Genomic DNA, 115,343 nt, shown 5'->3' with positions numbered 1-115,343 from the left:
AAGGCCTTGATATTCTGATCGTGCGTGAGCTGACCGGCGGCGTCTATTTCGGCGAGCCGAAGGAAGTCATCGATCTGGAAAACGGCCAGCAGCGCGCCATCGATACGCAGGTTTACGATACCTACGAAATCGAGCGTATCGCAGCCGTTGCCTTCGAACTGGCACGCACCCGCGACAATCGCGTCTGCTCGATGGACAAGCGCAATGTGATGAAGTCGGGCCTGTTCTGGAACCAGGTCGTCAATCGCGTTCACGATGAAAAATACAAGGATGTCACGCTCTCGCACATGCTGGCTGACGCCGGTGGCATGCAGCTGGTGCGCGCGCCCAAGCAGTTTGACGTGATCGTCACCGACAATCTCTTCGGCGATCTCCTCTCCGACGTTGCTGCCATGCTGACAGGCTCGCTCGGCATGCTGCCGTCGGCTTCGTTGGGCGCGGAAGATCCGGCGACCGGCAAGCGCAAGGCGATGTATGAACCCGTACACGGCTCCGCACCGGATATCGCCGGCCAGGGGATTGCCAATCCGCTGGCGATGATTGCCTCGTTTGCCATGTGCCTGCGCTACTCCTTCAACATGATCAAGGAAGCTGAAGCGCTGGATGCCGCGATCGCACAGGTGCTGGAAGACGGGCTTCGCACCGGAGACATCATGGCGGAAGGTTGCCGCAAGGTCGGAACAGCGGCCATGGGCGATGCCGTGGTTGATGCCTTTGCCAGCAAGCTGGCCGCCTGAACAATCCTTTGGCGCCGGTCCTTCCAAACCGGCGCCGATCCTCTAAATTGGTGCGGATGAAGAAAACGCACCGATCTCTCCCTCTCCCCGGCCGGTCCATGCCCCGTCTTTTCCGGAAACGGACAATGGCGGCAACGCCGTTTTCCCTGACATCGACCCGCTGGCCCTGGTTTCTTTTACCGGCGGTCACCATGGTGATCCTGTCCGTTCTGGCGCTGGACGGTCCGGTCGCTGTTGCCAGAGACGCCATGTCGGCCGCTTTCCAGGAGGCCGCAACGGGCCTGACGGACCTGACAACGGCGCCCTGGATTCTGACTGCAAGCGGCATTGTAGCCCTTGCTGCGCTGGGTTTTGTCGCACGGGCGCCGACAATTGCGGCCTGGTATCGTGGCGTACGTCTTTTCCATCAGGCCTGCTATATCTTTGCCACGGTTGCGCTGGCGAGTGCGACGGTCAATGTGGTGAAACGGCTGATCGGCCGGGCGCGACCGACGCTTTTCGACAGTGTCGGCGACCTGCATTTCAAGGTCGGCGGCTGGGCCTATGATTATGCAAGCTTTCCCTCCGGCCATGCCACCACCTCGGGGGCAGTGTTTGCCGCTTTGGCGCTACTTTTTCCCCGGCTTGGTCCGGTTTTCGCAAGCCTTGCCATCTTTTTCGCCTTTGCCCGCGTTGCTGTCGGCGCGCATTATCCGAGCGATATTTCCGCAGGCATTTTTTACGGCGCCTGGATCGCGGTGCTGATGGCCGTGATCTTTGCCCGCTACCGCCTGCTGTTCGCCATTCCGCAAAAGGGGCTGCCGCAGCGGCGATGACGGAGTGCCGGTTGTCCGTTATCCAAGCTCGAGGCTGGTGACGGCAAAGACACCGGCCATATGCAGATCGGGTTTTGTCCCGCGATACATCCGGGCGGTTTCGAACCCTCTGGTCAGGCCCGCAGCTTCCAGCCATGTGATGAAGCCGAGTTGCATCACGGGTACGTCGATATCGATCCGCTGGTCTTTGATGTCGGTAACCAGTCCTGCCAGAAGTGCCTTTGCGGCCTGCGGCGTCTTGGCAAACAACGGCCCGACCTTGTAGCCGTCACGGCATTTTCTGGCGACGCCATAGCCGAAAATCTCACCGTCCCGCTCGATCAGCCGGGCGCTTTCGGCAGCTTCAATCCAGGCCTTGAGGAACGCTTTTCGAGGGGCGGGGAAGAAGGCGGTGTCGAATGCCGACAGGTGGTCCAGGTCCGCTTCCTCAATGCTTCGGCTATCGGCATGGCCGGAACAGAGTGCGGCATCGATCACGCCGCTCCAGCGGGCTGTGCCGTAATCGGAGGTAAACCCCATCCGGGCATAGTTTGGTTGCTGTTCCGGTACGCCGTCGAGACCGATGGTGCGCTTGCCGAGATAGGCCATGGCCTTGTCCCAGACCAGACGACCGTAGCCTTTGCCGCGCATGTCGGGCCGGGTGATGTAAAGCCCGATGAAACCAAAGCCGACGCTATAGGCCACCGCGGAAATGCCGGAGACCATGACGCCGTCAACAAAACAGCCGAAAAAGCCTTCGCGATCAGATGCCTGGAAGGGGGCGGCGTCGGAAATCCCGGGATTCCAGCCTTCGTCCGCGGCCCAGTCGAGAAGGATTTCGATTTCGGAAAGGTCCAGAACACGGATTTCGGGCTGCATGATGGTTCTGTCCTGTTCCGGCTGACGGCGCGTCAGCGCGTGATTGTCTTTGAAAAATGAGCATACGTCGCGCAGCCCGCCAAGAAAAGCCTGATCCGTATGCGGAAGCATGTTGATGGACCTGTTGCACCGTTTGCTTCTGGTCGCGCTCATATAACCGCCGGACGCCGCCGCGATGCCCTATCCGGATAGCGCGCGCCTGCACAATCCGCCAACCGGAACCATGGCCTTAGGTATACCCCTATGAGGAAACGGAAAACGAGTATCTTTGGTCAATCATAGTTACAGATCGATGTCGGCATGAAATGATAAAATAAATAAAAAATATTTATTGAATTATATTAGAAACAAGTGTGATTTAATACAATGTAATTCATATTTTAAAGTCCCATGTATGGGTTGTGTATCGATATTAAATAAATACTTATAGTTTTATATTTTTACGTTATGCAAGGTCTGTCGAATAGCGTTGCCAAGCGGATTTACTGGCTTTGACCAGCGATTTTTCTTTTTTTTCAGGGAACCAAACGTGTTAATCGCGCGTTTAATAAAAGCGTAGCTGCTATCTTGATTGGAAGCGAATGCAGAGGCTTCCGGCAGAGAGCAGAGATAACGCCGCGGCGGATGACTAAAAAACAGAAGAAGCAGTTACCGGACAACGGCTTCGAAAAAAAAAGGATTCGGGTCGAAGTTGAAAAATCTCAGATTGTTCAAATGTTCATGTCATCATCAACTGCGTTTCGGAACGAAGGCCTGTTCTTACTGCTTCCGTCCGACCCCTTTGTATAACCGGAAGCCTTTCTGGATTGTCGTTGTTCTGATTGTTATTCTTGTCGTGCTCAAGCTGGCGGGGGTCGATTACGATCAGGCTCTGCTGTCGGCAATCGAGCCTGGAAATGGCCCGCAATAAGTCCTGACAATCCGGCGATTGCGATGAACCTTGTGGTTCTGATTGCGCCTGGCCGTGTGCTCTTGGAAAATCGGTGATAATAAGGTGCCGGATCAAACCGGACACTCCAGTCCGGTCGCCACATCTTGCGACTGAAAGGCCTGAATTTCATGAATGCGCACCGTAATTCTGTCGAAGCCGTGACGACAGCGATCTGCGAGGATCTTGCATTCTGGACAGAGCTTCGCCGCGACCTGCATGCCCATCCCGAACTTGGCTTTGAAGAAGAACGTACCAGCGATATTGTTGCGAAATTGCTGACCGAAGACGGGATCGCTGTCCATCGCGGGCTTGGCGGAACCGGTGTTGTCGGTACGCTGAGGGCAGGGGACGGCAATCGTGCGATCGGCCTGCGTGCGGACATGGATGCGCTCGCCATGCCGGAAACGGCGGATCGCCCCTATAAAAGCAAAACGCCGGGAAAGATGCATGCCTGCGGGCATGACGGACACACGGTCATGCTGCTGGCGGCTGCGCGCTGTCTGGCGCGCTCGAAGAGTTTTTCCGGAACGGTGCATTTCATTTTCCAGCCTGCCGAAGAAGGGCGGGGCGGCGCGAAAAAAATGGTCGAAGACGGGCTCTTCGAACAGTTCCCCTGTGATGCGGTCTACGGGCTGCACAATATGCCGGGTCTTGGCGTTGACGAGATGGCGGTGGTCGAGGGGCCTCAACTTGCCTCGTCCGACAGCTGGCTCGTAACCTTCAGGGGTACAGGCACGCATGGTGCCAAGCCGCATCTCGGGCGTGATCCGGTCACGGCTGCCGGTCATTTCATCGCGTCGCTGCAGACCATTGTCGGGCGTGTGGTCGATCCGCTTCAGCCCGCCGTTGTCTCTGCCTGTTCGCTTCAGGCCGGCGATCCGAAGGCGCTCAATGTGATTCCGGATATCGTTGAAATCGGCGGAACGGCGCGGGCCTATTCCGCCGAAATCCGTGACCAGCTCGAGACCGAAATCGGCCGGCTGGCGCAGGGCATGGCCACATCATTCGGTATTGAAGCCGACTACCGGTTCATCCGCCGCATACCGCCGGTGATCAACGCGGCGGAACCGACGCAGACCGCCCTGAAGGCAGCCGGAAACGTGTTCGGTGAAAAGCTGCGCACTGCCTTTCCGCCTTCGACGGCAGGCGACGACTTTGCCTTTTTCGGCAATGAAGTGCCGGGATGCTATGTCTGGCTCGGCAATGGACCCGCCATCGATGGCGCGCTCCACCACAACACGGCCTACGATTTCAACGACGACGCCATCGCCTATGGCGCCGCCTACTGGGTGCGCCTTGCCGAAACGGAACTGCCGGCCAATGCGGTGTGATGGATGCCGGGCGATTGATCGCCCGACACTCTAATCGATAATCCTGAGCACCGGGCTTTCCAGCACGGTTCCGGCTTCCACATCGGCAATGCCCATATCGGTCTGGTGCGGACCGGAATTGCAGGCGAGCGTTGCGCCGACCAGCGCCTTGAAGGTCAGATAGGGCGGTTCCCAGTCGGCAATCGTTCCGGCAGCAGCGCGCACCGCTTCAAAGTCGCGGGCGACGGTTTCCAGCGGTGCATCCGAAATCAGGCCGAGAAGCGGAAGCGCCAGAAGTGCTTTCAGTTCGCCACCGGCCACAACGGCCATGCCGCCACCGCTTTCGATCAGTGCATTGGCTGCGATGGCCATGTCATGCGGGTCCTGCCCGAAAACCGTCAGATTGTGGCTGTCATGGGAGACGGTGGTGGCAAAGGCGCCGCGCCATTGTCCCCAGCCGCGCAGGAAGCCGGTTTTGGGAATAGCCGGGGCCTTGCCGTGGCGGTGGATAACGCTGATCAGGCTCACATCATCCGGCGGGACGACGGTGCCGTCGCGGACAAAGGCTTCGGCCTTGCCCCAGCGCGTGAAACGCGGCTGATCGATTGTGGCGATTTCTACCCGGTTGCCGTGGGATCTCACCCGAAAATCATCCGGCGACAGGGCTTCGGCCTTCATCGATTTTCGCAGCGCGTCCGCCGGATAGTCGGCGATCTCTGCCAGCATCCTGCCGGATGAGGCAACGAGCCTGCCATCTGCGATAACGTGACGTGCGGAAAAGCGCTCCATATCCTCGAATACGGCGATATTGGCCCGGCGACCGGCGGCAATAAGGCCGAGATCATCGCGCCTGAGCCGTTGTGCAGCATTCAGCGTTGCTGCCTGCAATGCCTGTACTGGCGGCAGGCCGAGTTCGACAAGCGTGCGGATCAGGGCATCCAGACCGCCTTTTTCAAGCAGGTCGTCGGGGAATACGTCATCGGTGCACAGCGTCAGTGTCTGCGGCCAGATGGCGAGCGATTTCAGCGCCTCGACAAAGCCGGGCAGCAGATAGGGGTGCGAACCCCGCAGCTCGATGGTCAGTCCGGCACGCAGCTTTTCCAGCAGGTCATCGCCGGAGGTCAGTTCATGATCGGAGGAAACGCCCGCCGTCATGAAGGCTGCAAGCCTGTCGCCGGAAAGTCCGCGCGCATGGCCGAAGACCGGCTTTTGCGCAGCAAGCCCGGCGCTGACAATGCCGCTCATGCGCGGGTCGCCGGAAATGACACCCTCCATATTCATGACCTCGGCGATGCCGCCGATTTCCGGTCTGGCGAGCAGTTCGGTCATGATATCGGGGCCGAAATCGGCGCCGGCGCGTTCCAGGCCAGGCGCGGAGGGCACGCAGGACGGGGCCAGAACGATGGCTTCCAGCGGCAGGTCGCGGCTTGCCGCGATTGCCCAGTCGACGGCATCGAGGCCGGCAACATTGGCCAGTTCGTGCGGGTCCCAGACGATGGTCGTCACGCCGCGTGCAAGCATGGCCCGGGCATAGGTTGCCGGTGTCACCATCGAGCTTTCGATATGCATGTGCATATCGATAAGCCCCGGAGAAACGAATGCCCCCGCTGCGTCGAGATGCTGCTTGGCATCGGTGCGGCTGCCGGGGGGCAACACGGCTGCAATGAGAGAACCGGAGATGCCGATATCGGCCTTTCTGAGTTCGCCGGTTGCAACATCGGCCAGCGTGCCGCCTGAAATCAGCAGGTCGAACGGGCGATCGCCGCGCGCGGCGGCTACTGCTTTTTCACGGCTCATCGGCCTGCCTCCGCCAGAAGGGCCGGCAGGATGGCATCATGCGCCGCCTTCACATCGACATCGGTCAGAATCGCGGCGTTGAACTCTGCCTTGTGGGGGCGGGTTTCAACCACGCTGCGCCCGCGCGTCAGCTGTCCTGCCGTTTCGAAAGCAAGGTGCACCTCTTGCCGGGTGACCCATTCTGGATGGCAGAAGGCGACCGCTGCCGCCGGATCGAAAAACGCCATTTCCGTTCGTCCACGCTTGCGGGCGATATCCACAAAGCCCTCGGTCAGGTCGGCAAGCAATGCCGCGTTGCGGCCGGTCTTGCCGCGCAAGGCGGCGACATCGTCCATGTTTATGGTGATCTTCCGGCAGAAATCGAGATCCGCCATGACGAAGGGCACACTGCGCGAAAGCACGATGGCTGCGGCTTCCGGGTCGGCCAGCGCATTGAATTCCGCAGATGCGGTATGATTGCCCAGCGTCACGCCGCCGCCCATCCACACGATTTCGGTGATCCTTGCGGCAAGGTCCGGCCGCGCGAGGCAAAGCGCAGCGATATTGGTGAGCGGGCCAAGCGCCAGAATGCGCTTTTCCCCGTCATCCCGTTCGAGCCAGCGGCAAAGGGCCGCAAATGCCGGAAGGTCGGACGGGAGCGTCGCGTCCGGCAGGCGCATGCCCGCCGTTGGCATGCCGGTCTCGCTGAGAATCGCGGTTGCCGTTTCCGCTGTTCCCATCACCGCCCGGTCGGCGCCGGAATGGACCGGAAACGTCCAGCCGAAAGCGCTGACCGCCCCGGCGGCATTGCGCTCGACCTGTCCCAGCGGCGCATTGCCGAAGGTCAGCGATACGCCGTCAATCGCTTGCCCGCTTGCTGCAACGGTGAGGATTGCGGCGATATCGTCAAACCCCATATCGGTGTCGATCCAGATACCCATGGTTCTGGCCTAGCGCTTCAGCACAACGGCGTCTTCGATGTTCAGATCGAAGGCCAGTTCGGTATCGAGCGGATGGGCGGGCAGGGCGGCATCGACATCGGCCTTGATCTGGCCGAAAGGCGTCGCCAGCACATATTCACGCATCTGCCCGACAAAGGCCGCACCAATAACCGTGCCGGTGAACGGGCCTTCACCGAGACGCACCAGCTGCGGGCGCCAGGCAAGCCCGTTTGCGCCTTCGGGAATGGGCGCGTCGAGACTGAAGGCCTCGCCCTTGCCGTGCAGCTTGCCGTTCTTGACCGAGAAGATGTTTTCAAAGCCGACGAAGTCCGCCACGAAGGCGGATTCCGGCCGGTTATAGATGTCCTCCGGCGTGCCAAGCTGCTCGATGGCGCCATCCTGCATGACAACGATGCGGTCGGCCAGCGACAACGCTTCGGCCTGGTCGTGGGTGACGAACACCATGGTCAGGTTGTTTTCCTTCTGGACCCTTTGCAGTTCGGTCCGCATTTCAAGGCGCAGGCGGGCATCGAGATTGGAAAGCGGTTCGTCGAGAAGCAGCACTTTCGGGTCCATCACCAGCGAGCGGGCGAGCGCCACGCGCTGCTGCTGGCCGCCGGAGAGGTCGGCGGGCCGGCGGTCGGCGTAATCGCCAAGGCCGACAGCCGAAAGACCTGAATTGACGCGCTCGGCCAGAGCATTGCCGCGCATGCCCTTCAGCTTCAGCCCGAAAGCGACATTCTCGAAGACCGAAAGATGCGGAAACAGTGCATAGGACTGGAACATCAGTCCGACCTCGCGCCTGTTCGGCGGCACATGGGTGACATCGCGGCCATCGAGAACGATCTCGCCGCCCGATGGCGTCATCAGCCCGGCGATGGCACGCATGGTGGTGGTCTTGCCGCAGCCCGAAGGCCCCAGAAGCGCAATCAGTTCGCCCTTTGCGATTTCAAGGTTCAGCCGGTCGACGACGGTGTTCTTGCCGTAGGCAAGCGACAGGTTTTTCAACGAGAGGAGGGAGTGTTCAGACATAGCGGGTAAAGCCCAGAAAACGCTCGGCGACAAACACGATGCCGATCGAGAGGAAAGCGAGAAGTGCGGCAAGTGCTGCAACGGAGGGGTCGTAGGTGGTTTCCATATAGCCGATCATGTCGATCGGGAGTGTGCGCACGCCCGGACCGGACAGGAACAGCGAAACCGGAACCTGATTGAAACTGGTGACGAAGCCGAGAATGAACGCCGACAGCACGCCGCCGCGGATATTGGGCAAGACGACGCGGAAAAATGCGCCGGCACGGCTGGCGCCCAGCAGGATTGCAGCTTCTTCGATGTCGGAGCGCAGATTGTTGAGGCTGGCGGACACGACCCGCACCGCATAGGGCAGGATCAGCGCGGTATGCGCCACGAACAGCGCCAGCGTGATCGACAGCGACAGCGGCACGACGAAATAGCGCAGCAGGGCAAGACCGACGATGATGCCCGGCACGATGATCGGCGAGGAGACGATCAGCCGCACGGTTTCCGCACCCGGAACCTTGTAGCGCGACATCGCGTAGGATGCCGGAATCCCGAGCAGGAGTGCCGCCAGCGTGCCGAAAATCGCCAGAAACATCGACATGGCGAAGCTGTCGCGGAAACTCTCGACGGAAAAGACCTTGAAGACCCATTTCAGCGACAGGCCCGGTGGCGGGAAGGCCAGGTTATTGCCGGAGGAAAGCCCCGCCATGACGATGACGATGAAGGGGCCGATCAGGAACACCAGCGTCAGCGCCAGCGGCAGGAAGGTGAAAAAACGCGATCTCATTTGCCACCTCGTGCCGAAGCGATTTTCTTGAGCAGGAAATTGGCCGAGAAGGCCATGGCCATCAGGATGAAGGCGATGACGCTGGCCGAAACCAGATCATTGGCAACGGTGACACGCTGATAAAGCAGCGTTTCCAGCATCAGAACCTTGGAACCGCCGAGAATGGCGGGCGTGATATAGGCGGTCATCGAGCCGGTGAAAACCAGCGTGCCACCGATGATCAGCCCCTCGCGGGTGAGCGGCAGGATCACCTTCCAGAACACCTGAAACCAGTTGGCGCCGAGAACCCGGGCGGCGGGAACGGCATCGCGCGGCATGTTTTCAAGCGCCGATATCAGCGCGATGATCATCAGCGGCAGGAACAGTTGCAGAAGGCCGATGGTCACCGCCGTTTCGGTGAAGAGAAAGCGGATCGGTTCGTCGGAAAGCCCCATGCCGACCAGGGCCTTGTTGATGATGCCGGTGCGACCGAGCAGCACGATCCAGGCATAGGTGCGCGCGACCGGCGAAATCATCAGCGGCAGGACGATGAGGCCGATCATCCGGCCCTTGCTTTTCTCCGGCAGGCTGACGATCGCATAGGCCGTGGCATAACCAATGACGGCGGCGATTACGGTCACCAGCGCCCCGAGCCTCAGCGTTCTGAAAAACACTGTCCGGTTCAGCGATTTTGAAAAGAAGTCGGCATAGGCCGACAGCGTCCACTGACCGTCGATGTGAATGCCCTGCGTCAGCAGGACGATCACCGGCACCAGAAACACCACTCCGGCAAACAGCGCGGCAGGCAGAACCAGCGCCATGGCCTCAACGCGGCTTTGAAACATAAGGTTGCTTTCTCTCTATCAGACGGTACGGGGCAGAGCGGGTGCGGTCAGGTTGCTGAAAAAGCGCCCGTTCCTTCTTGTGTCATGCTCGGGCTTGACCCGAGCATCCATGGACACCGTTTTATGGACCCTCGGGTCAAGCCCGAGGGTGACGCAGGAGGAGGGAACCAGTATCAACAACCCGACGGCGCTTCTGCCGCCATAGCTGTGGCAGACCCGGATGAAGCGGGTCTGCCGGTTTCCGCCAATCTTACTGGCCGACCTTCTCGTTCCACTGTTCCAGCCACATGTCGCGGTTGTCGAGCAGGGTTTCGGATGACAGAAGGTGCAGGTTGTCGGCGGTTTCAGCGCCATATGTGATGTTGTTGGCGACTTCGTCGGACACCACGACCTCCTTGTTGGCGGGGCTGTCCACCAGCTTTTCGGCAAGCTTCGTCTGGACATCGGTCGACAGCCAGAAATCCATGAACTGCATGGCAAGGTCTTCATTGCCGCTGTCCTTGGTCATGACCATGACATTGAGGCCGCCGGTCTGGCCTTCCTTCGGCATTGCCCATTCAATCGGGAAACCCATGTCGGTGAAGCGGCCCCAGGCAAAACGACCGATGGGAGCTGCCCAGATTTCCTCCTGCTGCATCAGCTGCGCGAGCTGGGAGGAACGGACATAGAAGGTGACGAAATCATCGCGATGTTCGGCAACCGCATCGATCGGCGCCGTCAGATCGGGAGCGTCATTGCCGATGGCCTTTCCGAGCATGTAAAGCGACGGCGGACCCTGGTTGGTGGTGACGTTCGGGAATGCGACGCGACCGGAAAGTTCCGGGCTCAGCAGGTCTTCCCAGCTGTCGATCGACACCTTGTCTGAACGGTAGGCAATCGAAGTGGCGTAGAATGTGTAGCCGACGCTCTTGCTGTCGCCGTTCGGGTCCTTGGCTATATCGTAGAGCTTGTCGTAGTTGGAGAGCTTGGAATAATCGATATCGGCGATCAGGCCGGCGCGCGATGCCGAAAGCGCATCGGCCATGGACATGACGGCCATATCGACGACGGGGCTTTCCTTGTTGGCCTCCATCTTGGCCAGCCGCTCGACGCTGTTGCCGGTTTCGACAACGATGTTGCAATCGCAGATTTCCTCGAAGGGATCGTAGACGATTTCCTTGAATTCGTCCTGCGCGAAGGCATAGACGGAAATCGTCAGTGTCTTGTCTGCCGCCGAAGCGGTGCCGGTGGACAGGGCGACAGCGGCAAGAGCTGTCGAAAAGAACAGTTTCTTCATGATTTCAGTTCTCCTTCTGAAGGTATTTGAAAGAGGGGATTTTCCCCTTCTTCTTGAGGTGCCGGCCCGGTGGACCGGCGGGCAGCGAGGGTCATGGGCACGCGGTCAGGACTGGCGCGCACCGTCTGGTCGGGAGAGGTTGAGCCGGCTTCAATGGCCTGCTTCAGCGCGTTGATGGCGATGCCGGCGACGGCCGGCATATCCATGCGCACTGTTGTCAGAGCGGGAATAACGGCGCTTGCGAACATCAGGTCATCGAAGCCGGAAACCGAGGCCATGGCGGGCACCGTGATGCCGGCATTCTGCAGGTGGGTCAAAACCCTGAGCGCCTGCAAATCGGAGACGGTGACGAAAGCCGTGAAGCCGGCCCTGTACCAGGAGAGCGGATCGAATGCCGATGCCGAAGGCAACGACAGGCTGTCCAGCCACACCTGCTCTGTCGTGACATCTGCAAGGGCGGCGCGCGCACCACCGAGGCGGTCATTCTGAACGATGGAATCACGGTTGTTGCCGATCAGCAGAACCTTGCGGTGGCCAAGCTTTTGAAGATGCTCTCCGATCAGCCAGCCGCCGCCCCAGTGATCGGCCGAAACGGTATTGCCCGGCGTGGAGGGCGAATCGATCATGGCCACGGGGCAGCCGATATTGGCAACGCGCGTGCCGCGGCGGGGAACGACGATCATGCCGTCAACGCCCCGGTCTCTGAGATGCCGGATGGCCTCAGTCTGCGCCTTGATGCTGCCGCGTGAATCCGCAATCAGCACGCCAAATCCGGCATCGGTCGCCGCATTTTCGATGGCCTGTGCGATCTGCGGGAACAGCGGATTGCCGATATCGGGCAGGACGAGTCCGATAACGCCGGTCATGCCGGTGCGCAGCGCCCGTGCCGAAACGCTTGGAACATAGCCAAGCTCCTCGGCGGTCTGCTTGATGCGCTTCGCCAGTTCGGCCGACACCCGCCCCTTGCCCGAGAGCGCATTGGACACGGTGGCCGTGGAAATATCCAGGCGGTCAGCGATCTCGGTCAGTTTCGGCGGGCGCTGCTTCATGCGTACGATGAATGATTAAACGATTAAGCAAACATGACGAAAAAAAGGCCGCGTGTCGAGTCTCGCATCCGATTTTTGGCGGGAAAACTGAACGGGCGGCCGTCAGGCGGAGTATGGACGCCCTTGAGCCGAATGATCACGGAGCGGATGAAACACCGCCTTACTGCTCCGGACTGTCGACGATGAGCATGGACCTGTCATTAAAGCCGGGTGGCAGGGGAACGGGGCGTTCAATGGTGACATTGTCGCAGGTCAGGCCGGCGATGTTGCGGGCAAACAGGACCGGCATGCCGCCGGGATAGTCGACAAGGCCGATAACGCGGCCATCGGGGCCCTTGCGCCATGCATTGGCGCGCCCGGCTTCATCCGGCGCGGTTTCAAGATCGGCGGGTGTCGGCCTGAGGTCGTAGGCCCGTGCTGTTCCGAAAACCCCCGGCGCCTGGCGCAGGGAGACATTTCTGATGGTTACATTTTCGATGCCGCCTTCGCATTCCGCATAGAGGTTGATCGCCCCTTCCATCGTGCCGGTGATGTTTTCCGCGACGATATCGCTGATCTTTCCGGCCGGACGGGTCTCGGGCCGCCGGTCGATACTGTTGATCGTCAGTGCCTCGCCCGAGCCCCAGAATCCGGCGGGCGTTTCGCGGCATTCCAGCCGGATATTTGAAAAGCGGACATGTTCAACCGTTCCGCCGTCGCGCGAAAATATGCCGAGCCCGCGATTGGAATCGATGATGTCGCAGTCTTCGAACGTCAGTTCGCGGAACGCGCCGAAACTCTCCGTGCCGACTTTCAGCGCACAGGAGCGCGACAGGACCCTGCATGCGGTAACCGTCACCCGTTCGCAGGTTCCCGCAATGCGGCCGTCATCGCGGAGCGAGGTCTTGAGCACGATGCCGTCATCGGCGGTGGATATGTCACACTCGGCAATGCGCACATCGCGGCATGCGTCGATGACGATGCCGTCGGTATTGGGCATGCGCCGGTCATTGTCCACGCGCACGGCGTGGACCGAGACATGCGTGCAGTTGACGAAATGCAGCGTCCACATCGGAGAATTTGTGACCGTGATGCCGGAGAGGCTGACATCACTGCAGCCGTCGAGGACCAGCAGGCGGGGTCTGAACCGTGCCGGAATGCGTGTACCCATTTCGGCATCGTCGCCGGTGACGAATGCTGCGCTGTCGGCCATGATGCGGCCTTGGCCGGTCAGCGCGATCCGGCTTGCGCCGGACGCCGAGATCATCGCCCGGTCGCTTTCTTCGGCGAACACAAAAACGCGGCCATAGCTGTCGTAATCGGCATCGAAACAGAGTTCGGCGTTCTTTTCGAGCCGCAGTTCCACATCGGAGCGCAGCACAAGGCCCGCGCTTTTATGCCGGCCGGTCTCCAGAATGACACGGACCGGCCCGGTGGCAGCGGTGTCGATTGCCTGCTGGATGCGGGCCGTTGCCGGTGTCGTTTCCGCCGGAATCCGTATTTCGCGCAGTTTCGGCATTCTGTTCCTCCAATAAAATTATTTTTATAATGCCTCTGCGGCAGTTATTTCGATCTCCGTATCGATCTCTAAATCTAGCCTGAAAAAATGCAATTTGTCCAATTGCGACGATTGAGAAATATTCGGTTTTCTTTAAGATAGAATAGAAAAAATTTCATGATTGCGTAAATCGGCCGTTCGGGAGGGGATGCTGGCAGAATTTTCGAAGATCGCGCATCTCGTGGCGTTGCTGGGGGAGCGCATATTCACGGCCACCCGGATAACCGTCGATTTTCGGTTCAGCGAGGGGCCGCCGGAAAAGCGCGACCACATGCTTGCCGGGCCATGGCCTGACTGGACGGACGTCGCTGCCGATACGGTCTGGGGCGCGCCGCAAAGCTATTTCTGGTTTGCCGGTCGTGTCACCGTGCCGGAAGAGCTTGAGGGCAGGCGGATATGCCTCGGTGTCGAGGCGATGTTCGGCCGGGTCATGGGGCGTTCGGACCCGCAATGTCTGGTCAGGGTCAATGGCGAGATCGTCCAGGCGGCCGATTATAACCATCGCGAAATCCTGCTGACTGCGGCCGCGCGGGCGGGCGCGGTTTTCGATATCATGATCGAGGCCGGTACGATCGAGGATCGCCGGCAGCTTGGTTTTGGCGGGCGTCTTCTTGTGCATGATCTCGCGGTGGAGGCGCTCTACTACGACCTGCGCGCGCCGCTTGATGTGGCCGAACATCTCGGTGTCAACGATCACCGCCGTGATTTCATTCTCAAGACGGTTCATGACGCGGTGAACGCGGTCGATTTCCGGCCGGGAAACCCGGAGCGCTTTTCCGCCAGTCTCGACAGGGCGCGTAACATCGCAGACCGGATCTATGCCGCTGCGGATACCGAAATCGCCCCGCATGTCACGGTCACGGGCCATACCCATATCGATGTCGCCTGGCTCTGGCGCATCCGCGAGACGCGGCAGAAAATGGCGCGCTCGATGGCCACGGCGCTGCATTTGATGCGCGAATATCCCGAATACCGCTTCATGTATAATCAGGGCCTGTTGCTTGATTATCTGGAGCAGGATTATCCGGCGCTGTTTGCCGGCATTCGCGCGCAGCACAAGGCCGGCCGGTTCGAGATCGAGGGCGCGCTCTGGCTGGAGCCGGATGCCAATATCACGGGTGGGGAGGCGCTGGTGCGCCACGTGCTGCGCGGCGTTCGCTATCATGAGCAGAAATTCGGGGTGCGCCCGCGTATTCTCTGGCTGCCGGATACGTTCGGTTACAGCGCGGCCATTCCGCAGATCATGAAGCTTGCCGGGCTTTCGGTGTTCGTGACCCACAAGATGTCGTGGAACGATACCAACCGCATGCCGAATGAAACCTTCTTCTGGCAGGGGATCGACGGCACGCAGGCACCGACCTATTTCCTGACCACGCAGTCTGCCGACAGTGCCTCGATCAACACCACCTATTGCCCGGACCTGAAGGCGAGCCATGTGATGGGCGCCTGGCGGCGCTATGCACAGAAACAGACCAATGACGAATTGTTTCTGGTCTACGGTTTCGGGGATGGCGGCGGCGGGCCGACGCGGGAGATGCTGGAGCATATCCGCCGCATGGAACGCGGCATTCCCGGCTGCCCGAGAGTGTCGCAGGGTTTCATGGCCCCCGTGCTTGAGCGTATCGTTGGGCGCATGCATGCAACGCCATCCGATTACCCCGTCTGGGTGGGAGAGCTTTATCTCGAGTTTCACCGCGGCACCTTCACCTCCGTTGCCAGGGCAAAGCGCGACAATCGGCGGGCAGAGGCCATGCTGCGCGAGCTTGAGACGCTGGCTGTGCTGTGCTGGCGCTCCGGCAGCGCGGATTATCCGTCCGATGAGCTTGCGGCTTTGTGGGATATCGCGCTGTTGAACCAGTTTCACGATATCCTGCCGGGTTCGTCGATAGGGCTCGTTTATGACGACAGCGCCGAGGATTATGCGACCTTTTTCGCGCATGCAGAACTGCTGCGCAAAAGGCTTGCCGGCACGCTTGCCGGAAAAGGCGAGATGCTCGCGGTCAACCCGTTTGCCCGGCCGCGCGGCGGGCTTGCTGTTCTCGATGCCGATGGGCCGGTCGAACTTGCCGGCCGCGCTTCACAGACGGTGGTGTCTGCCGATGGCGCGCGCCGGCAGGCGGTGCCGGTTGATCCCGTTCCGGGGCTTGGCGCATGCCCGCTTGCATTGCGCTCTGCCGAGTCTGTGGCCTGTGGCCCGACGTCTCTCCATGTGTCGCCGGGGCTTCTGGAAAACGATCACGTGCGTGTCGCATTCGATGCAAAAGGGCGGCTTTCATCTTTTGTCGACAAGGCAACAGCCCGCGAATGCCTGAAAACCGGCTGCGGAAACCGGCTTCAGGCGTTTCGTGATCTTCCCGCGCAGTATGATGCCTGGGATATCGACAGCAATTTCGAAGATCAGGTGTTTGAAATCGATGACCTCGTCAGCGCCGCGGTGGCGGAGGCCGGGCCTTACCGTGCGGCACTGCGCCTGGAGTGGGCCTATGAAAGCTCCCGTATTGTCCAGATTGTCTCGCTTGAGGCCGAAAGCGCGGTCCTGACATTCGATACGTTCATCGACTGGCATGAACACAATACGCTGGTAAAGGCAGCCTTTCCCCTTGCCGTGCGCACGGCCGAGGTCGAGGCCGAGATCCAGTTCGGCCATGTCGCCCGGCCGACCCATGCCAATACCAGCTGGGATCAGGCGCGGTTTGAAAGCCCGATGCATCGCTGGGTTTCGCTGTCGGAGCCCGGCTTCGGCGTCGCCTTTCTCAATGATTGCAAATATGGCTATGACGCCCGTGACACGACGGTGCGGCTGACGCTGCTGCGCTCCCCGACCTATCCGTGGCCTGAGGCCGATCAGGGCGAGCACCGCTTCCGCTATGGCATGATGCCTCATCACGGCATTGACGGTTCGGCAGTCTCGATGGCGGCGGAAGCCTTCAATCATCCATTCAACCTGATCGAAGGCGAAGGGCATCCCGGTTCTTCCGATCCGGTTGCGCCCGTGACTGTCGATAATGCCGCAATTGCGATCGACGCTGTCAAACGTGCCGAAGATGGCGACGGTCTGGTGCTGCGGCTCTGGGAGCGTCACGGTGCCTGGCAGGCGGTCAGGCTCGAATTTGCCGACGATATCGTTGCGGTGGCGGAGACTGATCTGCTGGAAGAGGCAGGAGAGGCGCTTGCTCTGCAGGAGCGGGCTGTCATCCTCAACTTCGCGCCGTTTGAAATCAAGACGCTGAGACTGAGAGGGAGGCACTGACCTTGGAAGTTTTCACGCACCGGATCACCGATTTTCCCGGTGGCGATAAATCCTTTATCGAGGTTCCTTTCGATGTCGGGTCAGACATTGAGCGTATCGAGGTTTCCTATGTGTTTCCGACGGGCGCAGAGGGCAGCGTCATCGATATCGGCCTTGCCCATGAAGGGCGGATCCGTGGCTGGACCGGTGCCGAATACGGGCACATCTTTGTGGCTGAAGACCATGCCGCGCCCGGTTACAAGGCCGGTCCGCTTGACGGTCGCTGGCATGTCGTGCTTGGCATTGTCCGGGTCGGACCGCAATGCTGGGTCGATCTGTCGATCCGGCTGGTGCCGCGCCGTGCCCGCTGGCTTGCCGGCGAACTGCACAGTCATACCGAACATTCCGACGGCGGTGTTCTGGCTGGTGAGGCGGTTCATCGCGCACGCATGTCCGGCTGCGATTTCGTGGCGCTGACCGACCATAACACCACCGCGCAGAACCGGGTGAAGCCGGATAATCCCGGCATTCTGGTGATCGATGCCATGGAGCTGACAAGCTATTGGGGGCATACGAATTTTCTCGGGCTTGCCGATCCGGTGGATGACTGGCGGTGTTACACACCGGAAGACGTGCCGATGAAGATGGCCGAGGCGCGTGAGAAGGGGGCGACGATTGTCGTCAACCATCCGTTTCAGGCCTCTGCCGGCGGGCGCTGGCAGTGCGGGATCGATGTGCCGCTTCATGCACTGGAAATCTGGAATGGGAACTGGGCGCAACACAATGTCGAGGCGGTGGCCTTCTGGCAGGAGCAGCTTGCTGCCGGAAAACGGCTTGCCTGCACCGGTGGCAGCGATTTCCACCTGAAGAACCGACGCCGCCATGGTCGCCCCGCCAACCGGCTTCATGTGGCGACGCGCTCTGTCGCCGGCATTCTGGAGGCCGTGCGTGCGGGCGCCAATGTCGTCACGTCGGCTCCGGATGAAACCATGGTGTTCCCGCTTGACAATACGCCGATGTTTGGCGCTTCCGGCCGGAGCGGGCAGGCCGTCGGTCTCGGTTTCGAAGGTCTTGCCAGGGGCGATGAAATCCGGTTGATTTCCCGGGCAGGCGTGATCCGGATAATAGAGGCGGAAAGCGAGATACAGGTTGTCGAGGCACCTCTTGATGGCGGCTTCCTGCGCACGGAAGTCTGGCGCGGGGATGTCCCGTGCCTTTTCAGCAATCCGATCTATGTGGACTGACGACGATGGCCAAGGGCGAAAAGGTCGGCATGCGCGAGGTTTCCGAACGCGCAGGTGTGGCGATTTCAACGGTGTCGCATGTGCTGAATGGCACGGCGCCGATCTCGGAAGAAGTGCGCGCGCGCGTGCTCGATGCCGCCCGCGAGCTTGGCTATCTGGCGCGGCGTTCGGCGCGGGCTTCGGTCAATGCCGTCAACAAGGTTCTGCTTGCCGTGCCCGAAGATGCACTGCCCGACAGCGACGTCAATCTGGTTTCCTGGACAATCCTCAATGCGCTGACCCGCGATTGCGAGGCGCGCGGCGTGCGCCTCGTGCCCCATACGCTCGGCCGGGATGATCCGGTCGGGGCCGTGGATGCGGCCGCGCGGGCGGCGAAAGTGGATGGCATCATCGTCATCAATGACGACCGCAGTGCGCTTCTCGACACGATTGGCCGTTCCGGCATGCCAGCCGTGCTGATCAATGGCGAGGACCCGAACATGCACATCGACAGCGTGACCCCGGGGAACCGGTTTGCCGCGCTGAAGGCCGCCAAGCTGATGATGGACAAGGGGCATTTACGGATCATTCACCTGACATGGACCGGCCGCAAGACCGTGGAGCGTCGCCTCGACGGATTTCTCGATGCCTTTCGCGAGCGCGGCCTGCCGCTCGAGGATGCCATTATCGTCCCGGCGGCGGGTTTCGAGCCGCAGCACGGGGATGAGGCGCTGTCGACCTGGCTGGCGGCGCATCCGGATCTCGGCGGGGCAACCGCGCTTTTCTGTGCCGCCGACAATCTTGCCTTCGGGGCCATGCGCGCGCTCAAACGTGCGGGATACCGTGTGCCGGAGGATATTTCGGTCATGGGGTTCGACGGCGTGGCGCTCGGGGAGCTGCACAGCCCGCCGCTGACCACCGTTTCCGTTCCGCTCGAACAGTTCGGCCGGTCTGCGCTTGACCTTCTGGAGGCGCGCGCCAACAGCGGCGCGATGCCGCGTGCCGCCCACCGTCTTGAGCTTGGCTGCGATATCGTTCTGCGGGACAGTGTTGCCGCAGTCGATCCGAAGGTGTTCAAATAAATAGATAAAATTTTTTTCATGATTTGAAATGGAACGTGTTCCATGTTTCTGGAATTTTTTTATTGCTAAGGCCGGGGTACGCCTGCTAAAAAGAGACCGGAATTGATGTAAAGTTCGGTGATTGGGAGTTCTCCGTACTGTTCAATCTTTTGATGGGAGGGAATTTATGAAAAATTTTTTATTATCGGGTCCGCTGATGCTGACCCTTCTTGCGGGAACGGCTCTTCCGCAGGCAGCCTTTGCCTTTCAGGAAGCGCCAATGCTGAAGGCCCAGGTGGATGCCGGCGAGCTGCCGCCTGTCGACGAGCGTCTTCCTGTCGAACCGTCCGTGGTCGATGCCGTTGAAGTCGGCCAGTATGGCGGCGTATGGCACCGCGCCTATCGCGGCCCGGGCGACCGCTGGGGGCCGACCAAGCTGCTTGAGGAGCGCGTGCTGAAATATGTGCCCGACGCCGAGGGCAATATCTCGCTGGTTCCCGCCTATATCGAGAGCTATTCGGTCAATGAGGATTCCACCGAATTCACCTTCACGTTGCTTGACGGGCTGAAATGGTCCGATGGCGAGCCGGTCACAACCGAAGATGTCGAATTCTGGTACAAGGACGTTTTTCTGAACAAGGCGCTGACGCCGACGATCGATCCGACCTTCGCGCCGGGCGGCGAGCCGATGAAGCTCGAGGTCAAGGATGATCGCACCTTCACCGTCAGCTTTGCTCAACCTTATGTCTATTTCCTGAACATTCTGGCGAAGGATTCGACCGGCGAGCCTAGCCTCGACCGCCCGTCCTTCCTGTTTCCAAAGCATTATCTGAGCCAGTACAACGATCACTATGCGAACGAGGATGACCTTGCCAGGGCGGCAGAGGAATTCGGCGTTCAGCGCTGGAGCGATCTGTGGGGCTCCAAGGGGCCGGTCACCTCGTGGTGGCAGAACCCGGATCTGCCGGTCATCACCGCCTGGAAGATCGAAACGCCGGCCCCCGGCAATGTCGTTACCATGGTGCGCAATCCCTATTACTGGGCCGTCGACCAAGACGGCAATCAGCTGCCCTATATCGACCGGATCGAGCACCGCCTGTTTGAGGCCGCGGACGCATTCAATCTGATGATCGTCCAGGGGCAGATCGACATGCAGATGCGCTACGTCAATTCGAGTGACTTCACCTTCTTCAAGGAAAACGAGGACAAGGGCGGCTATCACGTTGCTACCGGAAAATCGGCCAATGTCTGGTCCTTCGTTCCAAACCTGAACACGACGGATGAACAGCTGAACACGCTTTTCAACAACAGGGATTTCCGTCATGCGCTGTCGGTCGGCATTGACCGGGAAACGATCAATGAGCTCGGCTTTGCAGGCCTTGGCGAGGCGCGTTCCGTTTCGCCGGTCTCGGGGTCGCCCTATTTCAATGCCGACTGGGAAACACACTGGGCAGAGTATGATCCGGACCTTGCTGATGAGCTTCTGGACGGGCTCGGCCTGACCGAGCGCGACGACAGCGATTTTCGCCTTTTGCCCAACGGCCAGCGCCTGCAGATCGTGGTGGAAGCCTATCAGGATTATGCCGCGCCGATTCTTGAAGTTGCGGCCGATTACTACAGCGATATCGGTATCGAACTGCTGCCGCGCATCATTGACCGCACCCAGTGGGACGACAATCGCGACAACAATAATTTCCAGCTTCAGTACACGCCGGTCGACCGCCTTTCGGTGGTTTCCGCCGATCCCCGCAACATGATGGGCAATGACGGCTACGCACAGCAATATTACGCCTGGTACGAAACCGGCGGGGAAAGCGGCATTGAGCCGCCGGCCGATGATCCGATCCGCTCGATCTGGGCCGACTGGGAAAAGGCGTCGGTTGCCAGCTCCGTCGAGGAAGCGGATGCCGCTCTCAATGACCTGATCGGTACATTCGTCGAGGAGGGCTATGTCATCGGCCTGGTCGGCGAAGAAAAAGCTCCGATGATCGTGAAGAACGACTTCATGAACGTTCGAGACGGTCTCATTCAGGACGATGTCACGCGTGGCATTGGTTTTGGTCAGACCCAGCAGTTCTGGATCGACCAGAGCCAGCAGTAACCGAAAGACGAAGCTCCCTCCCGAGCAAGGGTTCCGCGATCATGCGGAGCCGGCCGGCCGCCCGTTTGGTCACGGGCGGCCGGTGGGTGGCAGTGCGGAGAGCAGACGATGGCAAACTTCCTCTGGAGACGGCTTTTGTGGGCAATTCCCACCCTGATCGTCGTTTCCTTCATATCCTTCATTATCATTCAGCTTCCGCCGGGAGACTATGTCACCGCCTATGCCGCCGAACTGCGCAACAGCGGCGAGTACATCACCGCCGCTCAGGAAGAGGCGATCCGCACCCGGCTCGGGCTGAACGATCCGATCCTTGTTCAGTATGTGCGCTGGATCGGCAATATCGTGCTGCATGGCGATTTCGGGCAGTCCTTCCACTGGAATGCGCCGGTTTCCGATCTGATCTGGGGACGGTTGGCGCTGACGCTGCTGCTGTCCTCGCTGTCGCTGGTCTTTACCTGGATCATCGCCATCCCGATTGGCGTCTATTCGGCCCAGCGGCAATATTCGCTTCTGGATTACGTGTTCACCGTCTTCGGCTTTCTCGGCAAGGGGATCCCCGATTTCCTGCTGGCGCTGATCCTGATGTGGATCGGCTTTGCCTGGCTCAACATCGATGTCGGCGGCCTGATCTCGCCGCGTTTTGAGGGCGCGCCGCTCAGTCTGGCGAAGATCGGCAATGTTCTGGAGCATGTCTGGATCCCGATTGTGGTTCTGGCAACCGGCGGCGCGGCCGGCCTCATCCGGGTGATGCGCGCCAATATGCTGGATGAACTGGGTAAACCCTATGTCGAAACTGCCTATGCGCAGGGCCTTTCCGAGCGGCAGGTGGTCTGGGGCTATCCCGTTCGCGTGGCCCTCAACCCCTTCATTTCGACAGTGGGGTGGGCCTTGCCCGCGCTGTTTTCCGGAGACGTGATCACCGCCGTCGTGCTCAACCTGCCGACCACGGGGCCGCTGATGCTGCAGGCACTCAAGATGCAGGATATGTATCTCGCCGGCGCCTTCATCCTGATCCTCAGCATCTTCACCGTCATCGGCACGCTGCTGTCCGACATCCTTCTCGCGTGGTCCGACCCGCGCATCCGCTACGCGTGAGGACGTCATGACCTACGAAACCTCAGTTTACGCAGAAGAAAACGAACTGGCGGCTGCCGAGCAGAGCATCTACACCGCCAATTCGTGGAAGCTGATGTGGTGGCGCTTCCGCCAGCACCGGCTTGCACTGATTTCGCTGATCTTCCTGGTGCTTGCCTATATCACGGCGATCTTTGCCGAAATCATCGCGCCCTACGCGCCCGATTCCATCGAAAGGCTGGAAACCTTCGTACCGCCGCAGATGGTTCGCTTTGTTCACGACGGTTCGCTGACGCGGCCCTTTGTCTATGAATTGAAACGCACACGTGATCCCGAAACGGCGCGTGTCTCTTATGTGGTCGACAAGTCCAAACCGCTGCCGATCCGGTTTTTCGTGGAGGGCGAAAAATACAGGTTCTGGGGCATCTGGAAGGCCGATCTTCATCTCTTCGGCATCGATGCGCGTCGCCAGAAGGTCAATCTTCTGGGCACGGATGCGCTGGGGCGCGACCTGTTTTCGCGTCTGGTCTATGGCGCCCGCGTCACGCTTTCGGCGGGGCTGATCGGCGTGTTCTTTGCTTTTGTGCTCGGCCTCTTCTTCGGTTCGATCTCGGGCTATTACGGCGGCTTTGTCGATACCGCTATCCAGCGCATGATGGAGTTCATCCGCTCGGTGCCGACGATCCCGTTGTGGATGGGGCTTGCCGCCGCCTTGCCGATCGCCTGGGACCCGCTGTTCGTCTATGTGCTGATCACCCTCATCCTGGCGCTGATCGGCTGGACGCATCTGGCGCGTGTCGTGCGCGGCCGCTTCCTGTCGCTGAAATCGGAAGATTATGTGATGGCCGCGCGCCTTGCTGGGGCTTCCGAATATCGCGTGATCACCAAGCACATGCTGCCGGCGATGACCTCCTACATCATTGCGGCGATGACGCTGGCCGTGCCGGAGATGATCCTCGGCGAGACGGCGCTGTCCTTCCTTGGGCTGGGTCTGCGCCCGCCGGTCGTCTCCTGGGGCGTTCTGCTGCAGGATGCGCAGAACCTCCGCTCCATTTCGCTCGCCCCCTGGCTGCTTGCACCCGGTCTTGCCGTGGTCGCGGTCGTGCTGGCCTTCAATTTCCTCGGTGACGGCCTCAGGGATGCGGCCGATCCTTATGGACAATAGGTGTCTGCCATGTTGGACAAGACGAAGAATACAATGCCGCCGGAACGTCTGCTGCAGCTCGATGATGTCGAAGTGGCCTTCAAGACCCGCGACGGGCTGGTCAAGGCCGTCGACGGCGTCAACTACCACGTCAATCGCGGCGAGGTTCTGGGCATTGTCGGCGAGAGCGGCTCCGGCAAATCGGTGACGGTCCGGGCGATCATGCGGTTGCTGGCCCGAAATGCCGAGGAGGGCAGCGGCGAAATCCGCTTCAACCCGGACGGCCATACCGAATACCGGCTGGACGGGCTTTCGCGCGACAGCCGGCTGATGCGCAGGCTCAGGGGCGGGCGCATCGGCATGGTGTTTCAGGAGCCGATGACCGCGCTTTCGCCGGTGCATTCGATCGGCACCCAGATCATGCGCACCGTCATGCTGCATCGCCGCGTGAGCAAGGATGAGGCGCGTGCGCGCGCCCGTGATCTTCTGGCGCGCGTTCAACTGCCGCAGCCCGAACGCCTGCTCGACAGCTACCCGCATCAGCTTTCCGGCGGCATGCGCCAGCGTGCGATGATCGCGCTCGCGCTTGCCTGTGATCCCGCGCTTCTGATTGCCGACGAGCCGACGACGGCGCTCGACGTGACCACCGAGGCGCAGATTCTCGAACTGCTGAAATCGCTGCAGCAGGAACTCGGCATGGCGATCGTGTTCATCACCCATAATTTCGGCGTCGTGGCCGATATCGCCGACCGGGTGGCGGTGATGTATCTCGGCCGGGTCGTGGAAACGGGGCTGGTCGATGACATCTTCTATCGCCCTCAGCACCCCTATACGCGGGCGCTTCTCGGCTCGATTCCGCGCCTTGGCCAGAAGAAACAGCGCCGACTGAGTGTCATCAAGGGCTCGGTGCCAGACCCCTACAACATCCCCTCCGGCTGCGTGTTCCACACGCGCTGCGATTATGCCGATCCATCGGTCTGCGCTGCCAGAACGCCGCCGCGCGTGCCCTTCGACCGGGGCCAGGAGGCGCTCTGTCATTTCGCCGGAAAACTGCCGGAGGCCGGAGCATGAGCGAGGCGAACACCATGACAGCGACCATGCCGGATGACGTGCTGATTTCCGTTCGCGGTCTGAAGAAGCATTTTACCGTGAAGGGCGGGCGCAAGGGGCGCGAATTGAAGGTTCTGCGCGCCGTTGACGATGTCAGTTTCGACATCCGCAAAGGCGAGACCTTCGGCCTTGTCGGTGAAAGCGGATCGGGAAAATCGACCGTCGCGCGGCTTATCCTGCGCGCCTATACGCTGACCGACGGCCAGATCCTGTTTCGCGAGAATGATGGCAGGGTCGTCGATATCTCGGCAATGGGCGACAAGGAATTGCGTCCGGTCCGCCGCGAAATGCAGATGATCTTCCAGGATCCTTATTCATCGCTCAATCCGCGCATGACGCTGCTCGACCTGATCGGAGAGCCAATGGTGGTGCATGGCTATTCGAAGGACGAGATCGCAAAGCGGGTTGGCGAGCTACTGTCATTTGTCGGGCTCAGGCCCGAATACGCCTCGCGCTATCCGCATGCCTTTTCCGGCGGCCAGCGCCAGAGGATCGGCATTGCCCGGGCGCTGGCGCTCTCGCCGGCCTTTATCGCGGCAGACGAGGCGGTGTCCGCGCTCGACGTTTCGGTGGCCGCCCAGAACATCAATCTTCTGCAGGACCTGCAGGAACAGTTTCACCTGACCTATCTGTTCATCACCCACGACCTCGGTATGGTCGAGCATATTTCCGACCGGATTGCGGTGATGTATCTCGGCCAGATCGTGGAACTGGGCGAGACCGACCGTTTGTTTTCCCGCCCGCGTCATCCCTATACCGAGGCGCTGCTGGGTGCGGTTCCGCAGCCCGATCCGCGCAAACGCTCTGCTGAAAAACGCGGTGTTCTGAAGGGCGAGGTGCCGGATGCCTCCGACCCGCCGTCCGGCTGTGCCTTTCATCCCCGCTGCGCCTATGCCACCGAACGATGCAGCCGCGAGAAACCTGAACTGCGCAACGTCGATGGTCGTGACGTACGCTGTCACCACGCTGAAGCGCTGACCCTGCAGGGCGTGGGCGAGGATCAGGGGGCGGACGCATGAGCTTGTTTTCCCCTGCCGAGCCCGCGCCGCCTGAAGGCGCGCGGGACGATGATCACGATCTGGTGGAGCGGCTGAAGCCGGTGCTGATGCTGGACAGCGCGGAACCGGCACCACCGCTGGCGCTCGGTTACAGCGTGATCCGCACGGCCGGAAAGTCTCCCTCCTCGAAATTCCATATCGTCCCGCTGCCGGGCGGCATGGTGATCGAATATGCGATCTGGCACGACTGGGATATCCAGCATCTCTACGATCTCGAACATGTCTGGGTGCATGTCGATGCTGGAGGCGCGGTTGCCCGGGTGGAAGGGTCGATGCATGGCATGCGGGTCGCCATCGACGACGGCGGTGGCTTGCCGGAAATGCAGGGCACGCGCCCGGTGCTTTATGTGGAGCCGGGCAAACATGCGATCTGGGGTGTTTCACGCATCATGCGCTTTATCGCCGGTGCCAGGATTGCCGAAATGTGCGGCCCTGATGCGGGTTCTGGCGGTATTCACCTGGGCAATACCTTTGCCGAAAACGGTGCATGGTCGGCAACCGCGGAGCAGCACCGTCTGGCGCGGCTTGCCATGAAACGGGCGGCCTTCGTGCCGCGTTTCGATTTTCCCGCTCCGGCTGCCGAGCCGGCCCTTGTTCCATGGACGGCGCTGGAACACTGGATCCCGAAACGGATGCAGGCGTTGATTTCAGCGCTTTCCGAGACGGTGCCGCATCTTGAAGCCATCCTTCTCGATTGCGGCGATACGCTGATCGACGAGGCTACGGAGGTCAAACGCCCCGGCAGTGAGGTTGTCATCACGGCAGAGGAAATCCCCTTCGCCATGGACGCCGTTCGCGCGCTTCATGAGCGTGGCTACAGGCTGGCGCTGGTGGCCGACGGGCCGCGCGAAACCTTCGAGAACATGCTGAAGCCGCGCGGTATCTGGGCGCTGATGGAAGCCCATGTGATCTCCGGCGATGTCGGCGCGCACAAGCCATCGCCGAAAATGTTTTCCGCAGCGCTTGCCGGGCTTGATCTGCAAGAGGCTGCGAAGCCGCATATCGTCATGGTTGGCAACAATCTTTCGCGTGATATCTGCGGCGCCAATGAATTCGGCCTGATCAGCCTGTTCGTTGCGTGGTCGAAGCGGCGGTCGCACCAGCCCGCCACGCCGCAGGAAGCGCCGGATTTCCGGATCGACCGTCTCGACCAACTGGTGGCGATGATCGAAGCCATAGAACTTGCCTTGCCAGAAAGGGAAACAGCCCATGAGTGATGCTGCGCGTTTTGCCAGCCGCACCGGCGAGACGGTAACCGCCTTTGCGCTGGGGCCGCTTGAGGCCCGTTACTATCCCGGCGCGGTGACGCGCGGGACGGACAATGTCGACTACAAATTCATCAACGGTTTTGTCGATGTCGGCGAACTGCCCTGCCGGACGGCGCTGCGTCAGGAAATCGCAACCCGCACGGTTGCGTTGGAAGATGATTTCGAGATCGTTTCGACCAACCTGCCGGGCTTTAACCGGCGGCTCGAATTTTCCGGTTTCTGGCATCGCCCGACACGGCTTTCCCGCTGGGTGCGCACCCGGCTGGTTGCGCCTGAAGCCGGGCGCTATCCGTTTCGTCTGGCGATCTGCGGCGGCGTGCATGTTTTTGTCGATGGCGTACGGATAACCGCTTTCGAGCCCTATACCCGCAACGAGGTGCAGGAGACTGAACTGGTCCTGCCGCTTGCCGAAGGCGGCTCCGATCTGGTGATGCTGGTCGAGGAGATGGCCGAGCGCGATACCAATTATTTCGCCGAACTGACATGGCTTGGCGCGGGGACGCTTTTTGCCGAAGTGCCCGGCAATGCCGACGGGCAGTCGCTTGAAATGCTGATGGATCTTGCGCGCGCCATTCGCCCCGCCGGGATCGTCTGCGGTGAAGGCGACAACCTGAGGCTTGTCGTCGACCGGCCGGCCGAAACCGCCGTCACGGTTGAGGCAAAGGTGCGCCAGAGCGTGCACATGCGCCACCTGCCGCCACTGTTCGAGGCCGTTTCGACACTTGAGAGGGGCGGCACGCAGGTGGATTTCGAATTGCCGCGCGACCTTCCCGATGGCTACCACGAACTCGATATCGCGTTCTCGCTCGGCGAAAGCCACATCAGCCGTCATATCGCCTTTGCACTTCTGCGCGATGAGACGCCGCATCAGCTTGCCGGCGACCTTGCCGCGCGCAAGAAGGCGGGGCTTTCCTATCTGGCAGACAAGGGGGAGCTCAGGGTCGGGCGGGTGCTGGCGCGCCTCGCGCTCGGTCTTGATCTTGACGACGGCGACCATGCCGCACTCGATGACACGCTCGACGCCATCGATACGCGACGGGACTGCTCCGATTTCGTGATCGTGCCGCTGTTGTGGATTTATGGCGAATATCGCGAAGCCCTTCCCGAGGCATTGCGGACACGGATCGAAGCAGCGATCCTCGGATATCGCTACTGGATGGATGAACCCGGCAATGATGCCATGTGGTTCTGGAGCGAAAATCATGTCCTGTGTTTCCACATTGCCGAACTGATCGCGGGGCGGTTTTTTGCCGATTCCACGTTCACCAATTCGGGGCTCACCGGCGCGGAACACGCGGCTCTTGCCGAAACGCGGCTGGAACGCTGGTTCGATGCCATTGAGGCGGATGGTCTGGCGGAATGGAATTCGGCGGCCTATTACCCGATCGATTTCATCGGCCTTCTGGCGCTTCAGCACTTTGCCCGGGACGGTTTGAAACGGCGGGCCGAAACGGTTCTCGACCGGCTGTTCACGATGATCGCGCTTCATGCGATCAACGGTGTTGCCGCTGGCACGATGGGCCGGGCTTATGACAAGGAGTTGCGCGCCGGGCCGCTCAGCGAGCTTGCGCCCTTCGCCACCATCGCTTTTGGAACGGGCTGGTTCAATCGCGGCGTGGCCGCGCTGCCGATGTTTTGCGCCGGTGATTATCGCCCGCCGGACGGGCTTGGCGATTATGTCGCGCCGCCTTCGGGCAAGGCCGTTTGCGCACACTACGTGCAGGGCTATGGACGCGCGGCGCAGCTTGCGCTCTACAAGACGGTCGGCATCCAGCTTTCGGCAAGCATTGATGCCGCCCCCGGCGCCAAAGGGCATCAGCAGCATCTTGCCGACGTGCAGGCGGCAGGTCACCCGATGGCGCGCGTGTGGGTCAACCATCCAGGCGCCGATGATCCCTGGGGTTCCGACCGGCCTTCCTACTGGGCGGGAAACGGCGTCATGCCGCGTGCCGGGCAGTATCGAAACTGCTGCCTGCTGCTGAGTGACCTTGGCGAGGCCCCGCGTCTTGCCTTCACCCATGCCTATGCGCCGCTTGCCGTGTTCGACGAACATATTGCCGGACCGGACTGGCTGGTGCTGCGTTCGGCCGGCAGTTTCATCGCCTTGAAGGCGACGGGGCCGATCGAACCGGTTCTTGAGGGACCGGGCGCGGGGATTGAACATCGCGTCCACGGAAAGCGGACCGGATGGGCAATCACGGTCGGGGAGCTGGCCGGTGCGAACCTCTCCGATGTCGCAGCGCTTGCCGACAAGACAAGGCTCAGCCTCGATGACAATTCGCTCGGCCTTTTATGCGAAGGCCCGTTCGCGCCGGCACTGCGGCTTGATTGTCGCGACGGCCTGTTCGTCGCAGGTCGCCACAGACCCTTTCCGACAACCTCACAAACGCCCGATATTGGCTGGCTTGCGGCGGCTGCCGTACCGGCATCGAACTGAAAAGACTTGAACACCATGTATCATGACAGACAGGAACTTCTCGGCCACCTTGCCAATGTCGCCACCGGCCTATCGCGGATCCGCGGCATCAATGAAACCGCGCCGATTGCCGAAGGCACATTCTCGATCCAGTTCGATGAATGGGACTGGGAGATCGGTGTCGGCGTCTACGGGCTTTATCGCCATGCCTGCCAGACCGGTGACCTGGACCTGATCAATGCGCTGGCCGACTGGTATGACTGGCAGATTTCGCGGGGTCTGCCGCCGCGTCAGGTGAATTCGACAGCGCCGATGCTGGCGCTTTCCTTCCTGATCGACGATGTCGAACGGCCTGAATGGGAGGCGCTGGTCAAGGACTGGGCCGAATGGCTGATGATCAGCCTTGCCCGCACCGAGGACAATGGCTTCCAGCATGTGGTCAAGGAGCGGATGAACGACGGTGAGTTGTGGGACGATACGCTGTTCATGACCTGCCTGTTTCTGGCACGCGCCGGAAAACGCTTCGACCGACCCGACTGGGTGGAGGAGGCGGTCTACCAGTTTCTGATCCACGCCCGCTATCTCGGCGATGCGAAGACCGGGCTGTGGTATCACGGCTGGACCTTCAACGGGCGCCACAATTTTGCCGGTGCCTTATGGGCGCGCGGCAATTCCTGGATCACCATCGCGATCCCCGAACTGTTTTCCATCGTCGGCGATTTGCCGCGCGCCACCCGCCTTTATCTCTCCAACGTCCTTGCCGCGCAGGTCAACGCATTCGCCAAGCTGCAGAATGACGACGGTTTCTTTCATACCCTGCTGGACGACCCGGGATCGCCGATCGAGGCTTCGGCAACGGCAGGGATTGCCTATGGTATTTCCCGGGGGATTTCGCTCGGTATTCTGCCCGAGGATATGCGCGCCGTTGCCGAACGGGCCTATGCCGCCGTTCTCACCTGCATCGGCGATGACGGCATTGTCGCCCATGTTTCGGATGGAACGCCGATGGGCCATACGCTCGACTTCTACAGGCAGATCCCCGATATTCCCGCACCCTACGGGCAGGCGTTGACAATGCTGATGCTGGTCGACGCCATTGCGCGCACCGCCAAAACCTGAAGCAAAGCGAAGCTTTCGTGGCGCGCTCTATGTGTTCCGGCGCTCGATGAGGTAGATATGGTCGCACGCCATCACGACCTCGTCGCGCTGGTTTTTGACCCGGACTTCCTCTGTCACGCGGCCGTAATCCTTCCGTTTCGGATCGTCCTCGCATCGTGCAATGGTCAGGACTGTGTGGATCGTATCGCCGATGAAGACGGGTTTGGGGAAACGCAGGCGTTCATAGCCATAGGTAAACGAAAGCGGATTGATCTCTGAAGCCGACAGGCCGATGCCGATGGCAAAGGTCATGGTCCCGTGGGCGATGCGCTGGCCGAAGGGACTGTCCTTCATGAACTCGGCATCCATATGATGGGGGAAGAAATCGCCCGTATGGCCGGCATGGACGACGAAGTCCGTCTCGGTGATCGTTCGTCCATTGGTGCGGCGTTCCTCGCCGACGGCAATATCCTCGAAATGGCGTGGACGCTCCATCAGAAACTCTCCTCAAACAGGCTGTTGATCCGGGTAATGGCTGCATGGGCGGTTGCGCCATCGCGCAGAAAATCGTTAAGCGCCTCTGCCGCCTGCTGCTGAAACCGCATGTAACCGTTGTGACGCGGGCGCAGGAACGAGGTCTCCAGCGTTGCGCGCGTGTTGCGGTAGAAGTCGTGGGTCTTTGCGTTGACCGCGTCATCTCTCCAGCCGGCATCGTGGCCGGGCTGGCCGCCGGCCTGCGGATAGAGCCCGGACTGGACGTTTCCGCCTGCGACCCAGTAGGCGTAGTCGATGGCAGCGTCACGGTGTGCCGAAAACGCCGATACGGCGATGCCGGTGCCGCCGAGCGCGGAGCCGTACGGTCCGTTTTCGCCAAGGGCCGGGATGTCGGTGAAGGTCAGCCGATGGGGGCGGAAGCCGTCCATGGCGTAGTTCACATAGCCGTAAATATAGGGCGAGAGGGCAGCAGCGGGTTGCGGTGCGGCCAGCGCCTCGAGCACGGCAATCGGATCCATGGCGAAGTTTTCCGCCGGCACCATGCCTGCAAGTGCGGCAAGTCGCTCATAAACGGCAATGCCGTCGTCGAGCGCAATCAGCGGGCCGGGGCCGTCATTGCGGCAGGGCGTGCCCGCGTTTGCGGCCAGCGTGAAGAAGGTCATCAGATTGTGCGGCGGGCGCAGCGGCAGCAGTATCCGGCCTTCCGCTGCCAGTGCCATCAGGCTCTCCCAGTCATTCGGGGGCGCGGAAATCAGATCGGCGCGAAAAGCCATGACCTGTGCCGCCGCATCGATCGGAAAGGCCCATTGACGGCCATTATAGCGGTAGCTCGGATAGGAGGCCCCGACCGATCCTTCCTCCAGCGCTGCCCGTTCCTGCTCGCGTCCGGCCACATCAAGCGGCGCAAGGCAGTCTTCCGCGGTAATCTGGCCGACATGCGGATGATCGATGACGATCAGGTCATATTGGCGTGCCAGTTCCTCGACGGGAAAGCTTTCGAAATCCTGCAGGCTGCGCTTGTCCCATTCAATCGAAACGCCGGTTTTCGTCAGCCACATCCGGGCGCTTTCCACCATCGGGTCAAAACCCCGCGGATGGTTCCAGGTCATGCCTTTCAGTTTTGTCGTCACAGGCCGAACTCCGCTCGGATTGCCGCGCTCTGCTCACCGATTTGCGGTGCGGCGCGGCGGGTTTGCATGCGCTGGCCGTCGACCCTGAGCGGCGAACGCGTCGTGCGGATCGAGACGCCATCCTCGCGTGTCACCGTCTGCAGCATGTCGAGCACCTTGAAGCCGGCATGGTTCATCAGTTCCGGCCAGTTAAGAACCCGGCTGCACCAGACATCGGCCGGTTCCAGAATGGAGAGCCAGTGATCGGTTGTTTCCGTCTCGAGGTGTTTTGCAATGATCCGCTTGATGTCGTCGCGGCTGGTAAACCAGAGGTCGGGTTTGCCGCGATAGGGGGCAAGCGCTTCCAGTTTGAGCACATCGGCGAGTTGATCGATCGGCATCATGGCAAGCGCCAGATAGCCGTCAGCCGTCGGGTAGACGCCGTAAGGCGCGGAAAGATAGGCATGGGCGGAGCGGTAGGCGGAGCGCTTCGGCGGCCGTTCGCCATCGTTGAGGTGCGTGGTCAGAACCTCGAACTGGAAATCGATCATCGCTTCCAGCAGGCTTGTTTCCACATGCGCGCCCTTGCCGGTGCGGCCCTGGCGGACCAGCGCGGCGAGCACGCCCTGCGCCAGTGCCGCACCGGCCAGCATATCGGCGATGGCAAGGCCGAAGGGAACAGGCCCCTGACCATCATCGCCGTTCAGCCACATCACCCCGGAGCGTGCCTGCGCCAGCAGGTCCTGTCCCGGCCGGTCGACCCAGGGGCCTTCATCGCCATAGCCGGTGATCGAGCCGTAGACGAGGCCGGGATGATCGGCCTTCAGCGTTTCGTAATCGAGGCCGAGCCGCTCTATCACGCCGGGGCGGAAATTCTGCAGCACGATATCGGCCTTGCCGATCAGCGTCTTCAGCGCGGCGAGATCATCCGGGTTCTTCATATCGATGGCGAGGCTTTCCTTCGATCTGTTGATCGCATGGAAAATCGTCGAATCGCCGCCGATCTCGGTGTCGGACAGGTAAAGCCGGCGCGACAGGTCGCCGAGACCCGGCCGCTCGATCTTGATCACCCGCGCGCCGAGATCCTGCAGGCGCAGCGAACAATAGGGGCCGGAGAGAAACTGGCACATGTCGAGCACCAGCACGCCGGCAAGCGGCAGGTCGGTATTATCTGCGGTCATGGTTTTTCCTTGATCGGGGTCGCGGGGCGGGCGCTGCTTTCGTAAGCCGCCTCGACCAGCGCCATGGTCTTCCAAGCATCTTCCACGTTTGTCACCAAGGTCTCGTCCTCGCCGGTCACGAAACGCTGGAGATTGTTCATCACGCCGATGAAGGCGTGCGGAAACCAGGTGCCGGAAAGCGGAATCTGTTGCCACTGACCGCCCCTGGCGCAGAACCAGAGTTCATCCGGAACACCCTTGGGGTAATCGAGATTGACGCCCAGCGTGGTGATGGAGACGCCCTCGGTGCCTTCGAAACGGAAATAGCAATCCTGAAATTTCGGGCCGAAATCATGGTTGTGATTGACCGACAGGACAGCGCGAACTGGGGCGGGATAGTCGAGGATTGCGGCGGTGCGCGATTGCGAAACCGTCGTATCGGGATGGCCGAGCGTTTTCGCGTGGATGCCGGCGGGATCTCCCAGAAAGTGGCGCATCAGATCGAGATAATGGATCGAATGCAGAAGAATTTCGACCCGCTCCATGCCTTTCAGAAACGCCCAGAGGTGCCACGGCGTCATGGTGTTGGCATGCAGTTCAACATCGACCAGTTGGCCGAGCGCACCGCTTTTGTAAAGGTCGTGGATGGCGAGCATCATCGGCGAGAAACGAAGCTGGAAATTGACGGCAGCCGTCAGCTTCTTCGCCCGGCAGGCCTGAAGGATCGCGGTCGCCTCGGCAAGGTTGCGTCCCATCGGCTTTTGCAGAAGCGCCGGCGCGCCTTCGGGCAGTTGCTCGATCACGCCCTGGTGGGCGACGGGTGGCAACGCCAGATCGAAGACGGCATTCTCCGTTGCTGTCGCCTCTTCAAGACTTGCATAAGGTGTGATGTCCCATTCGGCTGCAACTGCGCGGGTGCGTTCTGCATCGAGATCGAACACGCCGGCGACCGGCAGGCCGGCCATGCGATAGGCGGGTAAATGAGCATCGGTGACGATCGAACCGCCACCGATGATGACAATTGGGCGCGGCGAACCGGCCGCCGCCCAGCTTTGTGCCGGGTTGCGAGACATTTCTGACAACCTGCTCCTCCTTCAGGCGAGAGTGTCATTCTTATGTAAATAGATTATTCAAATTTGGATTGATTGCAAGGGGCCGTATGGGGGAGCGCGTGTTTTCCTTCCGCTCGCTGTGTTTCATCCGGCCGCACTCGACAAGCTTTCCGTTTCGCACTACGAAGCTCCGGTTTCTCAACCACCGCAAAATGCGCCGTGCAGTCTTCGTGGCGCTGATCTGCTTGTCGCAGCGCCAACAATGAAGAGGATGACCATGAGCGAATTGCCTCCCTGTCCCAAATGCCAGTCCGTTTACACATATGAAGACGGTGCGCTGCTGATCTGCCCCGAATGCGGGAACGAATGGTCGCCCGAGGCGGGCGAGAGCAGCGAACCGGAATTCCGTGACGCCAATGGCAATATCCTGACTGATGGCGATACGGTCACCGTCATCAAGGACCTGAAACTCAAGGGCTCCAGCCAGGTTCTCAAGGTCGGCACCAAGGTGAAGAATATCCGTCTCGTCGACGGCGACCACGACATTGACTGCAAGATCGACGGCTTTGGCGCAATGAAGCTGAAATCGGAATTCGTGAAGAAGATCTGAGGGGCGTTGCGTCCGTCGGGGCAGGAGAGACGACCGGTGCGATCTTTTTCCGGTGTGCTCGGCCTGCTCCCGCCTCACATGAGAATATTATTCTCATCTGAGTGGGCTTTTAAATGTGAATGGCATTCAAATGAGTTTGCCGAAGGCTAACCGGTTTGATCGATTTCCACTCGAGAATCATTCGGATATGGCTCTCGGTATCGTTGCGTGTTCTCGATGAATATGATCATGTGATTTTTGCAAGTCGTAGAGGCTTTATTACGTCCCCTTTTCAATGAACTGTGCTGTGGTCGTTAGTATCCATGCCGGGGCAGATTAAGTGAAATCATGTGTGGTGATATGCTGCCGCTACGCAAAAGATTGCTCCGTGATAGGAAAGTTTTATTAGCGTGTTTGATGGCCTGTTGTGGTTTCATCATTGCGCTTGGTCATGATGTTTTTGCCAATCCGGACCGTCCGATCATAGATCATGTCTTCCACGGAGTTCTCGCGGCCATCGGTGGGTTTCTCGCAGGCTACCTGTTTTCCGGTTTGCTCGGAAGAACCGGCTGGAGGGGGTGGATCGTATCGTTTCTTGGTGCGTGGGGTTGTTCGGCAATTGGAGGCTTTATCGCGGGGACGCTGCGTTTGCCGGGAATCGGCTCCTTTTTTGGTTTTCTCACCGGAGCGATGTGGTTCGTGAATATCTACACAGGCATCCTCTGGATATCCGTGTTCGTTCTGATGCAGTTTGCCGCCATATCGATCAGGCGTCGGAGCTAGCAAGCGGCTGCGGCCTTTGCACGTGCATTGCCAGGCATTGTTTGACATGGACTGTTTGTTTTGACTCTGTAGGCTCCAGTCTTGCCCTCAATCGAGATGGAACACGTCTTCCATCTCGATCCACCATTCGCCCTCCCTGGCCGTATCAAGCGGTTTCTGGCAGGGCATGCAGACCGACCACCACTCCTGCGTTTTCGGATCGGCGGCCATTTTCGCCATGTCGGCTTCGTAATCCGTGCCGGTATATTCGTAGTAGGAAAACAGCAGGTTTTCCGGCTCGCGCAGGAAAATCGTGTAATTCCGGATATTGCACGCCTTGATCATGTCCAGAATTTCCGGCCAGGCATTGGCGTGAAGCCGCTTGTATTCGGCAATCTTGTCGGCATTGAGCGTCAGAACCATTCCGATACGCTGCATGGGGTCCTCCCTTTTCAGCATGTCTTTTGAACTTGGCGGTCGCGATTGTCTCGCGTTCTAGAGCGTTTCAATCTGAAACGTCCTAGAGGCGGTAGACCTTCTCAGCATTGCCGCTGAACAGCTTTTCCTGTTCGTGCGCGCTGGCATCCGCGACGATTTCCTTCGATGCAGCAACCCAGTCCTCAAGGCTTGCATGAAGCGTGCAGACCGGAAAATCCGAGCCCCAGACCACGCGGTCGAAGGTGAAGGTATCGATGACGTGGCTGACATAGGGGCGCAGCCCCTCGATGCTCCAGTTCGCGCCGCCATAGGCAATCACGCCGGAAATCTTGGCCGTCACATTGGCCAGTCTGGCAATGTCGCCGATCTGTTCGCGCCAGGGATCCAGCCCGTTATTCTCGATATCCGGCACGCCGCAATGGTCGAGCACAAACTGCACCTCGGGGCATTTGCGGGCAAGGTCGATGGCCAGCGGAAGCTGGCGGGCCTGCACGCAAAGATCAAAGGTCAGGTCGTAGGCTGCAAGCCTGCGGATGTTTTCAACGAATGTTTCAGACTGCGAGAGTTCGTCCGGCATGATGTGCAGCACGCGGCGCAGCCCCTTGACCCCGTCGATTGCGGCGATGCGTTCCAGATAGGCGGGAAAGTCCGGGCTTTCCGGCCGTCCGGCGGCAATCGCGCCGGCGATCCTGTCATGGGCGCCGGTGATGAAGGCGGTCTCCGCCTCCATGTCGCTGTCGGCAACGTCAACCTCCATATGCACCGCCTTTTCGATGCCGAGCTTTTCGGCACGGGCGAAATAGTCTTCCGCCGTCATTTGGCGGTCGAGGGCAGGGGCGTCCTTCAGCCAGGGATAGGAAAAGCGGTCCTTGTAGACGAGGTGGAGATGGGTATCGATGATGCGCATGGTATCCTCCCTGTTGCCCGTCCTCTCCGGGCTTGATTTCAATGCCGTTTCCGCCCTCACGCAAAGGCGTTGAAATGGCTTATTCCTCCGTGCGGCCCTTTGACAGGCTGGCTGCTGCCGCACGCACCAGCTTGAGTGTATGGGCCTGGTCCTCGCTGCTGTTGCGGTCGCGCCGCTCGGTATAGGGCGAGGTGATGACGGCCATCACCGTTCCGAGCGGGCCGATGACGGGGGCCGAGACATTGGTAACACCCGCGATCTGTTCGGATACCATCAGTGTGTAGCCGTCCTTGCGAATGGTTGGCAGCCGGGCCTCGATCTCCGGCGTCAACACCTCTCCGGCCCCTTTCAGCATCAGGGCCCGGTTTTCGGGAGAGGAAAAGGCCAGAAAGACAAGGCCGGAACCGGTCGAGGTCAGCTTGAGCCGGGTGCCGACCCGCACCGCGAGTGTCCAGTAGCTTGGGGCATCCACCTGTGCGACGACGATGGCCGCGTTCCGCTCGAAGACCACCATGTGGCACGACTGTCCGGCTTCCTGTGCGACCTGCTGCAGGAGCGGCATGGCCTGGTTGACGAGGCGCCTCAACGGCGGGCGGGCATGCACCAGCTCGAACATCTTCAAGGTAATCTCGTAGCGGTCCTCCGGTGTACGGCGGATATATTCGCGCCGCACCAGCCGGTCGAGCATGCGGTAGATCTCGTTCGGGGTGCGGCCGAGCGACTTGGCAATTTCCGCCTGGCTCAGCGAGCCGTCCGTTTCCGCGAGCAACTCGAAAATATCGAGTCCCTTGTCGAGGGCAGGGGCACGGTAACGGTCGGATTCATCTGTGGTCATGGTCGGTCCTCAAGCGGCGGGCGATGGCCTTCACCCTGAAATTTCTGCGAAACTGCCGCCCTTCCTGTCCAATATCAAGAGCGCCGTTGACGGCTTCGCCTAAATGGTGCTTATATACAAATAGACTTTTCAAATATGGAGGATCAAGTCTTTTCTGGCTTGAGTTATTGAGGAGGAGAAACATGCGAATGAAATATCTGAAGGTAAGCCTTGTTGCCTGCTGCGCTTTGGGCGGCCTGACCACTGCCGCGCATGCGGAGGATTTCGATTACGGGAGTTTTCCCGATTATACGCTGCAGGTTAAGCTGATCGGCGGCACGCAATACGAGAAGCTCTACACCCGCATTCCCGAGTGGGAAGAAATGACCGGCGCCAAGGTCGAGATCGTATCGTCGAAGAATCACTTCGACCTCGACCGTGAGATCAAGCAGGACATTGCCGCCGGTGACATTTCCTGGTGCGTGGGCTCCAATCACACCAGCTTCGCCCCGCAATACGGCAATCTCTACATCGACCTGAAGGACCACATTCCGCAGTCCGAACTCGATAAATATGTTCAGGGCACGCTGCAGGCTTCCACCGTGGATGGCCGTCTGGTGCAACTGCCGCGCGTGACCGACGTTTCCAACCTTTATTACCGCAAGAGCCTTTATGCCGACCCTGCAAACCAGGAGGCCTGGAAGGAGCAGTACGGCACAGACCTGGCGCCGCCGAAGACCTTTGACGAGTTCCGCGATCAGGTGATCTTCTTTGCCGATCCGCCGAACCTTTACGGCACAGCCTTTGCCGGCAAGGACGAAGGCATGTCGGGCCGGTTCATGGAAATCCTGCGCGCCAATGGCGGCGATATTTTCGATGAGGACATGAAGCCCGTCTTCAATTCCGAAGCCGGTGTGGAAGCGCTCCAGTGGTTCATCGACATTTATGATGCCGGTGCGGTTCCGGCCGGTACGGTCAACTACACCTGGGATGATATCGGTCAGGCCATGGCCGCCGGTCAGCTTGCCATCGATCTGGACTGGCCGGGTTTTGCGGCTTTCTTTGCCGATCCGGAAGCTTCCAAGATTTCCGATGACCTCGGCTATGCGGTTTCGCCCGTCGGAACATCCGGCAAGCGCGGTGGCTGGTCCGGTTCGCATTCCTTCTCCGTCACGCAAGATTGCGACAACAAGGATGCCGCCGTCTCCTTCGCCGTGTTCATGACCAATGATGAAAGCGAACTGATGGAAGCCAAGGCCGGCAATCTGCCGACCCGCACGGCCACCTATGACGAAGTGGTGGCGTGGTTCAACGCCAACGGCAAGGAAAACCTCGCCGAGATGTTCACCGTGTGGAAGGAATCGCTTGCCGATGCCCGCACGCCGCCGCTGATCCCGGAATGGATTCAGGTTTCCAACGTGCTGTGGCCGGAACTGCAGGCGGCCATCGTCGGCGAAAAGACGCCGCAGGAAGCGCTTGATGATGCCGCCGAGGAAGCGACCTACATCATGGAAGACGCCGGCTATTACTGATTGCCGGGCGTGAGCATTCGTCGCCGGCCTTGGCCGGCGGCCTCTCCAGAACCTCCACTTGCGTCATGCTCGGGCTTGACCCGAGCATCCAACCCTCGGGCCGCGAATGTGGCTTGGGCTTATTCGAACGAGGTGTTGCAAGGCACAGGGCAGCAGGGTGGCACCGCTCGCGTGGCGATGTGATTGGATCCTCGGGTCAAGCCCGAGGATGACGCGGGAGGTAAAGGTCTGGTGCCAACCACCAGGGCGTTTGAAGCTTTCGTCGGAAGGCAATATCGCCCTCGTCTTTTGTTTTTCACGCGTCCGGACGGAAAAGCGGTTTTTACTTTTCCCGGGCGCACTTCAGTGACCTTTTATGGGCGTGACATGAAATTTCTCAGGTCGCCGGCGGCGACGCCGTATCTTCTTCTTCTGCCTGCCATCGTCGTCATTCTGGCGGTGGTGCTGGTGCCGTTGCTTGTGTCCTTCTGGACGAGCTTTACCAGCTACAACCTCGTGCGACCGGATTCGCTTTATAATTTCGTCGGCCTTCGAAACTACAAGCGTCTTTGGGGCAATGACGATTTCTGGTGGGCATTCGGGCGCACCGTGGTGTTCATCACCATCGCGCTCAATCTCGAAATGGTCATGGGGCTCGGCCTTGCGCTTCTGGTCAACCGCATCACCTGGGGCCAGCGCACGCTTCGCACCATCATGATGTTTCCGATGATGTTTTCGCCCATCCTCGTCGGCTTTCAGTTCAAATACATCTTCAACGATTCCGTCGGTCTGGTGAACAATGCGCTGTTCTCGCTCGGCCTGATCACCAGGCCCATTCCGTGGCTGGTCAATGGCTGGCTTGCCAATTTCTCGATCATCGTCGCGGAAATGTGGATGTCGACATCGATTTTCGCCATCCTGCTGATGGCCGGTCTTCTGGCAATGCCGAAGGATCCGATCGAGGCGGCCAAGGTCGACGGCTGCAACGCCCTTCAGGTGTTTCGCCACATCACTCTGCCGTTCCTGATGCCGTTCATCTGGATTGCCATGACCATCCGTTCGCTCGATGTCGCGCGGGCCTATGACATGGTGAAGATCATGACCAATGGCGGGCCGGCCGGACGCACGGAGCTGATCTGGACGCTGATGACACGCACCGGCTACCAGAACTCGCAGATGGGCATGGCCAATGCCATGGGCTACATCTCCATCCTGCTGTCCATCGCCTTTACCATCATGTTCTACCGCAATCTTTCGAAGGCGCGTGTCTTCATGGGAGGGGCCCAATGAGCAGCGCAATGACGATTGAAAAGCCCTGGCAGCGCTGGCTGCTGAGACTGACGCTGTTCTGCGCAATGATGATCCTCGTCGTGCCCGGCGCCTGGGTGGTGCTGACGGCCTTCCGCCCCAATGTCGAGGTCATGGCGCGCCCGCCGATCTGGATCCCGCAGCAATGGACGCTCAATAACTTCCTCGGCATTTTCGGGCTTTTGCCCGAGCGCCAGCAGGGCCTGCCGGTCACCAATTATTTCATCAATTCGATGGTGATCTCGCTGACCTCGACCCTTGTCGCCATTCTCGTCGGCATGATGGGCGGCTATGCCTTTGCCCGCTACCGGTTCAAGGGCAAGGGCGCGCTGTTTTTATCCTTCATGCTGTCGCGCACGGTGCCGGGCGTGGCGCTGTCGCTGCCGCTCTTTATTCTCTGGAGCAAGATCGGGCTGATCGACACCAAATTCGGGCTTATCCTCGTCTATATGGCGATCAACATCCCCTTCACCATCTGGCTGACGGACGGCTTCTTCCGGCAGATCCCGGCTGACCTCTCCGAAGCCGCCCAGATTGATGGCTGCACCCGCTGGCAGGCGTTCTGGAAGGTGGAGTTTCCGCTGGCCCGTTCGGGGCTGGCATCGGCCGGTATCTTCGCCTTCCTGACGGCATGGAACGAGTTCGCGCTGGCAAGCCAGCTGACCCGCACCACCGCGTCAAAGACCATGCCGGTCGGGCTGATGGATTTTACCGCCCAGTTCACCGTCGACTGGACCGGGATGAGCGCCATGGCGGTGCTGATCATCATCCCCGCCCTCATTCTCACCTTCATCGTACAAAAGCATCTGATTGCCGGACTGACGTTCGGTGGTGTGAAAGGATAATCCCGTGGCCGAAGTGCACCTTTCCAAAATCGTCAAGCGTTATGGTTCGCTGGAAGTCGTTCACGGCATCGACCTTGAGGTCGCGCATAACGAATTCGTCGTTCTCGTTGGCCCGTCGGGCTGCGGCAAGTCGACAACGCTGCGCATGATCGCCGGGCTGGAGGAAATCTCCGGCGGCGAACTGAAGATCGGCGATCGTGTCGTCAATTCCCTGCCGCCGCGCTCGCGCAACATCTCCATGGTGTTCCAGTCCTATGCGCTTTATCCGCATATGACCGTGCGCGAAAATCTCGGTTTCGGGCTCAAGATCGCCGGCATGACGCCGGAGGATATCAAGCCGCGCGTCGATGAGGCCGCGGGTATTCTGGGGCTGGAAAGCTTCATGGACCGTTTGCCCGCCAACCTGTCCGGCGGCCAGCGCCAGCGTGTGGCCATGGGCCGCGCCATCGTTCGTCATCCGGATGTCTTCCTGTTCGACGAACCGCTGTCCAACCTCGATGCCAAGCTCAGAGGCCAGATGCGGGTCGAGATCAAGAAGCTGCATCAGCGGGTCAAGACAACTGTCATTTATGTCACCCACGACCAGGTGGAAGCGATGACGCTGGCAGACCGGATCGTGATCATGCGCGACGGTTATGTCGAGCAGGTCGGCACCCCGACCGAGGTGTTCGAAAACCCGGTCAACACATTCGTGGCCGGTTTCATCGGCTCCCCGCCGATGAACCAGCTTGACGGCGTGGTGGAGGCCGATGGCGCCCGGCTGGAAGACGGCACGCTTGTGCCTCTGCCTGCCGATATCGCGCCGAAGGTTTCCGAAGGGCAGAAGGTCGTGGTCGGTTTCCGCCCGGACGCATTTGCGCCAAAGGGCCATTCCCTGCATCCTGAAGACCGCTCCACCGAAATCAGCCTTCCGGTGACGATTTCAGAACCGCTCGGCACGGAGACCATCATTTACACCCGGCTTGGCGGCAAGGAGGTTCAGGCCAAGATGCTCGATCCGCACCCGCTGGAAGATGGCGAGACGCTGACATTCACTCTCGACCTCGAACGCCTGCATGTTTTCGACGGTGAAACCGGCCGAAGCCTGCGCGCCTGACCAAAAAGGAAAATCACATGACCGACCTTTCCGGAAAAACCTGCTTTATCACCGCAGCCGCGCAGGGCATTGGCGCGGCCTCCGTCATGGCCTTTGTAAAGGCCGGTGCGAAGGTCATTGCCACCGATATCAACGCCGAAAAACTGGCCGAACTGGAAAACGTGGAAGGGGTGACCACCCGTGTCCTGAACGTGCTCTCCGATGAGGAAGTGACGGCAGCGGCTGCAGAAACAGGCGGCGTCGACATCCTCTTCAACTGCGCCGGCGTGGTTCATAACGGCTCGGTTCTGGACATGCCCGAAGGCGACCTCGATTTTGCCTTCGACCTCAATGTGAGAGCGATGGTGCGGACCATCCGCGCTTTCCTGCCCGGCATGCTGGAGCGCGGCGATGGCGCCATCATCAACATGTCGTCCGTTGCATCCTCGCTGAAGGGCGTGCCGAACCGTTTTGCCTATTCCACCACCAAGGCCGCCGTTCTCGGCATGACCAAGGCAATTGCCGCCGACTATGTGACGCGCGGCATTCGCTGCAATGCCATATGCCCCGGCACGGTCGACAGCCCCTCGCTGCAGGAACGGCTGAAGGCGACCGGTGATTATGAAAAGGCGCGGGCCGATTTTATCGCCCGTCAGCCCATCGGCCGCATCGGCGCGCCGGAGGAAATCGCCGATCTCGCAGTCTATCTTGCCGGTGCGACCTACACCACCGGTCAGGCGCATGTCGTCGATGGCGGCTGGACTTGCTGAGATATCGAACGCATTTTAAAGGCTTACCGACATGACCACGATAACGGGCCTTTCGGTCCATGACCTGCGTTTTCCGACCTCCGAAAAGCTCGACGGGTCGGATGCGATGAACCCGGACCCGGATTATTCCGCTGCCTATGTCATCCTGAAAACCGACAGCGACCTTGAAGGTCACGGGCTGACATTTACAATCGGCCGCGGCAATGAGGTCGTCTGCGCCGCGATTGCCGCTCTTGAAGGGCGGGTGACAGGCCTTTCGCTCGACTGGATCCTTGAAAACCCCGGTCGCTTCTGGCGGCACATCACCGGCGACAGCCAGTTGCGCTGGATCGGCCCGGACAAGGGCGCGATGCATCTGGCAACCGGCGCTGTGGTCAACGCCGTCTGGGATCTGCTGGGCAAGGCCGCGAAAAAGCCGGTCTGGCAGCTTGTCGGCGAAATGACGCCCGAACAGCTGGTTTCGATTGTCGATTTCCGCTACCTCACCGACGCCGTCACGCCGGATGAGGCGCTTGAAATCTTCCGCAAGGCCGAAGACGGCAAGGCCGAACGCATGGCCGAGCTGAAGCTAAACGGCTATCCCTGCTATACGACCTCGGCCGGCTGGCTCGGCTACAGCCACGACAAGCTGCGCCGGCTTGCACAGGAAGCGGTTGATTCCGGTTTCACTCACATCAAGATGAAGGTCGGGCAGGACCGTGATGAGGATGTTGTGCGGCTGAAAATCGTGCGCGAGGTCATTGGCGATGACCGCACGCTGATGATCGACGCCAATCAGGTCTGGGAAGTGGACGAGGCCATTGACTGGGTCAATGCGCTGGCCCCCTTCCGCCCCTATTTCATCGAGGAGCCGACCAGCCCCGACGATGTTGCCGGTCATCGCAGGATCCGCGAAGCCGTGGCGCCGATCAGGGTCGCGACCGGCGAGATGTGCCAGAACCGCATCATGTTCAAGCAGTTCATTGCCGGCGGCGCTATCGATATCGTCCAGATCGACGCCTGCCGCATCGGCGGGTTGAACGAGGTGCTTTCGGTGCTGCTGATGGCGGCGAAATTCGGCCTGCCGGTCTGGCCGCATGCCGGTGGCGTTGGTCTTTGCGAATATGTCCAGCACCTTTCGATGATCGACTATCTGGTCGTCTCCGGCACCAGGGAGGGCCGGGTCATCGAATATGTCGACCATCTGCACGAACATTTCGTCGAGCCCTGCCGCATTGAAAAGGCGGCCTACATGCCGCCGGAAATGCCCGGCTTTTCCGTTGAGATGAAGCCGGAAACACTTCATAACTACGCGTATTCGGGGAAGGATTGAGGAAAGACGTTTGCATTCCCGCAGTTCATGCGGTGTTGTTCGGCACCCTTTCTGCCCTCTACGGCGTCATCCTCGGGCTTGACCCGAGGATCTGGTCACCTTGCCGCAGAAACGGCGCCGGCGATTCTCAAGACGGCTTTCCGATACGCCTGTCGCCGGTATAAAAGCCTGGATTCTCGGGTCAAGCCCGAGAATGACGCAAGTGGAGGTACAGGGGAATTTCGAGAAGGAAGGGGCAGTTGCTACGCTGTCTCGGCCTCTCCAGCATGAAACGAGCTTGCTGCCGCAAAGGCAGATGAAAGGCGCCCCGCGCGTCATGACACAGGAGAATTATCATGAAATTGCTTCGTCTTGGTGCCAAGGGCGCTGAACGTCCGGCCATCCTGCATTCGGACGGAACCTACCGCGACATTTCCTCTGTGGTTGTCGATATTGCCGGCGACGCACTGGGCGCTGCGGGGCTGGCGCGCATTGCCGCCGCCGATATCGCCAGCCTGCCGGTTTTGCCGCAGACAAGCCGCATCGGCGCCTGCGTCGGCAAGGTCGGCAAATTCATCTGCATCGGCCTCAACTATGCCGACCATGCGGCTGAAACCGGCGCGGACCTGCCCAAGGAGCCGATCATCTTCATGAAGGCGACCAGCGCCATTATCGGCCCCAATGATGATGTCCGTATTCCGCGGAATTCGAAAAAGACCGATTGGGAGGTCGAACTTGGCGTCGTTATCGGCAAGGAAGCCTCTTACGTCGATGAAGCCGATGCGATGGATTACGTCGCCGGCTATTGCGTCGTCAACGACCTGTCCGAGCGCGAATTTCAGGCCGAACGTTCCGGCCAGTGGGTCAAGGGCAAAAGCGCTGATACGTTCGGCCCGATCGGCCCCTATCTCGTGACCCGCGACGAGGTGGAAGACCCGCAGAACCTGCCTATGTGGCTGGAAGTCGACGGCCACCGCTATCAGGACGGCTCGACGAAGACGATGATCTTCGGTGTGCAGCATCTGGTCAGCTATCTGTCGCAGTTCATGAGCCTGCAGCCCGGCGACATCATCACCACCGGCACCCCGCCCGGCGTCGGCATGGGGCAGAAGCCGGAGCCGGTCTACCTCAAGGAAGGCCAGACCATTCATCTTGGCATTGAAGGTCTTGGCGAGCAGTCGCAGAAGACGATTGCCTGGAACGCTTGATCTTTATCCCGGCAGCGCGGGCGACATTGCGCCCGCGTCGCTGGAGCAGAAACAAGCCGGACCGGAGTATCGCCGGGCAATGCAATGGCCAAACCATCCGGGGTTGAGCGTGTGACCGCCTATGTCATGTCGCCGGCTGTCCACTCGCCTGTGGCGGCAATCGGGTGTAAAGCACCATGTGGGTGCAATGCCCGTTACGAAATTCCCGGATACTGGAAGAGATCATGACTGAAGAAGACATCCAAGACGTGGCAAGCGCTTTCGTCGAGGCGCGGCGTGCGGCGAAAATCCTTGATGCGTTCCCCGGTCCGCTGCCGGAAACGCTTGCCGAAGCCTACCAGGTTCAGGACAAGGCCCTCGAACTCGACGGCCGGCCGGTTGCCGGGTGGAAGGTTGCCGGTGTGCATCCCGACCTTCAGCAAAAGCTGGGGGCGACGCGGATCGTCGGACCGATCTTTGCCGAAAACGTCCATCGTCTTCCCGCAGGCGGCGTTGCCGCGGTGACGGTTTTTGACGGTGGCTTTGCGGCCCTGGAGGCGGAATTTACGGCAGTGCTTGCCCGTGATCTGGAGCCGAAGGCGGAAGGCTTTACCGATGAGGTCATCATGGCTGCGCTTGAAGGTATTCATGCCGGTTCGGAGATCGCGTCCTCTCCGCTGCCGAGCCTCAATGCCATCGGTCCCCTCGCGGTCGTCAGCGATCACGGAAACAATGCCGGTGCCATTGTCGGCCCTGTGATCGAGGGCTGGGACAGGCTTGAGCTTGAGACCATGACATCACGCATGCTGGTCAATGGCACGCTTGCCGGGGAAGGTTCGGCGGCCAAGCCAAGCGGTGGGCCGCTGGAATCGATCCGCCAGCTGGCTGAAAACCTCAAGGCGCGCGGTCGCATGCTGAAGAAGGGCGATATCGTGCTGACCGGCATGACCACCGGCATTCACGAAGTCACGCCCGGCGCGCATGCGCGTGCCGAATTCTCAGGCGCGGCGCCCTTCGATATCGACGTCAATGCAGCGAGCAACAATCGCGGCGCATAATTGTCGGTAGGGTTTCGCGCGATATCTTCATCACGGCAGGACCTGTCAAACGCGACCGGTCCTGCTCCGTGACGGCGAAAAAACACTCCCGGCGGAAAGCCGGGAGTGTCGGAGACATTGCAGGAAAAATGCGTTCCAGACGCCGGAAGCGTCTAGAAATCGCGTTCCAGGCGAACCCAGCCGAACCAGTTCTGCTGGTTCCAGTCATCGTCAAGAAAAGCATAGTTGACGTTGGTTCTGAGGTGGAAATCATCGACGATCTCCCAGTCGGCGGTGGCGCCGGCTTCCCAGAAAACCTTGTCATTGCTGGCCACATTATACTGTGCCTGCGGTGCCAGAATCAGGTCGTCAGTGACATTGAAGTAGTAGTTGGCGGCGACCGCGTATTTCAGATAGGTGTCCGCGATCGGTGAATCGTCCCAGTTCGCCGCAGTGAAATCCGGACCATAGGCGATAAAGCCGCTTTCGTAGAGACCGGCGATTTCCAGCGTGCCGGGACCGATGCCGAAACCGGCCCAGGGACGGATCGCATAGGTCTCGTTGTGGGTATCATAGGCGGCATCGAGTTTCAGGTAATTGCTGTCGGAGACAACATAGCCGAGACGGGCGGAAAGGCCGAGCTTGGCGAGGTCATCCGTGCCGACATCATCCGGCGTCATCGCGTCGACAGACAGCGCAGCCTGAAAATGGTCGGCGCCGTAATAGCCGAGGCGAATGGAGTTATAGCGGCTCACATTGTCGATATTGTCGAGTTCGCCCCAAAGGTCCTGGTTCCAGTAGCCCTTGATATAACCGGCGCGCAGCGCAACCGCGTTGCCGATCTCGATATAAGCCTCGTCAAATTTGACTTCGTCTCCGGTCCCGTTGGAATAAAAATAGAATTCCGGGACCATTCTCGATGTCAGCGTGCCGAGTTCAGTGTCTGTCTTTGCGGTGATCGCGAGATTGGCCTTCACATAGGGGTACCAGTCGCCATCCGCGCTGGACCCGGTCTGGATGCCGCCGAACTTGGTTTCGAAACGGACATAACCGCCAACGCTGAGGCAGGTCTCCGTGCCCGGAACATAGAAATAACCACTGCCGAAAGCGTCGCAGACTTCGACGTAATTGGCCGTCACGGGTTCGATCACCACAACCGGGTCTGCCGCATTGGCGCCAGTGGCGGTTGCGAGCATCGAAGCGGAGCCGATGAGCAATAATTTGGTCTTCATGGTCAGTACTCTCCAGAGCCCTTGGAAATCATCACTTGAACGCAGGAATGCCGTGACGCACTCGGTTATTTTTATGATCTATCAATTCCCGACGATTGCAGCACCGACTATACGTTTACTTGTTTCAAGCACAACTGCCGATGGCGGATTCTTGCATTGGTCGTGGAATTTTCACTCGGTTTGAGACCGGTGTGTTGTCATTCGGCAACTTTTTCCGTGTCGAATGGCGTATTTATACGACTTCTGTCAAATTTTCCATATTTATGAAAAATATAATAAAAACAACTTATTAATCCTGTGTTCATATAAGCGGAAATGCAAATGACGTCGCCATGGATAAAGCTGCCGATGGCCCTTGCCGCAGACGGGGAGAGCCTTTTCCGACGGCACATCGGGCTTTCGCCGCAACCTGATAACAGGCCCTGCAGTTGCAACCATGGAACATGCCCGACCGGTGCCTGCCGGGGCGGGGCTGCGGCAATCTGCCATCGGGTCCACACGCGATTTCGGCCTCGTTTGCGCGTCTTGATGCTTGCCTGACAAAGGCGTTTGGAGTATCAGCGTGGTCGCCAATATGGGGCCGTAGCTCAGCTGGGAGAGCGCTGCAATCGCACTGCAGAGGTCGGCGGTTCGATCCCGCTCGGCTCCACCATTTCCATAAATGGCCGCTTTCGCCGGATCGTCGCGTAAACTCAGTTCTTGTCTTCGGGCAGGGTCGGCAGCGGCATGATCTCGATGCCTTCTTCAAGCAGATCACGGACCTCTTCCGATTTTGCCTCGCCGATAATGCCGCGTTTTTCAGCCTCGCCGTAGTGGATCTTGCGTGCTTCTTCGGGAAAACGCGCGCCGACATCCTCGGAATTGGCGCGGATTTCCGTAACGGCCTGTTTCAGCTTCTCAAGCGCTTCCCGCTGGGCCTTGTCGACCAGCGCCGTCTTGCGCTGCTCCTGCTTGCGCGCGGTCGAGACCTGCGGCGCCATCAATCCCTTTGTGATCGATGCGGAATTGCAAACCGGACAGGTGAGAAGACCACTTTCGACCTGCCGGTCGAAGTCGTCGCTGCCGGAAAACCAGCCGTCAAAGGCGTGGCCGTTGTCACAGGAGAGAGAATAGTGGATCACGGGGTCAGTCTTTCGCTGTGGCCTTTTCGCCGGCCCCTTGGCTGTTGCCGCTTTCAAGAAGCGTGAAAGCACGGATGTTCTTCAGGTTGGGCACCTTGCCGCGCGCCTGGGCTACGTCATCGGTGTCGATTTCGGCGGTGATCACGGCTTCGCCCGCATCGCCGGCCTCGGCCAGAATGCGGCCCCATGGGTCGATGATGATCGAATGGCCGAAGGTCTCACGGCCGTCATCATGCTGGCCTGCCTGCGCTGCCGAAATCATGAACGCGCCGTTTTCGATGGCGCGTGCGCGCTGCAGCACATGCCAGTGGGCTTCACCGGTCTGTCTGGTAAAGGCGGCGGGGGCCGTCAGCACATCCGCGCCAGCCAGGGCATAGGCCCGGAAAAGATCGGCAAAGCGCACGTCATAACAGATGCCCATGCCGATATTCGCAAACGGCAGCCCGGCCAGATTTGCATTCTCGCCAGGGCGGTAGACCGCGCTTTCACGCCAGCTTTCGCCATTGTCGAGATCGACATCGAACATGTGGATCTTGTCGTAGCGTGCCGTAACCGTGCCATCAGGCGCAAACAGCAATGCGCGGTTGGCAACCATGCCGTCGCCCACGGCGATCGCGGTCGAGCCGATATGCAGGTAAACGCCGCATTCGCGGGCAAGGCCAGAGGCTGTGCGGACGATGACGTCCTCGTCCTCGCCCTTCAGTACGGCCATCAGCGCCTTGCGATCCTTCTGCACAGCGCCGGTCATTTCCGGCGTCTGGATGTATTGCGCGCCTTTCGCGGCGGCCTCATGCACCAGTTCGGACAGTGTTGCGGCGTTTTTCTCCGGCTCGGTACCGGAGCGCATCTGCAGGGCGGCGGCGGTGAAACGGGTCATTCAGTCGTCCTGTGCGGAAAGAAGCGGGTCGAGCTTGCCGGCATGCTCGAGGGCGAAAAGATCGTCGCAACCGCCAATGTGGCGATCGTCGATGAAAACCTGCGGAAAGGTCGAGCTTCCGTTGGCGCGCTGGATCATCGTTGCGCGGACGTCCGGGGTTTCGGTGGCGTTGTACTCGGTAAAATCGACGCCCTTGTCGGACAGCAGCTTTTTCGCACGGGTGCAGAAACCGCAAAATTCGCGCGTGTATATCTCGACATTCGCCATGGTGTTTCCGGTATCCTTTCGTTGAAAGCCTCGAGGTTCACCCCTCATATAGTTTCATCGAGAACGCGTGCAAAGGTCAAAACACTGATCTCGGCTGCCCCCTTGCGCCTCAGGGCCCGCGCGGCAGCCGAAACCGTGGCGCCGGTGGTGTAGACATCATCGATCAGCAGAATGGAGCGGCCGAATACCGCATCCTCACGGTCGGGTGAAAGCGCGAAGGCCCCGCGCACATTGTCCTCGCGGGCCGTGCGCGACAGGCCGACCTGTTGGCTGGTGCGCCGTTTGCGCCTGAGCAGCCCCGGCAGGAAGGGCTTGTCGGTCAGTTTTGCCAGATTGCGTGCCAGTTCGGCCGATTGGTTGAAGCGGCGCGACATCATGCGCGTGGGATGCAGGGGCACGGCGGCAATGCCGTCGCAGCGCGCGATCATCCCGTCATCTGCGCGGCGCATCCATTCCGCCATCATGACCGCAAGATGGGTATTGTCGCGATATTTGAGGGCGTGAACCAGATTACGCACCGTTCCGGAATAAAAGGCGGCCGAGCGCAGCCGGTCGAAATCCGGCGGGTTGGCAATGGCTTCCGCGCTGATGATGTCCGGCCCGAGATCATGTGAAAACGGTGTTCCCAGCACCGCACAATAGGGCCGTTCGATGAAGCGGATATCGCTCCAGCAGGCAACGCAGAGTGCGCGATGCGTGCCGGTGGTTCTCCCGCAGGCCGCACACACGGGCGGAAAGACGACATTGCCGAGCGAGGCCAGCGCATCGCGCGTCAGAGCGGCGGAACGGGCGCGTATCGTCTGAACTTTCCGTGGTGTGATCTCGTCCATGTCTTCAGGGTAGCGCGTTGACGGATGCTTTACGACTCCCTAATTGGCAGGATGAGTGAACTGGAAAGGCCGCTATCGATGGAACAGGTTTTCGATGCACGACGCGTGGAGGCGAACCGGCTGAAAGCCTGGCGCGCGGCAAAGCCCGGCGCCGATTTTCTGCTCGATCTCGTTGCCGGGGAAATCGCCGACCGGCTGGCCGTCGTCGAGCGGCAGTTCGAGCAGGCCGTTGAATTGCACGGGGTCACCGGCACGGTTGCCAGGGCAGCGCTTGCCACCGGCAAGATCGACCGGATGCAAAGGGTGGAAAGCGATGCGGCCTTTGCAAGCGTCGATACCGCGATCACGGTTGCCCCGCTGGAACTGCCTGGACTGAAGGATCAGTCGCTCAATCTTGTGCTGTCGCCGCTTGTGGCGCATCTGACCAATGATACGCCCGGCTATTTCATCCAGGCGCGCCGTGCCTTGAAACCGGACGGGCTGTTTCTGGCTGCAATCCCCGGTTCCGGCACGCTTGCCGAGCTGCGCGAATGTCTGATTACGGCCGAAACGGAGATTTATGGCGGGGTCAGCCCGCGTGTCATTCCCTTTGCCGATGTGCGCGATATCGGCGGTTTGCTGCAGCGCGCCGGTTTTGCGCTGCCGGTGGTCGATCAGGAGAATTACACCGTCCGCTACGATACGCTGTTCGACCTGATGGCGGATCTGCGAGCCATGGGCATGACCAACCCGCTGGCCGACCGCTCGACGCGGCCCGTCAGCCGGGCCTTCTTCCTGCGCGCCGCCGAACTTTACGCCGAACGGCACAGCGACCCGGACGGCCGTATCCGTGCCACCTTCTCGATCATCTATGTTTCCGGCTGGGCGCCGCATGAAAGCCAGCAGAAGCCGCTGAAGCCCGGCTCGGCGAAGGCGCGCCTTGCCGACGCGCTCAACACCGAGGAGATCAAGCTGAAGCGTTAGAGGCCTTCAGCCGCGGCAGCCTGCCGCTTGCCAGCAGAATGCCAAAGATTGCTATGGCAACGCCTGCGATCTGATAAAGGTCGGGCATCCTGCCGAACACGGCCGCAATCACGAGGGCGGAGACCGGTACGAGGTTGAAAACCACCGATGTTGCGCCGGGTCCCCGCCTGGCAATGCCGATCTGCCAGAAGATGTAGGCAAGAACGGAGCCGATAACCGCCATCCACAACACCGCGCCGAGTGCCGGTGCGGTTGATGCCGTGAGTGCTGTAAACGGCGTTTCGAAGAAGAAGGCGGCAAACAGAAGGACAAGTGCGCCGGCGGTCATCGTCCAGGCGGTGGTCTGCATTGGCGTTGCATCGGTCACGGCCCGCCTGCAGCCGATGGTATAGAGCGCCCAGGCGAGGCTTCCGGCCAGGATCAGGAGATCGCCGGATGTGAAGCGGGTTCCGGAAAAGGCCCCGACGGTCAGCGAAACCCCGAACAGGCTGATCGCCATGCCCAAAACGGCGCCGGCGGCGGGCAGGCGGCGTTGCAGGACGGCATCGATCAGGTTCGTGGTCAACGGGGTCGTGCCCATGATCAGCGCCGCGGTAACGGGACTTGAGGTCTGCATGCCCAGAAACAGCGCGGCATTGAACCCCGCCACACCGACGCAACCAAGCGCCAGATAAGCGAACAGGTTGCGCCGCAGCACCCTGAAATCCAGACCGCCGCTGAGGCGAAGCCAGAACAGAATGGCGATGGCGGCGATCGCAAATCGCAGGGCCGCGGCCGTCCATGGTGGAAGGCCGGACAGCGCAATGCGCGTTGCCTCGAAATTCGTTCCCCAGAAAATGGCGGAAAGTGCGCTCAGTCCCAGCGCCGATGTGTCGGTGATGGGAGCTTTGGCGTGATTGGGCAAAATGTCATTCGTTGCGGACATGGCAACCTCGTCTGTTTCAGATGTGCCGGGAGAGTGCCTTTCCGAAAAAGAGTATGATATATCGAATGTCGGTATATTGTTTTCCGAAAATGGAAGATCAGTGGGACAATTCAACTGGGACGATAATCGTGTTTTCCTCGCCCTTGCGCGCGAGGGCACGCTTTCTGCCGCCGCTGCGCAGCTCAAAAGCGGTGTGGCCACGGTCGCCCGGCGCATCGAGCGCATGGAGCAGGCGCTTGGCGTGCCGCTTTTCCTGAGGCATCAAAGTGGCTACACGCTGACCGATCAGGGCGAGGCCCTGCTTGCCCGCGCAGAGGCGGTGGAGCTTGCCGTCCGCAACATGCAGTTACAGGCGCACGACGATGTCGGCATTCGCGGTCAGGTTCGCGTGGCAAGCGTCGAAAGCCTTGTCGGCGGTTTCGTGGTTCCCGCACTTGCGCCGCTGCTTGCCGAAAACCCCGGGCTCGACGTCGAGATCACGTTTTCGACAACCGCCGTCAACATGCAGCGACATGATGCGGACCTTGCCTTGAGGATGGTGCGACCGGAGCGCGGCAATCTCAAGGTGCGTCAGCTTGCGACCATGGGGTTCGGTCTTTATGGCCCGTCAGACGGCGCGGTGCCCGCACGGGTCGTGACCTGGCCCTATTCGGAAAGCCTTGCAGTGCCGCTTGGCTGGCTGGATGCCTTTACTTCGGCAAATAGCGGACGCTTTACCGTCAACACCTTCGTCGGTCAGCTTGAGGCCGTGCGGCGTGGTGTCGGCAAGGCGGTGCTGCCGCATTTTCTCGCAGGCGAGGGGCTTCGGCTTCTTGAGGACCGGCTGCCGGGCGGGGGCGTGATGGAACGTCCGATCCTGCTTGTCACCCATGGCGATCTTATCGGTTCGCAAAGGGTTGCAAGTGTGGCGGATGCCATCGCGTCGGAAATCATACGCCGGAGACGCTTTCTTTCCGGCAGCGAGCGTTAGAGAAGATCCTGCAGGATGGGGATCAGCGGCTCATCGGCCGGCGGCATGGGGTAGTCGCGCAGGTCTTTCGCCCGTACCCATTTGATGGCCTGACCTTCCCTGCCGGAGGGAATGCCCTGATAGCGGCGGCAGACGAACAGCGGCATCAGAAGATGAAACGTCTCATAGGTGTGGCTGGCGAAGGTCAGCGGTGCGAGGCAATCAGGTTTTGTGGTAATGCCCAGCTCCTCTTCCATTTCGCGGATCAGGCTGGCCTCCGGCGTTTCGCCGTTTTCCACCTTGCCACCCGGAAATTCCCACAGACCTGCCAGGTTTTTGCCTTCGGGGCGCTGCGCCAGCAGGATGCGTCCGTCGGTATCGATCAGGGCACAGGCTGTGACCAGCAGCAGTTTCTTGTCCGTCATGTGTCGGCCTTTTCCCGCCAGTAGCGGTATCTGTAGGCTTCCGTGAAGCCGAAGGAGCGATAAAGGGAAAGTGCTGCGGCATTGCTTTCGGTAACCTGCAGCCAGACGGTGCGCGCGCCGCGGCTTTTCAGCCAGCGCAGCATGCCGGTCGTCAGCTTGCGCCCGTGTCCCGTGCGCCGCATTTGCGGGGCGACGGCCAGGGCCTCGATGCCGGCCATGTCGAAATCATGCACACACAGCCCGGCTGCAACCGGTTCGCCGTCATCCTGCTCACGAATGAAAAAGCCGTGGGCCGGCTTGATCGCCGTGATCACTTCGGCAAGGCCGGCGCGCGTCAGGTCTGCCACGGGATTGACCTTCAACGCGGCTCCGACGAAACGGCCGACATCCTGGCTCGGCAGCAGTTCCACCCCTTCGTCGGGTTGAAACGTGTCGAGCTCGAGGGTCATGACGACGGTCGTGTCGAAGGGTTCGGCTGCTTCGGCGGTGAGATATTCGACAAGGGCCGTCGGCGTCAGCGGTGTTTCGCGCACCAGAAGCGGGCGTCCGAAGGCAGCGTAATGACGGCGTGCCTTCTCGAACCTGATCTCGATATCGGAAATATCCGACTGATCGAGAACAGACAGGCTGTTTAGTCGTTTGGACGGGTGACCCGCTGTCAGCCGAAGCTGCCATGCCCCGTCATAAAGTACGTTTTTTGCCGGCCATGCGCGCAACCCCATGGCTTCAAGGCGACGCACAAGTGGAAGATCCGCACTCACCTGCATTCCGATCCTGTCGCGACGTTATCGTTGTTTTTGTTCATCTAGTCGGGATCGGGCAGGTGTGTAAATACAAGGCTTTCGCTTGAGGCGGCCGGTGTTGCCCGAAGGCAACGCGGCCACCCGGCGACGATCAGCTGCGATAATCGCCGTTGATGGCGACATAATCCTTGGTCAGGTCGCAGGTGTAGATGGTGGCCTGACCGCTGCCGATGCCGATATCGGCGCGGATGGTGATTTCGTCTTCGCGCATCACCGCAGCGGCGAATTCTTCCGTGTAGTCGGGATCGAGTTCGCCGTTGAAAGCAACGCGGATATCGCCGAACCAGATGGCGAGGCGGTCGCGGTCGGCCTTTTCCCCGGCCTTGCCGACAGCCATGACAACGCGGCCCCAATTGGCATCTTCGCCGGCAACGGCGGTCTTGACCAGCGGCGAATTGGCAATCGAACGGGCAATCACGCCGGCGGCGCGGTCGTCTTCGGCCCCCGTCACGCGGACGGTCACCATCTTGCGCGCGCCTTCGCCATCGCGCACGACCTGAAGCGCGAGGTCTTGCATCAGCGCATGAAGTGCTGCGCGGAAATCGTCAAGGCGCGGATCGGATGCGTCGCTGACCAGGTCCTGTCCGGGAGCCTTGCCGGTGGCAAAGGCCAGAACCGTGTCCGAGGTGGAGGTGTCGCTGTCAATCGTCACGGCATTGAAGCTTGCGCCCACGCCTTCGGCCAGAAGCTGCTGAAGGGCGCCGGCCGAAACCGCCGCATCGGTCGCGATGAAGGAGAGCATTGTGGCCATGTCGGGCGCGATCATGCCGGCGCCCTTGGCAATGCCGTTGAGGGTTACCGAAACACCGTCGATCGTGGCGCCGCGTGTCGCGACCTTCGGATAGGTATCCGTGGTCATGATCGCCCTGGCCGCCTCAAGCCACATATCGGGCCGGGCTTCCGCCGCCATGTCTGAAAGAACGTCGGTGAATTTCGAGGCGTCGAGCGGTTCGCCGATGACGCCGGTGGAGGCGAGGAACACATCGCTTTCGGCGCAATTGACGGCTTCGGCCGCGGTCTTTGCGGTCAGCGCGGTTGCCTCTGCTCCCTTCTTGCCGGTGAAGGCGTTGGCATTGCCGGAATTGACTACCAGAACGCGGGCCGAGCCGCCGGGAAGATTGGCGCGGCAAAGGTCAACAGGGGCGGAAGGGCATCTGGAACGGGTAAAGAGACCGGCAACGGCGGCGGTCTCATCGAAACGCATCATCATGACGTCTGTCCGCCCCTTGTATTTGATACCGGCGGCGGCGGTCGCAATCTGCACACCGTCGATCGGCGGCATCGGCGGAAACGATTTGGGGGCAAGCGGGGATACAGCGGTCGTCATGGCAGGCCTCGAAAAATCCGGCCCGCGAACAATGCGCGGGCCGGGTGGTTTTGATTACTGCATTTTATTGACGTTGTCGTAGGCCTCTTGCAAGTCCTTATCTTCGATCACGATCTTGTCGTCGGTTTTCAGCTTGCTGACGACCTCGTTATATTTCTCGCTGGCAATGAGCTGTCTGAGCTGCGGCTCGATCTGCTCGAACGGAACCGGCGCCTTTTCGCGCATGTCCTCGACCTCGATCACATGATAGCCGAACTGGGTCTTGACCGGGGTTTCCGTGTAGGCGCCGGGTTCGAGTGCGAATGCGGCTTCCTCGAATTCGGGAACCATCTGGCCCTTGGAGAAGTAGCCGAGATCGCCGCCATTGGAGGCGGATGGGCCGGTCGAGTGCTGCTCGGCGAGTTCGGCAAAATCTGCGCCGTCGTCGAGCTGCTTGATGATGTCCTGCGCCTCTTCTTCACTGTCGACCAGAATGTGGCGGGCGTGGACTTCTTCCTGTTTCGGAGCGTTGGCGATTTCCTCGTCGTAACGTTCCTTCAGCATTTCCGGTGTGATTTCAGAATTGATCTTCTGGTCGAAAAACGCGTTGTAAAGCTCTTCCTGGCGCAGCTCTTCCATTCGCGTCTTGAACGCCTCGGTTTCGTCGATGCCGTCCTTTTCCGCGGCTTCGGCAATCACCTTCATGTCGATCAGGCTCGAAAGCGCGATTGCGCGGACCTGTTCTTCAGGCATCTGGCCGAACTGGCCCTGGAATTTTTCCACCGTGCTCTGCAGTTCCGACTGGGTGATCGGTTCGCCGGCAACGGTTGCAACGACTGTCTCGTCCGACGCCGAACTGCTGTCCTGGGCGAAGGAGGGAACTGCGAAGCTGACGGTCGTCGCCAGAAGTGCCGCGGCTGCCAAATGTCTTTTCTGCATGAAATCACCTTTGTTGTGTTGTTTGGCGAAACCAGCTGTTCCGCCGTGTGCGCTGGTCGATCAGGCGCATGTGGTAAAAGCGCTGTCAGCCGTCAACGTGCCAGACCGAAATGTGTTGCATCCTTACAGCCTTTTAATGTGAAACGGCGCGCTGGAAGAGCGGCAACATACAAATGTGGCCATTGTGGTGCGGCGTTTGACGTTGACATCCCCCACCCCCCCTCTTATCTGTCTGCCAAGCCCGCGTCCAGTAAAGCACCGGAAAGCAAGCTGGACCCTGCTTGTCAGAAGTGCGTCTGTACGGCGCCACGTACAGGATAGATATGACAACGTTCGGAAAGAGCTATTGAAATGGTCTCACTCGGTGGCGTAGCCCGCAAATTGTTCGGTTCGGCCAATGAACGCCGTATTCGATCCTACAAACCCCGCGTGGCTGCAATCAATGCGCTTGAAGAACAGATCGCGGCACTTTCGGACGATGAGCTCAAGGCGAAAACCGAAGAATTCAAAAAGCAGATCGCCGAAGGCAAGAGCCTGGACGACCTTCTTGTTGAAGCATTTGCCGTTGCGCGGGAGGCGTCCCGCCGCGTTCTCGGCCTGAGGCCATTCGATGTGCAGCTGATCGGCGGCATGATCCTGCATGAAAACGCCATTGCCGAAATGAAGACCGGTGAAGGTAAGACGCTGGTTGCTACCCTTCCTGTCTATCTGAATGCGCTTTCGGGCAAGGGCGTTCACGTCGTCACGGTCAATGATTATTTGGCGCGGCGTGACAGCGAGAACATGGGCAGGCTTTATGGTTTCCTCGGCCTGACCACCGGCGTGATCCATCATGGTCTCGACGACCAGCAGCGCCGGGCGGCCTATGAATGCGATATCACCTACGCCACCAATAACGAACTCGGCTTCGATTATCTGCGCGACAACATGAAGATGCAGCGCGCCGAAATGGTTCAGCGCGGCCACAACTATGCCATCGTCGACGAGGTTGACTCCATCCTTGTCGATGAAGCGCGTACGCCGCTGATCATTTCCGGTCCGCTGGACGACCGTTCCGACCTTTACGTCGCCATGGACAAGGTCATTCCGACGCTGGATGAGGATGATTACGAAATCGACGAGAAGCAGCGCTCCGCCAACTTTTCCGAAAAGGGGATGGAGCGGCTTGAACAGCTTCTGACCGAGTCGGGGCAGATGAAGGGCGCTTCGCTCTACGACGTCGAAAACGTCGCCATCGTGCACCATCTCAACAACGCGCTGAAAGCGCACAAGATGTTTTCCCGTGACAAGGATTACATCGTGCGCGACGGCGAAGTGGTGATCATCGATGAATTCACCGGCCGCATGATGCCGGGCCGGCGTTATTCCGAAGGGCAGCATCAGGCGCTGGAAGCCAAGGAAGGCGTCAAGATCCAGCCGGAAAACCAGACGCTCGCCTCGATCACCTTCCAGAACTATTTCCGCATGTATGACAAGCTGGCCGGCATGACCGGTACGGCCGCAACGGAAGCGGAAGAATTCGGCAATATCTACGGCCTCGATGTCGTTGAAGTGCCGACCAACCTGCCGATCATTCGTCTTGACGAGGATGATGAGGTCTATCTGACCGTTCACGAGAAATATCTGGCGATTGTCGAGGAGATCAAGGCGGCCAAGGAAAAGGGCCAGCCGGTTCTGGTCGGCACCACCTCGATTGAGAAGTCCGAGCTTCTGGCCGCCGCGCTGAAACGTGACGGCATCGACGATTTCAAGATTTTGAACGCCCGTTATCATGAAAACGAGGCCTTCATCGTTGCCCAGGCCGGTGTTCCCGGCGCCTTGACCATCGCCACCAACATGGCCGGTCGCGGTACCGACATTCAGCTCGGCGGCAATCTGGAAATGCGGATCCAGGAAGAACTCGGCTATCTCGAACCGGGCACCGATATCGTCGTCAATGACCAGGGCGAACGTGTTGAAGTGGAACGCAAGTTCACGCCGCCCGGTCCCGAACGTGAGGCCAAGGAACAGGCAATCCGCGAGGATGTCGCCCGGCTGAAGGAACAGGCGCTGGCCGCCGGCGGCCTCTACGTGATCGCCACCGAACGCCACGAAAGCCGCCGTATCGACAATCAGCTGCGCGGTCGTTCCGGCCGTCAGGGCGACCCCGGCCGTTCGAAATTCTACCTGTCGCTGCAGGATGACCTGATGCGCATCTTCGGTTCCGACCGGATGGAAAGCATGCTGCAGAAGCTTGGCCTGAAGGAAGGCGAGGCGATTGTTCATCCGTGGATCAACAAGGCGCTGGAGCGCGCACAGAAGAAGGTCGAGGCTCGTAACTTCGACATTCGTAAGAACCTTCTGAAATATGACGACGTGCTCAACGACCAGCGCAAGGTGGTCTTCGACCAGCGCAAGGAACTGATGGATTCCGACGATATCTCGGACATCGTCGAGGACATGCGCCACGAAGTCATCGAAAACGCCGTAAGCCGCCGCATTCCCGAACGGGCTTATGCGGAACAGTGGGACGTGGCGGGCCTGAAGGAAGATTGCCTCCATATCCTCAACCTTGATCTGCCGATCGAGGAATGGGCCGCCGAAGACGGTATCGCGGAGCCCGAAATCCTCGAGCGGATCAACGCCGCAGCCGAAGAGGCCGAGGCGGTTCGCGCCAAGCAGGCCGAACAGTTCGGCCCCGACGTGATGAAATATGTTCAGCGTCAGGTCACCATGCAGGCGCTCGATCATCTCTGGCGCGAGCACATCGTCAATCTCGACCATTTGCGTTCGGTCATCGGCTTCCGTGGATACGCCCAGCGCGATCCGCTGCAGGAATACAAGGCCGAAGCTTTCGAACTGTTCCAGGCGCTGCTCGGCAATATGCGTGAGGTTGCTGTCTCGCAGCTTTCGCGTGTCCAGCTCGTGCGCGAAAACCCGCCGCAGCCGGAACCGGCTGTCGATCCGGCCCAACTGCAGGCAAGCCATGTCGACCCGGATACGGGCGAAGACGAGGTGGCACCCGCTGCCGGCGCCGCCGAGACGGCTTCACTGCCCGACGAGTGGAGAAACACCGGCCGCAATGACCCGTGCCCCTGCGGTTCCGGCCGGAAGTTCAAGCACTGCCACGGCCGGCTGGCCTGACCGGCGGTTCTGACTTCAAGCAAACGGCGCCTCGCGGGCGCCGTCAGACTGCTGATAAAGCTTGCCCCGCTCTCCTTCGTCGCCCTCGGGCTTGTCCCGAGGGTCTAAGCACGCATGAACGCGACAAGCGTATCGGGCAAAAAGTCAATTTAAAACAATCTATTTCGGATCACCAACACCGCTCGTGCTGAGCAGTGGTTAGATCCTCGGGTCAAGCCCGAGGATGACGTCCGTAAAAAAGACAGGCTTGTTCATTTATTTGCTCTTCCTTTTCTCCCTTGCGTCATTCTCCGGCTTGACCGGAGGATCCAGCGCAACGCGCCGTGCGCTTGCAAAACAAACTTTGTGCTCGAGAAAATACGCTGAAATGGATGCTCGGATCAGGTCCGAGCGTGACGCCTGTTGGAAGGCTGGATGCGATACGCGTCTCCGGCGTCCTCGGCTTTGTCAGCAGATCAATGGCGCCTCGCGGGCGCCGTTTTTGCTTTGATCCGCAGTCTCTTACGCCGGCACTTTGAGAACCAGTGCCTCCCATGGAAGAAGCGTCAGTTCTTCGCTTGAAAGTGTTTCGCCGCGCCGGTCATCATTGCTGATCAGCACGTTCGCGCCTTCCAAACCGTCATGTTTCCACATAACCGGAACGCGGGAAAAATTGATCGCCGTGATCAGCCGTTCGTCATCAAGTCTGCGCTCGAAGGCGAATACCGCGTCGTGATCGGGGGCCAGATCCTCATAGGTGCCATAGACAAGTGCAGGGGTTTCGTGGCGCAGGGCGATCAGTCTGCGGTAGTGATGATAGACCGACCCATCATCGGCCCGCGCGGCTTCGGCATTGATCTCGTGATAGTTCGGATTGACGGCGAGCCATGGCTTTTCAGCTGTGGTGAAGCCGGCGTTTTTCGATGCGTCCCATTGCATTGGCGTGCGGGCATGGTCGCGGCTGACCTTGTTGAGGTTTTCGAGCAGTTCTTCCGCGCTCGCCTTGCCGGTATCGACGTAATCCTGCCGGAGCCCGCGCACCTCGATATCGTCGAACTGGTCGAGATCGGTGAACGGGTAGTTGACCATGCCGATTTCCTCGCCCTGATAGATGAACGGCGTGCCGCGCATGGTCAGCATCATCGTCGCCAGCGCCTTGGCCGAAAGCGCGCGGAATTCCGGGGCCGCATCGCCGAAATGGCTGACGGTGCGCGGCTGGTCGTGATTGCCGAGGAAGACGGTGTTCCACCCGGTCATGCCGACGGCCTTGTCGAGCCGGTCGAAGGTCGCCTTCAGGTCGGTGAGCTTGCGCTCCTTGTGGCGCCAGCCGTCGCGGTCGAGCATGACCACGGCGAAATTGAAGATCATGTTGAGTTCGTTACGGGCCTCGTCGACGAAGAGCGGCGTTTGCGCGTCGGAAACGCCGGCGGCCTCGCCCACGGTCATGCAATCATACTTGGAGAGGACTTCGCGGTTCATCTCCTGCAGATATTCATGCAGGCGCGGCCCGGAGGCATAGACCCGGCCGGGGTCCTTCATCTCCTCTTCCGTCAGGTCCGGAAAATCGAAATTCTTGGAGATGAAGGGGATGACATCCATGCGGAAGCCGGAGACGCCCTTGTCGAGCCAGAAGCGCATCAGGTCGTAGACTTGCGTGCGGACCTTCTCATTGTCCCAATTGAGGTCGGGCTGTTTCTTTGCGAAATAATGCAGGTAGTAGTCGCCGGTCGCCGCGTCCTTTTCCCAGGCGGAGCCGCCGAAATAGGAAACGAAATTGTTGGGAACACCCTTCGCACCGTCGCGCCAGATGTAATAGTCGCGCTTGTCGCTGTCGCGCGAGGACCGGCTTTCCACAAACCATTCATGCTCGTCGCTGGTGTGGTTGACCACAAGGTCGATGATCAGCCGCATGCCGCGCTTTTTGATTTCCGCCAGCAACCGGTCGAAATCGGCCATGGTGCCGAATTCGGCCATCACCTTGCGATAGTCGCGGATATCGTAGCCGTTATCGGCGTTCGGCGAATCGAAATGCGGCGACAGCCAGATGACATCGATGCCGAGCCCGGCGACATGATCGAGCTTTTCGATAATGCCGGGAATGTCGCCGATGCCATCGCCATTGGAATCGGCAAATGAACGTGGATAGATCTGGTAGGCGACAGCCTCTTTCCACCAGTGTCTGCTTTCAGCGGGTTGCGGCATGCCTGCCTCCCTTTTCATGCTTGGTTTTCAGTGTCTTTTAAGGTCCGGGTTATTCTCGCGCGCGCGTGAGGGCAAGCGTTGCCCGGTGAAATGTGTTTTTCATCCATGGACGTATGGATGCGCCAAAAGGCTGAGGTGAGGCGGCTGTTTTCTTGCCGCTTGCCAGCTCTGTCCGCTTGCGCTAGAAAGTTGCCATGATCACGATTGAGATGAACATTGCTAACTGGTGGTGGGCTCGCTAAAGGCGGCCGCGATCACGCATGTCTATCTGATCAGACAAAGCCGCCCTCAGACCGAGGCGGCTTTTTTGCTATGTCGGGCCGCCTCCTTCCGGGGTCTAACGATTGATGTCGCGAGGGAATGGGGCAAGCCCCGGCCTTCCGCGAAAAACAAGGTGGAGCAAACGACAATGAGCCTTCATGAACGGCCCGATGGCGGGGAGAGCTATCTGACCAAAGGCGGGGTGAAGATCACCCGGACGCGACGGTTCGTGCCCTATGGCGATTCCGTTTCAAGCTATATCGAACGGCTGGATGAGCGCCGTGGCGCGGTGCTGTCCTCCAATTACGAATATCCGGGCCGCTATACCCGCTGGGATACTGCGGTCATCGACCCGCCGGTCGCGATCTCCTGTCATGGCCGGACCATGTGGCTCGAAGCCTTCAACGGCCGCGGCGAGGCCCTGCTGGCGCTGATTTTCCCGGTTCTCGACGGCCTTGACGAAGTCTCGATCGTTTCGCGCGACGACAGGCGCATCGACCTCAAGGTTGCCGAACCCGACCGCCAGTTCACCGAGGAAGAACGCTCCAAGGCGCCGACGGTGTTTACCGTGCTGCGGGCGATTGTCGATCTGTTCTATTCCGAGGAAGATGCCAGCCTCGGCCTTTACGGCGCGTTTGGTTACGACCTTGCCTTCCAGTTCGACGCCATCAATCTGAAGCTGGAACGTCCCGACGACCAGCGCGATATGGTGCTGTTTCTGCCCGACGAAGTGCTGATGGTCGATAACCACGCCGCCAAGGCCTGGATCGACCATTATGAATTCGAAAAGGACGGGCTGACGACGGAAGGCCGGCCCGGCGATATCGCCCCGGAACCGTTCACGCCGTCCAACAGCCTGCCGCCGAAAAGCGATCACAAGCCGGGCGAATATGCCGAACTTGTGGTCAAGGCCAAGGAAAGCTTCGTGCGCGGCGACCTGTTCGAGGCGGTCCCGGGCCAGAAATTCATGGAACGCTGCGCCACCAAACCATCGGCGATCTCCAAGCGGCTGAAGGCCACCAATCCGTCGCCCTATTCCTTCTTCATCAATCTCGGCAATCAGGAATATCTGATCGGCGCATCGCCGGAAATGTTCGTGCGCGTCACCGGCAGGCGGGTCGAAACCTGCCCGATTTCCGGCACGATCAAGCGCGGCGAGGACCCGATCGCCGACAGTCAGCAGATCCTGAAACTGCTGAACTCGCAGAAGGACGAATCGGAACTGACCATGTGTTCCGATGTCGACCGCAACGACAAGAGCCGGGTCTGTGAGCCGGGTTCGGTCAAGGTCATCGGCCGCCGCCAGATCGAGATGTATTCGCGCCTCATCCACACCGTCGACCATATCGAGGGCCGTTTGCGCGCGGGCATGGATGCCTTCGACGCTTTCCTGAGCCACGCCTGGGCGGTGACGGTCACCGGCGCGCCGAAGCTCTGGGCCATGCGGTTCATCGAAAACCACGAGAAAAGCCCGCGCGCCTGGTATGGCGGGGCCATCGGCATGGTCGGCTTCAACGGCGACATGAATACCGGCCTGACGCTGAGGACCATCCGCGTCAAGCAGGGCGTTGCGGAAGTGCGCGCCGGGGCCACGCTGCTTTATGATTCCAACCCGCAGGAAGAAGAAGCGGAGACCGAATTGAAGGCTTCAGCCATGCTTGCCGCCATTCGCGAGGCGGAAACCGGAAAACTGGAACCGGCTGCACGCTCGGTCTCCAGGGCAGGGGCGGGGCTCAAGATCCTGCTCGTTGACCACGAGGATAGTTTCGTCCACACGCTGGCCAATTACTTCCGCCAGACGGGGGCTGAGGTTTCCACCGTGCGCTCGCCGGTGGCAGACGAGACCTTCGACCGGGTCAATCCCGATCTTGTCGTGTTGTCGCCGGGGCCGGGCAGCCCGAAGGATTTCGACACCAAGGCCACCATCAAGAAGGCGCGCAGCCGTGATCTGCCGATCTTCGGAGTCTGCCTTGGCCTTCAGGCGCTGGCGGAAGCCTATGGCGGGTCTCTGCGCCAGCTTGCAGTGCCGATGCATGGCAAACCGTCGCGTATCCGCATTCTCGAGCATGGACGGATTTTCGACGGCTTGCCGGGCGAAATCACCGTCGGCCGCTATCACTCGATCTTTGCCGATGCCGTCGAGCTTCCGACCGATTTCACGATCTCGGCGGAAACCGATGACGGCATCGTCATGGGGATCGAACATGTCAGCGAGCCGGTGGCAGCCGTCCAGTTCCACCCCGAATCGATCATGACGCTTGGCGGCGATGCCGGCATGCGGATCATCGAAAATGTCGTGGGCAGGCTGACCGGCCGGTCCGGCGAGGCGCTTTCCGGGCGAAGGGCTGCCGGCTGAGGACTGTCTTGCCTTTGTCGTGACAAGGCGTTAGCAAACCGATGAGGCCGGTTCGGCGGATGCACCGGCCGGCCTTGTCATTCAAGCGAAACGGGACAATCCAATGACTGGTGGTCATGCACAAGGCGACGGTGCGAGCCGTACGCGAACACTGGCATTCTGGACGATACCGCTCTCGCTCCTGGTTCTGTCGATCAAGCTTCTGGCCTGGTATGTCACCGGCTCGGTGGCATTGCTTTCCGACGGGCTGGAATCGATCGTCAACGTGGTGGCTTCGATCGCAACCTTCGTTGCGATCGTCTACGCATCGAAGCCTGCCGACCACGACCATCAGTTCGGCCATCACAAGGCCGAGTATATCTCGGCCGTTGTCGAGGGCGTGGCCATCGTCGTTGCGGCATTGCTGATCTTTCGCGAGGCCTTCGGCGAGGTTTTCCATCCGGTCATGCCGACCGATGTCGGCCTTGGCCTCGCCGTCAATATCGTGGCGAGCCTGATCAACGGCGTCTGGGCCTATGTGCTGATCAGGGCAGGGCAGAGCCTGCGCTCCCCGGCAATGGTGGCCGACGGCAAGCATATCCGCACCGACGTCGTGACCTCCGTCGGCGTTGTCCTCGGGCTGGGCGTTGCCCTTGCCACGGGCTATGCGATCTTCGATCCGCTGATCGCGCTGCTGGTCGCGGCCCACATTCTCTACACCGGCTGGCGGTTGATTGCCGAATCCGTCGGCGGGCTGATGGATGTGGCGCTCACCAATGATGAGGAAGACGCGATCCGTCAGGCAATCCGCGAAAACGCCGAGGGGTCGCTCGGAGTGCATGACCTGAAGACGCGCCGCGCCGGTTCGGCGGCCTTTATCGACTTTCATCTGGTGGTGCACGAAACCATGCCGGTTGGCGATGCACATGATATCTGCGACCGTCTCGAAGCCGCCATCAAGAAGGCGATCCCGGGCGCTTCCCTGGCCATCCATGTCGAACCGGAAGGCGAAAAACCGCACGGCGTGCGGGTCAGGATCAACTGAAAGGAAGACCGATGGTCAAAACAGATGTTTCCGGCCTGTCTCAACTCGGGCAGGCTGTCGATGCACCGTCCTCGCCGGAAGAGGCAAAGCTCGAAAAAGTGCCGTTCAGCGAAGCCGGAACGGATTTCGTGGTGCGCTTCACAGCACCCGAATTCACCTCGCTCTGCCCGATGACCGGCCAGCCCGACTTCGCCCATATCGTCATCGATTATATTCCGGGTGAATGGCTGGTCGAATCGAAGTCGCTGAAACTGTTTCTGCATTCCTTCCGCAATCACGGTGCTTTCCACGAGGACTGCTCGATCTATATTGCCAAACGCATCGTCGCACTGCTGGAGCCGAAATGGCTGCGTATCGGCGCCTACTGGTATCCGCGCGGCGGCATTCCCATCGATGTTTTCTGGCAGACCGGCGCACCGCCCGAAGGCGTCTGGCTGCCCGATCAGGGCGTGACGCCCTATCGCGGGCGCGGGTGAACACAAAAAAGGCGGCCCCGCACGGTGCCGCCTTTCGCATATATGGATGTAATTGGTTTCAGCCGGCCATCATGGCAATGCCGGCAAGCGCGGTGGCCGCACCCAGAATGCGCGACAGCGTCATGCCGCCGAAGCGGTTGAGGCCGACGCCGAGGCCAACACCGGCGGCATGCAGAAGCGCCGTACCGGCCATGAAGCCGAGGCCGAAGGTGACTGCCCCTGCGCCGCCGAGTTCCGTGCCATGGGCAAAACCGTGGAACAGGGCGAAAACGGCAACGACAGCGGCGGAAACCGGAGTCGGTACCTTGACGGCAAGCGCCACCAGCAGACCGAGGCCGACGACGGATGCGAGAATGGCGGGTTCGACGAAGGGCAGGGATGCGCCGCCAAGCGCCAGCGCAAAGCCGATGCCCATGGTGATGACAAAGGTCGCCGGTACGATCAGCATCGCCCGTCCGCCGATCATCGCCGCCCAGATGCCGACGGCGACCATCGCCAGGATATGGTCGGCGCCGAAGAGCGGGTGCGAGAAACCGGCCATGAACGAGCCGTGCTCGGCCGGGTTCAGGTGGGCAAAGGCCGGTGCTGCGGCTGCGAGAAGAAGGCCGGCGGAAAGACCGGCGCGTTTGGCGATGCGCTTGAACATTGTTCCCTCTTTTGGTGGATGCGCGGATAGCGCGCATGAAAATCAGCAACCGCAATGCTATCGCCGCCGGTCCGTTTTTGTCTACACGGAAAATGACGTATGGACTGACGAAAAAGGCTGCCCGGAAAAACCGGACAGCCTGAGAGAGGGCAAGCGTGTTGCTTCGCTTATTTCGGAACGCGCGGCGGTGACACGGTTTCGCCACCGGATTGCCGCTCGAGCATCCAGCCGGGATATTCTCGCGGCAGTGCGGAAACGGCGTCGAGCCGTTCCATCTCCGCCGCCGTCAGTTCGACATCGGTTGAACTGATATTGTCCTTCAGCTGATCCGGTCGTTTGGCACCGACGATGACGCTGGTGACCGCAGGCTGGTAGAGCAGCCAGGCAAGCGCGATCTGCGCCACCGAAACGCCCTTGGCGTCCGCGATCTCACGCATTACGTCGATGGTTGCAAAGCCGCGTTCCTTGTCGACGGGCGGGAAGTCGAATTCGACACGGCGGCCTTCGCCGTCGGTCTGGTTGTTGCGGTCGTATTTGCCGGAGAGGAAACCGCCGGCAAGCGGTGACCAGACCATCAGCCCGACGCCCTCGGATTTCAGCATCGGCACGATCTCGCGTTCGAGGTCGCGCCCGGCAATGGTGTAATAGGCCTGCAGCGACTGGAAGGAGGCAAGCCCCTTGCGTTCGGAGATGCCGAGCGCCTTGGCGATCTGCCATGCCGCCCAGTTGGACACGCCGACATAACGCACATGACCGTGGCGGACGAGTGTGTCCAGCGCCTCGAGCGTCTCCTCGATCGGTGTGGTGTTGTCGAAACCGTGAAGCTGGTAGAGGTCGATATGGTCGGTCTGCAGCCGGGTCAGGCTGTTCTTGACCTGCTCCATGATGTGATAGCGCGACGAGCCGCGGCTGTTCGGTCCTTCGCCCATGCCGCCGAACACCTTGGTGGCGATCACCACTTCGTCGCGCGGGATGCCGAGATTTTTGATAGCCTGGCCGGTGATCTTTTCCGACAGGCCCTCGGAATAGACATTCGCCGTATCGATGAAGTTGATGCCTGAATCGATTGCCATCTTGACCAGTTCTTCAGAGGCGCTCTGGTCGAGCTCGCCGATGGCTGTCCACATGCCCCTGCCGCCGAAGGTCATGGTGCCGAGGCAGAGTTCGGAAACTTTCAGGCCGGATTTTCCAAGTCGGTTGTAACGCACGGTCCTGTCCTTTCAGATTTTTATGAATGGCCGGTTTTGCCGCAGATGAGTGTTCAGCGATTTCGGGCAAAACGGATCGGATGTGCCGGGCCGGGGTCCGGTAAGGATTGACTGTCAGGACGTGGGGCCCGTGCGTCGCTGTTTCAAGGCGCATACGGCGATTTGCTGCGTGTCGGCATTCGGAATGGCTGGAGACATTGTATTGACCGGATATTCGCATTAAGTCGGGTAACTGAAACCTGATTCCTGGAGATGCCGAATGAGCGACGAAGAAGACGACAAGAAGACCGAACTGCCCCTGGGCAAGGAAGCCGAAGCCAATTTGTTCAAGTCGCGGTCGATCTTCATCTACGGCCCGATCACGCAGGAACTCGCCCAGCGCGTCTGCTCGCAGCTGGTGGCGATGGCTGCCGTATCCGATGAGGATATCCGCGTATTCGTGAATTCGCCGGGCGGCCATGTGGAATCGGGTGACTCGATCCACGACATGATCAAGTTCATCAAGCCGAAGGTCATCATGATCGGTTCGGGCTGGGTCGCATCCGCCGGCGCGCTGATCTACGCAGCTTCGCCCAAGGAGCAGCGCATCTGCCTGCCCAATACCCGCTTCCTGCTGCACCAGCCCTCCGGCGGCACCCGCGGTCCGGCATCCGATATCGAAATTCAGGCCCGTGAAATCATCAAGATGAACGAGCGTCTGATCAAGATTTTCTCCGACGCCACCGGTCAGCCGGCAGAGAAGATTGCCAAGGATATCGATCGCGACTACTGGCTCTCCGCCGACGAGGCGATCGAGTACGGCCTCGTATCGCGCATTATCACCAGCCAGGACGAAATCTGATCCTGTCTGCTGGCCGCAAGTGCTGAGCCTTAGAGGTTTATGTCACTGCGGCCTTTCCTCAGGTGTCATGCCCGGATTCGATCCGGGCATCCATTCCGCTCAAACCCTTGAGCGCAATGACGCTTTCGCAGGCACATGTCCTGTTCCTTCAAGGCATAGACCGAAGCCGCGACGTAAGCTCTTCTACAGCATTGCCGGTGCCGTTCGTGTGGCATTCCAGAACGCTCTCACAGCCTTGCATTCATCGGTATCAGGCATCTCTCCCGAAAAATCGGCTGATGACTGAACGCGATTTTGCGTTGCAATCGATCTGCGTTGCGGTTATGGAATTTGGCATGATTACTTTGGTTGCATATCGGCAAGGCAATATTTCGGGTGGCATGCGTGCCGCTCCTGCCGTCATGCGCGCACCAAACTCGCTCCTTCTTCTCGGCCTTAACAGCGGTTGCCGGGTCCTTTGAGGAGCGCCCGGCGGCCGGAAAGCCGCTTGGCACCAAACGCTCCTTCATCCCCCCTGATAATGATGTTAACGAGAATGGCCCCAGCCGAAATGCGCCCCGTGAGGCGGCAGATGGCGGGCCGGATATGAGGATAAAATGGACGCGAGTCATTCCACCAAAGCCAAGGGCATGCCGTCGGCTGTCAGCAAATACCAGCCTTACCCGCAAATTGATCTGAGCGATCGCACCTGGCCCTCGCGCCGTATCGAGAAAGCGCCGATCTGGTGTTCTGTCGACCTGCGCGATGGCAATCAGGCGCTGGTCGACCCGATGGGGCACGACCGCAAGGCGCGGATGTTCCAGCTGCTGCTCGAAATGGGCTTCAAGGAAATCGAAATCGGTTTCCCATCGGCCTCGCAGACCGATTTCGATTTTGCCCGCTGGTGTGTCGAAAACGATCAGGTTGGCGATGATGTTTCACTGCAGGTTCTGGTGCAGTGCCGTCCCGAACTGATTACCCGCACCTTCGAGGCGCTGGAAGGCGCTCACCGGCCGATCGTGCATTTCTACAATTCCACCAGTGAACTGCAGCGTCGCGTCGTCTTTGCCAAGGACGTGGACGGCATTCGCCGGATCGCCGTCGATGCGGCGAAGATGATTACCGACATGGCGGCAAAGGCCGGCGGCGGCTATCGCTTCGAATATTCGCCGGAGAGCTTCACCGGCACGGAGCTGGATGTGGCGCTGGATGTCTGCAATGCGGTGATCGCCGAGGTCAAGCCGACGCCTGACAACAAGCTGATCATCAACCTGCCGTCGACTGTCGAAATGTCGACGCCGAACATTTATGCCGACCAGATCGAGTGGATGTGCCGCAATCTCGACAATCGCGAAAACCTGATCATCTCGGTCCATCCGCACAATGACCGGGGGACCGGCATCGCGACGGCCGAACTGGGGTTGCTCGCAGGGGCCGACCGCGTCGAGGGAACGCTGTTCGGCAATGGCGAGCGCACCGGCAATGTCGATATCGTCACCCTGGCGCTCAACATGTTCACGCAAGGGGTCGATCCCGAGCTGGACTGCTCCGAGATCGAACAGATCAAGGAAGTCTACGAATATTCCAACCAGATGACGATCCCGGAGCGTCACCCTTATGTCGGCGAACTGGTTTATACGGCCTTTTCCGGCTCGCATCAGGACGCCATCAACAAGGGCATGAAAGCGATCAGGGTCGCCAACAAGCCGGTCTGGGAAGTGCCGTACCTGCCGATCGACCCGCAGGATGTGGGCCGCAATTACGAGGCGATCATCCGCATCAATTCCCAGTCGGGCAAGGGCGGCATCGCCTATATCATGCAGAGCGACTACGGCATCAACATGCCGCGCGGCCTGCAGGTGGCCTTCCGCGAACTGATCCAGAAGATCACCGACGAGGAAGGGCGCGAGCTGCCCTCCAAGCGCATTTATGATGTGTTCATGGAGCATTATGTCGATCAGCCCGAGGGCCGGATCAAGTTCGTCGATCACCACACCTATCCGCAGGGCGCGGCCAAGGGCGTGCGCGTCGTGACGGCCGAGATTACCGATGGCGGCGAAAAGAAGCGGATCGATGCGGAGGGCAACGGCCCGGTCGACGGCTTCATCAATGCCCTGTCAGCCTATCTCGGGATCAATCTCTCGGTGGAAGATTATTCCGAGCATTCGCTCAATCACGGTTCGGATGCAAAGGCGATTGCCTATGTCGAGGTGAAGTATGACGGTGGCCGGATGTTCGGCGCCGGCGTCAACACCAACATCGTGGCGGCATCGCTGGAGGCCATCGTGTCGGCCGTCAACCAGATTGTCGCCAAACAGGCCTGAGTTCACGATATGGCGGCGTCGGACAGTTTCGGCGCCGCCTTTTTAATTCACTCTTTGAATTTCAAAGCTTGAGATAGGCCGATCGGGCCAGCGCCGGCATGTCCGTGTCGGAGGAGGGGCCGATGACTGCGATCAGCGCATTCTCATCCTGCCACCAGGCAACGGTGAGATTATCGCGGATGGTTTCCTGAACGTCCGTGATCTGATTGTCGAGCGAGGCCGCGCGCGCAAGGATGAATACCGAAAGCAGGTCTCCGGCGCTGTTGCGGTAGAAAAGCTCGACGCCCGGCGTGCGCTCGATGGCGACGATGCGTGCGCCTTCGAATATGCGGGCGCCCTCGTCAAAGGTCGGAACCTCGATATCGAGGCCGGTCGTTCTTTGCACGAGATCGGCAACAGCGGCCGTGTCGTCGGGTCCGATATCGGTGATCGGCTGATACTTCCTGCCGAAAATGCGGAAGCTGGCACAGACATCATCGATCCAGTCGGTCGACTGTTCCAGAGACAGATCGACGGTTTGCGGCACATCGGACGAGCCGCGCGACAAAACCACGCCCACGGCCACACCGATGCCAAGCAGTGCCCCGCACACCAGTACCGGCATTAAGCGCCGTCTGCCCTTTTGGTCGCGCATATTGCCGGATTTGTTCGTTCTGACGGCGATGTCCATCGTTTCCTTAAAGGTAAAGAATGCGTCGGCCGGGCGCAGCATTGGGAGGTGAGCACGTAAAATTTCGACCGAAATATTGCCCCTTGTCGATACCGGAAACAAGGGGTTGCGTTCATTTTGTCGAACCAACGTAAGCGCGATCTAATCAAGGCCAGACTTAACTGCTCTTAATCAAGGGGTGCTGTGGAAAAAATACGGCAAAAATGTGGCTGTTATGGTATCTTTACTTGCGATATGGATCAATCGAGTGAACAATGACATTAAAGAGGATAACGACAACAACGAAAACCCGAGCGTAACATCGCTCAACCGAGAGCAAAACCAGAAGTCATGACCGAGAACCTGCAGGGAGCGGCAGCTACACGCCATGCAATCATAACGGCTGCCTTGCGGCTTTTTGCCGAATACGGCTACAACGCTGTTTCGACACGCAAGATTGCTGATTATTCAAACGCCAATATTGGCAGTATCGCTTATCACTTTGGTGGTAAGCCGGGATTGCTTATCGCCTGTGCGCATCATGCCGTACAGGCAATCGAGGAGACACTTGGAGCCGAAGTTCTTCAGCCGATGGACGATGATGTAACACCGGAGGCCGCGCGCATGGAATTGGTGGGGATTGCGCGCCTTCTCGTGATGCCGATTACAAACAGAAGCGAGGCTGAGGATATTTCCGCATTTCTGATGCGCTATATCACGCAGCGCAGCGAGGCTTTCGATCTGCTCTATTCGCAGATTACCGGCCCGCTTCATCGTCATATGCGGCAATTGCTGGGACGGGCCTCGGGGCGCGATCCGGATGCGGAACAGACAAAAATCCTGACTTTCAGCATCATGGGCCAGTCGATGTATTTCCGCATCTGTCCCGATGCCGTGAAGAACGGTCTGGAGTGGGACGGCTTCCAGGGCGGTGAATGTGCGAAGATCGGGACAGCGCTATCGCTCAGCATTAACGGGCTGATAGACGCCTATGCCGATCACGTTCCGGCATAGGAATAGCGGAACTCGCTTTCCGGCTCGATCATACCGGTGTCGACATTGAGCGCGTGGCGCTGGCAGTGCATTTCCCACTTGCCCGGCTTGCCTTCGACCGAGATCAGATTGAAGGCCGACGGCGGTTTCTTGCCGCCTGTTCCCTGACCCGCTGCGGCGATGCCGATAACCGGCGTCTTGTCATGCGGCGTTTCGATGAAATCCACGGTGTTGAGATGGGTGTGGCCGTGCAGCACCAACTCGCATCCGCCCGTCGATATGGCGCCGCGGAACCGTCTTATGCCGAGCAGGCGCTTGTGACGGGCGGCGGCGTCGCGCACCGGCGGGTGGTGGATCATCACGATCCGGAACAGTCCGTCCTCGCCGGCCTGCCGCAACAGCTCGGCCGTGGCCCGTGCCTGCTTCTTGCCGAATGTGCCGATCGCCATGAAGGGCGGTGATGCAATCGCGGATGAGCAGCCGATCAGCGCCACAGGTCCGCGTTTGCGCATATAGGGGAAGGTGAGCGAATCGGATGTCTCGCTCAATGGGCGAGCGTCATCGCCCTGCATGTAATCGTGCCAGGCCTTTGAAACCTTCGCATAGGCGCCGCCGACATAGGCATCGTGGTTGCCGGGCACCAGCGATACGTCTTTTGCCGGACCAACACTCTTCAGCCATTCGGCCGCGTTGTCGATTTCCTTGGTTGTCGCAAGGTTGACCAGATCTCCGGTGATCGCCAGATGATCCGGCGCCTCGTCGGCAATCGCCAGAAGCAGGTTTTCCAGCGTGTTCTTGCCCAGATGCTTGCGGCGATTGCGGTGCCAGTTCAGGAAACCGGTAATCCGCTTGGAGACAAGCTCGCGCGGCGACAGCTGCGGCAGCGGTCCGAGATGAATGTCTGAAATATGAGCAAGTGTGAACATGAAAAACTCATAGACGGCTGGGGCCCGCGCCGCAAGCGGGGCCCCGGCCATGATGCTTAACGCTTGTCGCGCCCGTGCGGGGCATCAAGGTCCATGATCGGCCCCTTGGGGACGATACCCGTCGGATTGATCATCGTGTGGGAGCTGTAATAATGGCGCTTGATGTGGTCGAAATTGACCGTCCCGGCGATCCCCGGCATCTGGTAGAGTTCACGCAGATAGCCGTAAAGATTGGGATAGTCGGCAATCCGCTTCAGATTACACTTGAAGTGGCCGACATAGACCGGATCAAAGCGCACCAGCGTGGTAAACAGCCGCCAGTCGGCTTCCGTCAGCGTATCGCCGACAAGGTAGCGGTTTTCGCCAAGGCGTTTTTCCAGCATGTCGAGCGTTTCGAACAGTTTTTCAACATGCTCCGAATACGCCTCCTGCGTGGTGGCAAAGCCGGATTTGTAGACGCCGTTATTGACCGTGTCGTAAACGACGGCGTTGATCTCATCGATTTCGCTGCGCAGGTTTTCGGGGTAGAAATCAAGGCTGTTGCCGGTCAGATGGTCGAACGCGCTGTTGAACATCCGGATGATTTCGGCCGATTCGTTTGAAACGATCGTCCCGCGCTTCTTGTCCCAGACGACCGGAACGGTGACGCGGCCGGTATAGTTCGGATCGGCCCTGGTATAGACCTGCCAGAGATAGTCGGCGCCATTTATCGGATCTGCGGTGCCGCCATCGCGGTTCTTGAATTCCCAGCCGTTTTCCAGCATCAGCGGATCGACGATCGAAACGTCGATGAAGTCCTCCAGACCCTTCAGCTTGCGGAAGATCAGGGTGCGGTGCGCCCAGGGGCAGGCGAGCGCGACATAGAGGTGATAGCGGCCCTTCTCGGCCGCAAAACCGCCGTCGCCCTGTGGGCCGACGCTGCCATCGGCGGTGATCCAGTTTCTGAACTGCGAGCTTTCGCGCTTGAAATGGCCCTTGGATTTATCGGTGTCGTACCAGACGTCTTTCCAGACGCCGTCAACCAGCATACCCATCGGATGCTCCTTTCGTTCCTCTCTTCACTCATACATACGGTTCAGCGCCGGCTTTGCCAGTGTCGAAACGTTTGACAGTGTGTTGCGGGTCATCGGAAATTGCGCTTTTCTGCCCGTTTGGCTGGACGGGGCGCAGTTTTCCTGCTAGTGGCGATCTGCTCGAAAACTGGAACCTGTCATGCTGAACCTGCGACGACGCTGATTGAAGATTTGAAACCGGAGATTTTTTCCGGCGACTTCCATTTGCGTATTCCAGACAGGTTCCAAAATCATGACAAGTGAACTGTGCTACCTCCCCGAAGAGGTCTCCCAAGACGAAATCATTGAAGAGATCAATGCCGAGGCTTTCGGGCCCGGACGTTTCGCACGCACGGCAAGCCGTATCCGCGAGCAGGGGCCTCATGATCCGGCCCTGTCCTTTGTCTGTCTGGACGATGGTGTGGTGATCGCCTCGGTGCGGCTGACACCGGTCTGGGCGGGGAAAGCGGCAGGCCACATGCTGGGTCCGCTTGCCGTCCGTCCCTCGCACAAGAACCGGGGGATCGGGCGTAAACTGGTGCGCATTTCCGTTGAAGCGGCCGCAAGGGCCGGTTCCGAAGTGGTGATCCTGATCGGCGATGCGCCCTATTACGGCCCGCTCGGCTTCAAGCCCATCGTGCCGCCGACCCTGCTCCTGCCGGGACCGGTCGACCCGCGGCGCATCCTTGCCGATCCGCTGGTGGACGGCGTGGAAGCAAAGCTCGTCGGGATGATGCGCTTCAGGGCATAGATTGCCGGGCGAACCATTGGAAGCCGGTTTTTCCAACACCGGAGCACACAGGGTTAATCCCCCAAGGCCCCGCTTTTCCCTTCACGCCACCATGTCGCAGAGATCAGCGCCAGAAGGGCAGCCAGCCCCAGAAGGCCGTTGAACAGCGGTAGCGAACGGATGCTTTCAAGCCTCGTATCCGAGGTGGCGACAATCGGCATGAAGCTGTCATTGCCGGGCCTGAGCGGGCCGGATGTCACCCGGACAAGCGGCATGCCGTCGGCAATCCGCTGCACCAGACCGAAACTTTCACCGGCAAGCGGCGCCAGACTTTCGGTGGTCGAGATCATCGCCTTGAATTCCGGCGCATCGGGATCGCCGATATTGATCAGGCGTTGCAGATCGCCGTTCTGGATGGAAAACAGCCCCATTTCACTGACCGGCGCCGTGCCCCGGAAAAGACCCGGTTCCTGTTCTTCAAGCGTTACGGTCAGCGCCTGTCCGGACGGCGTGCTGACGGTGGCTTCGCGCGGCGCATCGCCCATGGTCTGGCGGGTGATTTCCAGCGTCTCGCCATCGCTCGTTGCCGTCAGCGCCTCTTCCTCCAGCGCCGGCTCCTGCATCAGCCAGTGGGCAATCCGCCGGTAAAGTGGCACATAGGGGCCGCCGCCCTCAAAACCTCGCGCCCACAGCCAGCCCTGATCGGAGAGGAATTCGGCAATCCGGCCCTGTCCCTCGCGCGAAAGCACCAGAAGCGGCGCGCCGTCTGCCGTCAGCACCGTTTCACCGCGCGCATTGCCGACGGGAATGGAGCGGAACCAGCGGCCCCAGGCCGGCGGGTCTTCGGCCCCGCCCGGCAGATCACGGGTAACGGGATGCATTTCACCGGTGGACGAAATTTCGGGATAAAACCCGCCCTCGGAAAGATCGCCCGTCGGAATGGCCGGCAATACGACGGACAGTGGTGTCGTGGCGATCGATTCCGGGCCTGCGATTTCCGGCCCGGCTGCCACCAGCAGGGCGCCGCCATTCAGCACATACTGGGCGATGTTATCGTAATAGAGCAGCGGCAGAACACCGCGGTTCTGGTAGCGGTCGAAGATGATCAGGTCGAAATCATCGATCTTGTCGATGAACAGCTCGCGTGTCGGAAAGGCGATCAGCGACAATTCGTTGATCGGCGTGCCGTCCTGCTTTTCCGGCGGACGCAGGATCGTGAAGTGCACGAGATCGACGGACGGATCGGATTTCAGCAGATTGCGCCATGTCCGCTCACCTGAATGGGGCGAGCCGGAAACCAGCAGCACGCGCAGGTTCTCGCGAATGCCCTCGACGATCTGGACTGCGCGATTATTGACCTCCGTCAGTTCGCCGGCAACGGGATCGACGGAAAGCTCCAGAATGTTCTCGCCGCCGTTTTCGATATCGAAGACATAGCGCGTTGAAACATTCGGCGTGACCTGCATTTCGGCCACCACGGCGCCGTTCAGGCGTGCGGTGACCATGGCCGGACCAGCGCCGCCTTCCGCCGCATCGACCGGGCCGTCATCGACCACGGTGAATTCCACCGGCAGGCTTTCGCCGACAAGGCCGAAGCGCGGCGCTTCGTCGATCTCGATGCGCCGGTCATATTCCTGCGCGGTGCCTGTCACCAGAGCATTGACCGGAATATCGGCCGGCAGTGCGGCTGCATTGTCGGGAATGTCATGGATCTGGCCATCGGTGATGAAGAAGGCAGCACCCATCCGGCTTGGCGGCACGTCGCGCACGGCATCTGCAAGGGCGCGAAAGGCCAGCGTTTCGGCACGGCCGTTTTCGTCTGCGGTTGTCACATCGACGATACGCGGCTCCAGCATCGGGTCTTCGGCAAGCCGCGCCTCAAGGGTTTCGAGCGCCGCTTCGGTCTGGCCGGTGCGATCCTGCGTCAACTGGCTCTGGCTGCGGTCAACCACGATCGGCACGATGGTCGTCAGCGGCGACCGCTCCTCGCGGCTGATCGTCGGGTTTGCAATCGCCGCGACCAGCAGAAAACCGGCGGCTGCGCGCAGCGTTGTGGCGCGCATGCGGGTGAGGTAGCCGAGCACCATCAGGGCGATGACGGCGGCAAGGGCGGCGTAGATCGCAGTCAGCGGCAGCAGGGGGGCGAAGGTCAGGTCCATTATTGTCCCAGCCTTTCCAGGAGCGCGGGAACATGCACCTGATCGGCCTTGTAGTTGCCGGTCAGCATATACATCACGATATTGACGCCGCTGCGGTAGGCGAACTGGCGCTGGCGCGGGTTTTCCGGCACGGTCGGCAACATCGGCGTCATGTCGGCATTGGTGGCCCATGCGCCGGCGAAATCATTGCCGGTGATGATGATCGGTGAAACGCCGTCGCCGCCGCTGGTCACCATGTCGGATGTGGCGCCGGAACGTGCCTCGACCCAGAGCGGCGAACCGTCGTAGCGGCCGGGAAAATCGGAGAGCAGGTAAAAGGCCCGCGTCAGCACATGGCCTTCGGGCACCGGCTCAAGCGGCGGCACGTCGATATTGTCGAGGATCGCCCTCAGCCGTGCCGTATTGGCGCTGACGGCACTCTGGCCGAGCGGCGAATACTGGTCGCGCGTATCGAACAGCACCGTGCCGCCATTGCGCATATAGGCCTCGATCCCGGCAATCGCCTCCTGCGAGGGCATCGGCGCGGAAGCCGAGATCGGCCAGTAGATCAGCGGGAAAAATGCCAGTTCGTCTTCCGCGGGGTCGATGCCGACGGGATCGCCCGGCTCCAGTGCCGTGCGATAGGAGATGTAGTCGGACAGGCCCTTCAACCCGCGTTCCGAGATGCGGTCGACCTCTTCCTCGCCGGTGACGACATAGGCAAGATGGGTCTCATAAAGCAGGTCGGCGATTTCCGTGTCGCCCATCTGCGCATGGGCCTTGCCGGCAAGACCGGGTGCGAAGGGCAGGGCAGCGGCAAGACTTGCTGCGAGGATCAGCGGCAGGGCAGCACGGCGCGTCTTCAGGCTGGAGAATGCGCCGTTCATTGCCAGCATGATCACGCCGTCGGCGATCAGCAGGATCATGGCCGCCGCCAGCAGCCAGGGTTTGAGGCTGAAGGCGTGCGCATCGCCGATAGTCTGGAAACGGCTGCCTTCGCCAAGCGCGGCGGTATTCAGTGGCGACAGCGTATCCTGCGGGCCGAAGAGGTTGACGGCGGTAAAGCCGTCGGACGAACCGTAAAGCCCGGGCGGATTTTCCGCTGTCGCGATTTGCGGACCACCGTCACCGGCAAGCGGATTGGCGCCGCTGACATTGGCCGAAAGCGTTCCGTTGGCGACCAGAAGGCGGTAGGGCGGCAGCAGTTGCGCGGAGCCGCCATTGCCATCGGCGGCCACACTGGCCTGAGAAAGATTGACGATCCGGCGCAGCATTTCGACGAAATAACCGGAGATCGGCAGGTTCGACCAGTTGGGATCGGCGGAGGTGTGGAACAGCACCAGACGCCCGTCGCCAAGTGTGTTTTCGGTCACCAGCGGCGTGCCGTCGGCAAGGCTTGCCCATGTGTGGTCCGCCAAAGTCGGCGCGGGCTCGGCCAGCACCTGCCGCGACACGGTGATGTCGTCCGGCACGGGCAGGCCGTAGAACGGGCTTTCGGCCGGGAAGGGCGCGAGGTTTTGCGGCTCGTTCCAGCTCATGGCTCCGCCAAAGGCGCGCGCGCCGGAGCGCAGGCGCACCGGCAGAAGCGTATCGTCGCCTTCCGAGGATGCCAGGCGCGGCCCGGCAAAACGGATCAGCGTGCCGCCGCCTTCCACCCATTGTTCGAGCAGGGTATGGGTTTCCTCGCTCAGCGTTCCGACATCGCTCAGGATAACGACCGACGGTTTCTGCTCGATCAATGCATCGAGCTGTTCGGGCAGTGTGGCTGCGTCGCTTGAAATCAGGTTGGCATAGGGCGCCAGCGCCTGCCGCAGATAATAGGCGGCCGACAGAAGCGGCTGGGCTTCATTGGCCGGGCTTCCCGAAACAAGCGCGACGCGGCGGCGCTGGAAGCCGTCATCGAGCAGGTGCACCGCGCCGGCATTGGCCGCGCCGTCAATGGCGACGCGGGCAAAGTCATTGCGAACTTCGAAGGGTGCACGGATTTCCGTGGTGGCCGTTGTCGCGCCGGTTTCGAAAACAAGCGGACTTGCCGCAATCACACGGCCCTGCAGATCATAGGCGTTGATTGTCAGCTGATCTGCCGGACCCGTTTCTGCGCGCACGGCCGTAATCCGGCTTGCGGTTGCGCCGTTGTCGACCGCGGTAATGGCTGCAGGGGCTGTATGATCGGCGGTCATCAACAGCACATCACCGGCACCCGCGCCATTCAGCATTTCAAGGGCGGCGGTGTCGTCCGGTTCGCCAAGCCCGTCTGCCAGAAAGGCGATGGTGCCGGGGGCGGTGCCGTCGAGCGCGTCGACAAGTGCGGTTGCGGCCGGCAGGCGGTCGGGGCGGGCGGGCTGCGGTTCGGCTGCCGCGAGCCTCTGCCGGGCTTCGGTTGCCGAAACCGGGCGCGGATCGCCGGCCGTTTCCGCCGTAAACGCCAGAACCACGGGTTGATCGGCGCGACCCGCCGCCTCGATCAACGCATCGGCTGCATCGGTGATGGCGGCCCAGTCTTCCGCGCTCGCCCAGCCATTGTCGACCAAGAGGGCCAGCGGACCGCTCGAGGCAATCTCCGTCCGGTCCGGATTGATCACCGGATTGGCGATGGCAAGGATGACGAGCGTGGCAAGCGCCATCCGCAGCAATGTCAGCCACCAGGGGCTTCTGGCCGGCGTTTCATCGCGCTTTGCCAGCCGCAGCAGGATAGCAAGCGGCGGAAACACCTCCCGGCGCGGGCGCGGCGGCGTCAGCTTCAACAGCCACCAGATCGCCGGCAGAACCACGAGGGCGGCCAGCACGAACGGGCTCAGGAACTCGAAACCACCCATCAGCGCGGCCCTCCGCTGATGCCGGAAAGCCGCATATGCATCGCCGTCAGCGCTTCCGATGCGGGCCGGTCGGTATGGTGGGTGAAGAAGGTCCAGCCTGAACGCCTGGCGGTATCGGCAATCATGTCGCGCCGGGCCAGATATTGCTCCAGATAAGCGCTTTTCAGGCTTTCGGCGCGACCCAGCGTCAGTTCCTGTCCCGTTTCCGGATCGGCAAAGGCGGTGCGGCCGCTATAGGGGAAGCTTTCTTCCGCCGGGTCGGCGATTTCCGCCAGATGAGCTTTCAGCCCGCGCTCGGAAAGCGGTGCAATCCGGGAAAACAGGGCGTCCGGGGTATCGAGAAAATCGCCGATGATGATCATTTCCGACGGGCCGCGCACCATCTGCGTGTCCGGCAGAACCGAAGGCGTGTCGGGTGCGGCGGCCAGCAGATGGGCAAGCTTTTCCGCGCCGTTGCGGTTTGCCACCGGCTCCATCAGGCCCGGATAGCCGACGCGTTCGCCCGAACGCAGCAGCGTTTCGGCAATGGCAAGCAGCAAAACCAGCGCACGGTGCTCCTTGGAAACCGGGGCGAGTTCGGAGCGGAAATTCATCGACGGCGTCAGGTCGGCAAAAAGCCAGACGGTGTGGGCCGCCTCCCACTCCATGTCGCGCACATAGGTGTGATCATCGCGCGCCGAACGCCGCCAGTCGACCTTCATCAGCGACTCTCCGGCGGCATAGGGGCGGAACTGCCAGAAGTTTTCGCCCGGTCCCCGCCGGCGGCGGCCATGCCAGCCGGCAATCACCGTATTGGCAATGCGGCGCGCCTCGATCAGGCAGTCCGGCAGCAGGGCCGCACGTCTCTTGCCTTCGATGAGGGCCGAATTGCGGGCGGTTGGCGGTGTCGTTTGTCCAATCGAAGCCAATGGCGGCTGCCTGTCAGTTGAGGTCGCGCGCAGCGATGGTGGCGATGACGTCGGTGACGGTAATGCCTTCGGCGCGGGCGGCGAATGTCAGCGCCATGCGATGCTGGAGAACCGGTGCGGCAAGGGCGCGCACATCGTCAACGGAAGGCGCCAGCCGGCCCTGATAAAGCGCACGGGCACGCGCCGTCAGCATCAGCGCCTGTCCGGCGCGCGGGCCAGGACCCCAGGCAACATTGCGGTCGGTCTCCTCAAAGCCTTCACCCGGGCGCGCCGCGCGCACAAGCGCCAGGATCGCCTCCAGCACGCTCTCGCTCACCGGCATCTTGCGGATCAGCGATTGTATTTCCATCAGCCGTTCCGACGTGACCACCGGGCTTGCCGTTTCTTCGGCAGCGCCGGTGGTTTCCAGCAGGATGCGGCGTTCGGATGCGGCGTCTGGATAGCCGACATTGACCTGCAGCAGAAAACGGTCGAGCTGGGCCTCGGGCAGGGGATAGGTGCCTTCCTGCTCCAGCGGGTTCTGCGTGGCGAGCACGTGAAACGGCCGCGGCAGGTCGTAATGCTCACCGGCGATGGTGACCGAATATTCCTGCATCGACTGGAGAAGCGCCGACTGCGTTCGCGGCGAGGCGCGGTTGATCTCGTCGGCCATCAGCAATTGCGCGAAGACCGGTCCCTTGATGAAGCGGAAGGACCGGCGTCCGGTCTCGCTTTCCTCAAGCACTTCGGAACCCAGAATGTCCGATGGCATCAGGTCAGGAGTAAACTGGATGCGGTTGCCGGCAAGGCCGAGCACGGTGCCGAGCGTGGTGACCAGCTTGGTCTTGGCAAGCCCCGGCACGCCGACCAGCAACGCATGGCCGCCGGAGAGAACCGCCAGCAGCACGCTTTCCACAACATTTTCCTGTCCGTAGATGACCTTGGAGACCTCTTCCTTCACTTTCTGAATGTCTTCAAGCGCCTTTTCTGCCTCTGCCACGATCTCCTGAGCAGCATTCGTGTCAGTCGCATCCATACACACGTCTCCACGGCCTTGAGCCTGTTCGGGTTTTGCCAGCATATCGCTGGTTTTGTCTTTCAAAAAGGATAATCACCTGTCGGCGGCTGACAAGCCGGTTTGGAATGACTATTTCGAGAGCAGACAATATTCCACCCGAAACTGGGACGGAAAGATGACGGACCGGACGACATCACTGATAAATGACGCTGAGGGGCTGGCGTCGGCGATTGCGCGCCAGCTTGAGGACGGGGGCAAGCGCGCGCCTGCACCCGTTGAAAAATGGAACCCGGCCTTCTGCGGCGAACTCGATATGGAGATCCGCCGCGACGGCACCTGGTTCTATAACGGCACGCCGATCGGCCGCGCTGCTCTTGTGCATCTGTTTTCAACGGTGCTGCGCAAGGACGAGGACGGCGAGACCTATCTGGTCACCCCTGTCGAAAAGATCCGTATCCGTGTCGAGGATGCACCCTTTGTCGCCGTGGCCATGGAGGCTTCGGGAAAGGGCGTGCAGCAGGTTCTTTCGGTGCGCACCAATATGGGCGATGTGGTGGAAATCGGCGAGAACCATCCGTTGCGGTTTGAAATTTCAGGCGAAAACGCCGAACTCAAACCCTATGTGCTGATCCGGGGACGCCTCGAAGCGCTGTTTTCGCGGGCGCTGACCTATGATCTGGTCGCGCTCGGCGAGGAAGCCGAAATCGACGGCACGGCAATGTTTGTCATTCGCTCCGGCGGATTGCTGTTTCCGGTCATGGAGATGGCGATGCTGGAGAAGAACCTGTGAACGCCACCCGCACGCCCTATGCCGCTGCAAGCTTTCGGCAGCGTGCGCTCAGTCAGCGCGGGCGTCCGGTGGAACAGGCCTGGCGGGATCACGGCGACCACAAGCTCAATCCGGACCTGTTTGCCTATATCGAGGACCTCGATATGCGCGCAGCCGCGGTCCTGATCCCGGTGGTCGATTATGGGGACGAGGCGCGGGTGATCTTCACCCAGCGCACGACCAAGCTTCGCAAGCATTCCGGTCAGATCGCCTTTCCCGGTGGATCGATTGACCCGGGGGACCGTTCGCCGGAAGATGCGGCCCTGCGTGAATGCGAGGAAGAGATCGGTCTTGATCGCCGCTTCGTGCAGCCTGTTGCCCGGCTGCCGGTCTATCTTGCTGGCACCGGTTTCAGGATCACGCCGGTTCTTTCTGTCGTGCGGCCGGGATTTTCGCTGAAGGCGAACCCCGACGAGGTGGACCGTATTTTCGAGGTGCCGCTGGGCTTCATCATGAACCCGGCCAACCACGGACACGGAAGCGGTGTTCTTGGTGGCCAGACCCGGCATTATTACGAAATCAATTACGGCGAATACCGGATCTGGGGCATCACCGCCAGCATCGTCAGAACAATATATGAAAGGCTTTATGCGTGAAAACGGTCAGTGACGCTCCATGGTTCAGGGAAAGCCGGCTGCAGAAACTTCTCGACGTGCTGAACGGCGATGGCGGTGAAACCCGCATCGTCGGCGGGGCCGTGCGCAATGCGCTGATGGGTATGCCGGTCGGCGATATCGATGTGGCGACCACGCTCGTGCCGGATGAGGTCATCGCGCGGGCGAAAGACGCCGGGATGAAACCGGTGCCGACGGGGATTGAACACGGCACGGTGACGGTGGTGTGCGAGGGCAAATCCTTCGAGGTCACCACGCTGCGCGCCGATGTCGAAACCTTCGGTCGTCATGCGACGGTGCGGTTCGGCACGGACTGGGCCGAGGATGCCGAGCGGCGCGACCTGACGATCAACGCGCTTTACGCAGATCGCGACGGCACGGTGATTGATTTGGTCGGTGGTCTTGCCGATATCGAAACCGGCACGGTGCGTTTCATCGGCGAGGCGGAAACCCGGATCACCGAGGACTTCCTTCGTATCCTGCGGTTCTTCCGGTTCTTTGCCTGGTATGGCGGCGGCAGGCCTGATGCAGAGGGGCTGAGGGCGAGCGTGCGCCAGCGCGACGGCCTCAAGACGCTGTCAGCCGAACGGGTCTGGGCGGAAATGAAGAAGCTGCTTGCCGCGACCGATCCATCGCGCGCGCTGCTGTGGATGCGCCAGACCGGTGTTTTGACCGTCGTTTTGCCGGAAACGGAAAAATGGGGGATCGATGCGGTGCCGGGGCTGATCGATGCCGAACGCCATTTCGGCTGGGCGCCCGATCCGTTGTTGAGGCTTGCCGCCATGGTGCCGCCCTATGATGTGCGGCTGAAGGATATGGCGGAACGGCTGAAGTTTTCGAATGCCGAACGCGACCGGATGTTGGCCTTTGCTTCAGCGCCTTCCGTGGAAACCGAAACGTCCAGCGCACGCTTGCGGAAACTGCTCTATGAGCACGGGCAACCGGGAATGTTGATGCAGCTCAGGCTGGCGCTTGCCTCGGCACGGGCAAAGGCCGCAGACGGCGATCATGATGCGATGGCAAAAGCTGCCGGGCTGTCCCGTCTCGCAGAAGAAGCCGCGCATTGGGAAAAGCCGCAAATGCCGATTTCGGGCGGGGATATCGTCAAGGCCGGTGTTCCGGCTGGCCCGGAGGTCGGAAAAATCCTGGCGAGCCTGGAAAGGCAGTGGGTGGAAAGCGATTTCAAGCTGGACCGGGCAGCACTGGCCGCCCGGCTGGATACGCTGAAATCGGACAGGACATAAGGCCTCAGGCCCAGTTCGTTGGCAAACCCTGCAAGCAATCACAGTTTTGCCTATCCTCGCCGTCATTCCGGCCCTGAGCCGGAATTCAGCAAGGGCCAGGTCCATGCGCTTAAAGGCTCTTTCTGGACGCGCACAGCAAGCGGCCCTGGATACCGGCTCAAGGCCGGTATGACGAAAAAACGCGGGACGAGCCTTTCAGTAGCCGTGAGGCCTCAGGCCTTTTCTTCGTCCTTGATCCGTTCCTTGATGTTTTCGACCATGTTTTCGCGAATAATACCTTCGCCATGGCTGGTGCGCAGATGCTCAACGGAGCGGCGGATCACTTCAGCTTCGTCTTCTGCGCTTGTGTGCCAGGTGCAACCGGGCACAAGCGTTCCGCAATCAAAACGTTTCATGGTTTCCTCCTTTGTTTTCCGTCTTCGGATGAAACGCCGGTGGAGATCAATTGTTCGCCAGAAACCGGCGTCGGGAGACATTTTTCCGTGGTTGCCGTCATTCCTGCGGCGGCAAATGCACGCCGCTAAACTGCGATCAGCGCCCTTTCAATGGATCAGAGCGCTGATCCGTTCGCGGCATCGGGCCTCAGTGTTGGGCCCAGGTCTCGAACACCGCTGAGGATTCGCACGGCCGGCCATGCCGGTATGCCATTTCGGCGGCATATTTGCTGTCATCGGTGCCCGCTACCTTTTCGGGTCTGGGCTTGTAATTTTCCGGTGATGCCTTGCGTTCTTTATTTCTGATTTCATCTGCCATTGTCCTGCTCCTCTCGGACAAGTTGCGCTCCAGGCCTCCTTGTGACCTGAATATTAAACACCCTACTTGCAAGGTGAACAAGGCGATTCCGGGATGAAAAATTAACTATAACGATTTAGATTAAGGCCATCTTGTGACAGGTGGCAGCGAGGACAGGATCGCCTCGATATTGCCGCCGGTTTTCAGCCCGAAAATGGTGCCGCGGTCATAGAGAAGATTGAACTCGACATAACGTCCGCGGCGGATCAACTGCTCGTCGCGATCGGCCGATGACCATTCATGATTGAAGTTGGAGCGCACCAGCCGCGGGTAGATGAGATTGAAGGCGCGGCCGACATCCTGCACAAACGCAAAATCGGCGTCGATACCGCCCTTTTCTTCCGGCGAGTGCTGCCAGTCGAAGAAGATGCCGCCCACGCCGCGCGGTTCCTTGCGGTGCGGCAGATAGAAATAGTCGTCGCACCATTTCTTCATTTTCTGGTAGTCGACCACATTCTGGTGCCGGTTGCAGGCAATCTCCATGGCGCGGTGAAACAGGATGGTGTCCGGGTCTTCCTGCCGCCTGCGGCGGCCAAGAACGGGGGTCAGGTCGGCGCCGCCGCCGAACCACCAGCTGCCGGTCACGATCATCCGCGTGTTCATGTGCACGGCCGGCACGTTCGGATTGACGGGATGGGCGATCAGCGAGATGCCGCTTGCCCAGTAGCGTCCGTTTTCTTCCGCGCCCGGCATGTTTTTCGCCATGTCCTCGCTGAATTCACCCTCGACGGTGGAGGTGTGGACGCCGACCTTTTCGAAGACGCGACCATGCATCACCGACATCCGGCCACCGCCTTCGCCGTTCTCCCGGGTCCAGTCCTTCGGCTCGAAACGGCCCGGTTCAAGATCGCTCAAGGGGCCGGTCAGTTCCTTTTCCAGGGTTTCGAAACCAGAGCAGATCGTGTCGCGCAGGCTTTCGAACCAGGCGCGGGCCGTGCTCTTTCTGGTCTCGATATCATCCGGCAGACCAACAGGTAGATTCGGCCGTTCCATGTAATGCGCTCCGCTTGAAATGCATGCGCCCGTTTAGCCGGGCTTTTGATTTGACTCGCAAATATGATGCGAAAACCTTATCTTCTTTATGTGGTTAAGGATAGCGGGATGACCAACCTTCCAAAGCCGCCGTCCATGGACGGCCTGAAGAAGCGGATCAGGCAACACCGTCAGCAGCAAAGCGAGGGCGGTTTCGTGCGTGAGCACTATTGCCTGTCACGCGAGGAGGCTCGTGCCAAGGCGCGGGAGTGGTTCGAGAGTTATCCCAAGGCCGCCTACTGGACCGAGGTCGAGAGCTGGCGGGTGCTGAGTGGCGACCGGATCGAGTTCACCATGCGCAGACTGTCTTCGGCGGACTGATGCTGTTTATGACAGGCCGTCAAACCCGCCTGTCTGACGCAGCGCCTCTCCCGCCATCATGCCGACGGAAACGGCGAGATTGATCGAGCGCTGGTCCTCGACCATGGGAATGCGCACGCGGTGGTCGATGCTGTCATGAACGCTGTCCGGCACACCGGCGCTTTCGCGACCGAACAGCAGGATATCGTCGTGCGCGAAGGCGAACTCGGTATAGGGGTGGCTGGCCTTTGTGGAGGCGAGCACGATGCGCTTGCCGCTCTCCCGTCGCCAGGCCTCGAATGCGTCCCAGTCGACATGCCGGGTCATCACCGCCTTGGCGATATAATCCATGCCGGCGCGCTTGAGGTTCTTGTCGGACAGAGCAAAGCCGGTCGGTTCGATGATGTCGACGGCCAGCCCCAGGCAGGCTGCAAGCCTCAGGATCGTGCCGGTATTGCCGGCAATATCCGGCTGATAAAGTGCGATACGCAGGGTCATGGCCGCTGTTTACGCCCGGACGGGACGTCGCTCAAGCCTGACGATGCGTCAGATGACGCCGAGAAGCTTCCACCAGAGGAAATCGAGCGGCATCAGAACCACAATCGTGATCAGTGCCAGCGGAACCGTAATTCGCATCATCCGCGAGACCGGTTGGCCCGTTGCCTGCAGGCCGACCATCAAGGGGGCGGCCTGATAGGGCAGTATGACGGTTGAAAAGCCGACAACCTGGGTCATCAGAACCGCCGTCAGGCTCAGTCCCGTCAGTTGTGACAACTCACCGGCGAGCGGTGTGAACACGGCTGGCACACCCGGAAGCGTCGTCACCAGCGCACTCAGGAAGGCCATCAGCGAAAGCGATATGAAATTGAGGAAATCCTGCCCCGGCGACAGCGGCAGGACGGATTCCAGTCCGCGTGCGATAGCAGCCCCAAGACCCGTTGCATTGATGACGGCTCCCAGTCCCAGAATGCCGGCGGTGAAGACAAGAACGCTCAGGCTGACGGTCTTGTCGAAATTCTCCGGTTTGATGACGCCAAGACCCGGAACCATCAATGCAATTGCTGCACAAAGCCCGACCCAGGCGGCATTGATGCCATGGATGCTGTCCGTCATCCACATGCCAAGCGTAACGAGCAGAACGGCAATCGCATACCATTGACGTGGCGACAGAGGGCTGGCGCTTTCTTCGCTGTTCTTGCTTTCGCCATCGGGCCGTGGGGTGATTCTATCCGGGAAAAGTCTGATGATGAGCAGGAATGCAATCACGCCCTTGATCAGGCCGAGCACCGGAAAGTGCAGCGCAAGATACTGCGCGTAGGTTGGCGCGACGCCATAGATGGTTTCGCTTGCGCCCGCCAGCACGAGGTTCGGGACGTTTGACGGCAGAATGGCAAAGCCGGGCATGTTGGCGGCCAGCGTCAGCGTGAGGGCGATTGCCGTTCGCCCGTTCGACTCCTCGGAAAAGCCGGCCCTGTCCGCCAGCGCCATCGCGATCGGCAGCATAACGAAGAAACGCCCGAGCGAAGAGGGAATGATGAAGGCGAGTGCCGCGGTGGTAATGAACAGGCCGCCGATGAGAAGATGGTAGTGACCGGTCAGGTGCCGTCCGAGAACGCCGCCAAGGCGTTCGCCCAGTCCCGAATTACGCACGGTTGCCGCGAGGATCGATCCGGAGAACACCAGCCAGATCGCCGTCGAGGCAAAGCCGGAGAAGACAATGGCAGGCGGCGCCAGTTCAAGCAGCAGGGTGACTGCGAAGAAAAGCAGGCTTGCCATGAAGCCCGGAACGAGCCCCGTCGCCCACAGGCTCAGCGTGACGAGGACAATGCCGAGTGTGCGGGACTGGTCCGTGGACAGTGTCTGGGGTGGAAAAACCGTCAGAAAGACGGCGATGCCGAGAATTGCCAGAACAAGGACATGTTTGAATGAGATGCGGAGGGATTGCATTGATCTTCCGTTACCTGAAACTTGATTCAATCTATCCTATTTTATGCCGACGTTTTGCGGTACAGCTACATGATGCCAAACCATATCGAAGTTACGTCATCGATCATGCCCGAGCAGGGGCCGGGCTGGATCATCGATGCCTCCCGGCCGGTGACGGCACGCGTGCAGCGCTGGCAGGCGGGTGAGATTGGCCGTGCGCCGCATGCGCATCCGCGCGGACAGCTGTTGTGGGCGGAAGAGGGCATCCTCACGGTGCGCGCCTGCGGAACCCGCTGGCTGGCGCCCACCAGCCATGCAATCTGGATTCCCGGCGGTACTGTCCATGATGTGATGATGGAGACCGATGTTTCGGCGTGCTTCATCTACATCGATCCGTCGGTGAGCGGTGTGCGCGAAAAGCGCTGTGAAGTCTTGCACATGACGCCGCTGATGCGCCAGCTTTTGCTGCGGTTTCGCAATCCGGGGCCGGAAACGGACGGGCGACAGGGGCGGCTTTCACGTCTTTGCGCCGTGATCATTGATGAGTTGGCGACATTGCCGAACGCGCCGCTCAGTCTTCCCGCCGGCATCGATCCGCGTCTTAAGCGGGTGACCGGCCGGTTGCTGGAGCGCCCCGACGACAACGCCAATCTGGGGGAACTGGCGCGGTTCGCAGGTGCCGGCACCCGCACGCTCGAACGGCTGTTTCAAAAGGAGACGGGCCTGCGCTTTTCCGAATGGCGCAGCCGGCTGCGGCTGATGGAAGCCATCAACCATCTCAGCCATGGCCGGAGCAGTGTCGAGATTGCCGGCCTGCTCGGCTATCGCAGCGCAAGCGCCTTCGTGGCCGCATTCCGGCGTCACTTCGGCGTGCCGCCGCAATCCTATCTGAAGGCCGGTTCGGCTGATGACGATTGACCTTGCTTCTGGCCCGGACGTCGCCGGAGATAGGCCCATATCCAGGCAATCTCCGCCTCGACATCGCCGAAACGGTCATCCTTCTCGCGGCCGCCGGGTCTTGTTTCGCCCGGCCGGTCATCGGCGATTGCGGCCAGTGCCTTTTCGGCCCGCAGCGCGCGGTCCGCGTCAGGTGGCGGGTCGCCCATGCGGCGGCCTTCCGCGTAGACCGTGATTGCATCGGAAAGCCGCTCGGCGCCGGCAATGGCGGGAAACCATGCCGCCGCCTCGCGGCCGGCCGGCGGCGGCTCGGCAACCAGGCGGCCAAGCACGGTGCGCAGGTCGGAAAGTGTTCGGGATGCGGCAAATTCACGGGCCAGAAGGTTTTGGCGCAGCTGTGCCAGTTCGGCCTCGTCTTCGGTTTGCCGCACGGTGGCCGCAGCGAGATAGGCGCCGATCTTTTCCATGGCGTCCGAAAATGCCCTGCCGAGCTGCCGTTCCTGCGATCGCGGCCAGATGAGATAACCGAAAACCAGTGCAATCGCCGAACCGGCAAGCGTATCGGCAAGCCGCTGAATATCGTAGCTGGCCACCGGCCCCGAAGAAACCAGATCGATCATCAGCAGGATGACCGGCGTCAGAAAGGTCACCATCACCGCATAGCTGCGCAGGCCGGCAAAAGGAATGACAGCACAAAGCAGCATGATCACGGGGACGAAGGCGATGCCCTTCGGCACCAGCGCGGCAATCGCAAGCGCGATGGCGACACCGGCGAGCGTGCCGAGACTGCGGTGAATGGCCCGCAGGAAGACCGAACCGAAATCGGGTTTCAACACAATCGCGACCGTCATCGGCAGCCAGTAGGAATGATCACCGGGCAGAACGTGGCTGAGCGCAACCGCAAGCCCCATGCAAAGCGATAGCCGGAGAGCCGAAATCACCACCTCGCGGCCGAGAACGAGGCGGCGCGCGACACGGGTGGCAAGGCTTGCGGAAAACACCGCATCCTGTGTCGGCGCCTGCTGATCGGCTGGCATCTGGTCCCGGGCAGCGGGCGAGGGCCACATTGTGGCGGCCAGGCGCTCTGCAAGCTGTATCGTCTGATCCGGCTGCGGCGTATCGGAACCCGCACCTGAAGGACGGCCGGCACGCGACATATAGGCCCGTGCCATGGCATCGAGCTTGTTTGCTGTTGCCGCCAGATCGTGCCCGCGGGCCGCGATAATCGCCATGGAAAGCTGGTTGACGAGCGACAGGACCGCGGCGGTCTTCAGGGTGTCGCGGGTGCGGGCGCGGCCGTGGCTTCGTTTTTCGATCAGTGTTGCATAGGCGGTTTTGGTGGCATCGCTTAAGGCGCGGCGCGCATCGATCATGCGCCTGCGATTATCCGGCGTCGGCACCTTTCCAACCGCCTCGGAGGCGCGGGCAAGACGTGCGAGCATGGTGACGATATTGGCCAGCATGCGCCGTTCGGGCCGGTCGCGCTCAAACAGCGCGCCGATGCCGAGCATTGCCGCCACAAAGGCGGCGCCGGCGAGATAGTTCACGAACACCAGCCAGGCGGGAAGCACGGCTGGCGCGTGTGCATTGACGACGGCCAGCACCAGCATGTTGAGCGCGCCCGTGGAAAAGGCCGCGCCATACCCACTGACCAGCCCGGACAACAGGCCGACAGTCATCAACAGGGCAATGGTCGCCAGCCCGTGGCCGCCGACTTCCGGGCCAATGAGGCAGCCTGTGGCGCCGATCAGCGCGGAAATGCCCAATTGCCGGAACCGCTCGCGATAGGGATCGAGCCGGACCGTGACCGCGGCCAGAAAGCCGCCAAGCGCAACATAGAGCATCGGCCCGGTATGGCCGCTCAACTGTCCGATCAGCAGCGGCACACCGGTGCCGAGCGACAGGCGAATCGAATGGCGCCACGGCCGATAGGGCGTCGGTTTGAGCAGTGCAAGATTGTGAATCCACTGGCTGGTCCGGAGCATGGACAGCAATCATCCTCTTCAGCAACGTCGCCCGATTTCATCCAAAGCATGGCGGGCCCGGCCGTACAAGACCGGTTCCGGGCGGTTACAGCATGCGTTGCCGGGATGCAACACATTGGGGCAATCGCTGCTTTTTACGCACCGGCTCTGGCCTTTGCGCATGTAAGGGGCTATAAGGGCCTCCGATTTTCTCAAACCGGCGAAAGGAGCATGGCAGATGAACATCACTGGCTTTGTATTGCTCCGCGTTCCACCGCGCCGTCTCGCGTGATCTTTCACACGACGTTCTTGTTTCCCATTTAGTCATTCGCATTCATACGGCCGCCTGACCGGCCGTTGTTTCCGTCCCGGGTTCGCTGTTGCGGGCAAAATTGTGCTCTTTTCATGAAGAGCAACCGGGAGGCATTGGAGTCCGATCATGTTTCGCTGGTTTGAAAACCGTCTCAATCCCTATCCCGAGGCAGAGCCCACGGCGCCCCCCACGGGTCTGATCCCGTTTCTGTGGCATTATTCGAAGCCTGCCGCACCCTATCTGGCGCTGATGGCCGTCATTGCCGCGCTGGTCGCTTTCGGGGAAGTCTACCTGTTCCGTTTTCTGGGCGATATCGTCGACTGGCTGTCGACGGCAAACCGGGAGACATTCCTGGAAGACGAGGGCTGGCGTCTGGCCTTCATGGGCGCGCTGGTTCTGGTGCTGCTGCCGGGGCTGACGATCTTCTCCTCGCTGCTGATCCATCAGGTGCTGCTCGGCAACCTGCCGATGATCAGCCGCTGGCAGATGCATCGCTATGTCCTGCGCCATTCGATGAACTTCTTCGCCAACGAGTTCGCGGGCCGCGTTTCGCAAAAGGTGATGCAGACCTCGCTTGCCATCCGCGAAACGGTGATGAAGGCGCTCGACATGTTCGTCTACGTCGTCACCTATTTCGTATCGATGATCTTCATCGTCGCGGCGGCCGACGGGCGTCTCGTCATTCCGCTGCTGGTGTGGATCGTGGTTTACGCCGCGATGCTGTGGTACTTCATTCCGCGTCTGAGGAAGATTTCGGCCGATCAGGCCGATGCCCGGTCGCTGATGACGGGCCGCGTGGTCGACAGCTACACCAATATCGCCACGGTCAAGCTGTTCTCGCATGCCGGTCGTGAGGAGCTGTTTGCACGCGAAGGCATGGATGGCTTTCTGGAGACGGTCTACCGCCAGATGCGGCGCGTGACCCAGTTCCAGACGCTGGTCTACATCAACAACGCTGTCGCCTTGTTTGCGGTGAGCGCGCTGGCGATCCGCTTCTGGCTCGAAAACAGCATCACCGTTGGCGCAATTGCGCTGACGCTGGGGCTTGTCATGCGCATCGGCGGCATGTCGCAGTGGATCATGTGGGAAGTGACCGCGCTCTTTGAAAACATCGGTACCGTCTATGACGGCATGTCGATGATGGCGAAGCGGCACGAACTGGTCGATGTCGAAGACGCGCGCCCGCTTGTCGTTGAAAAAGGCGAAATCGTCTATGACGATATCTCCTTCCATTACGGCAAGGAAGGTGGCGTCATCTCGGATCTTTCGCTCGTCATCAAGCCGGGCGAGAAGGTCGGGCTGGTCGGGCGTTCCGGCGCCGGCAAGACCACGATGATGAACCTGCTGCTGCGCTTCTTCGATCTGGAGGGCGGACGGATCACCATCGACGGTCAGGATGTTTCGAAAGTGTCGCAGAACAGCCTGCGCTCGATGATCGGCGTGGTGACGCAGGACACATCCCTGCTGCATCGTTCGATCCGCGACAACATCGCCTACAGCCGTCCCGGCGCCAGCGATGACGAGGTGATTGCCGCGGCCAAACGCGCCAATGCCTGGGACTTCATCAAGGGGCTTTCCGACCTTCAGGGTCGCACCGGCCTTGATGCCCATGTCGGCGAGCGCGGCGTGAAGCTTTCCGGCGGTCAGCGCCAGCGGATCGCGATCGCCCGCGTGTTCCTCAAGGATGCGCCGATCCTGGTGCTGGACGAGGCGACTTCGGCGCTTGATTCCGAAGTCGAGGCGGCCATTCAGGAAAGCCTGTTCGGGCTGATGGAAGGCAAGACCGTGATCGCGATTGCCCACCGGCTGTCGACGCTGACCGAGATGGACCGGCTGATCGTTCTCGACAAGGGTGTGATCATCGAGACGGGCACGCATCAACAGCTCGTCGAAGCTGGCGGCATCTATGCCGATCTGTGGAAGCGCCAGTCCGGCGGTTTCCTCGCCGAAGACGAAACCGCCACCGGAGCGGCTGCAGAATGAAAATGGACGGGCCTGCCGGATGGCGGGCCCGTCAGACTGCTGACAACGCTATTCCCAAGTTTTTTTCGTCATACCGGCTCAAGGCCGGTATGACGGAATGCAGGTGAGGGGGCTTTGAAGCGAGAGCATCGCCTTGCTGTCTCGGTGCATGCCAAAAACATCGTCACCCCGGCCTTGAGCCGGGGTCCAGGGCCATGCGGGGACGTTAACTGTTATTGGGACAGGCTTTTCCCATGCCGCCCATTCTATTTTGATCGAACGAGAATTGGCGCGCCTGCCGAATCCCTGTATCCATTTCCATCATGATATTTCAGCGCATTGCAGAACTGTTCGAGCGGTGGATCAATCCGCTGGCCGACCGCGCGCCGGAGCGGCCGCCGGAGAAGCTCCTGCCGTTTCTCTGGTATTTTCTGCGTCAGGCGAAATGGCCGTTTTTCGCCATGCTGGTCGTCGGTGGCGGTGTTGCGATCATGGAATCGGCCGCCTTCTGGTTCATGGGCGTGCTGATCGATATTCTCGATGGAACACCGCGCGAGGCCGGCTGGTCGGGGCTGATGGCCGAGCACGGCTGGGTGCTGATCGGCATGGCCGTTGCCATGGTCGTCGTCAGGGTCGGCTTTACCACGCTGCAGATGCTGATCGAGGAACAGACCATCGTTCCCGGCTTCAACAATCTGGTGCGCTGGCAGTCCTATCGTTATGTCGCGCGCCAATCGCTCGATTTCTTCCAGAGCGATTTCGCCGGTCGGATCGTTGCCAAGGTGGCGGCGGCGGGGCAGTCGATCGGCGACCTGATGTCGTCGCTGCTGCAGGTCGTCTGGTTCATGGCGATCTATGCAATCTCGACCATGGCGCTGGTCGCAGCGCTTGACTGGCGGCTGGCGGCGCTGATTTTGCTGTGGATTGCGATCTTCGTCGTTCTGGCGCGTTTCTTCGTGCCGCGCATTCGGGAAAACGCCCGTGAACTGGCCGAGGCCAATTCGGTGATGTCGGGACGGATGGTGGATTCGTTTTCCAATATCATGACGCTCAAGCTGTTCGGCAGCGACGAGGGCAATGATGGCTATATGCGCACGGGCTTCGAACGGCTGATTGCCCAGGTTCGCAGTTTCACGCGGCTGATCACCGGTGTCAGGGCTTCGCTCAGCCTGCTGTCCGGCGTGATGATCACGGCAATCGCCGCGCTTTCCGTCCATCTGTGGTTTTCGAGCAATATTTCTTCGGGTGCCGTTGCCTTCACGCTCGGTCTTTCGCTGCGGCTTTCCATGCTGCTCGGTCGGCTGATGATGCAGTTGAACGGCATCATGCGTGCGATCGGCACCATCCAGAATTCGGCCGAGCTGATCTCGCAGCCTATCGGCCTGCTCGACCGGCCGGATGCCGTCCCGCTGGTTCTGCGCAATCCGGAAATCCGCTTCGATAATGTCAGCTTCGGCTATGACGGCGGGCAGGGCGTGATCAACGACTTTTCTCTTGCAATCGGCGCCGGCGAAAAGGTCGGTATCGTCGGCCGTTCGGGGGCGGGCAAGTCCACGCTCGTCAATCTGCTGCTGCGCTTTTATGATGTCGGCAGCGGCACGATATCGATCGATGGCCAGAATATTGCCGACGTCACCCAGGAAAGCCTGCGCGCCCAGATCGGCATGGTGTCCCAGGATACCGGTCTGCTGCATCGCCCGATCCGTGACAATATCCGTTTCGGCAATGAGGATGCCGATGACGATATGCTGTGGGAGGCGGTTGAACGGGCGGAGGCCGACAGTTTCATCGCCGATCTTGCCGATATGCGCGGCCGCAAAGGGCTCGATGCCTATGTCGGCGAACGCGGCGTGAAGCTTTCCGGCGGTCAGCGCCAGCGCATTGCGATTTCACGGGTGATGCTGAAGGACGCGCCGATCCTGGTGCTGGACGAGGCGACGTCGGCGCTCGATTCCGAAGTCGAGGCGGCGATCCAGGCCAATTTGATGAAGCTGATGGAAGGCAAGACCGTGCTTGCAATCGCGCATCGTCTGTCGACCATTGCAGCGCTTGATCGCCTGATCGTCATGGACAAGGGGCGTATTGTCGAGGCGGGGACGCACCGGCAGCTTCTTGAAAAGGACGGGCTCTATGCAGCACTTTGGGCCCGCCAGTCGGGTGGCTTCCTGCCGGAACTCGACCACGAAGACTGAACGGATCGGTTCAGGGCGCTACCGGAAGGGAAATGAGGGCCTCAAGCCCGAAATGATTTGACCCCATATTGTGTCTGACACGCTTCACCGAGGCGATGTAGGCAGGCTGGCGCACAAGAATATGATCGATGGGCAGCCCGATCGATGGCATTTCAACCGGCCATGTCCGCGGTTCATGGGCGAAGGCCCTGAGACCCGTGGTTTGCAGGAAATTCAGGATATAGGGTGACAGCAGCGAAGAGTTGAAATCGCCTGCCAGAATCAGCGGTCCGTCCGCGTCCCTCAGATAGCGCTTCACGCTGTTCAGCTGTTCCAGCTGCATGGTTTCATAATACGGTTTGGTCAGGTGCATGGCGACGAAGGTTGCCCGGGCACCGTTGATATTGATGCCGGCGCGGATGAAACGATGGGCGCCGAGCGAGCCGAGGTTTCGAACCTGCGGATTTTCAAGCGGATATTTCGACATCATCATCAGGTCGCAGTTTTTGACCAGTTCGCCACAGCCCACGCGATAGGGATAGGTTTCCGCAAGTGCGTCGAGATGAGGTCGCAAGGGGCCGGATTCGAGCGTGTAAACCACATCGGCGTTCTGATCCGTCAGCCAGTCGGCAATTTCCGCACCGTCCTGATTATCACCAAGAATGTTGAACTCGATCAGTTTAAGGGCGCGGATATTGCTGTCGGGCCGGGCGTCGGGCTGAACGGTGCTTTGATGCAAGTGCCAGACCCACAGGCACAGCAGCGCCGACGCCACCAGCGGTATGGCCGACCATAATGTTCTGTCGAGCCCCAGAACGATGAGTGAAAGGCACACTGCGGCCACGGCAATATGCACCCGCATGCCACCGACGAACGAGAACAGCCAGAATTGTGAAAGAGAAGGCAAAACGCCAAGCAGCAAGGCCAGACTTGCAAAGGTGACGGCCAGAGTCTTCAGGGAACTCAAGCTTAAATCCTGAAAAAGAAAAATGACAAAAGAAAATATCAGCGGCTGAACATACCATTCGTCAGTACCGGCCACAACGGTGTCGTACAAATGCTGCGCTGCCACATCGGATAGCTTGTGGCCACAGATGCCGGACACTGGACATCATAAGGGATCGCGCATAAAACTTAGGCTAAATGAACGTCACCATGGCGCCTTGTCGCAGGAAACTGCGAGGGAGAACAAGGCGTTTCCGACGGTGGCATCAGCTGATGGAGGGATAGCGGTGCAAGACGAGACTGTTTCGACGGATCATTCCGGCGAACCGACCCGGCGCGATTTTCTGTATTTGACAACCGGGGTTGCCGGGGCTGTAGGGGTGGCCGGCGTCGCCTGGCCATTCATCGACCAGATGCGGCCGGATGCGTCGACACTGGCGCTTTCGACTGTCGAAGTGGATGTCTCCAGTCTCGAACCCGGCATGTCGCTGACGGTGAAATGGCGCGGCAAGCCGGTGTTCGTCCGCAATCGCACCGAGCGCGAGATCGAGGAGGCAAGGGAGGTGCCGCTTTCCGATCTCAAGGACCCCGAAGCGCGCAATGAAAACCTGCCGTCGGGTTCTCCGGCAACCGATGTCGACCGTTCTGCCGGTGAGGCCAAGGAAAACTGGATTGTCATGATCGGATCGTGCACCCATCTCGGTTGCATTCCGCTCGGTCAGGCCGGCGATTTCGGCGGGTGGTTCTGTCCCTGTCATGGCTCGCACTACGATACGGCGGGCCGTATCCGCAAAGGCCCTGCGCCGCAAAACCTTGCGATACCGCTATACGAATTTACGTCCGACACTGTAATCAGGATCGGTTGAGGGGGAGAGACTGGGCCATGAGTGGACACTCGAGTTATGTGCCGAAGAACGGTGTGTCGAAATGGATGGATGCGCGTCTGCCGCTGCCCCGCCTGTTATATGACAGCTTCATTTCCTATCCGGTTCCGCGCAATCTGAATTACGCCTATACCTTCGGCGCCATGCTTTCGGTCATGCTGGTGGTGCAGATCGTCACCGGCATTGTGCTGGCCATGCACTACACGTCCTCGACGTCTGCCGCCTTTCTGTCGGTCGAGAAGATCATGCGGGACGTGAATTATGGCTGGATGCTGCGCTACATGCATGCAAACGGCGCCTCGTTCTTCTTCATCGCCGTCTATCTGCATATTGCTCGCGGGCTTTATTACGGCTCCTACAAGGCGCCGCGTGAAATTCTCTGGATGCTCGGCGTGGTCATCTATCTGCTGATGATGGCGACCGGCTTCATGGGCTATGTGCTGCCCTGGGGCCAGATGTCCTTCTGGGGCGCGACGGTGATCACCGGTTTCTTCACCGCCTTTCCATTGATCGGGGATTGGGTCCAGCAGCTTCTGCTCGGCGGTTTCGCCGTTGGCGAGCCGACCCTGCAGCGCTTCTTCGCGCTGCACTACCTGTTACCGTTCATGATCGCCGGCGTCGTGGTGCTGCACATCTGGGCGCTGCATGTCACCGGGCAGACAAATCCCACCGGTGTCGAGGTCAAACAGAAGAGCGATACCGTGGCGTTTACGCCCTATGCGACCCTGAAGGATGCGCTTGGCGTGACGATCTTCCTGATCGCCTATGTCTGGTTCATCTTCTACATGCCGAATTATCTCGGCCATCCGGACAATTACATCCCGGCCGATTCAATGAAGACGCCGCCCCATATCGTTCCCGAATGGTATTATCTGCCGTTCTACGCGATGTTGCGGGCGATCACCTTCGACATCGGCCCGATCGATTCCAAGCTTGGCGGCGTTCTGGTGATGTTCGGCTCGATCCTGATCCTGTTCTTCCTGCCCTGGCTTGACACTTCCAAAGTGCGCTCGGCCGCCTATCGTCCGTGGTTCAAGCTGTTCTTCTGGCTGTTTGTCGCCAATGCGTTCATGCTTGGCTGGCTTGGGTCGCAGTCTGCCGAAGGCATATTCGTGATCATGTCGCAGCTTGGAACGCTTTATTATTTCGGATTTTTCCTCGTGATCATGCCGGTTCTGGGGCTGTTTGAAAAACCGGCCCGGGTGCCGAATTCAATCACCGAAGCCGTGCTCGAAAAGCAGGCCGCGCGCAAAAAGCCGGCCAAGGGCGGCGTCTGATGCGTGGCGAGAGGGGAAAAACCATGAAAAAGCTTATCGCCGGTGTTCTGTTCACCGCACTTTTGACGCCGCTGTGTCTCTCGGTCGCCAATGCAGCCGAGGACGGCGAGGAGGGCGGTACGCCGCATTATCCGATCGAGCATCCGCATCAGATGGACTGGAGCTTTGCAGGCCCGCTCGGCACTTATGACCGCGGTCAGCTTCAGCGCGGGCTGAAGGTTTACAGGGATGTCTGTTCGGCCTGTCATTCGCTCGATCTGGTGGCGTTCCGCACGCTTTCGGATCTCGGCTATTCCGAGGCGCAGGTAAAAGCCTTTGCCGCAGAGTATGAAATCGAGGCCGGTCCCGATAATGACGGCAACATGTACATGCGGCCCGGCATCCCGTCGGATTATTTCCCGGCGCCCTTCGAAAACGCCGAGCAGGCGGCTGCCTCCAACAATGGCGCCGCACCGCCCGATCTGTCGCTGATGGCCAAGGCCCGCGGCATCAAGCGGGGCTTCCCGACGTTCATCTTCGATATCTTCACCCAGTATCAGGAGGGCGGACCGGATTATATCCATGCGCTGCTGACGGGCTATGAGGATGCGCCCGCGGGCACGGAAATTCCAACCGGCACCTATTACAATCCCTATTTCGCCAATGCTGCGTCACTGGCCATGGCGCCGCCGCTTTCGGACGGGATCGTCGCCTATGACGATGGCACACCGGAAACGACGGACCAGTATGCGCGCGATGTTGCCGCCTTCCTGATGTGGACGGCGGAGCCCAAGCTTGAGGACCGCAAACAGACCGGTCTGGTGGTCATGGTCTTTCTCGTGATCATGACGGTTCTGGTTTATCTCACGAAAAAATCGGTCTATTCACGCAAGCACGATTGATTTTTCGCGTTCGGACGTGAACAAGGAAAGGCGGCGCGGGCCGCCTTTTTGATGGATGGCCGAGCACGCTTATCTGGACTGAAGCCGAATAAAAGGACATCGGAAGATGAATGCCAATCCTGAATTGCTCAATGCCATTCGCTCGATTCCGGATTATCCGAAGCCCGGTATCATCTTTCGTGACATCACCACGCTGCTCGGCGATGCGCGCGCCTTTCGCCGCGCCGTCGACGAACTGGTGCAGCCCTATGTCGGCATGAAGATCGACAAGATCGCGGGTATCGAAGCGCGCGGTTTCATTCTCGGCGGCGCACTGGCGCATCAGCTGTCGGCCGGTTTCGTGCCGATCCGCAAGAAGGGCAAATTGCCCGACAAGACCGTGTCGATGACCTATTCGCTGGAATATGGCGAAGACGAGATGGAAATGCATGTCGACGCCGTCAAGCAGGGCGAGAAGGTCATTCTGGTCGACGACCTGATTGCCACCGGCGGCACGGCGGAAGGCGCCGTCAAGCTGCTGAGGCAGATGGGGGCGGACATCGTTTCAGCCTGTTTCGTCATCGATTTGAAGGACCTGCCCGGCCGCAAGAAGCTCGAAGCCATGGGCGTCGAGGTTCGCTCGCTGGTGCAATACGAAGGCCATTGACGCTTGGTATAACGCCTGCGCCGCGAAAGCTCAGGCCCTCGCGGCAGCCAGCGCGTCGTTGATATCGTCCTGTATCTCTTCCGGCTTGACCGTCGGCGCATAGCGCTTGATCGGCTCGCCATCGCGCCCGATCAGGAATTTCGTGAAATTCCACTTGATGATGCCGGAGCCGAGAAAGCCCGGACGCTCCTTTTTCAGATATTTGAAAAGCGGATGAGCATCGTCGCCATTGACATCCACCTTGGCAAACATCGGGAAATCGACGCTGAATTGCGTCTTGCAGAATGTCGCGATCTCGGCTTCGTCGCCCGGCTCCTGCCCGCCGAATTGGTTGCAGGGAAAGCCAAGCACGGAAAACGCCTGCTCGCGATATTTCCGGTAGAGTTCCTCAAGGCCTTCATATTGCGGGGTGAAGCCGCATTCGCTCGCCGTATTGACGATCAGGAGCACATGGCCCTTGTAGTCGGAAAGATCGACGGTGGATCCGTCAATGCTCTTGGCTGAAAAGTCGTAGATGGTCATCTGTTCGCCCGGCTGTTGTTATAAGTGAGGAAATCGACTGTAGAGAAGGTGGGGCCGGGGACAGCCACCTTCAAGGCAAAAAGAAAGGCCGGTCTTGTGCGGACCGGCCTCAGTTTGTTGATAAACCCTGTAAGCAATCACAGCTTTGCCCCACCGTCATTCCGGCCTTGAGCCGGGATCTAGTAAGGGCCAAGTCCTTGCGCGCAAAGACTCTTTCTGGAAGCGCACAGCAAGCGGCCCTGGATACCGGCTCAAGGCCGGTATGACGAAAGAATGGGGGGCAAACTTTGTCAGCAGTCTGGGGCCGGTCTTGTACGGACCGGCCTTCTGCATGTATCGGGTGTCGCTCTGGCTCACGTATTGAAACGGAAATGGATCACGTCGCCGTCGTGGACGACGTATTCCTTGCCTTCATCGCGTGCCTTGCCGGCTTCCTTGGCGCCGGTCTCGCCGTTGAAGGCGATGAAATCGTCATAGGCGATCGTAAAGGCGCGAATGAAGCCGCGTTCGAAATCGGTGTGGATCACACCGGCAGCCGCCGGCGCCTTGGTGCCCCGGCGCACGGTCCAAGCGCGGGTCTCCTTCGGGCCGACGGTGAAATAGGTGATCAGGTCCAGAAGTTGGTAGCCGGCGCGGATCAGGCGATCGAGGCCTGCTTCCTCCAGACCCATTTCGGAGAGGAACATTTCCGCTTCCTCGGCATCGAGCTGGGCGACTTCCGCCTCGATGGCCGCCGAGATGATGACGGTTCCCGCCGATTGTTCGGCCGCCATGGCCGCGACCCTTTCGGTCTGCGTGTTGCCCTTGGCTGCGTCACCTTCGGCGACATTGCAGACGTAAAGCACCGGCTTGGAGGTCAGAAGGTTCAGGCCCTTGAGGATTTTGATGTCTTCGGCATCCAGCTCGTTCAAAAGCGAGCGCACCGGCTTGCCGTCCTGAAGCAGCTTCAGCGAGGCGTCCATCACGGGCAGCACGGCAAGCGCTTCCTTGTCCTTGCCGGTGGCGCGCTTGCGGGTCTGGTCGACGCGGCGTTCCAGGCTTTCCAGATCGGCGAGCATCAGTTCGGTCTCGATGGTGTCGGCATCGGCAACCGGGTCGATCCGGCCTTCGACATGGGTGATGTCGTCATCCTCGAAACAGCGCAGAACATGGACGACGGCATCGACCTCGCGGATATTGGCGAGGAACTGGTTGCCGAGGCCTTCACCCTTGGAAGCGCCGCGCACCAGCCCTGCAATGTCCACGAAGGAAATGCGGGTCGGAATGATTTCCTTCGAACCAGCCACCTTCGCCAGCGCGACCATGCGGTCGTCGGGCACGGCAACCTCGCCGGTATTGGGCTCGATCGTGCAGAAGGGGTAGTTGGCGGCCTGAGCTGCGGCGGTCTTGGTCAGCGCGTTGAAGAGGGTCGACTTGCCGACATTGGGCAGGCCGACAATTCCGCATTTGAAGCCCATGGGGATATCCTGCTTTTAAATTCGTTTCTCTGGCCCGAGGCTATGGGCGATGAAGGCGGCAAAGGTCAAGACCTCATCACGCAACAGCGGCTTTTCTCACGGCCGCACTTGCGAAATCGGGGCCGAGGGCGCAAAATAGCGATATTGCGGTTCGTCAGTTTCTGATGTCGTCAGTGCGCTTGCGCCGGCCGCGTATTCTTCATTTTTTGATTTTGAAAAGAAGGGACGGGTCGGCCATGAGCGACACGGGCTCCGATACAAAACGCAAGACGAAGACCAAACCGAAGGTCGCCCGGCCGCGGCTTTACAAGGTGATCCTCGTCAATGACGATTTCACGCCGCGCGAATTCGTTCTGGTCATCCTCAAGGCGGTTTTCCGGATGAGCGAGGAGCAGGGCTATAACGTCATGATGACCGCCCACCAGAAGGGACGGTGCGTGGTCGCCGTCTATAGCCGCGACATTGCCGAGACCAAGGCCAAGGAAGGCGTCGATCTTGCCAAACAGGCCGGCTTTCCGCTGATGTTCGTCACCGAGCCGGAAGAATAGGCCGGTCGGGCACTGTTGGGCAGTCGCCGGTCAGTCTTTTTTCTGGCCGAACATCTTTTTCAGCATATCGGCCATGGGGCCGCTTTCGGGCATTTTCTGCTGTCCGTGCTGGCGGGCCTTGTGGATATGGGATTTCGCCTTCCGCACCGGTTTCGCAGCGGCCGGTTGCGGCGGCGCGCCGCTGCCGCCTGTCGCCAGCGCGAGCTTGTTCATGAACTGCGAATCCTGGCCGCGCACCAGAAGGTCTGCGTTCGACGCGATCCCTGCCAGCAATGGCTCCAGCCATTCGCTGTCGACCTTGGCGAAATTGCCGAGCACATGGCCGTGGACGCGCGCCTTGTCGCCGGGATGGCCAATGCCGAGGCGCAGACGCCGGTAATCCTTGCCGCAATGGGCGTCGATCGACTTGATGCCGTTATGCCCGCCCGAGCCGCCGCCGGTCTTGATCCGGGCCTTGCCGGGGATCAGATCCAGTTCGTCATAGATCACCAGCAGGTCTGCGACGGAAAGCTTGTAGAAACGCAGCACCTCGCCGACCGCTTCGCCGGACAGGTTCATGAAGGTCTGGGGCTTGATCAGCAGCACTTTCTCGCCGGCAAGGCTGCCTTCTGAAATCAGCCCCTTGAACTTGGCTGACCAAGGCGAAAAACCGTTGCTGTCGGCGATGGCGTCAACGGCCATGAAGCCGATATTGTGTCGGTTGCCGGCATACTGGCCGCCCGGATTACCGAGACCCGCGATAATGAACATAAGCTGCTGTCCTTCAGGAAAAAGCGGCCCTTTTCCAACCTGTTTCACGTCGCATGTCAATATGCGTCGGCCGGGCCTCAGACGAGCGCCATGGCCTCGGAAAGTGGCAACGGTGTCGAAAACAGGAAGCCCTGGGCATACTGAACACCGATTGTGCGCAGGTGTCGTGCCTGCTCTTCTTCTTCCACACCCTCGGCAATCATCAGGCAGTCCATGTTGGTCGCGATCGCCGCGATGCCCTCAATCAGCCTCCGGCTGCGTGTGGCGATCGCCGGGTCGGGATGCGTCAGCCCCTTGATGAAGGACTGGTCGATTTTGATGATATCGACCTGAAAGCGCGTGAGGTAGGCAAGGGACGAATAGCCGGTTCCGAAATCATCAAGCGCGATTTTGCAACCGATGTGACGCAGCTGTTGAAGGCATTCGGTGATCCGGTCGCTGTCTTCCAGGAAAACGGCTTCGGTGATCTCGACTGTCAGCTGGGCGGGATCGACGCCGTAGACCTCAAGCTCGCTGGCTATGAATGCGATCTTTTCGGGCGTCAGCTCCACCGGCGAAAGATTGATGGCGATGTGCAGGTGTTCATCGCCGTGGCGCTGGCCAAGGGCGCGCAGGCCGGAAAGCGCTTTTGAAAACAGTTGCCGTCCGGCAAGATCGATCCGGTCCGATTCTTCGGCAATGGCGATGAATTCAGCCGGCGGTATCAAGCCTTTTTCGGGGTGGTTGAGGCGCATCAGGGCCTCAAAGCCGACGATATTGCCGCTTGCAAGATGCGTGACGGACTGAAAATGGGGCTCGAACAGGCTTTCCTCGATCCCGCGCCGGATGTCGTCTTCCGACTCCGTCCGCTTCTTTCGGCTTGCCAGCATTTCGGGCTCGAATGTCCGGATACCGTTGCCGCCTTCGCTCTTGCACGAGGAACTGGCAATCGTGGCGAAATGAATGAATTCCTGGCTGTCGGCGGCATTTTCGGGGAAGTGGGCAATACCGATGCTCACGGTGATCGACATCGTAGCCGAGCCGATCACGAAGGGCGTGCGCGCAGCTTCGCAGAGTGCTTCGGCGATGGTTTCGGCGTTCTTCCGGGCATCTGGGCCGGAGAGCACAAGCGCAAACTCATCGCTGCCGAGACGGGCCGACAGCAGCGCCTTTTGCAGTGACGGGCGCCACCGCTTGACGAGTGCACGCAGCAGCTCCTCACTCGCTCTATGACCATGATGGTCGTTGATCGACTTGAACCGGTCGATATCGACAAGCAGGCAGGCCAGCTGGCAGCCCGGTTGGGCATCGGCAATCAGGTCGGCAAGTCGTTTCTCGAAGCCGATCCGGTTTACAAGGCCGGTGAGATGGTCGGCAAATTCCGCCGTGTCGGTATCCGCTGCCTCGACGGTCAGGTCGGAAATGTCCTGGATCACCGCAAGCGCGAAGGCCTTGCCATCCGGCGCGGATACCGCCGTTGCGGCAAACCATGTGTCGGAAGTGCTGCCATCGGCGTGGCGAAAGCGCAGCATGCCCTTCTGGGGCTGGCCTTGCTCATGAAGGTCGGAAAGGCGTTTGCCGATCACATCCCGGTCAGGGGCGGTGAGGAATGTGCCGATGTCGGCGCCTGTCACATCCTCGCGACCGTAACCGCTCTTGCGCAGCCAGCCCTTGCTGACATCGACGAATTTGCCTGCCGCCGAAATCAGACAAGCCATTTCGGTTTCACTTTCGAACAGATGACCGAAGAGACGGTGGTCGTCACCGTCCGACGGCGGGCGGGTGTCAGCCTCCCGTATTTCCTCCGGATCGGATTGCGATGCGCCGTCTTCGCCGCCAGTATCTCCGGAAGAACCGGCACGGGACTTGAGTGTGCCGATGAAACGCCATGATGCCCAGCCAAGAAAAAACGATGCGACAACGCCTGTCACTATGATCAGCCACATCGCTGTACTGATCGAGGCGGGTCTTGAGAAATAGAGATTGAGCTTGCCGACTTCCTGTACGCCATTGCCGATCCCGTCATAAATGGGACGAGACAGGGAAGCCATGGCATTTGGCGTGCCGATCGGCAGGCTCGTGTCCTGCATCAGAAGATCGACCATTCCCGACCGATCGACGATCTCGACCTTGTCGACCTCGGGCGTCTTCTGAATGGCGGTCGCGATCATTGCCATCGTGTCATAATCGGCCGTCGCCATGGAAACGGCGAGCGCCGGCGCGCTGATATCGGCAAGCTGTGCGATATGTTTCGAAAAACTGGCGTCGGTTGCTTCGATCATGTGAAGCGAAAACAGCGAAAGGATTAACAGAGCCATGCTCACCGCGCAGGAGCTTGCCAGGGCGATCATGATGTCTCTGCCGGATCGAAGCCTGATCATGTGACCGTACTTGGCCCCTTCTCCACGCTGTATCCCGATTTTGCGGATGATCCGGCGAATGCCGGATGAATGTAAGCTATGACTTCCGAATAACATGCATGTTTTTTAGCTGACCTGCAATAACAAACGCCTAATTCTTCTGGTTGTGCAGAAGGATCTTTACGTCCGATTCCGCCTGTATCGGAAGACAGGCAATGCGACCAGCCAAAAAAATGAAAAGCCACGGGTTTCCCCGCGGCTTTTCAGTTTCTGTCAGAGAACGGCAGCAGCTTATTCTTCTGCGCCGCCTTCTTCTTCGGTCGTTTCGGCGGCGTCTTCGGCTTCGTCCTGTTCGGACTTCATGCCGGCCGGCGCTGCGATCGTGGCGATGGTGAAGTCACGGTCGGAGATGACCGGCGTAACCTTCGCGGGCACGTCGACAGCGGAGATGTGGATCGACTCGCCAACTTCGACGTTTGCAAGATCAACCGTGATGCTGTCGGGAATGGCGTTTGCCGGGCAGTTGAATTCAACTTCATGGCGCACGATGTTCAGGACACCGCCCTGCTTGATACCGGGGCAGATTTCATCGTTGATGAAGTGAACCGGAACAGCAACCGTAACGGTGCTCTTGGCCGAGATCCGCAGGAAGTCGACATGCATGACGAAGTCGCGGACCGGGTCGAGCTGGTAGTCCTTCGGCAGGACCATGTACTTGTCCTTGCCGACTTCGATCGTGAAGGTCGTGGTCATGAAGCCACCGTCGAAGATGCGCTTGGTCACTTCCTTGCGAGAGACCGCGATCGAAACCGGGGCTTTCTTGTCGCCGTAAATGACGGCGGGCACCAGGCCGTTGCGGCGCAGTTCGCGGGAGGACCCCTTACCGACCCGTTCGCGCGCTTCGGCCGTGAGCAGAGAGCTATTGTCGCTCATGGCATTTCCTTTCAGGTTATGTGGAGCGTTTCGCCGGCATGTTCTTGCCTTTGAAACGGGAGGGACAAGCCCTCATTCGCGCTGCCTCCAAGGGTGTCTGCGCGAACGTGGTGCCTATATAGGACGGACGGGCAAAAGGCAAGGCCGGAGCCTGCGCGATCAAGGCAACCGAACCGATCAACGGGAACGGTCGCCCTCGATGTGTCGCTCCGTCTTAGTCGAAGAGGCTTGAAACCGACGATTCGTGGCTGGTCCGGTTGATCGCCTCGCCGATAAGGGCGGCTGTGGAGATGACGCGGATATTGCCCGAAGCGACCATCTCGCCGCGCGGCTGGATCGAGTCGGTGATCACCAGTTCCTCCAGCTTGGACGATCCGATCCGCTGGACGGCCGCGCCGGAGAGAACGCCATGGGTGATGTAGGCGGTGACCGAAAGCGCGCCGTTGTTCAAAAGCGCCTCGGCCGCGTTGCACAGTGTGCCGCCGGAATCGATGATATCGTCGATCAGGATGCACTCCTTGCCCTCGACTTCACCGATGATGTTCATGACTTCGGATTCGCCGGGGCGTTCGCGTCGCTTGTCGACGATGGCCAGCAGACAGTCCAGCCGCTTGGCCAGCGCACGGGCGCGCACCACGCCGCCGACGTCGGGCGAGACCACCATGACATTGTCGAGGTTGCGCCGCGCCTTGATATCGCGCGCAAGAATCGGCAGTGCATAAAGGTTGTCGGTCGGAATATCGAAGAAGCCCTGGATCTGACCGGCATGCAGGTCGAGCGTCATCACACGGTTGGCGCCGGCCTGGGTGATCAGGTTGGCGACGAGCTTGGCCGAGATCGGCGTGCGCGGTCCAGGTTTGCGATCCTGCCTGGCATAACCGAAATAGGGAATAACCGCCGTGATGCGCCGCGCCGACGAACGTCGGAATGCGTCGATCATGATCAGCAATTCCATCAGGTGGTCGTTGGTCGGGAAGGAGGTCGACTGGACGACAAAAACATCCTCGCCGCGCACATTTTCCTGAATTTCAAAGAAAATTTCCTGATCGGCGAACCGCCTGACGCTCGCCTTGCCCATCGGGACATTGAGATAGTTGCAAATCGCTTCGGCAAGCTGTCGATTGGAATTGCCTGCGAAAACTTTCATGTCATATCGCCCGTTGCGTCTGTCTGCCCGCTTTTTAACCGGCTTGCCTGTGAATGCAAGGCGGTTGTTGCTGTCTTGTGACGGTTTCAACCGACTTTCCCGGATTCTCCTGTGCCAAGAGCCAGATTCGGGCCGTTTCAGCCCTGGCTGTCGAGCCAGGCAAGCAGGGAGCCGACAGATTCCTGACCGATATCCGCCATCATCGCCGGCGTTACCCCGTCCCACGGGTCGCTGCCGGAAAAACCGGTATCCGGGGAGGGCGTGCTGCCCTGGATGCGGTGGAGACGCAGACCGTCAGGACCGATGACATCCCAGACATAAACCACGGAGACCCGGCCATCCTGATCAACGACGGAGAAATAGCCCTTGAGACTGATGTCGGCAGTGGTCTGATCCATCGGCACGATGGTCAGCCCGGCCGCGCGCACGCTGTCGCCAAGCCGGGCGGAAAGGGGCGCGAGCTTGTCCGACGGTGCGCCGATGATCGGCAGGAAGCGGATTGTCTGGGCTGCGGCAACAGCGGTTGCCGGCGGGGCAGAACTTGGTTGCGTCGTAGCAGGCGGCGCGGAAGCCGGTTGGGGGGCAGGCTGGGCGGCAGCTGGTTGAGTGGCGGCCGGTTGGGCGGCGATGGCCTGCTGTTGTACTGCCGTGGCCGGCGGTGCAGCAGGGGCAAGCTGTTGTGGTGCGGTTTGCGCTGCGGCCGGCGCGGCCGTTGCGGCAACAGCCGCCTGCTGCGGCTGGCCGAGCTGTTCGGCCTGCTGACCGAATGTGCTGGGCGGCCTGCCCCTTGCGGGCGTGGCATCGTAAGTCGTCGCGGCTTGCTGCTGATATGTTCCACCGCCGGCCGGGCTGCCGGAAGACGTTGATGCCGGCGGAGCAAGGTTCTGGCGGGCGACGTTGGTCTGCGGGGCGGCTGCGATAGGCGGCGGGTTCTGGGCGACCTGCGGCGAGGCCATGCCGACCGGCGCCGGCGGTGTGGACGTCAATGTCAGCACATCGCTGGTGGAGCAGGCGGCAAGCAGGCCCGCAGCAACGAAAATGCTTGCCATCCGGAACATTTGATCACGCCCTTCCTTTGAAATCGTTCGCGATTTTCAGGAGTGAGCGCTGCGTTGTCAAACGGTGGGCGTGATCATGCTTTATTTTGTGTAAAGGTCGAGGCTGAGCCGCGAAAGCGGCCTGGGATCATCCTCGCCGGTCAGGTAGGTGCGGCCGAGTGTCATTGCCGTACCGCTGTCGGAATCCATGAGGATAATGTGCACGAACAGCGACATCGAAGGCAGGATCGGGTTCGGATTTCCGGCGTGGAACATCTGGTGTTCCATCCATGACGGCGCGAACCGCGCGCCCAGTGAATATCCGCAGGCATTCAGTCGGTGGCGGGAAAGGCCGCGGTCATCCATGATTTCGGCGTGCTTGTCGAAAACGTCGCCGAAACTGTGCCCGGGTCGCAGTAATTCTTCAATCGCCTCCAGCGCAGCCCGTCCTGCGCCGTAAAGCGCGTGGTGCCGGTCGCTCGGCTCCCCAACCACCACCGTGCGCATCGCCGCCACATGATAATGAGCCCAGACGCCGGCCCATTCGAGCGTGAGCTGATCGTTTTCCAAAAGCGTCTGGCGCCCCGATTTCGCGCGGCACAGAAGCGCGCTTTCGCCGGAACCGATGATGAAATTGTTGGCCGGATAATCGCCGCCTCCCGAAAGCACGGCGCCCTGCATGGCAGACAGGATTTCGCCTTCATCGGCGCCCGGCCTGATCAGCGGCAGCGCTGCATCGAAGGCGTCGTCGCACAGTGTCGCGGCCTTTTCGATACATGTGATCTCAGCCGGGCTTTTGATCAGGCGCAGATTGCTGACCAGATAGGAAGAATCCTCAATCTGGCAGAAGCTGGAAAGCTGTTCGTCGAGCAGGTGAGCGGACCGTCCGGTCATGCCGTGGGTGTCGTATTCGACGCCGATCCGGCAGCCGAGCAGGTCGAGATCGGCGAGCATTTCCTTCAGGTCCCGGCTCGGATCGGTCTGGCCGCGATCGACCCAGATGCGGATATCGCTGATATTCGAGGTCTGGCGCGCCTGGCGGACATCGGCCGAACGGGTCAGAAGCGTCATCTTGCCGTCAGCGGTCACGGCAAGGCACTGGAAAAACACGAAGCCGAAGGTGTCATATCCCGTCAGCCAGTACATGCTTTCCTGCGCAAACAGCAGCACGGCATCGAGCTTCTTGGCCGCCATTGCGCTTTTCAGCCGCGTCAGCCTCTCGGCATATTCTTCGCTTTCAAAGATAAGCGCCATATCTGTCTCCCCGGGCGTGTGGCACGCTGTTGACATGTGAAGCTCACCGAGCCCCGATCGAAATCGCCGAAATCTGCCGGCCGTAGTCCGGTTCGCCACGATGGGTGGCGCGGCGATAGGAAAAGAAATCCTGCTCGTTTTCATATGTACACTGTCCGACGATGTCGTGGACAATGCCGGCACGGTCCAGTTTCAGGCCGATGAAGCCAGCAAGGTCGAAGAGCGCGTGACCGGCCGTTTCCGACGGTGTGAAGAAACGCGCAAATGCGCTGTCGGCCTGTGTAAAGCGTTCGATGAATTCCGGGCCGACTTCATAAGCCTTGCTGCCGATTGCCGGGCCCAGGCTTGCAACAATCGCCTCACGTCGTGCGCCGAGCGCAATCATCGCGTCTGCGGTTGCCTCCAGTATGCCGGTGAAAGCGCCGCGCCAGCCTGCATGGGCCGCACCGATGACGCCGTTTTCGGTATCGGCCAGCAATACCGGCCCGCAATCGGCCGTCAGGACACCGAGCACAAGGCCCGGCGTGCTGGTCACCAGACCATCAGCGCGCGGCCTGTCGCCGGTCAGGGGCCGGTCCACGGCGATCACATCGGCCGAATGGCACTGATGGAGGTTGATGAGGTTGTCGGCGTTTTCGCCAAACCATCCGGCCACTGCGGCGCGATTCGCCGCGACATTTTCAGTCCGGTCATCCGAGCCCGCGCCACAGTTGAGGCTGTCGTAGATACCGTTCGAGACACCGCCCCGGCGCGTGAAAAAGCCGTGACGGAAACCGGTTCCGGCAAGCCGCGCGCTCAAGAGCGGGCTTTGAACCGGGACAGGTTCAGCATGGGTTTCGGCTGTCCGGTCGGACTGGCGCATTGCAATTTCCTGGATCGTGTTTTGGCGGATGTTGGTGTGGGGCAGGTGTGGTTGTCAATCCTCGGCGTCAAACGGCGTGAGCGCCAATGACCGGTGGGTAACACACAATACCTTGAAAAGATTACCCATTTCGTCAGCGCCTTCGCCTGCAAGCCGGCGGGCGGCCGCGACGATCTGCTGCTGGGTTTCGACACTCTTCCCCCGGCCGAGCTGCGAGGCGCGGGGACCGAGGCCAAGACCGGCGAGAAAAGCGCCCTGCATCATCATCGGATGGACATGGGCGCCCTCATGCTGCGCGGCAGCGGCAAGGGCTGAAAAATCGACATGGCTGGTAAGGTCTGCCTCGCCCGGATGGGCAAGCGGCGGATCGAAAACATGCTTGCGCACGGCCTGCAGGGTGTCGCCGAAACCGCTTTTCAGATGGCCGTAGTCGATGATCAGCGCGCTGCCGCCACCGGTTTTCAGCCTTTCGGCAATGCGGACCATCAGCGCTTCGCGCGCCGGAGCCGGTTCGAAGATCGTGCCGTCGGCCTGTGTCTTCCAGTTGGCGGGAAGGGCGGCAGGATCAAGCCGGGCAGGGGAGACGCCGAAGGTGAGCGCTCCTTTGTCGTCAAGTGTCACCACGCGCTCGAAGAAACCGGTTCCCGCCTTGACGAACTGGCGGGTGGCGATCGCGTCGAATAGTTCATTGGCGACAAACAGGGTGAAGCCGTCAGGCGCCGCGCCAATATCATCGATCCAGACGATCCGGTTGGTGTGGCGCGTAAGAGTGTCGGCCTGGCGCGCGCGCAGCGCCGGGCTGGTTTCCATCAGGGCTACCGAAAGCCCGTCATGGAGGTCTGGCGCCAATTGGGCGATGACGTTCAGAATATCCGCCATCATTGTGCCGCGCCCCGGCCCGCCCTCGATCAGCACGGTTTTCTCGGGGCGGCCGTGGCCTTGCCAGGCCTGAATCAAAAAGACGCCGACGAGTTCGCCGAAAAGCTGCGAGACTTCCGGCGCCGTGGTGAAATCGCCGCCACGGCCCAGCGGATCACGGTTGAGATAGTAGCCGTATTCCGGATCGGCCAGGCAAAGCGTGAAATAGGTGCTGACCGGCATCGGCCCGCCGGTCTCGATCATTGTCCTGATCTTTTTGCCAAGCGGCGTGGTCACGATGTTTTGCCCGTGTCTTTGCGCCTTGCCATGCGGCCGGAATACCAGATGCCCCACAGCCCGATGAGCAGCATCGGCAGCGACAGCACCATGCCCATGGTCAGCCAGCCGCCGAAGAGATAGCCAAGCTGCGGGTCGGGTTCGCGGAAGAACTCCACGAAGATGCGCGATAGGGCATAGAGGCAGATGAAGATACTGCCCGTCAGCCCCGGGCGCTTCAGCGTGTGGAAAAACTGCGTGGCGATGAACAGGATGATGAGCGTGACAAGACCCTCAAGGCCCGCCTCGTAAAGCTGGCTCGGGTGACGCGGCAGCGCCCCGGCGCCGGGAAACACCATGGCCCATGGCACATCGCTCACCCGGCCCCAAAGCTCGCCATTGATGAAATTGGCGATGCGGCCGAAAAACAGGCCGATCGGGGTCACTGTCGCCATCAGGTCGAGCAGCGACCAGGTGTTGATGGCATGTTTGCGCGAGAAGAGGATCATGACCGTGATCATGCCGATCAACCCGCCGTGGAACGACATGCCGCCATCCCAGACCTTGAAGACCATCAGCGGATTGGAAAGAAAAGCGTCGGGGACGTAGAAAAACATGTAGCCGAGCCGTCCGCCAACGACGATGCCCAGAACGGACCAGGTGATGAAATCGTCAAGCCGTGCCAGCGTCATCGGCTGCTTGCCGGCGGGCCAGAGCCGTTCCTTCTTCAGCAGCCAGCGTGCATAAAGCCAGCCGAGCAGGATGCCCGCGACATAGGCAAGCCCGTACCAGTGAACCTGCAACGGTCCGAGACGAAGCGCCACCGGATCGATAGCCGGATAAGGCATGGAGGCAAGCATGATATGGTCTGGCAGCAAGGTCTGAATTCCTCTATGGTCGGCGGGAAGATGGCGACATAATGCGGCCCGGTCAAGTTCGTCCGCGGTGCCGCTTCATGTACATTGTTTGCAGCCGGGCTTGCGCCTTTGCGACGGCTTCACTAACTCATGGGCAGGCACCGGCACGGTGCGCCCCGCATTGCGACAGGAGAAACCGACATGACATCCGGCACCACGCGCATCCTCGACGATCTGGCGAAACTGATGACCGATGCCGCAGGCTCGGTTCAAAGCGCGAGCAAGGACCTTGAAACCGCGGTCAAGGCGCAGGTGGAGCGCTGGCTGAACAGCATGGACGTGGTCCAGCGCGAAGAGTTCAACGCCGTGCGTGAGATGGCGATCAAGGCGCGCGACGAAAACGACGAGCTGCGCGCGCGCATCGATGCGCTTGAGGCACAGCTGAAAGAAAAGGCCGGCGAATAACCGCCGCCTCGAAAAATCGGAATACAAATATGTAAGGCAGGTCTCATCGAGGCCTGCTTTTTTCGTTTGCGGCAAGCGCGTTGTTGCCCGAAACCGGTCCGGTAAG

The 115,343-nt window shown here is 60.3% G+C and carries 102 protein-coding genes and 1 tRNA gene (1 of these 103 running past the window's edge); 49 read left to right on the top strand and 54 right to left on the bottom strand.

Annotation, left to right across the window (positions count from 1 at the left end):
- Positions 1–737, top strand: partial view of a 3-isopropylmalate dehydrogenase gene (leuB, locus tag ABID12_RS03925; RefSeq protein WP_354433182.1) — the 3' portion only. The gene continues 379 nt to the left of window position 1, outside the view; only the last 737 of its 1,116 coding nucleotides appear in the window; the start codon falls outside the window, past its left edge; the stop codon is at positions 735–737.
- A 125-nt stretch (positions 738–862) separates the two neighbouring features.
- Complete coding sequence (locus tag ABID12_RS03920; protein ID WP_354433181.1) at positions 863–1,552, top strand: phosphatase PAP2 family protein; 690 nt, start codon at positions 863–865, stop codon at positions 1,550–1,552.
- 18 nt (positions 1,553–1,570) lie between these two features.
- Here the strand turns inward: ABID12_RS03920 and ABID12_RS03915 are convergent, their stop codons facing one another.
- Positions 1,571–2,521 (bottom strand): GNAT family N-acetyltransferase, encoded by a 951-nt coding sequence (locus ABID12_RS03915; RefSeq protein ID WP_354433180.1) that lies wholly within the window; start codon positions 2,519–2,521, stop codon positions 1,571–1,573.
- 948 nt (positions 2,522–3,469) lie between these two features.
- Between ABID12_RS03915 and ABID12_RS03910 the strand changes: the two genes are divergently transcribed.
- Positions 3,470–4,672, top strand: coding sequence for a M20 aminoacylase family protein (locus tag ABID12_RS03910; RefSeq protein ID WP_354433179.1), 1,203 nt, complete (start codon positions 3,470–3,472; stop codon positions 4,670–4,672).
- 30 nt (positions 4,673–4,702) lie between these two features.
- On the opposite strand, the gene ABID12_RS03905 is transcribed toward ABID12_RS03910, so the two are convergent.
- The 8 genes from ABID12_RS03905 to pglB all read right to left on the bottom strand — a co-directional run bounded on the left by ABID12_RS03905 (position 4,703) and on the right by pglB (position 13,819).
- On the bottom strand, positions 4,703–6,448 hold the full coding sequence (locus ABID12_RS03905) for an adenine deaminase (protein WP_354433178.1): 1,746 nt from the start codon (positions 6,446–6,448) through the stop codon (positions 4,703–4,705).
- Positions 6,445–7,368 carry a nucleoside hydrolase gene (locus ABID12_RS03900; RefSeq protein ID WP_354433177.1) on the bottom strand — a complete coding sequence of 308 codons (924 nt, stop codon included), beginning with the start codon at positions 7,366–7,368 and terminating at the stop codon, positions 6,445–6,447. Before ABID12_RS03900 ends, ABID12_RS03905 begins: the two co-directional genes overlap by 4 nt.
- Before the next feature lie 9 nt (positions 7,369–7,377).
- Complete coding sequence (locus tag ABID12_RS03895; RefSeq protein WP_354433176.1) at positions 7,378–8,400, bottom strand: ABC transporter ATP-binding protein; 1,023 nt, start codon at positions 8,398–8,400, stop codon at positions 7,378–7,380.
- On the bottom strand, positions 8,393–9,172 hold the full coding sequence (locus ABID12_RS03890; protein ID WP_106303464.1) for an ABC transporter permease: 780 nt from the start codon (positions 9,170–9,172) through the stop codon (positions 8,393–8,395). Before ABID12_RS03890 ends, ABID12_RS03895 begins: the two co-directional genes overlap by 8 nt.
- Complete coding sequence (locus ABID12_RS03885; RefSeq protein WP_354433175.1) at positions 9,169–9,996, bottom strand: ABC transporter permease; 828 nt, start codon at positions 9,994–9,996, stop codon at positions 9,169–9,171. Before ABID12_RS03885 ends, ABID12_RS03890 begins: the two co-directional genes overlap by 4 nt.
- A 250-nt stretch (positions 9,997–10,246) precedes the next feature.
- The gene (locus ABID12_RS03880) at positions 10,247–11,272 is read right to left on the bottom strand and encodes an ABC transporter substrate-binding protein (RefSeq protein WP_106303455.1); all 1,026 of its coding nucleotides are present in this window, start codon (positions 11,270–11,272) and stop codon (positions 10,247–10,249) included.
- Positions 11,269–12,321 carry a LacI family DNA-binding transcriptional regulator gene (locus ABID12_RS03875; protein WP_354433174.1) on the bottom strand — a complete coding sequence of 351 codons (1,053 nt, stop codon included), beginning with the start codon at positions 12,319–12,321 and terminating at the stop codon, positions 11,269–11,271. The genes ABID12_RS03880 and ABID12_RS03875 overlap by 4 nt, the downstream gene beginning before the upstream one ends.
- Before the next feature lie 160 nt (positions 12,322–12,481).
- Positions 12,482–13,819, bottom strand: coding sequence for a polygalacturonase PglB (gene pglB / locus ABID12_RS03870; protein ID WP_354433173.1), 1,338 nt, complete (start codon positions 13,817–13,819; stop codon positions 12,482–12,484).
- Between the two features lie 187 nt (positions 13,820–14,006).
- Here pglB and ABID12_RS03865 point away from each other — a divergent pair, with 187 nt between their 5' ends.
- The 11 genes from ABID12_RS03865 to bglB all read left to right on the top strand — a co-directional run bounded on the left by ABID12_RS03865 (position 14,007) and on the right by bglB (position 30,661).
- Positions 14,007–17,108 (top strand): alpha-mannosidase, encoded by a 3,102-nt coding sequence (locus ABID12_RS03865; protein ID WP_354433172.1) that lies wholly within the window; start codon positions 14,007–14,009, stop codon positions 17,106–17,108.
- 2 nt (positions 17,109–17,110) lie between these two features.
- On the top strand, positions 17,111–18,331 hold the full coding sequence (locus ABID12_RS03860; RefSeq protein ID WP_354433171.1) for a CehA/McbA family metallohydrolase: 1,221 nt from the start codon (positions 17,111–17,113) through the stop codon (positions 18,329–18,331).
- 5 nt (positions 18,332–18,336) lie between these two features.
- On the top strand, positions 18,337–19,392 hold the full coding sequence (locus ABID12_RS03855) for a LacI family DNA-binding transcriptional regulator (RefSeq protein ID WP_354433170.1): 1,056 nt from the start codon (positions 18,337–18,339) through the stop codon (positions 19,390–19,392).
- A 196-nt stretch (positions 19,393–19,588) separates the two neighbouring features.
- The gene (locus tag ABID12_RS03850; protein ID WP_354433169.1) at positions 19,589–21,472 is read left to right on the top strand and encodes an ABC transporter substrate-binding protein; all 1,884 of its coding nucleotides are present in this window, start codon (positions 19,589–19,591) and stop codon (positions 21,470–21,472) included.
- A gap of 108 nt (positions 21,473–21,580) precedes the next feature.
- The gene (locus ABID12_RS03845; RefSeq protein WP_106303438.1) at positions 21,581–22,567 is read left to right on the top strand and encodes an ABC transporter permease; all 987 of its coding nucleotides are present in this window, start codon (positions 21,581–21,583) and stop codon (positions 22,565–22,567) included.
- 7 nt (positions 22,568–22,574) lie between these two features.
- Positions 22,575–23,711: an ABC transporter permease gene (locus tag ABID12_RS03840; RefSeq protein WP_354433168.1), complete on the top strand. Its 1,137-nt coding sequence runs from the start codon at positions 22,575–22,577 to the stop codon at positions 23,709–23,711.
- Between the two features lie 9 nt (positions 23,712–23,720).
- Positions 23,721–24,761 carry an ABC transporter ATP-binding protein gene (locus ABID12_RS03835; RefSeq protein WP_354433167.1) on the top strand — a complete coding sequence of 347 codons (1,041 nt, stop codon included), beginning with the start codon at positions 23,721–23,723 and terminating at the stop codon, positions 24,759–24,761.
- Positions 24,758–25,819 carry an ABC transporter ATP-binding protein gene (locus ABID12_RS03830; protein WP_435528155.1) on the top strand — a complete coding sequence of 354 codons (1,062 nt, stop codon included), beginning with the start codon at positions 24,758–24,760 and terminating at the stop codon, positions 25,817–25,819. The genes ABID12_RS03835 and ABID12_RS03830 overlap by 4 nt, the downstream gene beginning before the upstream one ends.
- Entirely contained in the window at positions 25,816–27,075 is a 1,260-nt protein-coding gene (locus tag ABID12_RS03825) for an HAD family hydrolase (protein WP_354433166.1), read from the top strand. Before ABID12_RS03830 ends, ABID12_RS03825 begins: the two co-directional genes overlap by 4 nt.
- Positions 27,068–29,563, top strand: coding sequence for a hypothetical protein (locus ABID12_RS03820; protein ID WP_354433165.1), 2,496 nt, complete (start codon positions 27,068–27,070; stop codon positions 29,561–29,563). Before ABID12_RS03825 ends, ABID12_RS03820 begins: the two co-directional genes overlap by 8 nt.
- Before the next feature lie 6 nt (positions 29,564–29,569).
- Positions 29,570–30,661, top strand: a complete 1,092-nt coding sequence (gene bglB, locus ABID12_RS03815) for a beta-galactosidase BglB (RefSeq protein WP_435528154.1) — start codon at positions 29,570–29,572, stop codon at positions 30,659–30,661.
- 27 nt (positions 30,662–30,688) lie between these two features.
- On the opposite strand, the gene ABID12_RS03810 is transcribed toward bglB, so the two are convergent.
- The 4 genes from ABID12_RS03810 to ABID12_RS03795 are packed head-to-tail and all read right to left on the bottom strand — an operon-like array spanning position 30,689 to position 34,477.
- Positions 30,689–31,135 (bottom strand): MaoC/PaaZ C-terminal domain-containing protein, encoded by a 447-nt coding sequence (locus tag ABID12_RS03810; protein WP_354433163.1) that lies wholly within the window; start codon positions 31,133–31,135, stop codon positions 30,689–30,691.
- Complete coding sequence (locus tag ABID12_RS03805; RefSeq protein WP_354433295.1) at positions 31,135–32,244, bottom strand: extracellular solute-binding protein; 1,110 nt, start codon at positions 32,242–32,244, stop codon at positions 31,135–31,137. Before ABID12_RS03805 ends, ABID12_RS03810 begins: the two co-directional genes overlap by 1 nt.
- Positions 32,245–32,261: 17 nt before the next feature.
- Positions 32,262–33,425: a CaiB/BaiF CoA transferase family protein gene (locus ABID12_RS03800; RefSeq protein WP_354433162.1), complete on the bottom strand. Its 1,164-nt coding sequence runs from the start codon at positions 33,423–33,425 to the stop codon at positions 32,262–32,264.
- On the bottom strand, positions 33,422–34,477 hold the full coding sequence (locus ABID12_RS03795) for a Gfo/Idh/MocA family protein (protein ID WP_354433294.1): 1,056 nt from the start codon (positions 34,475–34,477) through the stop codon (positions 33,422–33,424). Before ABID12_RS03795 ends, ABID12_RS03800 begins: the two co-directional genes overlap by 4 nt.
- 256 nt (positions 34,478–34,733) lie before the next feature.
- Between ABID12_RS03795 and ABID12_RS03790 the strand changes: the two genes are divergently transcribed.
- Together ABID12_RS03790 and ABID12_RS03785 are read left to right on the top strand one after the other, a co-directional pair.
- Positions 34,734–35,066, top strand: coding sequence for a zinc ribbon domain-containing protein YjdM (locus ABID12_RS03790; RefSeq protein WP_354433161.1), 333 nt, complete (start codon positions 34,734–34,736; stop codon positions 35,064–35,066).
- Between the two features lie 327 nt (positions 35,067–35,393).
- Positions 35,394–35,828, top strand: coding sequence for a hypothetical protein (locus ABID12_RS03785; protein WP_354433160.1), 435 nt, complete (start codon positions 35,394–35,396; stop codon positions 35,826–35,828).
- 87 nt (positions 35,829–35,915) lie between these two features.
- Here the strand turns inward: ABID12_RS03785 and ABID12_RS03780 are convergent, their stop codons facing one another.
- The 3 genes from ABID12_RS03780 to ABID12_RS03770 all read right to left on the bottom strand — a co-directional run bounded on the left by ABID12_RS03780 (position 35,916) and on the right by ABID12_RS03770 (position 37,987).
- Entirely contained in the window at positions 35,916–36,245 is a 330-nt protein-coding gene (locus ABID12_RS03780; protein WP_106304226.1) for an L-rhamnose mutarotase, read from the bottom strand.
- Between the two features lie 82 nt (positions 36,246–36,327).
- Positions 36,328–37,152, bottom strand: a complete 825-nt coding sequence (locus ABID12_RS03775) for an amidohydrolase family protein (RefSeq protein WP_354433159.1) — start codon at positions 37,150–37,152, stop codon at positions 36,328–36,330.
- A 79-nt stretch (positions 37,153–37,231) separates the two neighbouring features.
- Positions 37,232–37,987 carry an IclR family transcriptional regulator gene (locus tag ABID12_RS03770; protein ID WP_354433158.1) on the bottom strand — a complete coding sequence of 252 codons (756 nt, stop codon included), beginning with the start codon at positions 37,985–37,987 and terminating at the stop codon, positions 37,232–37,234.
- Between the two features lie 188 nt (positions 37,988–38,175).
- Between ABID12_RS03770 and ABID12_RS03765 the strand changes: the two genes are divergently transcribed.
- The 8 genes from ABID12_RS03765 (at position 38,176) to ABID12_RS03730 (ending at position 47,011) form a co-directional block, all read left to right on the top strand.
- A complete protein-coding gene (locus tag ABID12_RS03765) occupies positions 38,176–39,498 on the top strand; it encodes an ABC transporter substrate-binding protein (protein WP_354433157.1) in 1,323 nt (440 codons plus the stop codon).
- 366 nt (positions 39,499–39,864) lie between these two features.
- Entirely contained in the window at positions 39,865–40,767 is a 903-nt protein-coding gene (locus tag ABID12_RS03760) for a carbohydrate ABC transporter permease (RefSeq protein WP_106303397.1), read from the top strand.
- Positions 40,764–41,630: a carbohydrate ABC transporter permease gene (locus ABID12_RS03755; RefSeq protein WP_227023569.1), complete on the top strand. Its 867-nt coding sequence runs from the start codon at positions 40,764–40,766 to the stop codon at positions 41,628–41,630. Before ABID12_RS03760 ends, ABID12_RS03755 begins: the two co-directional genes overlap by 4 nt.
- 4 nt (positions 41,631–41,634) lie before the next feature.
- Positions 41,635–42,726, top strand: a complete 1,092-nt coding sequence (locus ABID12_RS03750; protein ID WP_354433156.1) for an ABC transporter ATP-binding protein — start codon at positions 41,635–41,637, stop codon at positions 42,724–42,726.
- Positions 42,727–42,743: 17 nt separating this feature from the next.
- Positions 42,744–43,475, top strand: a complete 732-nt coding sequence (locus ABID12_RS03745) for an SDR family oxidoreductase (protein WP_106303388.1) — start codon at positions 42,744–42,746, stop codon at positions 43,473–43,475.
- Positions 43,476–43,506: 31 nt separating this feature from the next.
- Entirely contained in the window at positions 43,507–44,787 is a 1,281-nt protein-coding gene (locus ABID12_RS03740) for an L-fuconate dehydratase (RefSeq protein WP_354433155.1), read from the top strand.
- A 335-nt stretch (positions 44,788–45,122) separates the two neighbouring features.
- Entirely contained in the window at positions 45,123–45,974 is an 852-nt protein-coding gene (locus ABID12_RS03735) for a fumarylacetoacetate hydrolase family protein (protein ID WP_354433154.1), read from the top strand.
- 224 nt (positions 45,975–46,198) lie between these two features.
- A complete protein-coding gene (locus ABID12_RS03730) occupies positions 46,199–47,011 on the top strand; it encodes a 2-keto-4-pentenoate hydratase (protein ID WP_354433153.1) in 813 nt (270 codons plus the stop codon).
- Between the two features lie 152 nt (positions 47,012–47,163).
- On the opposite strand, the gene ABID12_RS03725 is transcribed toward ABID12_RS03730, so the two are convergent.
- Positions 47,164–48,222, bottom strand: a complete 1,059-nt coding sequence (locus ABID12_RS03725; RefSeq protein WP_354433152.1) for a porin — start codon at positions 48,220–48,222, stop codon at positions 47,164–47,166.
- 576 nt (positions 48,223–48,798) lie between these two features.
- Between ABID12_RS03725 and ABID12_RS03720 the strand changes: the two genes are divergently transcribed.
- Positions 48,799–48,874 (top strand) — tRNA-Ala (locus ABID12_RS03720).
- 40 nt (positions 48,875–48,914) lie between these two features.
- On the opposite strand, the gene ABID12_RS03715 is transcribed toward ABID12_RS03720, so the two are convergent.
- The 4 genes from ABID12_RS03715 to ABID12_RS03700 are packed head-to-tail and all read right to left on the bottom strand — an operon-like array spanning position 48,915 to position 51,317.
- The gene (locus tag ABID12_RS03715; RefSeq protein ID WP_106303372.1) at positions 48,915–49,343 is read right to left on the bottom strand and encodes a DUF1178 family protein; all 429 of its coding nucleotides are present in this window, start codon (positions 49,341–49,343) and stop codon (positions 48,915–48,917) included.
- 4 nt (positions 49,344–49,347) lie between these two features.
- On the bottom strand, positions 49,348–50,220 hold the full coding sequence (locus tag ABID12_RS03710) for a carbon-nitrogen hydrolase family protein (protein WP_354433151.1): 873 nt from the start codon (positions 50,218–50,220) through the stop codon (positions 49,348–49,350).
- The gene (gene grxC / locus ABID12_RS03705; RefSeq protein WP_106303366.1) at positions 50,221–50,487 is read right to left on the bottom strand and encodes a glutaredoxin 3; all 267 of its coding nucleotides are present in this window, start codon (positions 50,485–50,487) and stop codon (positions 50,221–50,223) included.
- A gap of 44 nt (positions 50,488–50,531) precedes the next feature.
- Positions 50,532–51,317 (bottom strand): ComF family protein, encoded by a 786-nt coding sequence (locus tag ABID12_RS03700; RefSeq protein WP_354433150.1) that lies wholly within the window; start codon positions 51,315–51,317, stop codon positions 50,532–50,534.
- A 78-nt stretch (positions 51,318–51,395) separates the two neighbouring features.
- On the opposite strand from ABID12_RS03700, the gene ABID12_RS03695 reads away from it, so the two are divergent.
- Positions 51,396–52,280 (top strand): methyltransferase domain-containing protein, encoded by an 885-nt coding sequence (locus ABID12_RS03695; protein WP_354433149.1) that lies wholly within the window; start codon positions 51,396–51,398, stop codon positions 52,278–52,280.
- On the opposite strand, the gene ABID12_RS03690 is transcribed toward ABID12_RS03695, so the two are convergent.
- Positions 52,264–53,205: a DMT family transporter gene (locus tag ABID12_RS03690; protein WP_354433148.1), complete on the bottom strand. Its 942-nt coding sequence runs from the start codon at positions 53,203–53,205 to the stop codon at positions 52,264–52,266. The genes ABID12_RS03695 and ABID12_RS03690 overlap by 17 nt on opposite strands.
- A gap of 100 nt (positions 53,206–53,305) precedes the next feature.
- Here ABID12_RS03690 and ABID12_RS03685 point away from each other — a divergent pair, with 100 nt between their 5' ends.
- The gene (locus tag ABID12_RS03685) at positions 53,306–54,175 is read left to right on the top strand and encodes a LysR family transcriptional regulator (RefSeq protein WP_354433147.1); all 870 of its coding nucleotides are present in this window, start codon (positions 53,306–53,308) and stop codon (positions 54,173–54,175) included.
- Here the strand turns inward: ABID12_RS03685 and mutT are convergent.
- The 4 genes from mutT to ABID12_RS03665 form a co-directional block, all read right to left on the bottom strand.
- Positions 54,172–54,579, bottom strand: a complete 408-nt coding sequence (mutT, locus tag ABID12_RS03680) for an 8-oxo-dGTP diphosphatase MutT (protein WP_106303351.1) — start codon at positions 54,577–54,579, stop codon at positions 54,172–54,174. The two genes, ABID12_RS03685 and mutT, sit on opposite strands and share 4 nt — an antisense overlap.
- A complete protein-coding gene (locus tag ABID12_RS03675; RefSeq protein ID WP_435528153.1) occupies positions 54,576–55,340 on the bottom strand; it encodes a GNAT family N-acetyltransferase in 765 nt (254 codons plus the stop codon). The genes mutT and ABID12_RS03675 overlap by 4 nt, the downstream gene beginning before the upstream one ends.
- Positions 55,341–55,473: 133 nt before the next feature.
- On the bottom strand, positions 55,474–56,709 hold the full coding sequence (argJ, locus tag ABID12_RS03670; RefSeq protein ID WP_354433145.1) for a bifunctional glutamate N-acetyltransferase/amino-acid acetyltransferase ArgJ: 1,236 nt from the start codon (positions 56,707–56,709) through the stop codon (positions 55,474–55,476).
- A gap of 54 nt (positions 56,710–56,763) precedes the next feature.
- Entirely contained in the window at positions 56,764–57,627 is an 864-nt protein-coding gene (locus ABID12_RS03665; RefSeq protein ID WP_106303342.1) for a peptidylprolyl isomerase, read from the bottom strand.
- Between the two features lie 351 nt (positions 57,628–57,978).
- On the opposite strand from ABID12_RS03665, the gene secA reads away from it, so the two are divergent.
- Positions 57,979–60,750, top strand: coding sequence for a preprotein translocase subunit SecA (gene secA / locus ABID12_RS03660; protein WP_354433144.1), 2,772 nt, complete (start codon positions 57,979–57,981; stop codon positions 60,748–60,750).
- 501 nt (positions 60,751–61,251) lie between these two features.
- Here secA and ABID12_RS03655 read toward each other — a convergent pair.
- On the bottom strand, positions 61,252–62,931 hold the full coding sequence (locus ABID12_RS03655) for an alpha-glucosidase (RefSeq protein ID WP_354433143.1): 1,680 nt from the start codon (positions 62,929–62,931) through the stop codon (positions 61,252–61,254).
- A gap of 409 nt (positions 62,932–63,340) precedes the next feature.
- Here ABID12_RS03655 and ABID12_RS03650 point away from each other — a divergent pair, with 409 nt between their 5' ends.
- The 3 genes from ABID12_RS03650 to queF all read left to right on the top strand — a co-directional run bounded on the left by ABID12_RS03650 (position 63,341) and on the right by queF (position 67,048).
- Entirely contained in the window at positions 63,341–65,548 is a 2,208-nt protein-coding gene (locus ABID12_RS03650; RefSeq protein WP_319519276.1) for an anthranilate synthase, read from the top strand.
- A 103-nt stretch (positions 65,549–65,651) separates the two neighbouring features.
- Positions 65,652–66,572 (top strand): cation diffusion facilitator family transporter, encoded by a 921-nt coding sequence (locus ABID12_RS03645; protein WP_354433142.1) that lies wholly within the window; start codon positions 65,652–65,654, stop codon positions 66,570–66,572.
- Positions 66,573–66,583: 11 nt separating this feature from the next.
- On the top strand, positions 66,584–67,048 hold the full coding sequence (gene queF, locus ABID12_RS03640; protein WP_354433141.1) for a preQ(1) synthase: 465 nt from the start codon (positions 66,584–66,586) through the stop codon (positions 67,046–67,048).
- 58 nt (positions 67,049–67,106) lie between these two features.
- On the opposite strand, the gene ABID12_RS03635 is transcribed toward queF, so the two are convergent.
- Both ABID12_RS03635 and ABID12_RS03630 read right to left on the bottom strand, forming a co-directional pair.
- Positions 67,107–67,682, bottom strand: a complete 576-nt coding sequence (locus ABID12_RS03635; protein ID WP_435528164.1) for a HupE/UreJ family protein — start codon at positions 67,680–67,682, stop codon at positions 67,107–67,109.
- Positions 67,683–67,861: 179 nt separating this feature from the next.
- A complete protein-coding gene (locus ABID12_RS03630; protein ID WP_354433139.1) occupies positions 67,862–68,902 on the bottom strand; it encodes an aldo/keto reductase in 1,041 nt (346 codons plus the stop codon).
- Between the two features lie 259 nt (positions 68,903–69,161).
- Here ABID12_RS03630 and ABID12_RS03625 point away from each other — a divergent pair, with 259 nt between their 5' ends.
- The 3 genes from ABID12_RS03625 to leuA all read left to right on the top strand — a co-directional run bounded on the left by ABID12_RS03625 (position 69,162) and on the right by leuA (position 72,046).
- Positions 69,162–69,743, top strand: a complete 582-nt coding sequence (locus ABID12_RS03625) for an ATP-dependent Clp protease proteolytic subunit (protein ID WP_106311249.1) — start codon at positions 69,162–69,164, stop codon at positions 69,741–69,743.
- A gap of 278 nt (positions 69,744–70,021) precedes the next feature.
- On the top strand, positions 70,022–70,204 hold the full coding sequence (locus ABID12_RS03620; protein WP_146132362.1) for a hypothetical protein: 183 nt from the start codon (positions 70,022–70,024) through the stop codon (positions 70,202–70,204).
- A 135-nt stretch (positions 70,205–70,339) separates the two neighbouring features.
- A complete protein-coding gene (gene leuA, locus ABID12_RS03615; protein WP_354433138.1) occupies positions 70,340–72,046 on the top strand; it encodes a 2-isopropylmalate synthase in 1,707 nt (568 codons plus the stop codon).
- Between the two features lie 61 nt (positions 72,047–72,107).
- Here the strand turns inward: leuA and ABID12_RS03610 are convergent, their stop codons facing one another.
- A complete protein-coding gene (locus ABID12_RS03610; protein WP_319519281.1) occupies positions 72,108–72,650 on the bottom strand; it encodes a hypothetical protein in 543 nt (180 codons plus the stop codon).
- A 396-nt stretch (positions 72,651–73,046) separates the two neighbouring features.
- On the opposite strand from ABID12_RS03610, the gene ABID12_RS03605 reads away from it, so the two are divergent.
- On the top strand, positions 73,047–73,709 hold the full coding sequence (locus ABID12_RS03605; protein WP_354433137.1) for a CerR family C-terminal domain-containing protein: 663 nt from the start codon (positions 73,047–73,049) through the stop codon (positions 73,707–73,709).
- Here the strand turns inward: ABID12_RS03605 and ABID12_RS03600 are convergent.
- Together ABID12_RS03600 and ABID12_RS03595 are read right to left on the bottom strand one after the other, a co-directional pair.
- Positions 73,694–74,614: a metallophosphoesterase family protein gene (locus ABID12_RS03600; RefSeq protein WP_354433136.1), complete on the bottom strand. Its 921-nt coding sequence runs from the start codon at positions 74,612–74,614 to the stop codon at positions 73,694–73,696. The two genes, ABID12_RS03605 and ABID12_RS03600, sit on opposite strands and share 16 nt — an antisense overlap.
- Before the next feature lie 56 nt (positions 74,615–74,670).
- Positions 74,671–75,648 (bottom strand): glutathione S-transferase family protein, encoded by a 978-nt coding sequence (locus tag ABID12_RS03595; protein WP_354433135.1) that lies wholly within the window; start codon positions 75,646–75,648, stop codon positions 74,671–74,673.
- A gap of 271 nt (positions 75,649–75,919) precedes the next feature.
- Here ABID12_RS03595 and ABID12_RS03590 point away from each other — a divergent pair, with 271 nt between their 5' ends.
- Positions 75,920–76,417, top strand: a complete 498-nt coding sequence (locus ABID12_RS03590) for a GNAT family N-acetyltransferase (protein ID WP_354433134.1) — start codon at positions 75,920–75,922, stop codon at positions 76,415–76,417.
- A 53-nt stretch (positions 76,418–76,470) separates the two neighbouring features.
- Here the strand turns inward: ABID12_RS03590 and ABID12_RS03585 are convergent, their stop codons facing one another.
- Genes ABID12_RS03585 through ABID12_RS03570 form a run of 4 tightly spaced genes read right to left on the bottom strand, consistent with a single transcriptional unit; the run spans position 76,471 to position 83,273 of the window.
- Positions 76,471–78,555 carry a hypothetical protein gene (locus ABID12_RS03585; protein WP_354433133.1) on the bottom strand — a complete coding sequence of 695 codons (2,085 nt, stop codon included), beginning with the start codon at positions 78,553–78,555 and terminating at the stop codon, positions 76,471–76,473.
- Positions 78,555–81,350, bottom strand: coding sequence for a DUF4159 domain-containing protein (locus tag ABID12_RS03580; RefSeq protein WP_354433132.1), 2,796 nt, complete (start codon positions 81,348–81,350; stop codon positions 78,555–78,557). The genes ABID12_RS03585 and ABID12_RS03580 overlap by 1 nt, the downstream gene beginning before the upstream one ends.
- Positions 81,350–82,258 carry a DUF58 domain-containing protein gene (locus ABID12_RS03575; RefSeq protein WP_354433131.1) on the bottom strand — a complete coding sequence of 303 codons (909 nt, stop codon included), beginning with the start codon at positions 82,256–82,258 and terminating at the stop codon, positions 81,350–81,352. Before ABID12_RS03575 ends, ABID12_RS03580 begins: the two co-directional genes overlap by 1 nt.
- 13 nt (positions 82,259–82,271) lie before the next feature.
- Positions 82,272–83,273: an AAA family ATPase gene (locus ABID12_RS03570; protein ID WP_106311277.1), complete on the bottom strand. Its 1,002-nt coding sequence runs from the start codon at positions 83,271–83,273 to the stop codon at positions 82,272–82,274.
- A 157-nt stretch (positions 83,274–83,430) separates the two neighbouring features.
- Between ABID12_RS03570 and ABID12_RS03565 the strand changes: the two genes are divergently transcribed.
- The 3 genes from ABID12_RS03565 to ABID12_RS03555 are packed head-to-tail and all read left to right on the top strand — an operon-like array spanning position 83,431 to position 85,942.
- Positions 83,431–84,045 (top strand): DUF1285 domain-containing protein, encoded by a 615-nt coding sequence (locus tag ABID12_RS03565; protein ID WP_354433130.1) that lies wholly within the window; start codon positions 83,431–83,433, stop codon positions 84,043–84,045.
- Positions 84,042–84,680 carry an NUDIX hydrolase gene (locus ABID12_RS03560; RefSeq protein ID WP_354433129.1) on the top strand — a complete coding sequence of 213 codons (639 nt, stop codon included), beginning with the start codon at positions 84,042–84,044 and terminating at the stop codon, positions 84,678–84,680. The genes ABID12_RS03565 and ABID12_RS03560 overlap by 4 nt, the downstream gene beginning before the upstream one ends.
- Positions 84,677–85,942, top strand: coding sequence for a CCA tRNA nucleotidyltransferase (locus ABID12_RS03555; protein WP_354433128.1), 1,266 nt, complete (start codon positions 84,677–84,679; stop codon positions 85,940–85,942). Before ABID12_RS03560 ends, ABID12_RS03555 begins: the two co-directional genes overlap by 4 nt.
- A 212-nt stretch (positions 85,943–86,154) precedes the next feature.
- Here ABID12_RS03555 and ABID12_RS03550 read toward each other — a convergent pair whose 3' ends face one another.
- The 3 genes from ABID12_RS03550 to hemF all read right to left on the bottom strand — a co-directional run bounded on the left by ABID12_RS03550 (position 86,155) and on the right by hemF (position 87,727).
- Entirely contained in the window at positions 86,155–86,337 is a 183-nt protein-coding gene (locus ABID12_RS03550; RefSeq protein WP_106311429.1) for a DUF1059 domain-containing protein, read from the bottom strand.
- Positions 86,338–86,524: 187 nt separating this feature from the next.
- Complete coding sequence (locus tag ABID12_RS03545; protein ID WP_354433127.1) at positions 86,525–86,695, bottom strand: hypothetical protein; 171 nt, start codon at positions 86,693–86,695, stop codon at positions 86,525–86,527.
- Positions 86,696–86,815: 120 nt separating this feature from the next.
- A complete protein-coding gene (gene hemF / locus ABID12_RS03540; protein WP_319519290.1) occupies positions 86,816–87,727 on the bottom strand; it encodes an oxygen-dependent coproporphyrinogen oxidase in 912 nt (303 codons plus the stop codon).
- Positions 87,728–87,835: 108 nt separating this feature from the next.
- On the opposite strand from hemF, the gene ABID12_RS03535 reads away from it, so the two are divergent.
- Complete coding sequence (locus tag ABID12_RS03535) at positions 87,836–88,087, top strand: hypothetical protein (protein ID WP_354433126.1); 252 nt, start codon at positions 87,836–87,838, stop codon at positions 88,085–88,087.
- A 6-nt stretch (positions 88,088–88,093) separates the two neighbouring features.
- Here ABID12_RS03535 and ABID12_RS03530 read toward each other — a convergent pair whose 3' ends face one another.
- Both ABID12_RS03530 and ABID12_RS03525 read right to left on the bottom strand, forming a co-directional pair.
- The gene (locus ABID12_RS03530) at positions 88,094–88,564 is read right to left on the bottom strand and encodes a tRNA (cytidine(34)-2'-O)-methyltransferase (protein WP_354433125.1); all 471 of its coding nucleotides are present in this window, start codon (positions 88,562–88,564) and stop codon (positions 88,094–88,096) included.
- A 48-nt stretch (positions 88,565–88,612) separates the two neighbouring features.
- Positions 88,613–90,013 carry an SLC13 family permease gene (locus ABID12_RS03525; RefSeq protein ID WP_354433124.1) on the bottom strand — a complete coding sequence of 467 codons (1,401 nt, stop codon included), beginning with the start codon at positions 90,011–90,013 and terminating at the stop codon, positions 88,613–88,615.
- Positions 90,014–90,082: 69 nt separating this feature from the next.
- Between ABID12_RS03525 and ABID12_RS03520 the strand changes: the two genes are divergently transcribed.
- Positions 90,083–90,910 carry an AraC family transcriptional regulator gene (locus ABID12_RS03520; RefSeq protein WP_354433123.1) on the top strand — a complete coding sequence of 276 codons (828 nt, stop codon included), beginning with the start codon at positions 90,083–90,085 and terminating at the stop codon, positions 90,908–90,910.
- On the opposite strand, the gene ABID12_RS03515 is transcribed toward ABID12_RS03520, so the two are convergent.
- Positions 90,877–92,874, bottom strand: coding sequence for an FUSC family protein (locus tag ABID12_RS03515; RefSeq protein WP_354433122.1), 1,998 nt, complete (start codon positions 92,872–92,874; stop codon positions 90,877–90,879). The two genes, ABID12_RS03520 and ABID12_RS03515, sit on opposite strands and share 34 nt — an antisense overlap.
- Positions 92,875–93,292: 418 nt before the next feature.
- On the opposite strand from ABID12_RS03515, the gene ABID12_RS03510 reads away from it, so the two are divergent.
- Together ABID12_RS03510 and ABID12_RS03505 are read left to right on the top strand one after the other, a co-directional pair.
- On the top strand, positions 93,293–95,149 hold the full coding sequence (locus tag ABID12_RS03510) for an ABC transporter ATP-binding protein (protein ID WP_354433121.1): 1,857 nt from the start codon (positions 93,293–93,295) through the stop codon (positions 95,147–95,149).
- A gap of 302 nt (positions 95,150–95,451) precedes the next feature.
- Complete coding sequence (locus tag ABID12_RS03505) at positions 95,452–97,320, top strand: ABC transporter ATP-binding protein (RefSeq protein ID WP_354433120.1); 1,869 nt, start codon at positions 95,452–95,454, stop codon at positions 97,318–97,320.
- A gap of 10 nt (positions 97,321–97,330) precedes the next feature.
- Here the strand turns inward: ABID12_RS03505 and ABID12_RS03500 are convergent, their stop codons facing one another.
- Positions 97,331–98,266 carry an endonuclease/exonuclease/phosphatase family protein gene (locus ABID12_RS03500; RefSeq protein ID WP_354433119.1) on the bottom strand — a complete coding sequence of 312 codons (936 nt, stop codon included), beginning with the start codon at positions 98,264–98,266 and terminating at the stop codon, positions 97,331–97,333.
- Positions 98,267–98,531: 265 nt separating this feature from the next.
- On the opposite strand from ABID12_RS03500, the gene petA reads away from it, so the two are divergent.
- From petA to ABID12_RS03480, 4 genes are all read left to right on the top strand, one after another.
- The gene (gene petA, locus ABID12_RS03495) at positions 98,532–99,110 is read left to right on the top strand and encodes a ubiquinol-cytochrome c reductase iron-sulfur subunit (protein WP_106311314.1); all 579 of its coding nucleotides are present in this window, start codon (positions 98,532–98,534) and stop codon (positions 99,108–99,110) included.
- Positions 99,111–99,127: 17 nt separating this feature from the next.
- Positions 99,128–100,405, top strand: coding sequence for a cytochrome b (locus ABID12_RS03490; RefSeq protein ID WP_354433118.1), 1,278 nt, complete (start codon positions 99,128–99,130; stop codon positions 100,403–100,405).
- A gap of 23 nt (positions 100,406–100,428) precedes the next feature.
- Positions 100,429–101,286, top strand: coding sequence for a cytochrome c1 (locus ABID12_RS03485; protein WP_354433117.1), 858 nt, complete (start codon positions 100,429–100,431; stop codon positions 101,284–101,286).
- Between the two features lie 106 nt (positions 101,287–101,392).
- Entirely contained in the window at positions 101,393–101,932 is a 540-nt protein-coding gene (locus ABID12_RS03480; protein ID WP_354433116.1) for an adenine phosphoribosyltransferase, read from the top strand.
- Between the two features lie 30 nt (positions 101,933–101,962).
- Here the strand turns inward: ABID12_RS03480 and ABID12_RS03475 are convergent, their stop codons facing one another.
- Complete coding sequence (locus ABID12_RS03475) at positions 101,963–102,454, bottom strand: glutathione peroxidase (protein WP_354433115.1); 492 nt, start codon at positions 102,452–102,454, stop codon at positions 101,963–101,965.
- A gap of 353 nt (positions 102,455–102,807) precedes the next feature.
- Entirely contained in the window at positions 102,808–103,911 is a 1,104-nt protein-coding gene (gene ychF, locus ABID12_RS03470; RefSeq protein WP_354433114.1) for a redox-regulated ATPase YchF, read from the bottom strand.
- A 236-nt stretch (positions 103,912–104,147) separates the two neighbouring features.
- Between ychF and clpS the strand changes: the two genes are divergently transcribed.
- On the top strand, positions 104,148–104,459 hold the full coding sequence (gene clpS, locus ABID12_RS03465; protein WP_106311332.1) for an ATP-dependent Clp protease adapter ClpS: 312 nt from the start codon (positions 104,148–104,150) through the stop codon (positions 104,457–104,459).
- Between the two features lie 30 nt (positions 104,460–104,489).
- Here the strand turns inward: clpS and pth are convergent, their stop codons facing one another.
- The 9 genes from pth to lgt all read right to left on the bottom strand — a co-directional run bounded on the left by pth (position 104,490) and on the right by lgt (position 114,775).
- Positions 104,490–105,209: an aminoacyl-tRNA hydrolase gene (gene pth, locus ABID12_RS03460; protein ID WP_354433113.1), complete on the bottom strand. Its 720-nt coding sequence runs from the start codon at positions 105,207–105,209 to the stop codon at positions 104,490–104,492.
- A gap of 77 nt (positions 105,210–105,286) precedes the next feature.
- Positions 105,287–107,506 (bottom strand): sensor domain-containing protein, encoded by a 2,220-nt coding sequence (locus ABID12_RS03455; protein ID WP_354433112.1) that lies wholly within the window; start codon positions 107,504–107,506, stop codon positions 105,287–105,289.
- A gap of 333 nt (positions 107,507–107,839) precedes the next feature.
- A complete protein-coding gene (locus ABID12_RS03450) occupies positions 107,840–108,481 on the bottom strand; it encodes a 50S ribosomal protein L25/general stress protein Ctc (RefSeq protein ID WP_106311341.1) in 642 nt (213 codons plus the stop codon).
- 214 nt (positions 108,482–108,695) lie between these two features.
- Positions 108,696–109,628 (bottom strand): ribose-phosphate pyrophosphokinase, encoded by a 933-nt coding sequence (locus ABID12_RS03445; RefSeq protein WP_354433111.1) that lies wholly within the window; start codon positions 109,626–109,628, stop codon positions 108,696–108,698.
- Positions 109,629–109,765: 137 nt separating this feature from the next.
- On the bottom strand, positions 109,766–110,686 hold the full coding sequence (locus ABID12_RS03440; RefSeq protein ID WP_354433110.1) for a hypothetical protein: 921 nt from the start codon (positions 110,684–110,686) through the stop codon (positions 109,766–109,768).
- 81 nt (positions 110,687–110,767) lie between these two features.
- Positions 110,768–111,919 carry a M24 family metallopeptidase gene (locus ABID12_RS03435; protein ID WP_106311350.1) on the bottom strand — a complete coding sequence of 384 codons (1,152 nt, stop codon included), beginning with the start codon at positions 111,917–111,919 and terminating at the stop codon, positions 110,768–110,770.
- Positions 111,920–111,962: 43 nt separating this feature from the next.
- Complete coding sequence (pgeF, locus tag ABID12_RS03430; protein ID WP_354433109.1) at positions 111,963–112,781, bottom strand: peptidoglycan editing factor PgeF; 819 nt, start codon at positions 112,779–112,781, stop codon at positions 111,963–111,965.
- Between the two features lie 54 nt (positions 112,782–112,835).
- Complete coding sequence (locus ABID12_RS03425; protein ID WP_354433108.1) at positions 112,836–113,936, bottom strand: class I SAM-dependent methyltransferase; 1,101 nt, start codon at positions 113,934–113,936, stop codon at positions 112,836–112,838.
- Positions 113,933–114,775 (bottom strand): prolipoprotein diacylglyceryl transferase, encoded by an 843-nt coding sequence (gene lgt, locus ABID12_RS03420; RefSeq protein ID WP_354433293.1) that lies wholly within the window; start codon positions 114,773–114,775, stop codon positions 113,933–113,935. Before lgt ends, ABID12_RS03425 begins: the two co-directional genes overlap by 4 nt.
- Before the next feature lie 198 nt (positions 114,776–114,973).
- On the opposite strand from lgt, the gene ABID12_RS03415 reads away from it, so the two are divergent.
- Positions 114,974–115,237 carry an accessory factor UbiK family protein gene (locus ABID12_RS03415; RefSeq protein WP_106311356.1) on the top strand — a complete coding sequence of 88 codons (264 nt, stop codon included), beginning with the start codon at positions 114,974–114,976 and terminating at the stop codon, positions 115,235–115,237.
- Positions 115,238–115,343: the final 106 nt, after the last annotated feature.

Source organism: Martelella mangrovi, from assembly GCF_040545495.1.
GTDB lineage: Bacteria > Pseudomonadota > Alphaproteobacteria > Rhizobiales > Rhizobiaceae > Martelella > Martelella mangrovi.
This window is presented reverse-complemented; position numbering and strand designations above follow the sequence as displayed.

Coding starts and splice junctions, on each gene's coding strand:
- ABID12_RS03415 (WP_106311356.1), top strand. CDS start 114,974: ATGACATCCGGCACCACGCGCATCCTCGACGATCTGGCGAAACTGATG.
- ABID12_RS03585 (WP_354433133.1), bottom strand. CDS start 78,555: ATGGACCTGACCTTCGCCCCCCTGCTGCCGCTGACTGCGATCTACGCC.
- leuA (WP_354433138.1), top strand. CDS start 70,340: ATGGACGCGAGTCATTCCACCAAAGCCAAGGGCATGCCGTCGGCTGTC.
- ABID12_RS03695 (WP_354433149.1), top strand. CDS start 51,396: ATGGAACAGGTTTTCGATGCACGACGCGTGGAGGCGAACCGGCTGAAA.
- ABID12_RS03735 (WP_354433154.1), top strand. CDS start 45,123: ATGAAATTGCTTCGTCTTGGTGCCAAGGGCGCTGAACGTCCGGCCATC.
- ABID12_RS03740 (WP_354433155.1), top strand. CDS start 43,507: ATGACCACGATAACGGGCCTTTCGGTCCATGACCTGCGTTTTCCGACC.
- ABID12_RS03505 (WP_354433120.1), top strand. CDS start 95,452: ATGATATTTCAGCGCATTGCAGAACTGTTCGAGCGGTGGATCAATCCG.
- ABID12_RS03605 (WP_354433137.1), top strand. CDS start 73,047: ATGACCGAGAACCTGCAGGGAGCGGCAGCTACACGCCATGCAATCATA.
- ABID12_RS03590 (WP_354433134.1), top strand. CDS start 75,920: ATGACAAGTGAACTGTGCTACCTCCCCGAAGAGGTCTCCCAAGACGAA.
- ABID12_RS03655 (WP_354433143.1), bottom strand. CDS start 62,931: ATGCCGCAACCCGCTGAAAGCAGACACTGGTGGAAAGAGGCTGTCGCC.
- ABID12_RS03490 (WP_354433118.1), top strand. CDS start 99,128: ATGAGTGGACACTCGAGTTATGTGCCGAAGAACGGTGTGTCGAAATGG.
- ABID12_RS03830 (WP_435528155.1), top strand. CDS start 24,758: ATGAGCGAGGCGAACACCATGACAGCGACCATGCCGGATGACGTGCTG.
- ABID12_RS03900 (WP_354433177.1), bottom strand. CDS start 7,368: ATGGGTATCTGGATCGACACCGATATGGGGTTTGACGATATCGCCGCA.
- ABID12_RS03480 (WP_354433116.1), top strand. CDS start 101,393: ATGAATGCCAATCCTGAATTGCTCAATGCCATTCGCTCGATTCCGGAT.
- ABID12_RS03785 (WP_354433160.1), top strand. CDS start 35,394: ATGTGTGGTGATATGCTGCCGCTACGCAAAAGATTGCTCCGTGATAGG.
- ABID12_RS03745 (WP_106303388.1), top strand. CDS start 42,744: ATGACCGACCTTTCCGGAAAAACCTGCTTTATCACCGCAGCCGCGCAG.
- ABID12_RS03840 (WP_354433168.1), top strand. CDS start 22,575: ATGACCTACGAAACCTCAGTTTACGCAGAAGAAAACGAACTGGCGGCT.
- ABID12_RS03665 (WP_106303342.1), bottom strand. CDS start 57,627: ATGCAGAAAAGACATTTGGCAGCCGCGGCACTTCTGGCGACGACCGTC.
- ABID12_RS03445 (WP_354433111.1), bottom strand. CDS start 109,628: ATGAAAGTTTTCGCAGGCAATTCCAATCGACAGCTTGCCGAAGCGATT.
- ABID12_RS03530 (WP_354433125.1), bottom strand. CDS start 88,564: ATGACCCTGCGTATCGCACTTTATCAGCCGGATATTGCCGGCAATACC.
- queF (WP_354433141.1), top strand. CDS start 66,584: ATGGTCAAAACAGATGTTTCCGGCCTGTCTCAACTCGGGCAGGCTGTC.
- ABID12_RS03770 (WP_354433158.1), bottom strand. CDS start 37,987: ATGACCACAGATGAATCCGACCGTTACCGTGCCCCTGCCCTCGACAAG.
- ABID12_RS03810 (WP_354433163.1), bottom strand. CDS start 31,135: ATGGAGCGTCCACGCCATTTCGAGGATATTGCCGTCGGCGAGGAACGC.
- ABID12_RS03755 (WP_227023569.1), top strand. CDS start 40,764: ATGAGCAGCGCAATGACGATTGAAAAGCCCTGGCAGCGCTGGCTGCTG.
- ABID12_RS03545 (WP_354433127.1), bottom strand. CDS start 86,695: ATGGCAGATGAAATCAGAAATAAAGAACGCAAGGCATCACCGGAAAAT.
- ABID12_RS03730 (WP_354433153.1), top strand. CDS start 46,199: ATGACTGAAGAAGACATCCAAGACGTGGCAAGCGCTTTCGTCGAGGCG.
- pgeF (WP_354433109.1), bottom strand. CDS start 112,781: ATGCGCCAGTCCGACCGGACAGCCGAAACCCATGCTGAACCTGTCCCG.
- ABID12_RS03525 (WP_354433124.1), bottom strand. CDS start 90,013: ATGCAATCCCTCCGCATCTCATTCAAACATGTCCTTGTTCTGGCAATT.
- ABID12_RS03790 (WP_354433161.1), top strand. CDS start 34,734: ATGAGCGAATTGCCTCCCTGTCCCAAATGCCAGTCCGTTTACACATAT.
- ABID12_RS03580 (WP_354433132.1), bottom strand. CDS start 81,350: ATGGGTGGTTTCGAGTTCCTGAGCCCGTTCGTGCTGGCCGCCCTCGTG.
- ABID12_RS03595 (WP_354433135.1), bottom strand. CDS start 75,648: ATGGGTATGCTGGTTGACGGCGTCTGGAAAGACGTCTGGTACGACACC.
- ABID12_RS03905 (WP_354433178.1), bottom strand. CDS start 6,448: ATGAGCCGTGAAAAAGCAGTAGCCGCCGCGCGCGGCGATCGCCCGTTC.
- lgt (WP_354433293.1), bottom strand. CDS start 114,775: ATGCTTGCCTCCATGCCTTATCCGGCTATCGATCCGGTGGCGCTTCGT.
- ABID12_RS03725 (WP_354433152.1), bottom strand. CDS start 48,222: ATGAAGACCAAATTATTGCTCATCGGCTCCGCTTCGATGCTCGCAACC.
- ABID12_RS03440 (WP_354433110.1), bottom strand. CDS start 110,686: ATGTTCCGGATGGCAAGCATTTTCGTTGCTGCGGGCCTGCTTGCCGCC.
- mutT (WP_106303351.1), bottom strand. CDS start 54,579: ATGACGGACAAGAAACTGCTGCTGGTCACAGCCTGTGCCCTGATCGAT.
- ABID12_RS03880 (WP_106303455.1), bottom strand. CDS start 11,272: ATGAAGAAACTGTTCTTTTCGACAGCTCTTGCCGCTGTCGCCCTGTCC.
- ABID12_RS03875 (WP_354433174.1), bottom strand. CDS start 12,321: ATGAAGCAGCGCCCGCCGAAACTGACCGAGATCGCTGACCGCCTGGAT.
- clpS (WP_106311332.1), top strand. CDS start 104,148: ATGAGCGACACGGGCTCCGATACAAAACGCAAGACGAAGACCAAACCG.
- ABID12_RS03700 (WP_354433150.1), bottom strand. CDS start 51,317: ATGGACGAGATCACACCACGGAAAGTTCAGACGATACGCGCCCGTTCC.
- ABID12_RS03510 (WP_354433121.1), top strand. CDS start 93,293: ATGTTTCGCTGGTTTGAAAACCGTCTCAATCCCTATCCCGAGGCAGAG.
- ABID12_RS03915 (WP_354433180.1), bottom strand. CDS start 2,521: ATGCTTCCGCATACGGATCAGGCTTTTCTTGGCGGGCTGCGCGACGTA.
- ABID12_RS03450 (WP_106311341.1), bottom strand. CDS start 108,481: ATGAGCGACAATAGCTCTCTGCTCACGGCCGAAGCGCGCGAACGGGTC.
- pglB (WP_354433173.1), bottom strand. CDS start 13,819: ATGCCGAAACTGCGCGAAATACGGATTCCGGCGGAAACGACACCGGCA.
- grxC (WP_106303366.1), bottom strand. CDS start 50,487: ATGGCGAATGTCGAGATATACACGCGCGAATTTTGCGGTTTCTGCACC.
- ABID12_RS03920 (WP_354433181.1), top strand. CDS start 863: ATGGCGGCAACGCCGTTTTCCCTGACATCGACCCGCTGGCCCTGGTTT.
- ABID12_RS03645 (WP_354433142.1), top strand. CDS start 65,652: ATGACTGGTGGTCATGCACAAGGCGACGGTGCGAGCCGTACGCGAACA.
- ABID12_RS03535 (WP_354433126.1), top strand. CDS start 87,836: ATGACCAACCTTCCAAAGCCGCCGTCCATGGACGGCCTGAAGAAGCGG.
- ABID12_RS03775 (WP_354433159.1), bottom strand. CDS start 37,152: ATGCGCATCATCGATACCCATCTCCACCTCGTCTACAAGGACCGCTTT.
- ABID12_RS03600 (WP_354433136.1), bottom strand. CDS start 74,614: ATGTTCACACTTGCTCATATTTCAGACATTCATCTCGGACCGCTGCCG.
- ABID12_RS03850 (WP_354433169.1), top strand. CDS start 19,589: ATGCTGACCCTTCTTGCGGGAACGGCTCTTCCGCAGGCAGCCTTTGCC.
- ABID12_RS03435 (WP_106311350.1), bottom strand. CDS start 111,919: ATGGCGCTTATCTTTGAAAGCGAAGAATATGCCGAGAGGCTGACGCGG.
- ABID12_RS03890 (WP_106303464.1), bottom strand. CDS start 9,172: ATGAGATCGCGTTTTTTCACCTTCCTGCCGCTGGCGCTGACGCTGGTG.
- ABID12_RS03710 (WP_354433151.1), bottom strand. CDS start 50,220: ATGACCCGTTTCACCGCCGCCGCCCTGCAGATGCGCTCCGGTACCGAG.
- ABID12_RS03565 (WP_354433130.1), top strand. CDS start 83,431: ATGACGGACCGGACGACATCACTGATAAATGACGCTGAGGGGCTGGCG.
- ABID12_RS03780 (WP_106304226.1), bottom strand. CDS start 36,245: ATGCAGCGTATCGGAATGGTTCTGACGCTCAATGCCGACAAGATTGCC.
- ABID12_RS03805 (WP_354433295.1), bottom strand. CDS start 32,244: ATGACCTGGAACCATCCGCGGGGTTTTGACCCGATGGTGGAAAGCGCC.
- ABID12_RS03650 (WP_319519276.1), top strand. CDS start 63,341: ATGAGCCTTCATGAACGGCCCGATGGCGGGGAGAGCTATCTGACCAAA.
- ABID12_RS03910 (WP_354433179.1), top strand. CDS start 3,470: ATGAATGCGCACCGTAATTCTGTCGAAGCCGTGACGACAGCGATCTGC.
- hemF (WP_319519290.1), bottom strand. CDS start 87,727: ATGGAACGGCCGAATCTACCTGTTGGTCTGCCGGATGATATCGAGACC.
- ychF (WP_354433114.1), bottom strand. CDS start 103,911: ATGGGCTTCAAATGCGGAATTGTCGGCCTGCCCAATGTCGGCAAGTCG.
- ABID12_RS03795 (WP_354433294.1), bottom strand. CDS start 34,477: ATGTCTCGCAACCCGGCACAAAGCTGGGCGGCGGCCGGTTCGCCGCGC.
- ABID12_RS03885 (WP_354433175.1), bottom strand. CDS start 9,996: ATGTTTCAAAGCCGCGTTGAGGCCATGGCGCTGGTTCTGCCTGCCGCG.
- ABID12_RS03485 (WP_354433117.1), top strand. CDS start 100,429: ATGAAAAAGCTTATCGCCGGTGTTCTGTTCACCGCACTTTTGACGCCG.
- secA (WP_354433144.1), top strand. CDS start 57,979: ATGGTCTCACTCGGTGGCGTAGCCCGCAAATTGTTCGGTTCGGCCAAT.
- ABID12_RS03610 (WP_319519281.1), bottom strand. CDS start 72,650: ATGCCGGTACTGGTGTGCGGGGCACTGCTTGGCATCGGTGTGGCCGTG.
- ABID12_RS03550 (WP_106311429.1), bottom strand. CDS start 86,337: ATGAAACGTTTTGATTGCGGAACGCTTGTGCCCGGTTGCACCTGGCAC.
- ABID12_RS03825 (WP_354433166.1), top strand. CDS start 25,816: ATGAGCTTGTTTTCCCCTGCCGAGCCCGCGCCGCCTGAAGGCGCGCGG.
- ABID12_RS03520 (WP_354433123.1), top strand. CDS start 90,083: ATGATGCCAAACCATATCGAAGTTACGTCATCGATCATGCCCGAGCAG.
- ABID12_RS03895 (WP_354433176.1), bottom strand. CDS start 8,400: ATGTCTGAACACTCCCTCCTCTCGTTGAAAAACCTGTCGCTTGCCTAC.
- ABID12_RS03820 (WP_354433165.1), top strand. CDS start 27,068: ATGAGTGATGCTGCGCGTTTTGCCAGCCGCACCGGCGAGACGGTAACC.
- ABID12_RS03690 (WP_354433148.1), bottom strand. CDS start 53,205: ATGTCCGCAACGAATGACATTTTGCCCAATCACGCCAAAGCTCCCATC.
- ABID12_RS03855 (WP_354433170.1), top strand. CDS start 18,337: ATGGCCAAGGGCGAAAAGGTCGGCATGCGCGAGGTTTCCGAACGCGCA.
- ABID12_RS03865 (WP_354433172.1), top strand. CDS start 14,007: ATGCTGGCAGAATTTTCGAAGATCGCGCATCTCGTGGCGTTGCTGGGG.
- ABID12_RS03765 (WP_354433157.1), top strand. CDS start 38,176: ATGAAATATCTGAAGGTAAGCCTTGTTGCCTGCTGCGCTTTGGGCGGC.
- ABID12_RS03515 (WP_354433122.1), bottom strand. CDS start 92,874: ATGCTCCGGACCAGCCAGTGGATTCACAATCTTGCACTGCTCAAACCG.
- ABID12_RS03455 (WP_354433112.1), bottom strand. CDS start 107,506: ATGGCTCTGTTAATCCTTTCGCTGTTTTCGCTTCACATGATCGAAGCA.
- ABID12_RS03625 (WP_106311249.1), top strand. CDS start 69,162: ATGAGCGACGAAGAAGACGACAAGAAGACCGAACTGCCCCTGGGCAAG.
- ABID12_RS03475 (WP_354433115.1), bottom strand. CDS start 102,454: ATGACCATCTACGACTTTTCAGCCAAGAGCATTGACGGATCCACCGTC.
- ABID12_RS03570 (WP_106311277.1), bottom strand. CDS start 83,273: ATGGATGCGACTGACACGAATGCTGCTCAGGAGATCGTGGCAGAGGCA.
- ABID12_RS03760 (WP_106303397.1), top strand. CDS start 39,865: ATGAAATTTCTCAGGTCGCCGGCGGCGACGCCGTATCTTCTTCTTCTG.
- pth (WP_354433113.1), bottom strand. CDS start 105,209: ATGTTCATTATCGCGGGTCTCGGTAATCCGGGCGGCCAGTATGCCGGC.
- ABID12_RS03800 (WP_354433162.1), bottom strand. CDS start 33,425: ATGACCGCAGATAATACCGACCTGCCGCTTGCCGGCGTGCTGGTGCTC.
- ABID12_RS03620 (WP_146132362.1), top strand. CDS start 70,022: ATGACTGAACGCGATTTTGCGTTGCAATCGATCTGCGTTGCGGTTATG.
- ABID12_RS03835 (WP_354433167.1), top strand. CDS start 23,721: ATGTTGGACAAGACGAAGAATACAATGCCGCCGGAACGTCTGCTGCAG.
- argJ (WP_354433145.1), bottom strand. CDS start 56,709: ATGACGACCGCTGTATCCCCGCTTGCCCCCAAATCGTTTCCGCCGATG.
- ABID12_RS03845 (WP_106303438.1), top strand. CDS start 21,581: ATGGCAAACTTCCTCTGGAGACGGCTTTTGTGGGCAATTCCCACCCTG.